At 72.4% G+C, this 115,343-nt stretch carries 87 protein-coding genes, 1 tRNA gene and 1 pseudogene (2 of these 89 only partly in view); 40 read left to right on the top strand and 49 right to left on the bottom strand.

Annotation, left to right across the window (positions count from 1 at the left end):
- Positions 1–460, top strand: partial view of a protein kinase domain-containing protein gene (locus tag WMF26_RS40000; protein WP_437997023.1) — the end only. The gene continues 1,205 nt to the left of window position 1, outside the view; 460 of the gene's 1,665 nt are visible here — the last part of the coding sequence; its start codon lies beyond the left edge, outside the window; the stop codon is at positions 458–460.
- A gap of 309 nt (positions 461–769) precedes the next feature.
- Here WMF26_RS40000 and WMF26_RS39995 read toward each other — a convergent pair whose 3' ends face one another.
- Together WMF26_RS39995 and WMF26_RS39990 are read right to left on the bottom strand one after the other, a co-directional pair.
- Positions 770–1,366: a Uma2 family endonuclease gene (locus tag WMF26_RS39995; protein WP_437997022.1), complete on the bottom strand. Its 597-nt coding sequence runs from the start codon at positions 1,364–1,366 to the stop codon at positions 770–772.
- A 43-nt stretch (positions 1,367–1,409) separates the two neighbouring features.
- Positions 1,410–2,990 carry a helicase HerA domain-containing protein gene (locus WMF26_RS39990; RefSeq protein WP_437997021.1) on the bottom strand — a complete coding sequence of 527 codons (1,581 nt, stop codon included), beginning with the start codon at positions 2,988–2,990 and terminating at the stop codon, positions 1,410–1,412.
- 382 nt (positions 2,991–3,372) lie between these two features.
- Here WMF26_RS39990 and WMF26_RS39985 point away from each other — a divergent pair, with 382 nt between their 5' ends.
- From WMF26_RS39985 to WMF26_RS39975, 3 genes are all read left to right on the top strand, one after another.
- Positions 3,373–3,558, top strand: a complete 186-nt coding sequence (locus tag WMF26_RS39985; protein WP_437997020.1) for a hypothetical protein — start codon at positions 3,373–3,375, stop codon at positions 3,556–3,558.
- Between the two features lie 474 nt (positions 3,559–4,032).
- Complete coding sequence (locus tag WMF26_RS39980) at positions 4,033–4,485, top strand: nuclear transport factor 2 family protein (protein WP_437997019.1); 453 nt, start codon at positions 4,033–4,035, stop codon at positions 4,483–4,485.
- Positions 4,486–4,613: 128 nt separating this feature from the next.
- Positions 4,614–5,486 (top strand): sulfurtransferase, encoded by an 873-nt coding sequence (locus tag WMF26_RS39975; protein ID WP_437997018.1) that lies wholly within the window; start codon positions 4,614–4,616, stop codon positions 5,484–5,486.
- Positions 5,487–5,546: 60 nt separating this feature from the next.
- Here WMF26_RS39975 and WMF26_RS39970 read toward each other — a convergent pair whose 3' ends face one another.
- Genes WMF26_RS39970 through cobT form a run of 4 tightly spaced genes read right to left on the bottom strand, consistent with a single transcriptional unit; the run spans position 5,547 to position 9,178 of the window.
- Complete coding sequence (locus WMF26_RS39970) at positions 5,547–6,680, bottom strand: arginase family protein (RefSeq protein WP_437997017.1); 1,134 nt, start codon at positions 6,678–6,680, stop codon at positions 5,547–5,549.
- Between the two features lie 22 nt (positions 6,681–6,702).
- On the bottom strand, positions 6,703–7,311 hold the full coding sequence (locus tag WMF26_RS39965; RefSeq protein ID WP_437997016.1) for a histidine phosphatase family protein: 609 nt from the start codon (positions 7,309–7,311) through the stop codon (positions 6,703–6,705).
- Positions 7,312–7,328: 17 nt separating this feature from the next.
- Positions 7,329–8,096: an adenosylcobinamide-GDP ribazoletransferase gene (locus WMF26_RS39960; RefSeq protein ID WP_437997015.1), complete on the bottom strand. Its 768-nt coding sequence runs from the start codon at positions 8,094–8,096 to the stop codon at positions 7,329–7,331.
- A complete protein-coding gene (gene cobT, locus WMF26_RS39955) occupies positions 8,093–9,178 on the bottom strand; it encodes a nicotinate-nucleotide--dimethylbenzimidazole phosphoribosyltransferase (protein WP_437997014.1) in 1,086 nt (361 codons plus the stop codon). The genes WMF26_RS39960 and cobT overlap by 4 nt, the downstream gene beginning before the upstream one ends.
- 197 nt (positions 9,179–9,375) lie before the next feature.
- On the opposite strand from cobT, the gene WMF26_RS39950 reads away from it, so the two are divergent.
- The 3 genes from WMF26_RS39950 to WMF26_RS39940 are packed head-to-tail and all read left to right on the top strand — an operon-like array spanning position 9,376 to position 13,555.
- Positions 9,376–10,119, top strand: a complete 744-nt coding sequence (locus WMF26_RS39950; RefSeq protein WP_437997013.1) for a hypothetical protein — start codon at positions 9,376–9,378, stop codon at positions 10,117–10,119.
- The gene (locus WMF26_RS39945) at positions 10,116–12,242 is read left to right on the top strand and encodes a TonB-dependent receptor (protein ID WP_437997012.1); all 2,127 of its coding nucleotides are present in this window, start codon (positions 10,116–10,118) and stop codon (positions 12,240–12,242) included. Before WMF26_RS39950 ends, WMF26_RS39945 begins: the two co-directional genes overlap by 4 nt.
- On the top strand, positions 12,239–13,555 hold the full coding sequence (locus WMF26_RS39940; RefSeq protein WP_437997011.1) for a hypothetical protein: 1,317 nt from the start codon (positions 12,239–12,241) through the stop codon (positions 13,553–13,555). Before WMF26_RS39945 ends, WMF26_RS39940 begins: the two co-directional genes overlap by 4 nt.
- Before the next feature lie 147 nt (positions 13,556–13,702).
- Here the strand turns inward: WMF26_RS39940 and WMF26_RS39935 are convergent.
- Both WMF26_RS39935 and WMF26_RS39930 read right to left on the bottom strand, forming a co-directional pair.
- Positions 13,703–13,775: transfer RNA gene (locus WMF26_RS39935), tRNA-Ala, on the bottom strand.
- A gap of 197 nt (positions 13,776–13,972) precedes the next feature.
- Positions 13,973–15,142, bottom strand: coding sequence for an acyl-CoA dehydrogenase family protein (locus WMF26_RS39930; RefSeq protein WP_061622179.1), 1,170 nt, complete (start codon positions 15,140–15,142; stop codon positions 13,973–13,975).
- A 303-nt stretch (positions 15,143–15,445) separates the two neighbouring features.
- Here WMF26_RS39930 and WMF26_RS39925 point away from each other — a divergent pair, with 303 nt between their 5' ends.
- Genes WMF26_RS39925 through WMF26_RS39910 form a run of 4 tightly spaced genes read left to right on the top strand, consistent with a single transcriptional unit; the run spans position 15,446 to position 20,984 of the window.
- The gene (locus tag WMF26_RS39925) at positions 15,446–16,495 is read left to right on the top strand and encodes a RimK family alpha-L-glutamate ligase (RefSeq protein WP_061622176.1); all 1,050 of its coding nucleotides are present in this window, start codon (positions 15,446–15,448) and stop codon (positions 16,493–16,495) included.
- Positions 16,492–17,247 (top strand): enoyl-CoA hydratase/isomerase family protein, encoded by a 756-nt coding sequence (locus WMF26_RS39920; protein ID WP_437997010.1) that lies wholly within the window; start codon positions 16,492–16,494, stop codon positions 17,245–17,247. The genes WMF26_RS39925 and WMF26_RS39920 overlap by 4 nt, the downstream gene beginning before the upstream one ends.
- 2 nt (positions 17,248–17,249) lie before the next feature.
- Complete coding sequence (locus tag WMF26_RS39915) at positions 17,250–20,369, top strand: ATP-binding protein (RefSeq protein WP_437997009.1); 3,120 nt, start codon at positions 17,250–17,252, stop codon at positions 20,367–20,369.
- Positions 20,370–20,411: 42 nt separating this feature from the next.
- The gene (locus WMF26_RS39910; RefSeq protein ID WP_437997008.1) at positions 20,412–20,984 is read left to right on the top strand and encodes an AAA family ATPase; all 573 of its coding nucleotides are present in this window, start codon (positions 20,412–20,414) and stop codon (positions 20,982–20,984) included.
- Positions 20,985–21,049: 65 nt separating this feature from the next.
- Here the strand turns inward: WMF26_RS39910 and WMF26_RS39905 are convergent, their stop codons facing one another.
- Positions 21,050–21,811, bottom strand: coding sequence for a Uma2 family endonuclease (locus tag WMF26_RS39905; RefSeq protein ID WP_437997007.1), 762 nt, complete (start codon positions 21,809–21,811; stop codon positions 21,050–21,052).
- A 164-nt stretch (positions 21,812–21,975) separates the two neighbouring features.
- Positions 21,976–23,115 carry an AAA family ATPase gene (locus tag WMF26_RS39900; RefSeq protein ID WP_437997006.1) on the bottom strand — a complete coding sequence of 380 codons (1,140 nt, stop codon included), beginning with the start codon at positions 23,113–23,115 and terminating at the stop codon, positions 21,976–21,978.
- A gap of 62 nt (positions 23,116–23,177) precedes the next feature.
- Here WMF26_RS39900 and WMF26_RS39895 point away from each other — a divergent pair, with 62 nt between their 5' ends.
- Complete coding sequence (locus WMF26_RS39895; protein ID WP_437997005.1) at positions 23,178–23,894, top strand: RNA ligase family protein; 717 nt, start codon at positions 23,178–23,180, stop codon at positions 23,892–23,894.
- A gap of 18 nt (positions 23,895–23,912) precedes the next feature.
- On the opposite strand, the gene WMF26_RS39890 is transcribed toward WMF26_RS39895, so the two are convergent.
- From WMF26_RS39890 to WMF26_RS39875, 4 genes are all read right to left on the bottom strand, one after another.
- Positions 23,913–24,521: a hypothetical protein gene (locus WMF26_RS39890; protein ID WP_437997004.1), complete on the bottom strand. Its 609-nt coding sequence runs from the start codon at positions 24,519–24,521 to the stop codon at positions 23,913–23,915.
- Positions 24,522–24,663: 142 nt separating this feature from the next.
- Positions 24,664–25,419 (bottom strand): alpha/beta fold hydrolase, encoded by a 756-nt coding sequence (locus WMF26_RS39885; RefSeq protein WP_437997003.1) that lies wholly within the window; start codon positions 25,417–25,419, stop codon positions 24,664–24,666.
- A 51-nt stretch (positions 25,420–25,470) separates the two neighbouring features.
- Positions 25,471–26,520: an RNA polymerase subunit sigma-70 gene (locus WMF26_RS39880; protein ID WP_437997002.1), complete on the bottom strand. Its 1,050-nt coding sequence runs from the start codon at positions 26,518–26,520 to the stop codon at positions 25,471–25,473.
- Between the two features lie 122 nt (positions 26,521–26,642).
- Positions 26,643–27,341 carry an OB-fold nucleic acid binding domain-containing protein gene (locus WMF26_RS39875; RefSeq protein ID WP_437997001.1) on the bottom strand — a complete coding sequence of 233 codons (699 nt, stop codon included), beginning with the start codon at positions 27,339–27,341 and terminating at the stop codon, positions 26,643–26,645.
- Between the two features lie 301 nt (positions 27,342–27,642).
- Here WMF26_RS39875 and WMF26_RS39870 point away from each other — a divergent pair, with 301 nt between their 5' ends.
- The 3 genes from WMF26_RS39870 to WMF26_RS39860 all read left to right on the top strand — a co-directional run bounded on the left by WMF26_RS39870 (position 27,643) and on the right by WMF26_RS39860 (position 31,730).
- Positions 27,643–28,389 (top strand): hypothetical protein, encoded by a 747-nt coding sequence (locus WMF26_RS39870; protein ID WP_437997000.1) that lies wholly within the window; start codon positions 27,643–27,645, stop codon positions 28,387–28,389.
- A 141-nt stretch (positions 28,390–28,530) separates the two neighbouring features.
- Positions 28,531–29,160: a PhzF family phenazine biosynthesis protein gene (locus WMF26_RS39865; protein ID WP_437996999.1), complete on the top strand. Its 630-nt coding sequence runs from the start codon at positions 28,531–28,533 to the stop codon at positions 29,158–29,160.
- A gap of 68 nt (positions 29,161–29,228) precedes the next feature.
- Positions 29,229–31,730: a beta-glucosidase gene (locus tag WMF26_RS39860; RefSeq protein ID WP_437996998.1), complete on the top strand. Its 2,502-nt coding sequence runs from the start codon at positions 29,229–29,231 to the stop codon at positions 31,728–31,730.
- Positions 31,731–31,789: 59 nt separating this feature from the next.
- On the opposite strand, the gene WMF26_RS39855 is transcribed toward WMF26_RS39860, so the two are convergent.
- Positions 31,790–33,142 (bottom strand): sigma 54-interacting transcriptional regulator, encoded by a 1,353-nt coding sequence (locus WMF26_RS39855; RefSeq protein WP_437996997.1) that lies wholly within the window; start codon positions 33,140–33,142, stop codon positions 31,790–31,792.
- Positions 33,143–33,832: 690 nt separating this feature from the next.
- On the opposite strand from WMF26_RS39855, the gene WMF26_RS39850 reads away from it, so the two are divergent.
- From WMF26_RS39850 to WMF26_RS39830, 5 genes are all read left to right on the top strand, one after another.
- Positions 33,833–35,605 carry a protein kinase domain-containing protein gene (locus WMF26_RS39850; protein ID WP_437996996.1) on the top strand — a complete coding sequence of 591 codons (1,773 nt, stop codon included), beginning with the start codon at positions 33,833–33,835 and terminating at the stop codon, positions 35,603–35,605.
- A gap of 7 nt (positions 35,606–35,612) precedes the next feature.
- A complete protein-coding gene (locus WMF26_RS39845; RefSeq protein ID WP_437996995.1) occupies positions 35,613–36,443 on the top strand; it encodes a hypothetical protein in 831 nt (276 codons plus the stop codon).
- Positions 36,440–37,396 carry a hypothetical protein gene (locus tag WMF26_RS39840; protein WP_437996994.1) on the top strand — a complete coding sequence of 319 codons (957 nt, stop codon included), beginning with the start codon at positions 36,440–36,442 and terminating at the stop codon, positions 37,394–37,396. Before WMF26_RS39845 ends, WMF26_RS39840 begins: the two co-directional genes overlap by 4 nt.
- A gap of 504 nt (positions 37,397–37,900) precedes the next feature.
- Complete coding sequence (locus WMF26_RS39835) at positions 37,901–38,971, top strand: Kelch repeat-containing protein (RefSeq protein WP_437333375.1); 1,071 nt, start codon at positions 37,901–37,903, stop codon at positions 38,969–38,971.
- Positions 38,972–39,052: 81 nt separating this feature from the next.
- Entirely contained in the window at positions 39,053–39,967 is a 915-nt protein-coding gene (locus tag WMF26_RS39830) for an alpha/beta hydrolase (protein WP_437996993.1), read from the top strand.
- A 186-nt stretch (positions 39,968–40,153) separates the two neighbouring features.
- On the opposite strand, the gene WMF26_RS39825 is transcribed toward WMF26_RS39830, so the two are convergent.
- From WMF26_RS39825 to aroA, 15 genes are all read right to left on the bottom strand, one after another.
- Positions 40,154–40,675, bottom strand: a complete 522-nt coding sequence (locus WMF26_RS39825) for a PDZ domain-containing protein (RefSeq protein WP_437996992.1) — start codon at positions 40,673–40,675, stop codon at positions 40,154–40,156.
- Between the two features lie 196 nt (positions 40,676–40,871).
- On the bottom strand, positions 40,872–42,470 hold the full coding sequence (locus tag WMF26_RS39820; protein WP_437996991.1) for an FAD-binding oxidoreductase: 1,599 nt from the start codon (positions 42,468–42,470) through the stop codon (positions 40,872–40,874).
- Positions 42,471–42,679: 209 nt separating this feature from the next.
- Positions 42,680–44,248: a SulP family inorganic anion transporter gene (locus tag WMF26_RS39815; protein WP_437996990.1), complete on the bottom strand. Its 1,569-nt coding sequence runs from the start codon at positions 44,246–44,248 to the stop codon at positions 42,680–42,682.
- A gap of 94 nt (positions 44,249–44,342) precedes the next feature.
- Positions 44,343–45,011 (bottom strand): carbonic anhydrase, encoded by a 669-nt coding sequence (locus tag WMF26_RS39810; RefSeq protein WP_437996989.1) that lies wholly within the window; start codon positions 45,009–45,011, stop codon positions 44,343–44,345.
- Between the two features lie 659 nt (positions 45,012–45,670).
- Complete coding sequence (locus tag WMF26_RS39805) at positions 45,671–46,096, bottom strand: HIT family protein (protein WP_437996988.1); 426 nt, start codon at positions 46,094–46,096, stop codon at positions 45,671–45,673.
- A gap of 110 nt (positions 46,097–46,206) precedes the next feature.
- Positions 46,207–47,148, bottom strand: a complete 942-nt coding sequence (locus WMF26_RS39800; protein WP_437996987.1) for a hypothetical protein — start codon at positions 47,146–47,148, stop codon at positions 46,207–46,209.
- A gap of 95 nt (positions 47,149–47,243) precedes the next feature.
- Entirely contained in the window at positions 47,244–48,191 is a 948-nt protein-coding gene (locus WMF26_RS39795; protein ID WP_020739972.1) for a hypothetical protein, read from the bottom strand.
- A gap of 283 nt (positions 48,192–48,474) precedes the next feature.
- The gene (locus WMF26_RS39790) at positions 48,475–49,944 is read right to left on the bottom strand and encodes an AI-2E family transporter (protein ID WP_437996986.1); all 1,470 of its coding nucleotides are present in this window, start codon (positions 49,942–49,944) and stop codon (positions 48,475–48,477) included.
- Complete coding sequence (locus tag WMF26_RS39785) at positions 49,941–50,489, bottom strand: HIT family protein (protein WP_061622619.1); 549 nt, start codon at positions 50,487–50,489, stop codon at positions 49,941–49,943. The genes WMF26_RS39790 and WMF26_RS39785 overlap by 4 nt, the downstream gene beginning before the upstream one ends.
- A 217-nt stretch (positions 50,490–50,706) precedes the next feature.
- Positions 50,707–51,273, bottom strand: coding sequence for a hypothetical protein (locus WMF26_RS39780; protein WP_437996985.1), 567 nt, complete (start codon positions 51,271–51,273; stop codon positions 50,707–50,709).
- 194 nt (positions 51,274–51,467) lie between these two features.
- Entirely contained in the window at positions 51,468–53,273 is a 1,806-nt protein-coding gene (locus WMF26_RS39775) for a 30S ribosomal protein S1 (protein WP_257792742.1), read from the bottom strand.
- A gap of 169 nt (positions 53,274–53,442) precedes the next feature.
- Entirely contained in the window at positions 53,443–54,561 is a 1,119-nt protein-coding gene (locus tag WMF26_RS39770; protein WP_437996984.1) for a hypothetical protein, read from the bottom strand.
- Positions 54,562–54,565: 4 nt separating this feature from the next.
- Positions 54,566–55,534 (bottom strand): hypothetical protein, encoded by a 969-nt coding sequence (locus WMF26_RS39765; protein WP_437996983.1) that lies wholly within the window; start codon positions 55,532–55,534, stop codon positions 54,566–54,568.
- Positions 55,518–56,354, bottom strand: a complete 837-nt coding sequence (cmk, locus tag WMF26_RS39760; RefSeq protein ID WP_437996982.1) for a (d)CMP kinase — start codon at positions 56,352–56,354, stop codon at positions 55,518–55,520. The genes WMF26_RS39765 and cmk overlap by 17 nt, the downstream gene beginning before the upstream one ends.
- 40 nt (positions 56,355–56,394) lie before the next feature.
- On the bottom strand, positions 56,395–57,762 hold the full coding sequence (gene aroA, locus WMF26_RS39755; RefSeq protein WP_437996981.1) for a 3-phosphoshikimate 1-carboxyvinyltransferase: 1,368 nt from the start codon (positions 57,760–57,762) through the stop codon (positions 56,395–56,397).
- Between the two features lie 159 nt (positions 57,763–57,921).
- On the opposite strand from aroA, the gene WMF26_RS39750 reads away from it, so the two are divergent.
- A complete protein-coding gene (locus WMF26_RS39750; RefSeq protein WP_437996980.1) occupies positions 57,922–58,824 on the top strand; it encodes a nucleotidyltransferase domain-containing protein in 903 nt (300 codons plus the stop codon).
- Positions 58,825–58,891: 67 nt separating this feature from the next.
- Complete coding sequence (locus tag WMF26_RS39745) at positions 58,892–59,170, top strand: cupin domain-containing protein (protein ID WP_437996979.1); 279 nt, start codon at positions 58,892–58,894, stop codon at positions 59,168–59,170.
- 40 nt (positions 59,171–59,210) lie between these two features.
- Here the strand turns inward: WMF26_RS39745 and WMF26_RS39740 are convergent, their stop codons facing one another.
- Positions 59,211–60,914 carry a CotH kinase family protein gene (locus WMF26_RS39740; RefSeq protein ID WP_437996978.1) on the bottom strand — a complete coding sequence of 568 codons (1,704 nt, stop codon included), beginning with the start codon at positions 60,912–60,914 and terminating at the stop codon, positions 59,211–59,213.
- 242 nt (positions 60,915–61,156) lie between these two features.
- Between WMF26_RS39740 and WMF26_RS39735 the strand changes: the two genes are divergently transcribed.
- The 4 genes and pseudogenes from WMF26_RS39735 to WMF26_RS39720 all read left to right on the top strand — a co-directional run bounded on the left by WMF26_RS39735 (position 61,157) and on the right by WMF26_RS39720 (position 63,095).
- Positions 61,157–61,462, top strand: coding sequence for an ArsR/SmtB family transcription factor (locus WMF26_RS39735; protein WP_437996977.1), 306 nt, complete (start codon positions 61,157–61,159; stop codon positions 61,460–61,462).
- A 58-nt stretch (positions 61,463–61,520) separates the two neighbouring features.
- Positions 61,521–61,994 carry an ArsI/CadI family heavy metal resistance metalloenzyme gene (locus WMF26_RS39730; protein WP_437996976.1) on the top strand — a complete coding sequence of 158 codons (474 nt, stop codon included), beginning with the start codon at positions 61,521–61,523 and terminating at the stop codon, positions 61,992–61,994.
- Positions 61,978–62,214, top strand: a pseudogene (locus WMF26_RS39725) (aquaporin); the annotation flags it as partial. The gene WMF26_RS39730 and the pseudogene WMF26_RS39725, both read left to right, overlap by 17 nt.
- 482 nt (positions 62,215–62,696) lie before the next feature.
- A complete protein-coding gene (locus WMF26_RS39720) occupies positions 62,697–63,095 on the top strand; it encodes a RidA family protein (RefSeq protein ID WP_437996975.1) in 399 nt (132 codons plus the stop codon).
- Positions 63,096–63,626: 531 nt separating this feature from the next.
- Here WMF26_RS39720 and WMF26_RS39715 read toward each other — a convergent pair.
- Positions 63,627–64,454, bottom strand: a complete 828-nt coding sequence (locus WMF26_RS39715; RefSeq protein ID WP_437996974.1) for a hypothetical protein — start codon at positions 64,452–64,454, stop codon at positions 63,627–63,629.
- Positions 64,455–64,800: 346 nt separating this feature from the next.
- On the opposite strand from WMF26_RS39715, the gene WMF26_RS39710 reads away from it, so the two are divergent.
- Complete coding sequence (locus tag WMF26_RS39710; RefSeq protein ID WP_061629559.1) at positions 64,801–65,202, top strand: response regulator; 402 nt, start codon at positions 64,801–64,803, stop codon at positions 65,200–65,202.
- Positions 65,203–65,495: 293 nt separating this feature from the next.
- On the opposite strand, the gene WMF26_RS39705 is transcribed toward WMF26_RS39710, so the two are convergent.
- Positions 65,496–65,804, bottom strand: a complete 309-nt coding sequence (locus WMF26_RS39705; RefSeq protein WP_437996973.1) for a DUF6968 family protein — start codon at positions 65,802–65,804, stop codon at positions 65,496–65,498.
- A 974-nt stretch (positions 65,805–66,778) separates the two neighbouring features.
- Here WMF26_RS39705 and WMF26_RS39700 point away from each other — a divergent pair.
- From WMF26_RS39700 to WMF26_RS39685, 4 genes are read left to right on the top strand one after another with little or no spacing between them, the layout of a single operon-like run.
- Positions 66,779–67,750, top strand: a complete 972-nt coding sequence (locus WMF26_RS39700; protein ID WP_437996972.1) for a hypothetical protein — start codon at positions 66,779–66,781, stop codon at positions 67,748–67,750.
- A gap of 53 nt (positions 67,751–67,803) precedes the next feature.
- Complete coding sequence (locus tag WMF26_RS39695) at positions 67,804–69,165, top strand: protein kinase domain-containing protein (protein ID WP_437996971.1); 1,362 nt, start codon at positions 67,804–67,806, stop codon at positions 69,163–69,165.
- Between the two features lie 23 nt (positions 69,166–69,188).
- Positions 69,189–69,605 carry a hypothetical protein gene (locus WMF26_RS39690; RefSeq protein WP_437722277.1) on the top strand — a complete coding sequence of 139 codons (417 nt, stop codon included), beginning with the start codon at positions 69,189–69,191 and terminating at the stop codon, positions 69,603–69,605.
- On the top strand, positions 69,602–70,081 hold the full coding sequence (locus tag WMF26_RS39685) for a hypothetical protein (RefSeq protein WP_437996970.1): 480 nt from the start codon (positions 69,602–69,604) through the stop codon (positions 70,079–70,081). The genes WMF26_RS39690 and WMF26_RS39685 overlap by 4 nt, the downstream gene beginning before the upstream one ends.
- On the opposite strand, the gene WMF26_RS39680 is transcribed toward WMF26_RS39685, so the two are convergent.
- The 4 genes from WMF26_RS39680 to WMF26_RS39665 form a co-directional block, all read right to left on the bottom strand.
- Positions 70,078–70,614, bottom strand: coding sequence for a hypothetical protein (locus tag WMF26_RS39680; RefSeq protein ID WP_437996969.1), 537 nt, complete (start codon positions 70,612–70,614; stop codon positions 70,078–70,080). The genes WMF26_RS39685 and WMF26_RS39680 overlap by 4 nt on opposite strands.
- 676 nt (positions 70,615–71,290) lie before the next feature.
- Positions 71,291–71,683 (bottom strand): hypothetical protein, encoded by a 393-nt coding sequence (locus tag WMF26_RS39675; protein ID WP_437996968.1) that lies wholly within the window; start codon positions 71,681–71,683, stop codon positions 71,291–71,293.
- A 154-nt stretch (positions 71,684–71,837) separates the two neighbouring features.
- Positions 71,838–72,038 (bottom strand): hypothetical protein, encoded by a 201-nt coding sequence (locus WMF26_RS39670; RefSeq protein WP_437996967.1) that lies wholly within the window; start codon positions 72,036–72,038, stop codon positions 71,838–71,840.
- A gap of 920 nt (positions 72,039–72,958) precedes the next feature.
- Positions 72,959–73,612, bottom strand: coding sequence for a hypothetical protein (locus tag WMF26_RS39665; protein WP_437996966.1), 654 nt, complete (start codon positions 73,610–73,612; stop codon positions 72,959–72,961).
- 261 nt (positions 73,613–73,873) lie between these two features.
- Here WMF26_RS39665 and WMF26_RS39660 point away from each other — a divergent pair, with 261 nt between their 5' ends.
- The 3 genes from WMF26_RS39660 (at position 73,874) to WMF26_RS39650 (ending at position 79,259) form a co-directional block, all read left to right on the top strand.
- Positions 73,874–74,473: a hypothetical protein gene (locus WMF26_RS39660; RefSeq protein WP_437996965.1), complete on the top strand. Its 600-nt coding sequence runs from the start codon at positions 73,874–73,876 to the stop codon at positions 74,471–74,473.
- Positions 74,474–74,569: 96 nt separating this feature from the next.
- Positions 74,570–77,398 carry an ATP-binding protein gene (locus WMF26_RS39655; protein ID WP_437996964.1) on the top strand — a complete coding sequence of 943 codons (2,829 nt, stop codon included), beginning with the start codon at positions 74,570–74,572 and terminating at the stop codon, positions 77,396–77,398.
- Positions 77,399–78,023: 625 nt separating this feature from the next.
- Positions 78,024–79,259, top strand: coding sequence for a hypothetical protein (locus WMF26_RS39650; RefSeq protein ID WP_437996963.1), 1,236 nt, complete (start codon positions 78,024–78,026; stop codon positions 79,257–79,259).
- A gap of 15 nt (positions 79,260–79,274) precedes the next feature.
- On the opposite strand, the gene WMF26_RS39645 is transcribed toward WMF26_RS39650, so the two are convergent.
- Positions 79,275–80,864 carry an ATP-dependent DNA ligase gene (locus WMF26_RS39645; protein ID WP_437996962.1) on the bottom strand — a complete coding sequence of 530 codons (1,590 nt, stop codon included), beginning with the start codon at positions 80,862–80,864 and terminating at the stop codon, positions 79,275–79,277.
- A 901-nt stretch (positions 80,865–81,765) separates the two neighbouring features.
- On the opposite strand from WMF26_RS39645, the gene WMF26_RS39640 reads away from it, so the two are divergent.
- Positions 81,766–82,803 (top strand): D-alanine--D-alanine ligase, encoded by a 1,038-nt coding sequence (locus WMF26_RS39640; protein ID WP_061623048.1) that lies wholly within the window; start codon positions 81,766–81,768, stop codon positions 82,801–82,803.
- A 330-nt stretch (positions 82,804–83,133) separates the two neighbouring features.
- On the opposite strand, the gene WMF26_RS39635 is transcribed toward WMF26_RS39640, so the two are convergent.
- Both WMF26_RS39635 and WMF26_RS39630 read right to left on the bottom strand, forming a co-directional pair.
- Positions 83,134–87,249: a kelch repeat-containing protein gene (locus WMF26_RS39635; RefSeq protein WP_437996961.1), complete on the bottom strand. Its 4,116-nt coding sequence runs from the start codon at positions 87,247–87,249 to the stop codon at positions 83,134–83,136.
- A gap of 140 nt (positions 87,250–87,389) precedes the next feature.
- Positions 87,390–87,875 carry a hypothetical protein gene (locus WMF26_RS39630; RefSeq protein ID WP_437333346.1) on the bottom strand — a complete coding sequence of 162 codons (486 nt, stop codon included), beginning with the start codon at positions 87,873–87,875 and terminating at the stop codon, positions 87,390–87,392.
- A gap of 235 nt (positions 87,876–88,110) precedes the next feature.
- Between WMF26_RS39630 and WMF26_RS39625 the strand changes: the two genes are divergently transcribed.
- Positions 88,111–89,133, top strand: coding sequence for an NADP-dependent oxidoreductase (locus WMF26_RS39625; RefSeq protein ID WP_437996960.1), 1,023 nt, complete (start codon positions 88,111–88,113; stop codon positions 89,131–89,133).
- 66 nt (positions 89,134–89,199) lie between these two features.
- Here the strand turns inward: WMF26_RS39625 and WMF26_RS39620 are convergent, their stop codons facing one another.
- Complete coding sequence (locus WMF26_RS39620) at positions 89,200–91,596, bottom strand: alpha-amylase family glycosyl hydrolase (protein WP_437996959.1); 2,397 nt, start codon at positions 91,594–91,596, stop codon at positions 89,200–89,202.
- A 353-nt stretch (positions 91,597–91,949) separates the two neighbouring features.
- Here WMF26_RS39620 and WMF26_RS39615 point away from each other — a divergent pair, with 353 nt between their 5' ends.
- Complete coding sequence (locus tag WMF26_RS39615) at positions 91,950–92,657, top strand: glutathione S-transferase N-terminal domain-containing protein (protein WP_437996958.1); 708 nt, start codon at positions 91,950–91,952, stop codon at positions 92,655–92,657.
- 687 nt (positions 92,658–93,344) lie between these two features.
- Entirely contained in the window at positions 93,345–94,205 is an 861-nt protein-coding gene (locus WMF26_RS39610; RefSeq protein ID WP_437996957.1) for a glycoside hydrolase family 11 protein, read from the top strand.
- Positions 94,206–94,741: 536 nt separating this feature from the next.
- On the opposite strand, the gene WMF26_RS39605 is transcribed toward WMF26_RS39610, so the two are convergent.
- The 4 genes from WMF26_RS39605 to WMF26_RS39590 form a co-directional block, all read right to left on the bottom strand.
- Positions 94,742–95,824 carry a glycoside hydrolase family 11 protein gene (locus WMF26_RS39605; RefSeq protein WP_437996956.1) on the bottom strand — a complete coding sequence of 361 codons (1,083 nt, stop codon included), beginning with the start codon at positions 95,822–95,824 and terminating at the stop codon, positions 94,742–94,744.
- A gap of 681 nt (positions 95,825–96,505) precedes the next feature.
- The gene (locus tag WMF26_RS39600; protein ID WP_437996955.1) at positions 96,506–96,772 is read right to left on the bottom strand and encodes a DUF1971 domain-containing protein; all 267 of its coding nucleotides are present in this window, start codon (positions 96,770–96,772) and stop codon (positions 96,506–96,508) included.
- A gap of 25 nt (positions 96,773–96,797) precedes the next feature.
- Positions 96,798–97,979, bottom strand: a complete 1,182-nt coding sequence (locus WMF26_RS39595) for a cytochrome P450 (RefSeq protein WP_437996954.1) — start codon at positions 97,977–97,979, stop codon at positions 96,798–96,800.
- 169 nt (positions 97,980–98,148) lie between these two features.
- Positions 98,149–99,189, bottom strand: coding sequence for a sigma 54-interacting transcriptional regulator (locus WMF26_RS39590; RefSeq protein ID WP_437996953.1), 1,041 nt, complete (start codon positions 99,187–99,189; stop codon positions 98,149–98,151).
- Between the two features lie 450 nt (positions 99,190–99,639).
- Here WMF26_RS39590 and WMF26_RS39585 point away from each other — a divergent pair, with 450 nt between their 5' ends.
- Together WMF26_RS39585 and WMF26_RS39580 are read left to right on the top strand one after the other, a co-directional pair.
- Positions 99,640–99,981 (top strand): DUF2934 domain-containing protein, encoded by a 342-nt coding sequence (locus WMF26_RS39585; RefSeq protein WP_437996952.1) that lies wholly within the window; start codon positions 99,640–99,642, stop codon positions 99,979–99,981.
- A gap of 420 nt (positions 99,982–100,401) precedes the next feature.
- Positions 100,402–104,283 carry a protein kinase domain-containing protein gene (locus WMF26_RS39580; protein WP_437996951.1) on the top strand — a complete coding sequence of 1,294 codons (3,882 nt, stop codon included), beginning with the start codon at positions 100,402–100,404 and terminating at the stop codon, positions 104,281–104,283.
- A 189-nt stretch (positions 104,284–104,472) separates the two neighbouring features.
- Here the strand turns inward: WMF26_RS39580 and WMF26_RS39575 are convergent, their stop codons facing one another.
- From WMF26_RS39575 to WMF26_RS39560, 4 genes are all read right to left on the bottom strand, one after another.
- A complete protein-coding gene (locus tag WMF26_RS39575; RefSeq protein WP_437996950.1) occupies positions 104,473–109,698 on the bottom strand; it encodes an AAA family ATPase in 5,226 nt (1,741 codons plus the stop codon).
- A 579-nt stretch (positions 109,699–110,277) separates the two neighbouring features.
- Positions 110,278–111,801: a glycosyl hydrolase family 28-related protein gene (locus WMF26_RS39570; protein ID WP_437996949.1), complete on the bottom strand. Its 1,524-nt coding sequence runs from the start codon at positions 111,799–111,801 to the stop codon at positions 110,278–110,280.
- 1,029 nt (positions 111,802–112,830) lie between these two features.
- Complete coding sequence (locus WMF26_RS39565; RefSeq protein WP_437996948.1) at positions 112,831–114,228, bottom strand: glycosyl hydrolase family 28-related protein; 1,398 nt, start codon at positions 114,226–114,228, stop codon at positions 112,831–112,833.
- A 1,024-nt stretch (positions 114,229–115,252) separates the two neighbouring features.
- On the bottom strand, positions 115,253–115,343 hold the 3' end of the coding sequence (locus WMF26_RS39560) for a sensor histidine kinase (RefSeq protein WP_437996947.1). The gene runs 1,364 nt beyond the window's last position; only the last 91 of its 1,455 coding nucleotides appear in the window; its start codon lies off the right edge, out of view — the gene reads right to left on this strand; its stop codon occupies positions 115,253–115,255.

Genomic DNA, 115,343 nt, shown 5'->3' with positions numbered 1-115,343 from the left:
CCTCGATTTTGACGGCCCGGAGGACACGCCGCCGCGCCCGCGCGCGCTCGCGGCGTCGACCACGCCGGAGGGCGAGCTCCAGCGGAGCCGCGCCGCGGCGGAGGCCCCGGGCGGCGCGGCGGCGGCGCAGAAGACCGGCAGGGCGAGCGCGGCCGGCAAGGCGAGCGCGGCGGGCAAGGCGAGCGCGGCGAGCGTGGCGGGCAAGGCGAGCGCGGCGAGCGTGGCGGGCAAGGCGAGCGCGCCGGCGGTGACGAGCGCGGCGAGCGCGCCGGCGGGGACGAGCAGCCTGGCTGGGGTGTCCGCGGGGCGCGGCAGCGGGGAGATCGCGCCGGGCGAGGCGCCCGAGAGCGGCGGGCTCACCGCCGAGCAGCTGCGGCGCAAGCGGAGGATCTTCTTCGCCGGGCTGTTCGTGCTGGGGGCGATCGCGACGATCCGCCTGCTGGTGATGTCGAGCTGCTAGCGCCAGACGCTCGCAGACGAGCTTTCTCTATCAGGACATCCGGTTGCGCCACTTCGCACGGCGATCTCGTCAGGGTGCGGGCCAAGTCTTCAAAGAGAGAAGAATAAACCACAGAGGCACAGAGGGCACAGAGGAGAGAGATAGAAAAGAGCTCTTTCTAATCTCCTTCTCTCTCTCTTTCTTTCTCTATGCCCTCTGTGTCTCTGTGGTTTATTCTTCTTTTCATCCTTGCGGTCTCTCCTCGTGCTGCATGCCGTGCTCTTGCGGAGAGGGGCTCGGAGCTCGTCGCGTGCTGCCGCGAACGCGGGATCATTCCTCCGGCTCGTCGTCTCCGAACAGCACGCCGACATGGAATGCAATGGCGTCGAAGGGCTCTGCGCGGACGATCTCTCCCCGCTGCGCCGCCAGGATCTCGATGTAGCCGTCCGGCCCCCAGCGATGGACGGCCAGCGTCTCCTCAGCCGGGTCGACGATCCAATAATGCGGCACCTGGCATTGATGGTGGGTGCGCTTCTTCTTGACGAGGTCGTTGCGCCGGTTCGTCGAGAGGATCTCGCAAATCCAGTCGGGGAGCAGGGTGATGGGGACGCCGGTGGGGCGCTGGGGCGCGCGCTCGCGGCGCCAGCCGACGACATCGGGACGGTACACCTGCGCCGGCGCGAAGGAGATCTCGACCTCGGTGGCGAACCACCATCCGCCCGGCCAGCGCCCGCCAGGGCGACGGCCGAAGCGGTGGTTGAGGGCGGTCACGAGATCCGCCTGCGCGCCGCCGTGCTCCCCGGTGGCCGCGCCCTTTTCGAGCAGCTCCCCGTCGATGATCTCGTGACGTCGGTCCGCCTCGGGGATGGCGAGGAGGTCCTCCAGCGTGGCGGGCTTGCTGGCGCGTTGCTTCGCGACGCCGCTCATGCCTGGAGCATAGAGCAGGCTCGACGGCATGGGGGCGCAGGCGTCAGCCGATCTGGAGCGCGCGCAGGACGGCCGCCTCGTTCAGCGCGTGACGGCCGCCCTGGACCGAGGCGAAGCCCGCGTGGGCGAGCGCGGCGAGCGCGCGCGCGGCGCGCCGGATCTCGACCTGGCTGCGCGAGCCGAGGCGCGCGGCGAGCTCCTCCGCGGTCAGCGCCGCGCCGCCGGCGAGCAGCTTCGCGGCCAGGGCGACGTGCGCCGCCGCGCGCGGCGAGCGCCGCCGCGCGTGGCTCCTCGCGGCGCTCACCATCCGCTGGACGCCGCGCGCCTGGAGCAACGCCGCGGGCGGCATCGCGAGATCCCGGAGCGACGGCGCGGAGGGCCTCGCGGCGACCTTCACGGCCGCGCCGCCCGGCGCCGGCGCGATCGGGGCCGCGGGCGGCGCTGGGGGGTGGCTCCGCGGCGCGCCGGGGGCGTGCGCGGCCAGCGCGCCGGGGGCGTGCGCGGCCAGCGCGCGGGGGGCGTGCGCGGCGAGCGCGCCGGGGGCGTGCGCCGCCTGCACGCGCGCGCCGTCGCTCTGGCCGGCGCGCGCCACGATCTCGTTCTGGATCACCACCTTGACCACGCCGGCGACCTGCAGCGCCGTGCGCAGCCGTTCTGCCTCGGCCTCGGCCGCCCTGCGCGCCTCGTCGGCCTGCTCGAGTTGCTGCTTGAGGCGGCGGATCTCGGCCCGCAGCGCGGCGCTCGGATCCGGCGCCGCCGGGCGCGCGAGCTCGCCCGCGAGCGCCTCGCGTAGCTCGTCGATGAGCGTGCTCAGCGCGGCGTCGGCGATCCGCGGCGCGCCGCCGGCCTCGCCGGTCCAGCTCGGCGCGTCGCCGCCGTGGGCGGTGTGACGGGCGCGCCAGCGCTCGAAGCGCCCGACGGCGGGGAGGTAGAACTCGCCGGACGGGAGCGCGCGGAACTCCTCGAACGTGTGGCCGTCGACGAGCGCCTTCACCGCGTCGTAGTCGCGCTCGATCTCGAAGCCGCCGATCGCCGGGAAGTTGAGCTGGCTCATGAGCTCCTTCGAGACGGCCTGCGTGCGCTGGCTCGCGACGACGAGGAGGACGCCGCGCTTGCGGCCCTGCTTGGCGAGGCGGTGCAGGATCTCCGAGGTGAGCGACGCGCCCGATTGCGGGGCGAAGAGGTGCACCTCCTCGACCACGACGGCCGCCGGCGCGCGGCGCTCGGACAGGAGCGCCCAGAGCCGCTCGAGGAACGGGAGCGCGGCCTCCTGCTGGGCGCGGCTCGTCGGCTGATCGGACAGGTCGACGACGAGGCCGAGCCCTTCGTCGAGCACCCGCGCGAGCGCGAGCTCCGCCGCGCGCTCGCGGGACGAGAGCGGCAGGTCCGCGTGGGCGCCGCCGAGGACGAGCGCGCGGAACCGCTCCCGCAGCGTGTGGAGCTCCCCCTCGGGATCGATCGCGACCACCGGGATGCCGGCCGCGAGCAGCTCCTCGCAGAAGACCCCGACGCCGAAGCTCTTGCCGCGCCCGGACGAGGCCCAGATGCCGACGCGCAGGCCGGTGCGCGCGTAGTCGGAGAGATCGAGTCGGTAGCCGTGGCAGAGGGAGAGGATGGGGCTCAACGGGTCGCCTCCGTGGGGCTCGGGGCTGGTCGCGCTCGCCGGTGGACTGTAGGCGAGCGCGGCGGGGCGGGCGAGCCGGGCGGGCGGCATCGCACGGAAGCGGCGGGCCCGCGGGCGGTGGCCTCGAAGGGGCTACCGCGCGATCGAGGCACGGTGCGCACGGGGGTGGCGCTTCGCCGTCGGCGCTGCCTCGGCCGTCGGACCACAGCGGCGGGTCCGCACCCGCTGTGGCGTCGGAAGGGGGTCGAACCCCCCGGCGCTCGGGCGCGAGGCCAGGCTGGATGGGGCCGACCGCCAGGCGACCGGTGCAGGGCCAGGTCCGAAGGGGGTCGAAATTCGGCGCTTCCTCGGCCGCGGTCGGTCGTTGGCTACAGAGGGCTCCATGCTCGTCGTGGTAGGCCCGGACATAGACAGCTTCGTTTCCGAGGTCTGGCGCATCGCGCGCTTCATCGCCTATGACGACTATGTTTCTATTGAGCGCCAAGGTGGACCAGGTAAAGAGTATAGAATGTTCTCACGGTCGCGAAACGGTCTCGCGTTTGAGGTGGCCGTTCGAGCGAGCGAATGACTCAGGATCTCAGGATGTGTCATATCTGACAGATTTCCTCGCGGGCGCTATCCGGGAACCCAGCAGTTCAGGTGTTTGGACGTAAAGCCGTGCAATCAGCTCTCTTCGTGGGTCGCGGGCTCCCGATGAAGAAGCCCAAACGAGGATGTAGGCCGGCAGGTATGCTGTTCTCCGGTGTCGATGCTGTCGGAAGCATGGGCTTCAGGACCGAGCCCGCAGAGAGCGGCGCGGAGCCATTTTCTAGCACGAACCACGGAGCGGAAGCCTGCCCTATGTCGATGAACTCGCGGCCGGTTTGCGGGGGCTCGTTCCCCCATCACAGAACGCGCTTGATCCCGGCGCGCCGCCAGAGGTACGACGCAGGAACCCCCATGAGCGCGCCGCCACGTCCCCACGACCGCCGACCCGGGCTGGCCGGGCGGTCTGTGCGAGTTGCACGAGGGGCGCGCGGCCTGCCGACGAAAGGACCCGTCCATGTCCGATGATCTGAAGGATGAGCGAGCGATCCGGAGCGTCATCACCCGTGTCGCGCACAACCTCGACCGGCGGCGCTGGGTCGAGCTCCGCGGCTTCTATGCGGATGTCGTAGTGAACGATTTCTCATCGCTCCTCGGCGGCGAGGCGCTCACGCAGAAGGCCGACGACCTGCTGGCGTCCTGGAAGAAATTCCACGGCGCCATCGATGCCTCGCAGCACTTCCTCGGCCCCATCGACGTCGAGGTGAACGGCAAAGAGGCCTCCGCCGAGTGCCACGTGCGCGCGTACCACCGGTTCGCGCGCGCGCCGGGCGGCGAGGACTGGATGGTCGCGGGGCACTACCGCTATGGGCTGATCCGGGAAGAAGGCGGCTGGAAGATCAAGCAGGTAACCTTCGAATTCTCATACCAGACCGGCAACACGAACATGTTCGCGGAAGCGAGTCAGTAACGCCGGCTGCTCCGCGCATCGCCGGCACCGGAAGGAGGCCAGCCCGAGGGCGAGCGCGCGCCGGCGATGCGCCTCGGGCCGCTCGATCGCGAGCCCGCCGGCGACCGCGCAGCGCTACCCTGCCGCGCATGCGCGACCCCCTCCCCGTGCCCCCCGGCCCCCTCGTCGATGTCCCCTGGCTCGCAGCGCACGCCGGCGATCCCCGCGTCCGCGTCGTCGACTGCCGCTGGTACCTCAGCGGACGCCGCGGCGCCGACGAGTACGCCCGCGGGCACATCCCGGGCGCCGTCCACCTCGACGTCGACGCCGACCTCTCCGGTCCGGCGCAGGCCGGCCCCGGGCGCCACCCGCTGCCCGACGCAGCGGCGTTCGCGCGCGTGCTCGCCCGGATCGGCGTCGCGCCGGATTCGCGCGTCGTCGGCTACGACGACGCGGGCGGCGCCATCGCGGCCCGGCTCTGGTGGCTGCTGCGCTACTTCGGCCATCCGGGCGGGCGCGTGCTCGACGGCGGCCTCCAGGCGTGGACCTCGGCGGGGCACCCGCTCTCGACCGACCCGCCCGCGATCGCGCCGGCGCCGCCGATGCAGCTCGCCGGCGGCGGGGCCCCGGTCGCCGACAAGGCGGCCGTCGACCGGCTGCGCCGCGAGCCGTCGGCGGTGATCCTCGATGCGCGCGCCCGCGAGCGCTACGAAGGGCAGACCGAGCCCGTCGACGCGCGCCCGGGCCACATCCCCGGGGCGCGCTCGGCCCCGTTCGCGGAGAACCTCCGCGCGCCGGCCGGGCCGTTCCGCGAGCGCGCCGAGCTCGAGCGGCGCTACCGCGATCTCGGCGCGCTCGAGGCGAGCACCGTCGTTTGCTACTGCGGCTCGGGCGTCACCGCCTGCCACGACCTGCTCGCGCTGGCGACGCTCGGCCGCGCGGACGCGATCCTCTACGAGGGGTCGTGGAGCGACTGGGCCCGGGACGCCGCCCTGCCCGCGGCAAAGGGGTCCGATCCCTGAGCGGCGCCAGGCGAGCGCGCGGCGCCAGGCGAGCGCGCAGCGCCAGGCGAGCGCGCCAGATCAGGCGAGCGCGCGGCCGACGACGGCCTCGATCGTCTCGCGCAGGTAGCGCACCGCGAGCGCGAGCGTGCGGGCCGCGCTCTCCGGCGTCGGCTGGAGCGCCGGCGCCACCTCCATGACGTCGCCGCCGATCAGGCCGACCTCGCGCCCGAGACGGCGGATCAGCGCGACCACGAAATCGGGCGAGAGGCCGTCCGGCTCCGGGGTCCCGGTGGCGTCGGCGTACGCGGCGTCCGTGCCGTCGATGTCGTTCGAGAAATACACGCCCTCGACGCCGGTGCTCTTCACGTGCGCGACGATGGCGTCGAGCGCCGCCTCGGGATCGGCGCGGCACTCGGCCGCCCAGAACTGCCGCACACCGTAGCGGCTCTCCCAGTGCTCGCGCGGCTTCTGGGAGGCGCGGACCCCCACCTGGGTCAGCCGGCCGCCCCGCCCGACCAGCTCGTTCGCGTGGTACGACCAGGTGGCGAAGCAGTACGCGACCCCGAGCCGCTCCTCGAGGAGATCGGTGTGCGCGTCGGGCTGCACGATGCCCCAGGGCCGCCGCCGCGCGCCCCGCGCGCGCGCGGTCGCGATCGCGCGCGCGACCGGCAAGGCCGTGGAGTGATCGCCGCCGAGCACGATGGGCGCGACGTCGGGGTTGATCGAGAAGACGAGATCGAGCGCGCGCTCGGCAATGGAGAGCGGCGAGACCGGCAGCCGCGCGGCCACGGGCTCGGGCACGCCGGGGTAGAGGGCGCGGCGCGACGCGGCCTTCTGGGCCTCCGAGAGCATGTCGTCGTGCAGGAGCTGCGGGACGACGAACACGTCGCCGATGTCGATGAGGCCGATGTCGCGCGCGCGCTCCGGGAAATCCGGGTGAGCGTCGAGGAGCGCGGTCCGGATCGCCTGCGGGCCCATGTTGGAGCCGCGGAGGAACCCGGCGCCGACATCGGAGGGGACGCCGAGCAGGACGGCGCGCGCGCCGGCGATGCGGTCGAACGACGCGCGGAACCGGGCGAGGACCTCGTCCTGGGTCGAGGCGCCGTAGAGCCGTCGCTGGACCTCGAGCTGCTGCGCGCGCCCGGTCGAGACGAGGTAGAGGCCTCCGGCCGCCGGGCGCAGCAGGAGCGCGAGCTCTTCGTGCGGGGTCATGCCCGACGAGGGTACGCGCCCCTCAGGGGGCCGCCAGCGAAAGGGCAGGCGCGGGGAGCGGGAAGCGCTCGGCCGCGAGGTGAGGCGCGGGCGCGCTCATCGCTTCGGGCCAGGTGACGCCGCAGGCGACGACGCGCAGCGCCCGCAGCACGCCCGCATGCGCGACCAGGAGGTGCGGGGACGCCCCGGACGCTGGCCCGCACGCCGGAGAGAGCGCCCGCCAGAACGACCGCACCCGGGCCTCGACCTCGATCGCCGACTCGCCCCCGGGCGGCCCGACGCGCTCCCAGCCGTCGAGCCACGCGGCGTACGCGTCCGGATCGCCGCGCTCGATCTCCGACCAGGCGCGCCCCTCCCAGGCGCCGTAGGCGATCTCGACGAGGCGCGCGTCGATCGCGTGCGGCACCCCGAGGCGCGCCGCGAGCTCGGCCGCGGGGAGCGCGCAGCGGGAGAGCGGCGACGACCAGACCACGCCGGGGCGGAGATCGAGGTCGCGGAGCGCGCGCTCGATCGCGGCCGCGGCGTCCCCGGGCGCGAGCTCCGCGGCCACGTCGAGGCGGCCGTAGCAGACGCCGGAGAGCGCGACGGGGGCGTGGCGGAACGCGATGAGCGAAGGGGCGAGGGGATCCATGCCGGCGCGCCCGCGGCTCAGCCGCCCCGCGAGAGCGCGAGGGCGAGCAGCGCGGCGCAGTCGGCGATCTGCTGCGTCGCGCCCAGGAAGTCGCCGGTGATGCCGCCCGCGCGGGCGCGGAAGCGGAGGCCGCAGATCGCCGCGGCGGCCGCCGCCGCGCCGAGCATGGCCGCCGCCTCGGCCGCCGAGACGGCCCCGGCGGCGTGCGCCACGGCGAGCGAGAGCGCCGGCCACACCGAGCCGAGGAGCGCCTGCGGGAGCGCCGCCTGCGCGACCGGCCGGCTGCGCGAGCCGCCCTGGGTCACGTACGGCAGCGCGACCATGAGCCAGATCGGCGGGACGCGCGAGAGGCACTGCGTCAGCACCAGGGCGACCGGCGCCGCGGCGTCGAGCCGTGCGAGCAGGGCGATGCGCAGCACGAGGACCACGATCAGCGCCGCGGCGCCGAACGAGCCGATGCGGCTGTCCTTGAGGATCTCGAACAGACGCGCGCGATCGAAGGCGCCGCCGAGCGCGTCGGCCGTGTCCGCGAGGCCGTCCTCGTGGAAGGCCCCGGTGAGGAGCAGGCCGAGCGCCACGACGACGCTGGCCGCGACGAGCGCGCCGCCCCGGTCGACGAGCAGCCACGCCGCGGCCTGGACGGCGCCGAGGCCGGCGCCCACGAACGGGAACCAGGCCGAGGCCCAGCGCCAGTCCGCCTCGGCGTAGGGGAAGCCGCCGACCGGGACGCGCGTGAGGAAGGTCGTCGCCGCCCGGGCGCCGCGCAGCACCGGCGGCAGCGTCATGAAGTCCCGGGCGGCGCGCGGTCGGGCACGCTCGCGCTCGCGAACGTCGCCATGCCGGCGTGCAGGGCGCACGCGGCGTCGAGCAGGGGCAGCGCGGCCAGGGCGGCGCTCGCCTCGCCCAGCCGCATGCCGAGATCCAGCAAGGGGCGGGCCTCGAGCGCCGCGAGGACGTGGGCGTGACCGCGCTCGGCCGAGCGGTGCGCGAAGAGCATGCCCGCCCGCGCCCGGGCGTCCATCCGGACGAGCGCGAGCGCGGCGGTCGAGACGATGAAGCCGTCGACGAGCACCGCCATCCGCCGCTCGATCGCCCGCGCCATGGCGCCCACGAGCGCGGCGATCTCCTTGCCGCCGACCGCCCGCGCGACGCGGCGCGGATCGGCGCGAAACGCGCTCGAGGCGCCCTGGACGCGCCGGGTCGCGTCGCGCACGACCTCGACCTTGCGCGACAGCGCGTCGCCCGTGACGCCGGTCCCCGCGCCGACGACGTCCTCCGGGGCGAGCCCGAGGAGCAGCGCCGCCATCGCCGACGCCGCCGTGGTGTTGCCGATGCCCATCTCGCCGAGCAGGACGACGCGCGTGTCGCCCCCGAGCGCGTCGATCTCGGCGGCGCCGGCGCGGAGCGCGCGCTCGTAGACGTCCTCCGAGAGCGCGTCCTCGACCCGCAGATCGCCGATGGGATCGTCGGCGACCGGATCGCGCCGCAGCTGCGCGCCGTCGCCGCCGGCGCGCTCGTACGGGTGGGCGACGCCGACGTCGATGACCCGCAGCTCGACCCCGAGGTGGCGGCAGAGCACGCTGGAGGCGGCGCCGCCGCGCACGAAGTTCGCGACCATCGCCGCCGTGACCTCGGCCGGGTAGGCCGACACGCCGTGCCGGGCGACGGGGTGATCGGCGGCGAACAGCACCGCGGCCGCGGGCCGGCTCGCGGGCGGCCCGCCCTGGATGCCCGCGAGCGCCACGGCGACATCCTCGAGCGCCCCGAGGCTGCCGCGCGGCTTGGTCAGCGTGTCCTGCCGCGTGCGCGCCGCGCCCGCCGCGCTCGCGTCGAGCTCCGGGAACACCCAGGAAGGCGAGAGAGCCATGCTCCGGGTTTTCTACTCTCCCGCGGGAGGCCGGGGAAGCGCGTTGACCGTCCCGGAGGCCCGTGATAGCCGCCCGTGCGGCCGAAGAGGTCCCGTTGCGCGGAGATGGAGAGACGCAGATCCTCGCGGGACCGGGGCAGGCCGGCCGCCGCCGACGCGGAGATGCCGCGTCGCGACCTCGCTCGAACAGGTCCAGGATGTCGCTGCGCGCCCTCGTCGTCTGCCTCTGCGCCTCCGCGGGCGTCCTGTCCGGGTGCGGCGGCGGCGGCGCGCCCCCGGACGACGGCGCCGGCGAGCCCGCCGCGGCGGCGGGCGCGGGCGGCTCGTGCCTCTCCGGCGGCCATGGCGGCGCTCCCGGAGCGGGCGAGGCCGCGTGCGGCGGCCCGGGCGCGCGGTTCGCGACGCGCGTAGTGTCGGCCTGCTTCGGGCCGGGGCAGGGGTTCGGCCAGGACCGGTACCCGGACGTCGTCCTCGGCCCGCCGAAGGGCGCCGGCTGCTGCGGCGGCTCGCTGGACGTGCTCTCGCTCGGCGACGGCGGGTCGATCGTGGTGGCGTTCGAGGGCAACGCGATCGTCGACGGGCCCGGGGCCGATTTCCTGGTGTTCGAGAACGCCTTCGCGCGCGGCGGGGACGACGCCGCGAGCGTGTTCGCCGAGCTCGCGACGGTCGAGGTGAGCGAGGACGGCGCCGCCTGGTCGGCGTTCCCTTGCGCCGCGGAGCGCTACCCGTACGACGGCTGCGCCGGATGGCACGCCGTGCACGCCAACCCCGACGAGAACGACATCGATCCGCTCGACCCGCCGTCGGCGGGCGGCGACCCGTTCGATCTGGCCGAGATCGGGGTCTCGCTCGCGCGGTTCGTGCGGATCACCGATCGCGCCGGCACGCCCGACGTCTTCGACCTCGACGCGGTGGGCGTCGTCCACGCGCTGTGCCCGTGAGGCGCCCCTGGGCGCTTGCCTGCGCGGCGCTCGTGGCCGCCGCCGGCCTCTCGCCGCGCGCGCGGGGCCAGGAGGCGGGCGCGGGCGGCCGGGAGGGCGAGGCGGGCGGCGGGGCGCGCGGGGGCGGCGGGGCGCGCGGAGGCGGCGGCGCGCGCGAGGAACGAGGCGACCGCGTCGCCGCGCCGGCTCCTCGTTCCTCGCGCGCGCCGGCCCGGCCGCGCGGCCGGGCGCTCGAGGTGCGCGTCGAGGGGCAGCGCGCGTCGACCGTGGCCGCGCGGGATCCCACCGCGGCGTCCCACGTGATCCGCGGCGACGAGCTCCGCGCGCCGGGCGCCGCGGCGTCCGCGGTGCTGAGCCGCGTCCCCGGCCTGCAGGTCTCCCGCACGGGCGCCGCGTCGGACCTCGCGACCGCGTCCATCCGCGGCGCGAGCAGCGCCGAGACGCCGGTGTACCTCGCGGGCGTCCGGCTCAACGACGACGTGACCGGCACCGCCGACCTCTCGATGGTCCCGCTCTGGATGATCCAGCGCGTCGAGGTCTACCGGGGCAACGCGCCCGAGCACGCCGATCGCCTCGGGATCGGCGGCGCCATCTTCTTCGAGCCGTCGCTGCCGCGCGCGCCCCGCGCCTCCGTGGGGCTCGGCGCCGGCAGCTTCGGCGAGCGCGCCGCGTGGGCGTCGGCCGGCCTCGGCGACGACCGCGCGGGCGCCACGATCGCGATCGGCCGGCGCGCCGCCGACAACGACTACCTCGTCACGGACCGCAGGACGGGGCGCGCGCTGCCCAGGCCGAACGCCGATGCCGACGCCTACGACCTCTGGAGCATCAGCCGCTACCGCCTGCCCGGCGGCGGCAGCGCCACGGCGATCGGCAACGGCTTCGCGCGCGACCAGGGCGCGACCGGCCTCTCGGAGACGCCGGCGCGGGCCGCGCGCGCCCACGTGCAGCGCTGGCTCGGCGCGATCGCCGCGGCCGTCCCGTGCGCCGGCCCGCCGGAGGGCGGCCTCGATCGGTGCCGCCTCGAGCTCACGAGCTCGGCGATCCTCTCGAGCCAGGTCGTCCGCGATCCGCGGGGCGAGCTCGGCCTGCTGTCGCCGCTCGTCGAGAGCCGCGGCGCGCGCGGCGCCGGGCAGGCGGCCGTCCGCTACCGCCCGGCCGACGACCTCGCCGTCTCGGCCTCGGCGGCCCACGAGCGCGAGCTCCTCGCCCTCGATCGCATGGGCGGAGCGCCGCTCCGCGCCTCGCGCGCCACCTCCCGCGCGTCGGTGAGCCTTCGCTACGCGCCCATCCCCTCGCTCGAGGGCTACGCCCTCGGCGCCGTGGAGCTCCACCGGACGAGCCACGGCGGCACCGGCGGTCCCCTCGCCTCGCTCGAGCCGAGCGGCCGCCTCGGCGCCCGGCTCCGCCTCGCGGGCGGCGGCGTCTCGCTCTTCGGAAACCTCGGCCGCTACGTGCGCGTCCCCGCGCTCGGCGAGCTCTACGGCAGCTCCCCGATCGTCGTCGGCAACCCGGAGCTCGCCCCCGAGCGCGGCCTCTCGGCCGAGCTCGGCGTGCGCCTCGCCGCGGCGGCGCCGGCCGCGCGCGCCGAGGTCTCCCTCGAGATCCTCGGCTTCTCGCGCTTCGCCTCGGGGCTCGTCGCGCACCGCCCCGCCTTCATCGGCGTGCTGCGGCCGTACAACGTCGCGAGCGCGCGCGTCCTCGGCCTGGAGCTCACCGCGTCGGCCTCGGCGCTCGACCACCTCCGCGCCGGCCTCGCGCTCACCGCGCTCGATCCGCGGGACACCTCGCCGGGCCGCGCGCTCGCGAACGACCTCATCCCGTACCAGGCGCGCCTCGTGGCGGCGCCGTCCCTGGAGGTGTACGCCGAGCCCGCGCGGCTCGGCGTCGACCGCGCCTCGCTCTCGGCGCGGCTCTTCTACCGCGCCTCGCGCGCCGCCGACCCCGCGGGTCTCCGGCCGCTCCCGGAGCAGGCGACGGTCGACGTGGAGCTCGCGATCCTCGCGCTCCGGCGGGTCTCGGCGCGCTTCTCGATCGCGAACGTCTTCGGCGCGAGGACGTTCGATCTGTTCAACCTCGAGCTCCCCGGGCGGAGCTTTCACGCAGCGACGGAGGTGTGGTGGTGACGGCGTCTCGCATCGACCTGAGGCGGGGGGCGGCCCTCGGGGCCCTCTCTCGGACGATCCTCGCCGCGGGGGCGGCGCGCGCGCTCATCGGGTGCAACGCGCCGGAGCCGCCGCCGAGCACCGGCGGCACGGACGTCGTCGCGGGCCCGTGCGGGCGCGGCGCGGTCGTGGTCAGCAGCGACTACCAGTCGACGAACGTCAGCCTGGTGAGCTGGGACGGCGCGGTGCTCTCCGCGTCGATCGTCTCGTCGGGATCGAGCTCGCCCGGCCTCGCCTCGCCGCTCTCGGGGGACGTCGTGGTCCCGACGACCCCGGTCCGCGGGGAGCGGCTGGCGCTGCTCGATCGCTCCGCGTCCGTGCTCACGTGGATCGACGTCCGGAGCGGCGAGCCCGCGGGGCAGCTCGCCCTCGCCACGGCGTTCCGCGCGAACCCGCAGGATTACGTCGAGGTCTCGCCGGGCAAGGCGTACGTCACGCGCCACGAGCCGAACCTCGACCCGGACGCCGCGCCGATCGACGGCGGGAGCGACGTGCTCGTCGTCGACCCCGGCGCCCGCGCGATCGTCGGCCGGATCGATCTCGCGCCGGCGCTGGCCGGGGAGGACCCGGCGTTCTACCCCCGGCCGGGCCGCGCGGTGCTGGTCGGCGACAGCCTCTACGTGCTGCTCACGGCGACCTCGCTCGACTTCGTCGCGTCGGCCGAGTCGCGCCTGGTCGAGATCGACGCGCGCAGCGACGCGATCCGGGCGGTCACGGTGCTCGAGGGGCTCCACGGGTGCGGGGGGCTGACCGCGTCCGCCGGCGGCTCGAGGCTCGCGGTCGTGTGCCCCGGGACGTTCGGCGGCGACGCCACCTCGAACGCCGGCGAGGCCGGCCTCGTCGTCCTCGCGCGCCGCGACGGGGGCCTCGTCGAGGAGGCGCGCTGGACGGCCGCCGAGCTCGGCGCGGGGACGCCCGGCTTCTCCGTCGCGTTCGCCTCCGAGGACCGCCTCGTGTTCTCGACGCTCGGCCGCGACGCGCTCAGCGAGGGGGGGCCGATCGACGACACGCTCACGACGGTCGAGCTCGCCGGCTCCGCGCCCGAGCGCGGCGAGCCCGAGGTCCTGCTGCGCTCGAAGGAGCTCCCGTTCTCCCTCGGCGAGGTGCGCTGCGCCGAGGCGTGCGGGCGGTGCCTCGCCGCGGACGCCGAGACCGAAGGGGGCGTCGTCCACCGCTTCGACGTCGGCGCCGACGGCCGCGCGCTCGAGCACGCGGGCGCCTTCCACGTCGACCCGCGGGTCGGCTTGCCGCCGCGTTACCTCGGCGCGTTCTGAGCGCGCCCGCCTGCTGCGCGTTCCGAGCCGCGGGGCAGCTTCAGGTCACGCGCCGCGCGAGACGCGCAGTCAGAGGAGGTTCTGAAAAAGCACGCCGGCAGGCAGGCGCGGCGTGGTGGACCCGCGGGGGTCCTTAGGTCCTATCGGTGGAGCTGAGGGGGATCGAACCCCTGACCTCATGACTGCCAGTCATGCGCTCTCCCAGCTGAGCTACAGCCCCGTTCGTTGGGAGCGGCATATCTACAGCCTCTCGCTCCGCTTGTCTCTACTTTTTTTCGTCGGCGCGTCGTTTCCGTCCGCCTTACGTCCGCCAGGCCCGTTTCGCGGCTCCCGCGCCCCCGGCGGGGCTGCGCGCGCTCCCCGGCGGGGCTGCGCGCGGCCCGCTGGTGGGGGGATGGCCGCTCGGGCGGGCGGCCCTCAGAAGTTCATCAGCTTCGCCAGGTAGTACTTCATCGTCTCGGTCGTCCCGCCGCCGATGCGGAGGAGCCGCTGGTCGCGCCAGGCGCGCGCGATCGGGAAATCCTCGATGTAGCCCCAGCCGCCGTGGAACTGCAGGCAGGTGTCCACGACGTCGTTCGCCACGTCGCCGGCCAGGATCTTCGCCATCGAGATGAGCTTCACCGTGTCGAAGCTGATCGGCACCTTCCGGACGTACCGCTCGTCGTTGTAGTGGTCGACGCACTTGTAGACGAACGCGCGCGCCGCCTCGCAGCGCGTGTACAGGTCCACGAACCTGTGCTGCCACGACTCGCGCTTGATGATCGGCTTGCCGAACGCCGTCCGCTCGCGCCCGTACTCGACCGACCTGTCGAGCGTCACGAACGAGCTCGCGATCGCGCCCACCGCGGCGACCAGCCGCTCGGTCTGGAAGTTCTGCATCAGGTACGCGAAGCCCTGGTCCGGCTCGCCGAGCAGGTAGCGCCGCGGCACCCGCACGTCCTCCAGGAAGAGCTCCGCCGTGTCCGACGACTTGTTGCCGATCTTCTTCAGCTTCTTCGCGACGTTGAAGCCGCCGAGCGCCGTCGGCACGAGGAAGAACGAGCAGCCGTGGGCCCCCTTGTCCGGCGACGTCTTCGCGAGCAGCGTCACGAAGTCGGCGCGCGTCCCGTTCGTGATGAACGTCTTCTGCCCGTTCAGCACGTAGTCGTCGCCGTCCTTGCGCGCCGTGGTCCGGATCCCGGCCACGTCGCTGCCCGCCCCGGGCTCGGAGACGCCGAGCGCCGCGATCTTGTCGCCCGCGAGCGCCGGCCGGAGGAACTCCTCGATCTGCTCCTTCGTGCCGATGTCGCTGATCACCGGCGTCGCCATGTCGCTCTGGACGAGCAGCCCCATCGAGACGCCCGCCATCGCGCAGTGCACGAGCTCCTCGGCCTTCGCCGCCGAGAACCAGTAGTCGAGCCCGGCGCCGCCGTGCTCCTCCGGGAAGTGCGCGCCCAGGATCCCGAGCTCGCCGGCGCGCTTGAACACCCAGTTGGGGAAGCACTCCGCCGCCTCCCACTCCTCCACGTGTGGAGCGAGCTCCTTCTCTGCGAAGGCCCGCACCGTTTTCCTGAACTGCTGATGTTCCTCCGTGAACGGCTGCCACATCGTGAACCCCTCCTCGCCGGCGGACCGAAAAGATTCGTACACGAAACATTTTCCAGCGCAAGCGCCGCGCCGCCGCGCGCTTCCGCCCGCGCCTGGTCCGCCGCGTCGAGATCGAGCGGCCCTCGCGCGTCGCGGCGCTGGGCCGCATGGAAAACGGGGGCCGATGGCGCGGCGCGCGACGCGGCGCGGGCGGCGTGGGCGGCTGGAGACGCCGCGCGGGCCGCTCGTCGAGGAGGCGCGAAACATGAATCGGCTCGCGCACCCATCCACGCAGTCTGCGGGCTCTGCTAGCCTCCGGGCCACATGCGATTCCTCGTCCTGTCGCGCAACGCGTCCCTCTACTCGACGAGCCGCATCGTGCTCGCGGGGCGCGCGCGTGGTCACGACGTCAGCGTCATCGATCCGCTCGATTTCCAGATCGTGGTGTCGCGCGGTCGGCCGTCGTTGCTCGTCGGTGGTTCGGCGGTGCCCCGCTTCGACATCGTGATCCCGCGCATCGGCGCCAGCATCACGAACTACGGCCTCGCCGTCGTCCGCCAGTTCGACCTCATGGGCGTCCCGGTCCTGAACGGCGCCGTCTCGATCGCGCGGAGCCGGGACAAGCTGCGCGCGCTCCAGCTGCTCACGCGCCGCAAGCTCAACGTGCCGATCACCGTCTGCGCCCGCAGCCCGGCCGGCGTCGAGGCGGCGCTCTCGCTCGTCGGCGGCTGCCCCGCGATCGTGAAGCTGCAGCAGGGGACCCAGGGCATCGGCACCATGCTCGCCGAGACGCCGCACGCCGTGCACGCGCTGCTCGAGACGTTCTGGGCCATGGGCCAGGACATCGTGCTCCAGGAGTACGTGCGCGAGTCGAAGGGGCGCGACATCCGCGTCATCGTCGTCGGCGGCCGCGTGGTCGCGTCGATGCGGCGGGTCGCGAAGCCCGGCGAGTTCCGCTCGAACCTCCACCGCGGCGGCAAGGGTGACCGGGTCAAGCTGCCGCGCGTCTACCGGAGCGTCGCCATCCGCGCCGCGAAGGCGATGGGCCTCGAGGTCGCCGGCGTCGACATGCTCGAGGCGCGCTCCGGGCCCAAGATCCTCGAGATCAACAGCTCGCCCGGGCTGGAGGGGATCGAGCGCGCGAGCGGCGTCGACGTGGCGGGCGCGATCATCAGCTACGCCGAGCGGTACGCGGCGGAGCAGCGCGGCCTCAGCCGCCGCACGCTCGAGGCGCGGATCGCCGAGGTGATCCACGACGAGCGCATGCCGCCGACGCGGCGGCTCAGCCGCGCGGTGGAGAACGGGGCGGGCGCGAGCCGCAGGAAGCCCGCGGTGCTGACGAACGGGAGGGGCGCGCGGAGGGCCGCCTCGTGACCCTCGGGGTCGAGGCGGCCGGCGACGCGGTCGTCCTGACCATCGATCGCCCCGAGTGCCGGAACGCCATCGACAGCGCCTTCGCGCGGCGCCTCGGCGAGGCGATCCGCCTCGCCTCCTCGGACCCGCGCGTGCGCGGCGTCGTGATCACCGCGGCGAGCGGCGGCGTCTTCGTCGCGGGCGGGGACATCCGCGAGCTCCACGCGCTCGCCGAGGGCGGCGCGGAGAGCGGCGAGGTCCTCGCCATGTTCGAGGGCCTCTCGGCGTTCGAGGAGAGCGAGGTGCCGATCGTCGCCGCGGTGCAGGGCGACGTGCTGGGCGGCGGCTGCGAGCTGCTCCTGCTCTGCGATTTCGTCATCGTCGAGGAGCACGCCGCGCTCTCGTTCCGCCACGTCAAGATGGGCCTGTCGCCGGCGTGGGGCGGGCTGACGCGGCTCTGCGAGCGGGTGGGGCCGCTGCAGGCGTCGCGGCTGCTCCTGACGGCGGAGCGGATCGGCGCCGCCGAGGCGCTCCGGATCGGCCTCGCGAGCGAGGTCGTCCCGACCGGCGCGGCGCGGAGCCGCGCGATCGCGCAGGTGAACCGCATCGCCGACAGCCCGCGCACGTCGGTGGCGGCGATGAAGCGGGCGCTGTGCAAGGTGCGGGAGGCGCTGCGCGCCTCCGCGGTGGAGGTCGAGCGACGGGCGTTCGCCGAGCAGTGGAACGGCCCCGAGCACCGCCGGGCGATGGATGCGTTCCTGAGCAAGAAGTGACCGTGGCGCAGGACGGGGGGCGCGGAGCGGAGGACCCGGGCGGCGCCGCGCCAGCGCCGGGCGCCGAGGCAGCGCCGGGCGCCGCGCCAGCGCCGGGCGCCGAGGCAGCGCCGGGCGCCGCGCCAGCGCCGGGCGCCGCGCCAGCGCCGGGCGCCGAGGCAGCGCCGGGCGCCGCGCCAGCGCCGGGCGCCGAGGCAGCGCCGGAGAGCGCGCTGTCCACGCTCGCGCCGCCGACGATCGCGCACTTCATCGGCCGCCGCCCGCACCTGCGCGCCCTGAGCCGCGCCGCCGAGGCGCTCGTCCTGGAGCGGCCCATCTGCGTGCTCGTCCGCGGCGGCGCGGGCATGGGCAAGAGCGCGCTGATCCACCACTTCCTGATGGGGCTCCGCCGCGACAAGGGGCCGGTCGTCCTGCGGGGGCGCTGCGCGAGCGGCGCGACCGAGTCCTACAAGGCGTTCGGGGGCGTCATGGAATCGCTGTGCCGCTTCCTGCGGCGCGTCTCCGCCGAGGAAGCGGAGCGGCTCCTGCCGCGCGACGTCCGCGCGCTCGTCCGGGTGTTCCCGGCGCTCTCGCGCGTGCCCGCCGTCGCGTCGGCGCCGCGCGTGAGCGAGTCGCCCGACGCGCAGGAGCTGCGGCAGCGCTGCTTCGCGGCGCTCCGGCAGCTGCTCTGGCGCATCGCCGAGCGCAGCCCGCTCGTCGTGGCGATCGAGGACCTCCAGTTCATCGACGCCGACAGCGTGGCGCTCCTGCTCGAGCTCACGCGCCCGCCCGACGCGCCCGCGATGATGTTCCTCGGCAGCTACCGGACCGAGGACGTCGACGCGAGCGCGCCGCTCCGCGCGCTGCTCGACGGGATGGGGGGCGCGCGCCCGGCCCCCGCGGCGACCGAGCCCGCCTCCCTCGGCCTCGAGTGGGCCCCGCCGACGCGCCGGGACGGCGAGCTGCGCCAGATCGAGGTCGGGCCGCTCCTGCCGCTCGAGGCGGAGGAACTCGCGCTCGCGCTCCTCTTCGCGCGCGACGAGGGCACCCGCGCGCGGGCGGACGCCATCGCCCGCGCCTCCGGGGGCAACCCGCGGCTGCTCGGCGAGCTCGTCCGCGACGCGCAGGAGCCGGCGGGCGACATGGGCGCGCGGGGCGACGCCGCGTGGGAGCGGGCGCTCGCGGCGCGGCTCCACCGCTTGCCGGAGCAGGCGCTCCGGCTGCTCGAGGTGATCGCCGTCGCCGGGGAGCCGCTCGACGCGGCGGTCGCCGCGCGCGCGGCGAAGCTCGACGGCGAGGAGCGCGCGCCGGCGATGGCGCTCCTCTGCGCCGAGGATCTGATCGTCGCGCGGCCCGCCGGCGAGGGCGAGCTCGTCGAGGCGTCGCACGATCTCGTGCGCGCGTCCGTGGTCGGTCGGCTCGGTCCGGAGCAGCTCGCGGCGCGGCACCGGCGGCTCGCGCGGGCGCTCGAGGCGCTCGGGACGGCGGACGCCGAGACGCTGTCGCGGCACTGGCTCGGCGCGGGCGACGGGGCGCGCGCGGGGCAGCTCGCGGCGGTCGCGGCCGAGCAGGCGGCCGAGGCGCTCGCGTTCGAGCGCGCGGCGCGGCTCTACGAGCTCGCGCTCGGCCTGCTCCCGCGCGGCGCGGATCTCCCGGAGGCGGAGCGGCGCGCGCTCGAGGTGCGGTGCGCCGACGCCCTCGTCGACGCGGGCAAGGGGGCGGAGGCGGCGAGGCGCTACGCGGCGGCGGCGGAGGGGGACGACAGCGCGCGGTCGCTCGATCTCCGCCGCCGCGCCGCGGAGCAGTACCTGCGGAGCGGGCACATCGACGAGGGGCTGGAGCACGTGCGCGCCGTGCTGGCGGCGGTCGGCCTGTCGTTCCCGGAGACGCCGCGGCGCGCGCTCGTCGCGCTGCTCCTGCACCGGGCGGAGCTGCGCCTCCGGGGCCTGCGGTTCCGCGAGCGGCCCGAGGCGGAGGTGCGCCCGGAGGATCTGGCGCGCATCGACGCCTGCTGGACGGTGACGGTGGGCCTGTCGGCGGTCGACATGGTCCGCTCCGCTGAGTTCTCGGCGCGCGCCTTGCTGCTCGCGCTGCGCGCCGGCGAGCCGTACCGCATCGGGCGCGCGCTCGCGTTCGAGGCCTCGTCCGCGTGCATGATCGGGTCGCCGGGCCGGGCGCGCGCGGAGGAGCTGGTCGCCGCGGTGCGCGCGCTCGCGGAGCGGCTCGACAGCCCGCACCTCCTCGGCCTGTCGATGATGGTGTCGGGCATGCTCGAGGCGTTCACGGCGGGCCGCTGGAGGGCGGCGTCCGACTGGTACGAGCGGGCGGACGAGGTGTTGCGCGACCGGTGCGCCGGCGTCGCCTGGGAGCTCGCGACGACGCAGCTGATGGCGTCGTGGATGCGGTACTACCGCGGGCAGATCGACGCGCTGGCGCGGACGATGCCGGCGGTGCTCCGGGGGGCCGAGCAGCGGGGCGATCGCTATGCGGCGGCGATCTTCGGCGCGCAGGCGGCGTGGGTCGCGCTCGCGTCGGACGACGTGGCGGCCGCGCGCAGCGCGGTCGCGGGGGCGCTGTCGCGGTGGACGACGTCGGGGTTCCACCTCGAGCATTTCGTGGGGCTGCTCGGCGAGACCTACGTCGACCGCTACGCCGGCCGCGCCGGCGCGGCGCTGAGGCGGCTCGCGGAGGCGTGGCCGAAGATCGAGGGCTCGATGCTGCTGATGATGCAGAACAGCCGGGTGATGGCGCACGTGGAGCGCGCGAGCACGGCGCTGGCTGCGGCCGAGGGCGCGGTCGAGCCCGAGCCGTTGATCCAGGCGGCGCTGCGGGACGCGGCCGCGCTCGCCCGGGAGAGGACGGCGTGGTCCGACCCGTTCGTGCCGCTCCTCCGGGCGGGCGCGGCGGAGCTGCGCGGCGAGCGGGACGAGGCGATCGCGCAGCTGGAGGCGGCGGCGGCCGGGTTCGACGCGGCGGACATGCCGCTCTACGCCGCGGCGGCACGGCGCCAGGCGGGCGAGCTGTTCGGCGGCGAGAAGGGGCTGCAGCGGATCCTCGTGGCGGACGCGGTGATGGCGCGGGAGCGGATCAGGAGCCCGGCGCGGTGGGCGGCGATGCTGGCGCCGGGGTTCGGGCGGAGGTAGCGGAGGGGAGCGCCCCGGGGGGGCCGAGGAGGATCGTCCGTCATGACCGCGCGTGGGAGCCTGCCGGAGTCTCCGTCCATCGTCCTGATCACGGGGCTCATGGCCTCTGGGAAGTCGACGGTCGCTCAGCGGCTGGCCGAGCGGCTGCCGAGGAGCGTGCATCTGCGGGGCGACGTGTTTCGCCGCATGATCGTCGGTGGTCGCGCCGAGATGGGCTTCGAGCTCTCCGAGGAGGCCGAGCTGCAGCTGCGGCTCCGGTACCGCGTCGCGGCGGCGGCGGCCGACCTGTATCTCGAGGCCGGGTTCACCGTCGTCCACCAGGACATCATCCTGGGCGCTGGGCTCGCCGAGGTGGTGCGGTGCTACGCGCATCGTCCTCTGCACGTGGTGGTCCTCTGCCCGCGTCCCGCCGTGGTCGCGGCGCGGGAGGCGGGTCGAGCGAAGCGCGGGTATCAGGACGCCTCGTCGGTCCTCGATTTCGACCGCGTATTGCGCGAGGAGACGCCGCGGCTGGGCCTGTGGCTGGACACATCGGATCTCACGGTCGAGGAGACGGTGGACGAGATCCTCGGGCGCCTCGGGGATGCGCGCGTGGGCGGTGAGGGCGGCTCGTAGGGCTGCGGACGGGGTGGACCGGGAGGGCGCGGGGGCGCGTGGGGGGCCGAGCGGGGGACGTCGCCTCAGTCAGAGCCGCTGCCCGGCAGCGGTCCGAAGCGCTTTTCATACTCCGCGAGTCGAGCGGCGAGCCGCTTCGCCTCGTCGCTGGCGGCGCGGGCTTGCTCTTCGGCGGCGCGGGCTTGCTCTTCGGCGGCGCGGGCTTGCTCTTCGGCGGTCGGCAGCAGGCGCCCCTGAGCATCGAGCCAGCGCAGCCAGCCGGCCTCGCGGCCGAGGTAGGTGCCACGGCGTACGCCGAGCCGCAGGCCGAGGCAGGCGCTCACGACGTCGCCGTTCGCCTCGGGTGGCACCGGCGCGTAGGACCGCGTGGCCGGATCGAGCGCGTAGGCTTCGAGCGCGCCCGAGAACGGATCGAACAGGTAATATTCCGGCACGTGCAGGAGCTTCGCGTAAACGCGCATCTTTTCGCCGCGATCGACGGCTTCGGTGCTCTCGGAGAGCAGCTCGATCACCACGTCGGGCGTCCTCCCGTCCTCCTGCCAGACGACCCATGACTTGCGCTCGCGCCGGTTTGTGTCGAGCACGACGAACACGTCGGGGCCTCGGAAGTCGTTCTTCTTCGCCTGCAGCTCGCTGAAGTAGATGGCCATGTTGCCGGCGACGTACACGTCGTCGCGGTCGTGCCAGAAGAGCTTCAGCACCTCGATGAGCATGTCCATCTGTGCGCGGTGGCGCTCGGACTCCATCGGCTCTCCATCGTCGTACGGGAGCTCGTCCTCGCCGGGCGGGGGAATCGGGACGGGAGAGTTCTCGCTCTGGAAGGGCATACGTCGCTCCGGGCCGCAGCTTACCGCACCGCGCCTGCGAGCGCAGCCGGCCGGCCCGGGCGGAGCGCTCCGGCGGGCGCCGGCTGGACGGAGGAACACCGACCCGGCGCGGGCCACCTGACGGCGTTAACCGTAGGCCCCCGGAGAGGGTGTTCGCCGCGCGCCTACCCCTCTCCGCGCACCGCCAGCACGACCTCGTGCGCCTCCGTCTTCCCCGGGATCTCCCACCGCTCGATCATCCGCCGGATCGCCGCCTCCGGCACCGCCGCCTCCCGCGCCCGGTTTTGCGCGAACAGCACCGCGCGAGGCACCTCCACGTAGACCACGCGGATCCTCGCCCCGTAGTCCGCCGCCATCTGCAGCACGGGCCCGCGCCGCTGCCGCGACAGGTTCGTCGCGTTCCACACGAACCGCTCCCCGCGCCGCAGGTGCTCCTTCGCCCGCTCGCGCGCCGCCTGGACCACCTGTCCCTGGGTATCGGTCGGATCGATCTCCAGCTCGCTCCGAAGCGCGTCCAGCGAGACGACCGGCCAGTCGGCGAAGTGGCTCCGGACATACGTGTCCTTCCCGGCGCCCGGCAGCCCGCTCATCACCACGACCTCGGCGCGCGTGTCGTCATAGACCTCCACGTCCGGGTGGCGCCCGCCGGCGGGGTCGGAGCGGAAATACACGAATCGCGTGTGATCCGAGGCGAAGGCCCGCGGCCCTTGGTAACACCCCTCCTCGCGGCAGAGCTCGCGGAAGAGCTCGATATTGTCGACCACGCGGCCCATGTCCGCGCAGACGCGCCCCCGGATGTCGGCCTCGGCCACGAGCGCGAGCAGATCGCAGCGCGCGTGGAGGCTGATCTCGGCGGCCACGCGCTGCGCGTCGCCCCGCTCGATGAGGTAGAACGGGATCTGGTGGTAGCGCACGAGCGCGCACACGTGCTCGCGCAGCGCGAACGGCGCGCCGAGCTCCCAGAGCAGGCGGCGCGCGAGCAGCTCCCCCGCGCGCGAGTGGCCCTTGGCCGTGATCCGCCCGTCCTCCTCGCGCGTGGTCGCCGGCTTCGCCACGTCGTGGAGCAGGCACGCCAGGTACACGACGCGCTGCTCCTCCGGCGGCAGCGCCCGCCACTCGGGCAGCCCGAGGAGCGTCTCCAGCACCATGCGGGTGTGAATCCAGACGTTGCCCTCGGCGTGGTGGATCGGGTCCTGCGGGCAGCCCTCGAGCGCGCGGACCCAGTCGAAGACCTGGAGCTCGTCCCAGGGGACACGCGCCGGATCGGGCGTGAGGAGATCGAGGAGCGAGGACGCGGCGGACATGGTGGAGCACCCCCTGGCGAGCGCGCGCTGGACGCGGGCGCGCAGCGCGCGAGGACCGTAGCATGTCCGCGCCTGATGCCCGGTGCTACCCTGGCGCCGTCATGTCCGCCAAATACCCGCGCTCGTTCCACCTTCCGTGGTCGCCGGGCGGCACGTCCGACGACAAGAGGATGGCCGACGTGTCGGGGCTGCTCGGCGTGGAGATCGTCATCACCGAGAAGTGCGACGGGAGCAACCTCACGTACACGCGAAAGAGCGTCTTTTCGCGCTCGCACTCGGGCCCTCCGTCTCACCCGAGCTTCGACCTCGCGAAGGCCACCCACGCGCGCATCGCTCACCAGCTCTCGGAGGGCACGTCGGTCTTCTGCGAGTATTGCTATGCGGTCCACTCCATCGAGTACGAGGCGCTGCCGGGCTATTCGCTGGTCTTCGGCGTGCGCGACGACGCGCAGGGGCTCTTCTGGGAGTGGGACATGGTCGTGGCCCAGGCGAACGATCTGGGGCTCCCCACCGTGCCTGTCCTGTTCCGGGGCCGCGTCGAGGCCGAGCGCGAGCTCGAGGCGCTGACCAGCGCGCTGGCGCGCGAGCCTTCGGCGTTCGGCGGCCCGCGCGAGGGGGTGGTGGTGCGGGTCGCGGGCGAGTTCCCGGACGCGGCGTTCCAGCGGTGCCTCGCCAAGTGGGTGCGGCGCGGGCACGTGCAGACGGACGAGCACTGGATGCACCAGGAGATCCGGCCGCAGCGGCTCGCGGCAGGGCCGGCGGGAGGACCGCCGCCCTAGGCTAGGCCGCCGGCGCGGCTACTGCCGTGAGGCCAGCGCCGCGAGCCGCGCGCAGAGCCCCTCGCGGAGCGGGCCATAGGTCGCGCGGTACGGCTCCCAGTCGAGGCGCTCGTCCGCGAGGATCTCGCGCCAGTACGGGTTCGCGGCGCCGTAGTCGTGGATGGCGCCGGTCTCGGCGATCTGCACGGCGAAGAGCGGCACCCGGAGCGCGTGGAAGAGCTTCTTCTTCGAGGCCTCCGGCTCGTCGTCGAAGCGGGCGCCGGCCTTCTTGAAGTCGGACGCGGAGCGGCTCGCGGCCGACGCGGCGAGCTTCTTCCGGTCGAGCTTGAACGGGAAGGGCGGCCTCGCCTCCTTGAGCCGGTGCTCGGGCGGGAGGAACAGGCACTCCAGCGCGAAGACGCTGTGCTCGGCGATGGCGTCGCGGAAGCTGTCGAGGCCGTGGACGACCACGTTGACGCCGGGCGCGAACGCGAGGTCCTGCTTCGCGTCGCGCCGCGCGAGGACGGCGACGAAATCCTCGTCGGACGCCGCGGTCGCGGTGCCGTACACGCGCGATCCCGTGCGGAACACGCTGTGGACCTCGCCGTCGTTGCGGCCGAGGACCCGGAGCACGGTCGAGAGGCTCATGGCCGGGTAGTGATCAACTTTGCCCAGAGAGAGTCCACATGAAGGCGGGAAGGCGGGAAGATCATTGAGGTTTTCTTCCCGCCTTCATGTTCAAATTTGACCACTACTCATGGCCGAGGGGTCGCTCAATACCCGCTGACGCTCAGCCGTCGAGGAACCGCTCCAGCACCGGCCCGAGCAAGGCGGGCTCGATATGGTGCGTGGCGCCCGCGATCGTCTCCGCCCGTCCGCCGGGCAGCCGCGCGGCCAGCGTCTCGGCGACCTGGCGCATGATCGGCGCGCCCGCGTCGCCGGCGATCGCCAGCGTCGGCTGGCGGACCTCCGCGAGCGCGGCGGTGATGCGCCCGTCGGCGACGATCGTCGCGTCGTAGATCAGGGTGTGCGCCATCGCCTCCAGCGCGGGGCGGAACGGGGCGTGCCTGAGCTGGGCCACGACCTCGTCGGGGATCCCGACCATGCGCCGCTGGAAGTACTCCACGGCGTCGCCGCGACGCCCGGCCGCGACCAGCGACGCCAGCGCCTGCGCGTGCTCGGCGGGCTGGGCGGGCGGCGCCTCGTAGAGCGCGAGCCGCGTGATGGCCAGGCCGCGCGCCGCCGCGGCGAGCGCGAGCTGCGCGCCGGAGGAGTAGCCGAAGACCGCCGCGGCGCCGCCCGCGGCCTGGATCACCGCGTCCAGGTCCTCGATCTCGCGGTCGATCGCGTATGTCGCCGCGTCGCCGCTGTCGCCGCGCCCGCGGCGATCGTAGGCGAGCACGGTGAACCGCCGCGCCAGGTACGCCGAAAGGGGCGCGCCCGTCGTCCGGTCGTTGAACGCGCCCATCACCAGGATCACCGGCGCCCCGTGCCCGGTCTGGTCGAACGCGATGGTGGTGCCGTCCCTGGAGGTCGTCTTCTTCATCTCGGGTCTCCTTTTCGTGGTCCTGCCGCGTAGACCCGAGGCGACGAAAAACTAATCGGCGAGGCTCGCCGGCAGCCGGAACCCGGCGCACAGCTCGGCCGAAAACGTCATGATCTCCGTGATCTGGCCGTCAGAGACGCGCAGCACGTGGACGCCCGACAGCCGGAACTCCGCCTCGCCCTGGGGGCGCAGGTAGGCCGCCGCCGCCGGCTGCCGGTTGGCGCCGACCGGCACCATCCTGAACGCGCGCCCCCTCCAGCGGGGCGGGAAGAGCGCGAGCAGGTTGGCGATCGCCGCGCGGCCGTCGAACCAGAGCGGCGCGGGCGGCATCGCCCAGCGCGCGTCCTCGCGCAGGAGCCGGGTCAGCTCGGCGGTGTCCCCGTGCTCCCACGCGTCCATGAACACCTTGAGCGCGGCGCGCTCGAGCTCCGTGGCCCGCGCGCCGGCGGACGCGTCCGGCGCCCCGGCGGGGAGGCGCTCGCGCAGCGTCGCGCGCGCCCGCTGGAGCGCGCTGGTCACCGACGGGACGGTCAGCTCGAGCAGCGCCGCGATCTCGGCCGCCGACCAGCCCACCACCTCGGACAGGACGAGCGCGGCGCGCTGGCGCGGCGGCAGGTGCTGCAGCGCGGCCAGGAACGCCAGCGCGAGGGTCTCGCGCGCCTCCACCGCGGCGTCCGGCGGCGGCCCGGCGTCGAGCAGGTCGTCCGGGAACGGCTGGAGCCACGGGACCTCCGGCGCCCACGGCGGCGCGGAGCGCGCCTCGGACGGCGGCGTGGCGGCGGTGACCGGCGGCGCCACGTCCTGCGGCAAGACCCGCTGAGGGGCGCGCTCCAGCGCGTTCAGGCAGGCGTTGGTGGCGATGCGGTAGAGCCAGGTGCGGAACAGCGATCGCCCCTCGAACCCCTCGCGGCCGCGCCAGGCGCGGAGCAGGACCTCCTGCACCATGTCCTCGGCCTCGTCGAAGGAGCCGAGCATGCGATAGCAGTGCGCGCGGAGCCGCCGGCGGTAGCGCTCGCTCAGCGCGGCGAACGCCGCGTGGTCTCCGGCGCGCGCCGCGGCCAGGACGGCCGCCTCCTCGTCGTTGTCAGGGTCCGCCGGCATTCTCGTCACGTCCGTCGACGCGCTCGACGACGAACGCCCTTTCTCGGCAACCACGAGATCTTCGGCGAGATCCGAGCTGCCCTGAGGGGCGGATATCGCGCTCGACACGCCGTCGCGCCCGCTCATTGCTCCACGAGCACGAGATCTCTTGCCCGGCGCGGCGCGACCTCGTAGGTCTCCTCGTACTGCGCGGCGAGGCCGGTCACCTCGATGGCCAGGCCGACCTCGAGCGACGTCGTGTCGATGACGGGCTCGCCGTCCACGACATGCACGTAGACCTGGACCTCGCCCGAGCCGTCGTCGATGTACACCTGGAAGCCGTAGGGCTGCTCGTCCTCCACGGCCGTGGTCACGCTGCCGCGCACGCGGACCAGCAGCCCCTCGACGGGCTCTCCGACGTCGCCGGTCATCACGTCCGTCGGCTCGACGGATTCGGTCCCATCGAGCACCGTGACCGAGGCCGCCGCGGCGTTGAGCACCGTCTGTTGGGCCGTCTGCCCGAGCTGCCCCGTGACGCGCACCCGGGCATCGAGGCCGAAATCGAGCGCGTCCGGCAGGCTCACGTAGATCCCCCCGGTGGCGTCCTGGAGGGCGAAGCCCTGCTCGCTGGTCGCCGAGCTGAAGGTGCCGGGCGCGACCGTGGCGAAACCCTCGACCGTCGCCGTCGAGCCCTCGGTCAGGGCGCGGGCTTGGGCCACGGTGACCACGACCTCCTGGTCCGGAGCGGGGGGCTCGTCTCCGCCGGAGCTGCAGGCCGTCGTCGCGAGGAGGCTTGTGACGGCGACCGAGGCGAGAGCGCGGCTCGTTAGGTGTCGACGCATTCCCGGCTTCCTACTGTTGCTGCGCTCAGGGGACAAGACATCCCCCATCGATGACGTACCTACACGTTCAATGGCTTACCTATGCATCTGCACCGTCAGCCCGAGCAGCCCACCGATCCCATCGTGGACGCCCGAGCCACCATGTCGTCCCCGAGGGTGACGGCGTGGTTGGCAAGCTCGGCAGCCGTGGCGGCCTCTCCCGTCCTCGTCCGGCGTACGCGAGCGCGTGCTCCTGCGGGTTTCTCGCGTCCCGCCTCTCGAGGCCTCGACGTCCCTCGCGCGCGGCACGAGAATCACCCCAGTGAGCCGCCTTGCCGTCTTCTGGCTTTCTTCTCTCGCCGTCCTCGCCGCCGGATGCCATCCAGGCGGCGGATCGCGCAGCGACGACGGGTTCCCGGCCCGCCTGGCGCGCGGCTGCCGGAGCGAGCCCGACTGCCTCGTGCTGGAGCTCGAGGCGCAGGCCCGCGTCGACCAGTGCGCGTCGTTCTGCGAGGGCGCCGAGGCCGACCTGCGGGCCGCGAGCGCCCTCGTCGCCCGCTACCGGCAGGAGCGCGAGGCGCGGCAGGCGCGGATCGAGGCGCAGCGGCAGGCCGTCGAGGCCGCCGAGGCCGAGCGCCGCAGCGCCGAGATCGAGGCCGCCGAGGAGGCGCGCCGGCAGGAGGAGGCGGCCCACGCGGCCGAGCTCGATCTCGCCGCGAGCGAGCTCGCGTGCGCCCAGCAGGGCGACGCCGCGGCCTGCGACGCCCTCCTCCGCTACCTCGCCGGCGCCGCTCCGCGCGACGAGCGCGCGGCCCAGGTGCGCGCGTCGCTCGTGAAGGGCCGCCGGCTGATCGCCGAGCGCGAGGCCGCGAGGGCCGCCGAGGAGCAGCGCGAGGCCGAAGGCGCGCCCGCCCCCGCGCGACCGGGCGGCGGGCCGGCTGCGCCGGCGCGACCGCGGCCGGCGTCCGAGGGCCGCGTCTGCTGCTGCGACGGCACGCTGTCGCCGACCTGCACCTACGTGAAGCGGGGTTGCTGCTCCCACCACGGCGGCGTCTGCGCGTGCCCCTAGTCGCGGGTCAGACATTCTTCCGCACGTCGATGAAACCGCCAGGACATGGCTGGAGACGCGCGCCCAGGCAATGTGGGTAGTGTGCTCGGTGGCCATATCGTCATGGCATTCGTTTTGATTTGAATTTATAACGCCACATCTATGCGTAGTATACCGATCTACCAGGTGGACGCGTTCACGAGCCGTCTGTTCGCGGGAAACCCGGCTGCGGTGATGCTGCTGGACCGCTTTCTGGACGATTCGCTGTTGCGGGACATTGCGGCCGAAAACAACCTGGCCGAGACGGCGTTTCTGGTCCCTGACAGGGAGCGTTATCGTTTGCGCTGGTTCACGCCGACGACGGAGGTGCCGCTTTGCGGCCATGCGACCCTGGCGAGCGCGGCGGTCATCATGGAGCGCTTGGAGCCCGGCCGCACCGAGGTGATCTTCGAATCGGCCAGCGGACCTTTGACGGTGCGGCGGACGCAGACCGGTTATGCCATGAATTTCCCGTCTCGACCGTCTGTTCCGACGACGCCGCCGCCCAACCTGGCCGAAGCGCTCGGCGCCGTTCCGGTCGAGGTGCTCACCGATACCTTCAATTACATCGCGGTATTGGAGGATGCGCAGGCCGTGCGCGCGTTGTCTGCGCGCCGCTCGCACCACGGCGGCATCCGCCCTCCCAGCCCCCTCCCGCGCGCCCCGCGGCGGGCTCTGCGCTTGCCCGTGCGGGCCCGCCAACACGCGCGATCGAGGCTCTCCTGTGCGCCTGGTGTTTCCTTGATGTTCTAAGTACCGTTCTGGCGCGCCGCCGCGGGGCGGCGTCTCCGCGCTTCGTCTCTGCGCTCCCAGGAGGGTCCATGGCCGTCGCCGACTCGCAGTCCGCTCATCCCCAGAAGACCGATCATTCTCCCGAGGCCGTCGAGCGGCGGGTGGCGGACGCCCTCGCCGCGCTGTCGCTCGAGCAGAAGGTCCGCCTGCTGACGGGCGCCGACTTCTGGAGCACCTACCCCGAGCCCGCCATCGGCCTGCGCCGCATGGTCGTCTCGGACGGCCCGGTCGGCGTGCGCGGCGAGCACTGGGACGAGCGCGACCCCTCGGTGAGCCTCCCCTCCGCCACCGCCCTCGCCGCCACCTGGGACGAGGCCCTGATCGAGCGCCTCGGCGCCCTCCTGGCCTCCGAGGCGCGGCGCAAGGGCGTCGACGTCGTCCTGGGGCCGACCGTCAACCTGCACCGCAGCCCGCTCGGCGGCAGGCACTTCGAGTGCTTCTCCGAGGATCCGCTGCTCACCGGCCGGATCGGCGCGGCCTACGTCCGCGGGCTGCAGGCCCACGGCGTCGGCGCCACCCCCAAGCACTACGTCGCCAACGACTCCGAGACCGAGCGGTTCACCGTCGACGTCCGCGTCGATCAGCGCACGCTGCGCGAGCTCTACCTCGCGCCGTTCGAGCGGATGATCGCCGGCGCGCGCGCGTGGCTCGTGATGGCCTCGTACAACGCGGTCAACGGGGCGACCATGACCGAGAACGCCCTGCTCGATTCGCCGCTCAAGGACGAGTGGGGCTTCGACGGCGTCGTGGTCTCGGACTGGTTCGCGACCCGCTCCACCGAGGCCGCGGGCCGCGCGGCCATGGACCTCGCCATGCCAGGGCCGGAAGGGCCGTGGGGCCAGGCGCTCGTCGCCGCCGTCCGGAGCGGCGCCGTGCCCGAGCAGGCCGTCGACGACAAGGTCCGCCGCCTGCTCCGGCTCGCCGCCCGGGTCGGCGCCCTCGAGGGCGTCGCGCCGGCCGCCCCCGCCCCGGCCCAGCTCCCCGCCGCCGACGCCGCCCGCCTCGCCCGCGAGACCGCCGCGGCCGGCATGGTGCTCGCGCGCAACCAGGGCGACGCGCTCCCCCTCGACGCGGCCAGCCTGCGGCGCGTCGCCGTGATCGGCCCGAACGCCGCCGAGGGGCGGATCCAGGGCGGCGGCAGCGCCAGCGTGCACCCGCACTACGCGGTCTCGCCGCTCGACGGGCTGCGCGCCGCGCTCGGCCAGCGCGCCGAGGTGCTCCACGCCGTCGGCGCCCGCATCCACGAAGGCCTCGTGCCCGTGGCCGGAGACCAGGTGGTCGATCCCGCGACCGGCGAGAACGGCGTGCGCGTGCGGCTCCTCGACGCGAACGGCGACGTCCTGCACGAGGAGCATCGCGGCGTGGGGCGCCTCACCTTCATCGGCGATGAGCGCGCCAAGCGGGCCGCGACCATCGAGGTGACGGCGCGGTTCCGCGCCGCCGAGGCCGGCCGCTACCGGATCGGCGTGGCCGGGGTGGGCGCGTACCGCCTCACCGGCGGCGGGCAGGTCCTCCTCGACGAGGCGATCGCGCCGGACAAGGACGACCTCGCCGCGGCCCTGCTCGCCCCGCCGCACCGGGCGGCCGAGCTGTCCTTTGCCGCCGGCCAGGAGCTCGACCTCGCCCTCACCCACGCGGTCCAGCCGGGCGCGGTCGCGGTGGCGTTCTCCCTCGGCGTCGAGGTCCCCGCGCCGTCCGACGAGGAGGAGCTCGCGCGCGCCGTGGAGCTCGCGCGCTCGTCCGACGTGGCGATCGTGGTCGTCGGCACCACCGAGGCGATCGAGAGCGAGGGCTTCGACCGGAGCGCGCTCGCGCTCCCCGGCCGCCAGGACGCGCTGGTCAGCGCCGTCGCGGCGGCGAACCCGCGGACGATCGTGCTGGTGAACTCGGGCGGGCCGGTGACCATGCCCTGGCGCGACGAGGTGGCCGCGGTGCTCCTCACGTGGTTCCCGGGCCAGGAGTTCGGGAGCGCCGCCGCCGACGTGCTGCTCGGCGCCGTGGAGCCCGGCGGCCGCCTGCCCACGACGTGGCCGTCGCGCCAGGAGGACGTGCCCGTGCTGTCGACGAAGCCCGAGAACGGCAAGCTGATCTACGCCGAGGGGCTGAACGTCGGGTACCGGGCCTGGGCCCGCGCCGGCGTCGCCCCGGCCTACCCGTTCGGGCACGGCCTGGGCTACACGCGCTGGGAGATCCTCGGGATCGACGCGCCGCCGAGCGTCGCCGCGGGCGAGGCGGTCGAGGCGCGGGTGCAGGTGCGCAACGTCGGGCCCCGGCGCGGTCGCCACGTGGTCCAGCTCTACCTGTCGCGGCCGGGCTCCGAGGTCGAGCGCCCCGTGCTCTGGCTGGCCGGCTTCGCCTGCGTCGAGGCCGAGCCCGATCAGACGGTCGAGGTCGCCGTCACCGTCGAGCCGCGGGCCTTCGCGCACTGGGCGGCGGGCCGCTGGCAGGTCGAGCCCGGCGTGTTCACGCTGCACGCGGCGCACTCGGCCACCGTCCTGACGCGGCAGACCGCGGTGAACGTGGACGCCTGAGCGCGCGCCGCCCGGCGCCGGGGGGCACCCCCGGCGCCCCGGGGCGGAACGTCGGCGGATCACCCCTCCGCGTCGTCGTCGTCGCTGGCGACCTCGTCGGTCGCCGAGCGCCGGTCGAGCCAGCGGCGGAGCTGGGTCCGGTGCACGCCCAGCGCGCGGGCCGTGCGCGCCACGTTCCCGCCCTCGCGGCGCAGCACCTCCTCGATGACCTCGTCGGCGGGCAGCGACGCCGCGCGCCGCGCCGGCCGCTCGCCGGCCGGCGGCAGCGACGACCGCCGGCCCCGGTCCGAGGGGTGCTCCGAGGTGCCCGTCTGCGCCGGGGAGAAGGCCTGCCCGGCCGAGGGCGACAGGTGCCGCGCCTGGACCACCGGGCTCTTCTCGATCTGCGCCTCCTGCGCCGCCGCGCGGATCTCCGCCATCAGCTCCCGCACGTTTCCGGGCCACGCCCGCACGAGGCACGCCTCGATGAGCGAGGCGTGGGCCACGGGCGGGGCGCCCACGTCGCCGCGCTCGACGCCGGCGCCCGCGCTCCGCAGCGCGGCGTCCACGAGCCACGGGACCTCCTCGGGCCGCTCTTGCAGCCGCGGGATGCGGACCGCCGGCTGCGCGATGCGGAAGAAGAGATCCTCGCGGAGCTTCCCTGCGGCCACCTGCGCGCGCAGGTCCTTGTGGGTCGCCGACACGAGCGCGAAGTCCACCTGCACGGGCCGCGACGCGCCGAGCGGGATCACCTCCTTCGCCTCGAGCGCGCGGAGGAGCTTCGCTTGCACCCCGAGATCGAGCTCGGCGACCTCGTCGAGGAAGAGGACCCCGCCGTGGGCGGCTTGCACGTACCCCTCGGAGTCGGCCGCGGCGCCCGAGTACGCCCCCTTCCGCGCGCCGAAGAGCAGCCGCTCGGCGAGGCCGTCGGGGATGGCGGCGCAGTTCACGGCGACGAACGGCCCTCCGCGGCGCGGGCCGAGGGCGTGGAAGGCCCGCGCCGCGTGCTCCTTGCCGGTCCCGCTCTCGCCGGTGATGTGCAGCGCGGTCCCGAAGCGCGCCGCGCGATCGACCGCGTCCCACGCGCGGGCGAGGGTCGGCCCGAGGATCGTGCCCCCGGCCGTGGAGATCCCCGCCCGGAACGGCTCCACGTCGGCCTGGATCACGAACACCGACGAGCCGGTGCGCACGATGCGCAGCTCGTCGCCCGCGCGCGCGCCGGTCAGCGGGACGCCGTCGAGCGACGTTCCGTTCCGGCTATCGAGGTCTTCGACCTCCCACTGGCCCTGGTGCCAGCGCACGCGCGCGTGCCGGCGCGACATCCGCAGGTCGTCGAGGGGGACGCCCCCGACCTCGCCGCGCCCGAGCTCGAGCTCGCCGTCCTTGAGCGGGAGGACGTCGCAGCGAGGGCAGTCCACGGAGAAGACGAGCACCAGCCCAGGCGTCGGCCTCCTGGAACGCAGGCGTTCCGAGGCCGTTCCGAGCGAGTCGTCCAGGGTTGTCCTGGGTGCAGTGGTGGACTCCACGTCGCCGTCGAGTGTAGCGCGGACCCGCAGCGATGAGGAACCTCCTGAGGAGGATCGTCCTCGGGACACGTTGTCCGACAGCGTGGAGCCCTTCCTACCGGAGAGCGCCCACAGGGCACGTCGCCCGACAGCGCAGCGCTCTTCCTACCGAGGCGCGACCCGAGGGCCGGGCGTCCACCAGCAAAGGAATCTTCCTGGCGAGGTCGCGCGGAGGCTGCTCCCCCCGCCGGCGCTTCGACGCGCGCCGGCGGGGGACCTGCCCGGTCGCCGGTGATGAGGAGTCGCGGGCAGCGCGCCCTCGCAGGGATCGCGTCGATGAGCCCGGGATCGAAGCCTGGCGGAGGACCGGGGAGGGGCCTCGCTCCCTCTTGCAATGCTCCGGTGCAAATTGCCCCAGCGTGACCGATGCGCGTGCCCGATTCCCCGTGAAAAATAAGGATTCTTGCTTTATTTGCCGCGAAAGGTCGCGGCTCTGGGCCGAGCTCGCCGCGGGGGGCGCGGGAGAGGGGGCGTTGCCCGGGGATTTCGTCGCTGCAGCGACGGCTGAGGCCGGGGAGCGGGGGATGGTTCGCCGCTTGCTTTCGTGGATGTCGACCCATGAACGGCGAGCACCACGTCCCCGGCCAGAGCAGAGCGTTCGCCCGAAGAGGCGATGCGAGCACGGGGGGGGTCTCGTCCTGCGTCCGGGGGCTGCCGAAGCGGGAGCGCGCCGTGGGCGAGGTCCTCGCCGGCAAGTACCAGATCGTGGGCCCGCTGGGCGCCGGCGGCATGGGCACCGTGTGGCGGGCGCGCAGCTTGTGGCTCGACGTCGACGTGGCGATCAAGGTGCTCCACGAGGACCAGTTCGACGCGCACGCCGCAGAGCGCCTGCTCCGGGAGGCGCGCGCGACGGCGAGGCTCGGGCACCCGGCGATCGTGCGCGTCTTCGATTTCGGCGAGACCGACTCGGGCGAGCCGTTCCTGGTGATGGAGCTCCTCGAGGGCACGTCGCTCTCGAACTGGCTGGAGGCGAACGGCCGGATGCCGGCGGAGCAGGCGGTCCAGATGCTCTTGCCGGTGGCGTGCGCCCTCGCGGCCGCGCACGCGCAGAGCATCGTTCATCGCGACATCAAGCCTGCCAATATCCTCGTCGTGCCGGACGGCGCGGGCGGCCATGTCCCGAAGGTCGTCGACTTCGGCATTGCCAAGCTGGCCAACGCGGTGAGCCCCGCGATCACGCAACGAGGGATGATCGTCGGCAGCCCCGAGTACATGTCGCCGGAGCAGGCCGACGGCCAGCTGGAGGTCGGGGAGCAGACGGACGTCTGGGCGTTCAGCGTGGTGCTGTACGAGCTCATCACCGGGCAGCGGCCGTTCACCGGGGAGAGCCTCGGCGCGGTGATCTCGGCCATCTTCAGCAGGGAGCCGGTGCCGACGACGCAGCTCGGCGCCGGCGACGAGGAGCTCTGGTCGATCCTCCGCCGGGGCCTGGCCAAGTCGCCGGCCGAGCGGTGGCCCACCATGCGGTCGCTCGGCCGCGCGCTGGCGTCCTGGGCCGTCGAGCGCGGGGTCACGGCGGACGTGGCGGGCACGTCGCTCGCGCACCAGTGGCTCGCGCGGGGGCCGGAGTCGCCGCTCACCGCGGAGCGGCCCGCGTTCGCGACGACCGGCGTCGCCGGCGCCGTATCGGGGGCGAAGGCGGCGGCGCCGCGCCCGCGCGGCGCAGGGAAGACGCTTGTCGCGTCGCCGGCCGCGGCGGCCACGCCTGCCGGGCGCCGGGGCGGCACCATCAAGATGTCCGAGGGCTTGCCCGCCGCTCCGATCGGGCTCGCGCCCCCGCTGCGGCTCCAGAAGGCGCTGCTGGTCGGGGTGCTCGTCGCCTTCGTCGCGCCGGTGGTCGTCGTGATGGGCCTGAACCTGCGGGGCGGGAGCGCGAGCGCGGGCGCCGCGCAACCGGCGGTCGCGGCCGCAGCGCCGATCCTCGAGCCGGGCGCCGCCTTGGCGCTGCCGGGGGCGGCCCCGGCAGCGCCTCCGGCCGACGTCGTGCTTGCCGAGGGCGGGGGGCCGCGCGCGAGCGCCCTCGAGACGGCCGCGCGGGGCGCGCCGGCAGGCAAGCCGCCCGCGAAGCCGGTCGAGTCGGCCGATCCGTGGGACGATCCGGCCGATCCTTGGGGCGAGCTGGCCGACCCGTGGGACGAGATCGAGCCGTCCTCGGCGCCGGCCGAGCCGCCCGCCCAGCGCGTCGAGGCGCGCCCGCAGCGGGACGAGCCGCGCCCGCAGCGGGACGAGGCGCGGCGGCAGCGGCCCGAGCCGCGCGCGCAGCGGGCCGAGCCGCCGCGCCCGGCGCCTGCGTCCACGTCCATGCCGCTGCCGGCGGCGCCCGATTTCTGAGGTGGTCATGCGCAATCGTGGGGTGAAGTTCCGCGCCGTTCGCGCCTCGGGCGACCTGCTGCTCCTCCTGGCCGCGCTCGCGTTGGCGCCGCTTGGAGCGGGCGGCTGCTCCGCGCTGATCGGCGCCGAGCTGTCCGACAAGGACGAAGCGGCCGAGGACGCCGTGGGGCGAGAGGATCAGGTCGGCGACGGGGGCGGCGGTGGCGATCTCAGCCGGAGCAGCGGCACGAGCGGGAGCACCGGCGGCCCGGAGGGCGCGACGAGCAGCGCCAGCGGCGGCGAGGGCGCGAGCGGCGGCGGCGAGGGCGCGAGCAGCGCGGCGAGCGGGGGTGGCGCGGGCGCGACGACCAGCGCGGCGAGCGGGGGTGGCGCGGGCGCGACGACCAGCGCGGCGAGCGGGGGCGGCGCGGGCGCGACGACCAGCGCGGCGAGCGGGGGCGGCGCAAGCAGCGGCGGCGGCGAGAGCGCGAGCAGCGGGAGCGGCGCGGGCGCGAGCAGCGGCGGCCCGAGCCCGAGCGGCGGCGGCCCGGGCGAAAGCAGCGGCGGCCCGGGCCCGGGCGGCGGCGGCCCGGGCGAAAGCAGCGCAAGCGGCGGCGGCGAGAGCGCGAGCATCGGGAGCGGCGGCGGCGCTGGCGGTGCGAGCAGCGGGAGCGGCGAGGGAGGCGGCGAGAGCAGCAGCTCGGGCGGCGAAGCGCATTGCAACGCCCATTTCGCCGATTGCGACGGGGACCCGGCGCACCATTGCGAGACCAACCTTTGGAACAACCGCAATCACTGCGGCGCTTGCGACAACCGATGTCCCCACGGCAAGCACTGCCGGGAGGGGGAGTGTCAATGAGGACGCATTCTCCTGCTCGATCCAGGCGGACGCTCGTCTCCGTCGCCGCGGCGCTGCTCCTCGCCGCGGCCCCGCTCCCCGCGGCGGCGCAGGGCAAGGGGGACGTGGCAGCGGCGCGCGTGCTGTTCGTCCAGGGGGCGAAGTTCGCCCGCGAGGGGCGCTGGGAGGAGGCGCGGGCGCTGTACGCCCGGTCGCTGGAGATCAAGGCCACGCCCCTCACGCGGTACAGCCTCGGCGTCGCGCAGAAGGAGACGGGGCGCCTCGTCGACGCGCTCGCCAGCTTTCGCGCCTTCCTGGCCGAGCCGGCGACGCCGACGACCGAGCCCTACGTCGGTCCGGCGCGCGAGGCCGTGGCGAAGCTCGAAAAGCGCATCGGCCGCGCGACGCTCGCCGTCGAGCCGGGCAAGGTCGACGGGCTGGCCCTGGCGCTGGACGGCAAGCCGGTGCGCGCGGCGCCGGGCCAGGTGCTCGAGCTCGACCCGGGCGACCACGAGGTCGTGGCGACCGCTCCGGGGTACCGCGCCGCGGCGGCCCGGTTCAGCGTCGCCGCCGGCGGCTCGGTCGAGGTCCCGCTCGCGCTCGCGCCGGCCGCGGCCTCGCGGGCCTCGGCCGCCGGGGGCGGTCTGCCTCCCCTGGCCGAAGCTTCCGAGGGGCCGAGCCGGACGCTCCCGGTCGTCGTGATGGGCGTGGGCGGCGCGATCTTCGCCGGCGGCGCCGTCCTCGGCCTCGCCGGTTTGAAGCAGGCGGGCGACGCGCGATCGGGCACGGGCACGGACGCGAGCTCGGCGCGGGCCAAGGGGATCGTCGGCGACGTCCTCGGCGGCGTCGGCATCGCGACCGTCGGCGTCGGGCTCTACTTGCTGCTCAACGAGTCAGCGCCGAGCCCCCCCAAGGCGGGCTCCGTGACCCCGTGGCTGAGCGCGTCGGGCGCGGGCGTCGAAATGCGGCTCTGATCCGCATCGCCCCGCGCCGCGGGGCCGCTCGCGCTGCTCTCTTCCGTCCTCCTCTGTGCCCTCTGCGCCTCTGTGTTTCTTCTCTTCTCTCACGCCAGAAGACGCGTCCCCGGCGCGCCTGTCCGTAGGTCGTTGCCGCGCGCAATGCCCGAGCGTCGGAATCGTGCGTAACGTGCGTAACGTGCGTAACGTGCGTAACGTGCGTAAGGCGCGCGAGCCATTGCCCGGCTCCTCTGCGGCCCATTCGACGGCGGTGCTCGATTCTTGTTTTGTGGGATCGTTCTGCGTAGCCTATCCTCGGCGAGATCGAATCAGCGGTCGCCGAGCGAATGTTTCGAGCGGTGCGCCATCGAGCGGACTCGCCGCTGGAGGGCAGGGGGTATGAAGAATTTCCTGGCACGGGGCGTGTCCCGTTCCGTCTGTGGGGGGCGCCCGGGCGGCCTGGCGCCTGACGTAGCTCGTGCGCGCAAGCCGTCGCGGCACCTCGTCGTCGCGCTGGCGGCGATGACGGTCGTTCTGTTCGCAGCCGAAGCCTGGGCTTCGGGCACGTGGACCAAGCGGGTCACGTCCGGTCCGGCGCCGACGGAGCGCTCGACCCCCGCGGTCGCCGCGATCGGCGACGCCGTTTACCTGTTCGGCGGCATGAAAGACGACTTCTCGACCTTCGAGAACACCTTCTACAACGATCTCTATCGATTCGACACCGCTCTCGATTCCTGGGAGCTCCTCGATCCGGCGGGGGACCTGCCGCCTCCGCGCGTGTTCGCCGGCGCGGCGGCCGACGAGTGCAATGGCGTCATGCTGGTGTTCGGCGGGGCGACGTACAGCCCCGACTTCTCCGATTTCGTGGCCCACGACGACCTCTGGGCTTACGACGCCGACGCGGACGCCTGGATCGAGATCCACCCCGAGAACGCCGGGCCGGTCGGCCGTTCCCGCCCGAACGTCTGGTTCGCCGGCGGGAAGCTGTATGTCTTCGGCGGAGTGACCAGCGCCTTCGAGTTCATGAATGATCTCTGGGCGTACGATCTGGGGTCGAACCGGTGGAAGGAGCTCGTGCCCGCCGGCGCTCCCGGCTCGCCGCGCGGCCGGCACGAGGCGATGGCGGGGACGGCGCCGATCCGGGGCAAGCTGACGCTGTACGGCGGCGAGACGATGGGCGCCGCTGGCTTCGAGATGCTGGACGATACCTGGGAGTTCGATCTGCGCACCCGCCGGTGGACCGAGGTGACGCCGCGCGCGCGGCGCGACATCACGCCGCCGCGCAACTACGGCGCCGCGGCCGTCATCGGCTGGGACCTGTACCTGCAAGGAGGCGACGTGTCGGGCGGCTCGTCGGGGTGCGGCGCGCCGTTCGAGCAGAACCCCATCGAGGAGCTCTGGCGGTACAGCGCGATCCAGCGGAAGTGGACCAAGCTGTCGCCGGGCGGCGATCCGCTGGTCAGGCTGAAGCGGCATGTCGCCGCGGAGGTGAACGGCACCATGTACCTGTTCTCGGGGTGGGATTTCGCCTGCGACGGCGGCGTTGGCCCCGGTCAGCTCTGGAACCGCGACGTCTATTCGTTCGATCCCTGAGCGGGGCAGGCGACCGCCACGCCGCCGGTGGCGGGCGCGCCGCGCTACCCGGCCGCGGCGCGGACATGGTACTGCGCCCTCATGCGCTCGCTCGCGATGGTGCTGTCCCTGGCCGCGCTCCTGGCCGCGGGCGCGCCCGCTTCGGCCAGCGGCGACGGCGCCGGCCATCCCTCGGCAGACGCGCCCCCCGCGGACGCGCCCTCGGCGGACGCGCCCTCGGCAGACGCGCCCTCGGCGGACGCACCTGCGCCGCCGCAGGCCGCGGCGGCGGCGCGGTGGTGCGCGCCGGAGCTCGCCGCGCTGCCCGGCGAGGTGTGCGCCTTCCTGCCGGCCAAAGCAGCGCCGGGTCCCCGCGTGCTCGTGATCTACCTGCACGGCGTCGTTCAGCCCGATTCAGGGTGGCAGTGGGCGCAACAGCGGGGCGCCGCGCGGGCCGGCGCACGGCACGGCGTCGCCGTGATGATGCCGCGCGGCCGCAGGGGGATCGGGCCGAAGACGATGGAAGACTGGTGGTGCTGGCCCACCGCCACCGCGGCGCAGGCGACCCACGAGGACGCGCTGCTCGCCGAGTGGGACGCGGCGCGCGCGGAGCTTGAGCGGCGCGCGGGCGCGCGCTTCGACCGGGTGCTCGTGTTCGGCTTCTCGAACGGCGCGTACTACGCGACGTCGCTGGCGATGCGCGGGCGGCTGCCGGTCGACGGCTACGCGGCGTTCGCGGGCGGCTCGGGCGCGCGCTACCTGGAGCGGGCGGGCGCGCAGACCAAGGCGCGCGCGCCGATCTTCGTCGGCTGGGGCGGCAAGGACCCGGCGCACCGGGACCAGGTCGCGCTCGCGAAGATGCTCCGCCGGCTGAAGTGGCCTTCGAGGTCGCTCGGCAAGCCGCGCGCGGGGCACGCGATGACCGACGATCAGGTCGACCAGGCGTTCGCCTTCCTGAGCGGCAAGCGAGGCGGCGCCACGGCGCCCGGCAGGGGGCGCGGCGCTCGAGCGCGCTGACGGACGCGCAGGCCGCCGTCCGGCCCGGGGCCGCTCGAGCGCGCCCACGGCGGAGGCGGCGGGGTAGTGATCGACTTTGCCCAGAGAGAGTCCACATGAAGGCGGGAAGGCGGGAAGATCATTAAGGTTTTCTTCCCGCCTTCCCGCCTTCATGTTCAAATTTGACCACGACTGGCGGGGGCGCGGTCAGCCGCCGGGCCGGCCCTGCTCCGCGGCGCTGGCCGGCGCGGGCGCCGGCGCGTCGTCGGCCGGGATCTGGAGCATCGCGTAGTCGATCGTCGTCTCGTTGCGCAGCACGGTGAGCACCACCATGTCCCCGGGCGCGCAGGCGCGCAGGTGGCTCTCCAGCCCTGCCATCGAGTGGACCGGCCGCCCGTCGACGGCGAGGATGACGTCGCCCGGCTCCAGCAGGGGGGACGTGAAGCTGCGGATATCCATGCTCGCGATCCTCACGCCGTCGCCTGCGGTCGGCTGGATCGTGAGGTACCACGGCGCCGGGACGACGGTCGCCGTCGGCGCGGGGTTCGACGGCTTCTCCCGTCTCGCGGTCTCCGCCTGGCTCGCCGGCACGCCCGCGCGCGGCTGCGCGGCGTCAGCGCGCGAGGCGTCGACGCGGGGCTGCGCGGTGTCTGCGGGCTGCGAGGCTTCGACGCGCGGACAGTCGCCGCGGCACGCGGCTACCGCGAGCGGGACCAGCGGGGTGAGCATGCCGGAGAGCCGCCGAGCCCACCCGCACGCGCCGCGCGCACGGAGGGGTAGATCCCGCTGCTGACTTGCATGCATGGCCCCTCGGCGCCCCCGGCCTCCTGCCTCCCAACATGCAAGATCCCCACCAGCGATTCTCCGCCGCGGTCCGGGCCGATGCCGGAAATCAGGGAGGAGGCTCGCCTCCGGCGCGCCGCGCTCACGCCCGGGCGAGCCGTGGCGTCGGAGCGAAGTGCGCGGGGAACACCCGCTCGAGGAACTCGTTGCGCAGGAGCCCGTCGGGATCGACGAGCTGCTTGAGCCGGACGAACTCCGGCAGCGCGTGCGCGTACATCGCCTGGAGGTGCTCCGCTGTCGCGTGGACGTTCTTGACCAGGTAGACCCGGCCGCCGATCTCGAGGCTGTGCGCGCTGAGCTCGGTGAGCCGCAGGCGGATGCGGCGCACGCTCTCGTCATCGCTGCCCACGAACGCGACCGTGACCGCGAACCCGTCCGTCCCGTGGTTCGCCGAGAGGAGGAACCGGTCGCCCTGGATGTGGAGCACGTCGAGCAGCAGCGGCGGGATTCCGTCTCGGGTCGCGATCTCGTCGATCCTGTTCAGGAAACCGGCGAGCCGGCGCAGGCTGTCCTCCCGGGCGCCCGGGTCGTAGGGGATCATGAAGGTCTGCTGCGCCGTGATCATCGGCGCGCCGAGGGCCTGACCGATGCGGTTCGCGAGGACGTTGCCATCCATGAAGAACAGATAGCCCATGAGCTCGTCGACGTTCGGGCGCGAGACGTCGAAGACGAAGCGGTCGATGATCGTCCAGACGGCCCGGCTCACGACGGACGCGCGCATCAGCCACTCGATCGGGACGCGGAGCGGGTAGTTGCGGCGATGGTTCAGCAGCGGGCGGAGCGCGTGGGACGTCCCCGCGACGTACCGCGACCGCATGACCATGCTCCTGCTGCCTTCGAGGGTGTGGAAGGCGATGGAGAAGAGCGCCTCGGGGACCCACCCGTCCTCGGCCGCGCTCCCTCCCTCCTCGGGCAGGAGCTGCTCGGCGCGCGGGAGGAGCGCCGCGGCGAGCTCCTCGAGCGATCCGCAGCGCGTCGCCTCGGTGACGACGCGGATCGGGGTGCCCGCCGGGGCGACGCGCGCGACGCGGTACGTGACGTCGATCACCGCGCCGAGGTAGCCGAGGCCGCCGATCACCGCGTGGAACAGCGCGCTCGTCCCCTCGTCGCGGCCGAGGGAGAGCAGCTCCCCGTCGAGGGTGAGGAGCGTCAGCCGCTCGACATAGTGCCCTTCCTTGCCGCCGGTGCTCGAGAAGCGAGAGAGGCAGTCTCCGGAGACCGTGCCTCCCGCGGTCGCGTGGCTCGTCGAGACCACCGTGTACGGCACGAGCCCGCGGGCGGCGAGCTCACGCACGATCGCTCCCCACGTGGCGCCGGCGCCCACGGTCATCCGCGCCCCCTCCTCGTCGATCTCGATGGAGGTGAAGCGCGTCATCGAGATCACGACGTCGTCGTTCAGCGCCTGCCCGTCGAACGACTGCCCCCCGGCGCGGAACGTGATCCTGCGCCCCGTCCGCTTCGCCATGCGGAAGAGCACCCGGAGCTCCTCGATCGAGGCTGGCGTGTACAGGTCTCCGCACGACTGCTGCAGCCCGCTGTAGCCCTGGAGCAGGCAGAGCGGCTTTCGAGGGATCTCATCGAGCCGCGGCGGCGGCGGCGCGCCCCCGACATAGGCGAGGCCAGCGTCCGTGGCCCCTCGCGCGGCTCGCCGGGGCGATCCGCTGTCGAATCGAGCGACCACGATCAACCCGAGGAGGGAGGGAGGGGGGCCTTGTCCATCGCGTCGACCGTATCGAGGGCTGGGCGCATCGCGCGCAGCGTCGCTCGTAACGGGTCACGCGGGCAAATTCACGCCCGGACGAGGAAAGAGGGAGGGGGAAGGCCGGAGCCGAGACCGAAAGACGTGGACGGAGACCGAGGACCGTGTCTCCGTCCCCGCTCAGAACCGCTCTACAACCCGCGGATCTCGACCTGGATATTCCGCCGGGCCGCCGTCTGCTGGAACCGGCGGATGAGCTCCGCGACGTCGTGGTCGACGTAGGACGCCCCCTGGGCGTCGACCACCACGTGGGTGTCGCTCGGCAGCCGCTCGAACAGCGCCACGAGCTTGCCCTGCGTGAAGAAGTAGGCCGCCTTGTTGAACCGGATCGTCACCCGCGCCCCCTCGTGGATCACGTCGAAGACCCGGGACATCTGCGTCCTCAGCACGAAGACGACGCCGACCGCGAGGCCGATCGCGATGCCCTTCAGGAGATCGGTCAGCACGATGGCCACGATCGTCACGACGAACGGGATGAAATGGTTCCACCCGAGCTTGCGCATCTCCGCGAAGATCGCGGGCTTGGCCAGCTTGTAGCCGGTGACGAGCAGGATCGTCGCGAGGCACGCGAGCGGGATGTGCGAGAGCAGCCCTGCGGCGAAGACCACCGCGAGCAGGAGCAGCGCGCCGTGCGTGAAGGCGGAGACCCGCGTGCGCGCGCCGGCGTTGGTGTTGGCGCTGCTCCGGACGATGACCGACGTGACCGGGAGACCCCCGGCGAACCCGGAGAGCATGTTGGCGACGCCCTGCGCGACGAGCTCCCGGTTCGGCGGCGACTTGCGGTGCCACGGGTCGATCCGGTCCACCGCCTCCAGGTTGAGCAGCGTCTCGAGGCTGGCCACGATCGCCAGGGTCACGCCCAGCACCCAGACCTCGGGCCGCGCGATCGCGGACCAGTCCGGCAGCTGGAGCGCGCTGGTCAGGTCGCCGGTGGGCAGCGTCACGAGGTGCTTCTGCTCCAGGGCGAGCGACGGGACCGCCACCTTGAACAGCTCGTTGCCGAGCGTGGCGACGAGCACGGCGACGAGCGGCGCGGGCAGCCAGGAGATCTTCGCGAGGCGCGACTTCTCCCACCCGACGAGGATGGCCAGGCAGACGGCGCTGATGAGGAACGCGCCCCACTCGATCGCCTGCGGCGCCTGCGCCAGCATCGTGAAGGTGTTGCCGCCCTCGGCCTTGAACGACTCGGAGGCGAAGTTGTCCTTGTCGAAGCCGACGGCGTGGGGGAGCTGCTTCAGGATGAGCAGGACGCCGATCGCCGCGAGCATCCCCTTGATGACCGACGAGGGGAAGAAGTGGCTGATCGCGCCGGCCCTGAGCACGCCGAGCCCGAGCTGCAGCGCGCCGCCGATGACCACCGCCAGCGCGAACGCCTGGAAGCTCTGCAGGCTGGTGATGCCCGCGAGCACGATGGCCGCGAGCCCCGCCGCCGGGCCGCTCACGCTGAGCTGAGCGCGGCTGATCAGCGGGATGACGAGGCCGCCCACGATCCCGGCGACGATGCCGGACAGGAGGGGGGCCCCCGACGCGAGCGCGATGCCCAGGCAGAGCGGCAGGGCAACGAGAAAGACGACGACGCCCGCGGGGATGTCGTACTTGAGGTTCCCGGTGAGGCGCGAATCCAGCGGCGGCGTGCTGTCCCCGTGCGCCTCCCCCCGGGGCGCGGCCGCGCCTTCTGCTCCAGGGGCGCGAGCACCCATGTGCTCCGACCCCGCGCTGGCTTGGATGGCATTTTGAAGCTGCATCGAAAGGCCCTCTCTTCCAGTAAGTCTTGGGTCAGTGCCAGTGAGGTGCTCAGACCGCGCGCCGGTAGACCGTGGTCTCCGGCAGCGCGGACGGGGGCGCCGCCTCGCAGATGGGCGCGAACTGGCCGCTCGAATGCTCGAACTGGAAGACCTGACCGGTCTCGATCTTGAAGACCCAGGCGTAGAGGGAGAGCTCCCCGCGCGCGAGCCGCGCGCGGATCGTCGGGTGGGTGCGGAGGTTCTCGATCTGGGCGAGGACGTTCTCCTCGACCGTGATCGTCAGGCGGTTCTCCCCCTCGATGTGGGAATAGTTCTCCTGCACCAGGCGGCGCGTCAGCTCCGCGTGCTGGAGCCACGACTTGACCGCCGGCAGCTCGTCCAGGCCGTTGAGATCGAGCAGCCCGCGCATCGCGCCGCAGTGCGTGTGGCCGCAGACGATGATGTGCTTGATCCCGAGGTGCGCGACCGCGAACTCGATCGCCGCGGCCTCGCTGCCGTTGCTCGCGCCGTACGGCGGCACGATGTTGCCGACGTTGCGCACGATGAAGATGTCGCCCGGCTGGGTCTGCGTGATGAGGTTCGGGTTGATCCGGCTGTCCGAGCACGTGATGAACAGCGCCTCGGGGCGCTGACCCCTCGCCAGGTGCTGGAAGAGGTCCTGATACCCGCGGCAGACATCGGTCTGGAACTTGTGCAACCCGTCAGCGAGCTTCTGCATTTGAACAAACCCTCTCGTTGACCGCGCCGATTCAGCGCGGCAGTCGTCGTGAACACCTCCGGTTTCCAGCTCCTCCGCGACAGGCCGCGAGCGGCCTCGGCCACGGAGCTAGCCGATCAATTCAGGAAACGTGGTGGAGGGCGACGGACGGGAGGGTGGGGGACGGGGGAGGCGAGGCGGGCGGGCCGGAGATCGGCCACGAGGGCGACGCGAGGGCGCCTCGCGTCGTCGCCGGGTACCGAGCGCATCGCGCGAAGCCGGTGGGCCCCGGCACGGACCGACGGCTGCAGTCCAGCGAGATCAACCTGGTCGATCTCGGTGGATCCGGTCCGAAACGACCCCGAAACATCGGAGTTGCTCGCTTCGATGATGCTGATATTCCCCCGTACCAGCGTAAGCGGCGCGAGGATCAGCGCGAAGAGCAGCGCGATCCGAGGGAGGAATGACCGGAGAACCAGCATCGTTCAGGGATGGATAGGGCGTCGGGCGTTGGAACCAGGGGCGAACGCCGTCTATTCCCTAACCTGGCAGCGGGCCCGGTTCGTCGCAAGACGCCACGGCGCCATACCATGTGCGGCAAAGTGTCGCAGTCGGGGACGGACGCCTCGCTCCTGAGCCAGGTCGGCGCCCCGTCCAGATAACCGTTATAGCGACGGAATTCAACCGCTAGCCAACGCCGTCACGATGGCGTCGCGCAGGGCGACCATCTCGTGCTCTCCCGCATATTTGTGACGAGGCCAGAAGAAGCCCTTGAGACCGTCTTTCCGACGGCGCGGGACCACATGGACGTGCAAGTGGGGGACGCTCTGACTGACGCGGTTGTTGATGGCGACGAAGAAGCCGTCGGCTGAGCACGCCGACTCCACGGCGCGCGCGAGGCGCTGCGCGGTCGCGAAGAGCGGTCCGACGAGCTCTGACGGAAGGTCGGTGAGCACCTCGTGATGGGCGCGCGGGATGAGCAGGCAGTGGCCGGGGAAGAGCGGGCGGTGGTCCAGGAACGCGATCGCCTCCGGCTCGTCGAGGACGACGTAGGCCGGCGTTTCGCCCCGGGCGATGCTGCAGAAGGCGCAAGGTCGAGCGGGCATGGCGGCCTCCCGGAGCGATGCCGCGCCGCCTGCCGGGCGTCAACGCCGGCCCGCGGCCAGGCGCGGCGGCGGGCTGTGCAAGGGCCGTGGCGCGGCGCGCGGCGTCGCGATCAGTGGCTCGCGAGGATCTCGTCGATCGACCCGTGACCGGCGGGCTCGCGCGTCCAGTAGTCGAGGAGCCTCCCGCCGGCCGTCATCCAGGCCCGGTCGTAGCGGCCGTCCTGCGACGTGATCCGCACGATGTGGTCGCCGCCGTGGAACGCCCAGTGGCGGCCCGTGTTGTCGAAGTGATCGATGAGCGCGCCCTGCCGCGTCTTCACGTGGAGGGCGTCGGCCGGATCGTCCCAGGTCGTGTCGACGATGAGCTCGTAGACCTGCCAGAGGTTGCCGGACGGGAGCACACCCCAGTCGACGTTGAGCCCGGAGTCGTTCGGGAGCCCGAACACGAAGCAGTGCGGCATGCGCCTCGCCGCGTGCCAGAGGTCGCCGTTGCGGCTCGGCTCGTGGTGGAGCGTCACGAGCGTGTCGCGCGCGAGGCCGAACCCGTCGCTGTCGCCCGGGCTGTCCCACACGCGGCGGAAGAGGTGCTGGCAGAGCTGGTCGGCGCCGGCGGAGAACCCGACCGTGAGCAGGCCCCGCTGCCGGCGCTCGTGCAGGATGCGCCCGAACTTGCCGGGCTCCCCCTCGAACAGGGCGCCGAGCTGCTTGTAGCGCCAGAGCCCCGTCGTGCTGTAACCGCCGCCGAGGATCACCACCTCGGACGACCCGAGCAGATCCCAGAGCACGTCGACGTCCTCGCGCCGCAGGTTGCTGGTCCAGTAGAACGGCACGTGCTCGAGGCCGAACCGCTCGTAGAACTGGAAGAACCAGCGGAAGTTGCCGTACGCGAACTCCTGCCGCTCGAGCTCGTTGCCGTCGCGGGGCGCCTCCGACATCGGCAGGAACAGGACGCGCTTGTTGTCCCGCCCGCGGAGGGCGCGCTGCGCGATGTAGTCGTTGTGGATGACGTTGCAGCGGCTGTGCGAGCTGTAGATCAGCGCGGTCCCTCTCATCAGGCCGCGCATCTCAGCGGCTCGGCGCGCCCTGCGTCAAGGGGGCGCGCGCTGCGTGTGGCGCGCTCCCTCGACGGGGGCGCGGCCGGGCGCGCTCAGCCGCGCCTCACCTGCTGCATCTTGCGCGGGACGGCGCCGGAGCGCATCAGCATCTCGAACGCCTCCTTCTCGAGCATCGGGTGCACGCCGCGCGGCGGGACGCCCATGGGGCTCTTCTTCTTCGTGATGAACCCGCTCAGGTACTGCGGGTTGAGCGCGCTCAGGCTCCGGAGCGTGCTCTTCATCTGCTTCGTGTTGTTCGCCCAGGCGTAGGCGAACGCCCGCGAGCGGAGCAGCTGCGGCTTGAGCTCGGCGAACGCGTCGTCGTTCGGATCGAACGTCTCGAGCAGCTCGACGGCCTTCGTGGCCTGCCCGGTGCGGGCCCACGCCTCGCCGACGATGGCGGCCATCATGGCGCGGATCCTCGGCTCCTTGTGGCGGGTCATGTCGATCTTGTCGACGAGCGCCCGCGCCTCGTCCGTCTCGCTCAGGATGAGGTGGATCATGCCGCGCTGCGCGCGCGCCTCGTCGGCCATGGGCGCCATCACCTTGTCGAGGTTGATGGTCTCGAGCGTCCGGAGCGCGGCGCGCGGGTCCTCCTGCATCTGGAGCTGCGCCTTCGCGAACGTCGCGGCCGCGTCGTCCTTCTTGAACTCCGTGTCGAGCTTGGCGATCGCGTCCTTGCGCGCCTCGGCGGAGTCGGCGGTCTGCACGATCTGCGCGACGGCGCGCGTCTTTGTCGCGAAGCGCAGCGCCCACAGGATGACGCCCGCGACCACGACCGTCAGGACGCCGGCGGCCACCTTCGGCCAGACCCCGGGGATCGCCAGGGCGATGGCCCAGATGATCAGCGCCGGGATGCCGACGCGGAGGGCGAGCGAGCGCGGGTTCAGCTGGGCGAGGGGGTCGGCCGGCGGCTTTCCGCTGCGGAGCGCGGCGATGGCCTGCTCGCGCTGCTGCTTGGGGCTCTGCTTCTTCGGGGTGGGTTTGCCGGGGGTCTTCATCGAAGGTCGTGGATCTGACGGACGTTGCGGCTCCGCGGGGCGCGGGGTCTCATAGCCGGCCTGCGGGGGAGCGGCCAGCGGCGGCGGGCAGGCGAGCTGCCCGGCCCCCGGGGAGGGGGGCCGTCGCGGGGGGCGCGCACGGGCTGAACTCGCCTGGGACGCCCTGTGCCCGACGTGCTGCGCACGCCGGGCACAGGGCGTCCCAGGCTCAGACACCAGCCCGTGCGCGCCCCCCGCGACGACCCCCTCCCCGGGGGCCTACGGTCGTCGAAGGCGGGCGAGGCTAGCTCGCGGCGGTGCCGGGGTCGCCGGGGCGCGCGGGGGGGTCGCCCTCGGGGGCGGAGGCGGGGAGCGGGGTGACCGCAGGGCGGACCGTCTCGAAGCCGCGCAGCGGCGGGAGAGGCTCGATCGACGGGGCGACCAGCGCGGCGCCGCGCGTCGGCGGGATCGAGGCCGTCGGGTCGGCGAGGCCGAGCGTGGACTCGCGGAAGTGAAGGAAGACCGTCTGCGCGATCGACAGGCACGGGACCGCGAAGAGCGCGCCGGTGATCTGGAAGAAGTGCTCGCCGATGAGCAGCGCGAGCACCACGAGCACCGGATGGATCTTCGCCGAGTCGCCGATGATCTTCGGGTTCAGGAAGTTCGCCTCGAGCTGGTGGATGCCGACGATCCACGCGAGCACGCCGACCGCCGTGCCGAACGACTGCGTGAGGCCGATGAGGACCGCCGGGATCGAGCTCAAGATCGAGCCGAAGATCGGGATCAGCGACATCACCGCCGCGAGGACCGAGAGGATCGGCCAGTACTTGAGGTCGAAGAGCCAGAAGCCGATCGCGGAGAGGACGCCGTTCACGAGGCAGATGAGGAGCTGCCCGCGCACGACGCCGGACAGCCCCCGGTCGAGCCGGCGCAGGAAGCGATCGAACGACTCGCGCGAGCTCGGGTGCCAGAGCTCGCGGAAGAAGCGCAGGATCTTCTCGTGCGTCAGGATGATGTACCCCGCGAGCATCAACGTCATGAAGAGGTTGAAGATGCCGCGCGAGATCGCGGTCGCGATGGCCTGGCCGATGCGCAAGACCGTGAGCGAGTTCTCCTTGAGGTAGGCGGCCGCCTTCTCGTAGCCCTCCTGGAGCATGTTCGCGCTCGAGAGCGCGTGCTTCGGGCGCGCCGGCGCGATCTGCCAGACGCCGTCGCCGGTCTCGCGGATCTCGACGTCCTCGGCGATGCGCACGTCGAAGGAGCCGTCCGGCCCGGGGACGATGCGGACAGGCGGGCGCTCGAAGCCATCCTCCCGGGGCGCGGCGAGATCGCCGGGCGGCGCGCCCGGTTCGTCGGGCGTCGGGCCCGGCGCGACCTCGTGCGGCGCGGGCGGCGCCTCGGGCGACGCCAGCGGCTCGCGGCCGGACCAGCGGCGGAGCCGCGCGTCGAGCGCGGGCAGGTACTCCTCGCGGAGCCGCGCGGCGAGCCGCGGCGCCTCGGCGGTGAGCGCCTTCCCCTCGGCGACGAGCCGCGGGACGCTGAGGGCGAAGAAGCCCGCGACGCCGGAGATCACGAGCGCGTAGACGACGAGGATCGCGGCCCACCGCGGGACGCGCGCGCGCTCGAGCCGGAGGACAGCCGGCGTGAGCACGTAGGCCACGACGAGCGCGAGCACGAACGGGAGCAGCACCGCGTGCGAGACGATGAGCAGCGCCGCCGTCAGGACGGCGCTCACCGTCAGGAACACGGTGCGCCGCGAGGGCCCCTCGCTCACGGCGCCTCGCGCGCGGCCGGGCCCGGGACGCCGTCGTCGACGAGCGACGCGGGCAGATCGGCGAAGAAGCCGAGCAGGTGGTCGCGCGTCGCCTCGAGCGCCTGCGGCACGACGCGCGTGTCGGCGAGCACGGGCATGAAGTTGGTGTCGCCGGGCCAGCGCGGCACGATGTGCACGTGCAGGTGCTCGGCGATCCCGGCGCCCGCGGCGGTGCCGAGGTTGATCCCGACGTTCATGCCCTCGCACTTGAGCGCGGCGCGCAGGCGGGTCGCCGACTCGCGCACGAGGCGGAAGAGCGCCTCGTGGTCGGCCGGCTCGAGCGCGTCGAGCGAGGCGACGTGCGCGTGCGGCACCACGAGGAGGTGGCCCGAGGCGAACGGGTAGCGGTTCAGCATGACGAACGCGCGGCGGGTCGCGGTCACGACCAGCCGGTCGCGCTGTTCTTGCTGGGTTGCGCGGGGGATGCCGCAGAAGATGCAGTCGGACTGGCCCTTCGGCGCAAGGATGTACTCGATGCGCCAGGGCGCCCACAGGGGGTTGCCCATGTCGCGGAGACGCTAGCACGGCGGCCACGCGCGCGGGACCACCGCCCGTGCTTCGCGCCCGCCGCGTCGCCCCGTCGTCATCACCGCCGCCCGCGCCTCGCGCCGTGCTCGCGCGGCTCCCACGGGGATTGCCCGCCCGGGGACGCCCGCGCTCGGCCGCGGGCCGCGGCGCGGACCTCAGGAGACCCGCGCTCGGCCGCGGGCCGCGGCGCGGATCTCAGAAGGCGATCGGCGTGGCGGCGAGATCGAACCAGACCGAGAGGGCAAGCCCGGCGGACGTGCCGAGCGCGTCCCAGACGAGATCGCGGAGCGAGGGGGTGCCGTACCCGGCGGCGTCGAACGCCTCCTTCGCCAGGCCGGCGCCGAGCGCGACCGCGGCCCCCACCGCGATCCGTCCATGGAGGTCGTCGGTCGCGAGCGCGCCGAGCGCGTACCCGCCGCTGGCGAGGGCGATGGACGCACAGAAATGGCGCGCCTTGTCATCGCTGAACCACGGGTCGGGGTCGCGCAGCGGCGCGTAGGCGCGCGCGAGCGGCCGCTCCGGGAACGTCACCCGGGGCAGGCCGCCCGGGAGGCGGGCGAGGGGGTCGCCGGCGGGGCCGGCAAAGACGCCGCCTGCGGGGCCGGCGAGGGGGCCCGCGGGGCCAGCCAAGGGGCGCGGGCCGGCAAAGGGGGCCGCGGGGCCTGCGGCGAGCGGGCCGTCGGCGCGGGCGGGGGGCGCGCCGAGCGCCAGGGCGGCAAGGACCGGCGCGGCGAGGGCGGAGCGCGCGAGGGGGCCTCTCATCGCGGCGGGATCGTCCGCGGCGCCCCGCAAAAAGCAAGAGGCGAGGCCCTGGGGAGGGCCTCGCCTCTCGTCGACATCGGGTCCACACGGCGAGCCGAGCGGCACCGGGGCGCCCGCAGCCCGCCGTACCTTCGGTGCGGCGGAGTGCGCGCCTGGCGCGCGGCCGGATCAGGCGGGCCGCGCGCCGGGCAGCGTCACTTCAGGTCGAGCTTGCCGCCGAACTTCTCCTTGATGAGATCGCCGATCGTCCCGGCCACCGGCTTGTCGTCGTCGTCCTTGCGCTTCTGCTGCTGGCGCTGGACCGGGGCGGGGCGCTCCATGCCGATGTTCTTCATCGTCAGGAAGAGCCGGCGGTCGACCGTGTCGAGCGAGGAGATCTCGGCCTTCACCTTGTCGCCCACCTTGAGCTTGCCGTCCTCGGGCTCCTGCACGTCGCTCTGCGAGATGAGGCCCTCGACGCCCTCGCGCAGCCGCACGAACACGCCGTAGTCGACGATGCTCACCACCTGGGCGTCCTCGATGACGCGGCCGGGCGGGTACTCCTGCAGCATGGTCGGCCACGGGTCGTCCCAGAGCTGCTTGATGCCGAGGGAGACCTTCTTCTCGTCGTGGTTGATCGAGAGGATGATCGCCTCGACGTCGTCGCCCTTGTGGTACAGGTCGCTCGGGTTGTTGACGCGCACCGACCACGAGAGGTCGCTCTTGTGGACCATGCCGTCGACGCCCTCCTCGATCCCGACGAAGACGCCGTAGTCGGTGAGCGACCGGACCTTGCCCGCGATCTTGTCGCCGGGGTGGTACTTGTCCGTGAAGAGCATCCACGGATCCGGCTCCAGCTGCTTGAGGCCGAGGCTGATGCGCTTCGCGCGCGCGTCCACCTCGAGCACCTGGCACTCGAGCTCCTGGCCCACCTCGAGGAGCTTCGACGGGTGCTTGACCTTCTTGGTCCAGCTCATCTCGCTCACGTGGATGAGGCCCTCGACGCCCGGCTCCAGCTCGACGAACGCGCCGTAGTCGGTGATCGACATGACCTTGCCGCGGACCTTCTTGCCCGCGGGGTAGGCCTCCTCGGCGTGGTTCCAGGGGTCCTCCTGGGTCTGCTTGAGGCCCAGGGAGACGCGCTCGGTGTCGGCGTTGTACTTGAGGACCTTCACGAGGACCTCGTCGCCGACCTGGAACACCTCGCTCGGGTGGTTCACGCGGCCCCACGACATGTCCGTGATGTGCAGGAGGCCATCGATGCCGCCGAGGTCGACGAACGCGCCGTACTCGGTGATGTTCTTGATGGTCCCCTTGACGGTCATCCCTTCCGTCAACGTCTCGAGCGTCTTGGCCTTCATCTCGTCGCGCTCGCGCTCGAGGAGCACGCGCCGCGAGAGCACGATGTTGCCGCGCTTCTTGTTGAACTTGATGACCTTGAACTTGTAGGTCTGGCCGATCAGCTTGTCCAAGTTGCGGATCGGGCGGAGGTCGACCTGCGAGCCCGGGAGGAAGGCCTTCACGCCGCCGCGGATGGTGACCGAGAGGCCGCCCTTCACGCGCTGGCTGATCGTGCCCTCGATGAGCTCGTCCGCCTCGCAGGCGTTCGAGATCTCATCCCAGACCTTCATCTTGTCGGCCTTCTCCTTCGACAAGGTGACGAGGCCGTCGTCGTTCTCGCGGCTCTCGATGTAGACGTCGACCTTGTCGCCCGCCTTGACGGCGGCCTGGCCCGCGGCGTCCGCGAACTCGCGCAGCGCGATGACGCCCTCGCTCTTGCCGCCGATGTCGACCACGACGGAGTCGCGGTTCACTGCGACCACGGTGCCGGAGATGATCTCTCCTTCACGCGCGAAATCGCCCCCTTCCACGCTCTGTTCGAAGAGCGCGGCAAAGCTCTCCATGCTCGCCCCGGACGAGCCTGCCTCCATATGGATGTTACTAGTCATGTTGTTCGTTCTTGTTTCCTTTCCTTCCCTGGGATTCGCCGCGCGGGCGTAGGCGTGGACCCTTGGTGCCACGCACGAGCGGCGGAGGGGCAGGCACACGCGTACCGATGCACCCGGCCCCTCGGGAGAGGCGAGCCTGTAGTCTGAGGAGGGGCCTCTGTCAATGCAACGACCGAGCCACGGTGGGTTTTTGTCGTTTCCCTGAGAAACGACGAGCCCGCCGGCTCAAAGCGGCGCATCGTCAGGGCGCCGCGCGCGGGGCGCCGGCGGCCTCGCGCGCTCGCTGCGCGAGCGCGGAGCAGGCGCGATCGAGGCCCTCGACGGGCCATTTCGTCCGGATCTCGACGCGGTCGCCCTGCGCTTCGGCCTGGGCGCCGTCGATCGCGGTCCCGGCGCCGGCGACGTCGGGGAGCAGCGCGAGCGCGAGCTTGAGGCTGCCGAGGAACGCCTGGGCGTCCGCGGCGAGCGCCGCGGCGGCGTCGCCCGAGACGGGCGCGAGGCGCATCGCGAGCGCGGGCTCCGCGCCGAGCGTGAGCGTGCCCGAGGCGTGAGCGATGCGCCTGAACAGCGCGCCGGCGCGCGGGAGCAGCGGCGAGGCCACGCCGGCGGCGCCGGACCACGCGGCGCCCGTGAGCGCGAAGGCGACGGCGCCCTGCTCGGGCAGATCGAGGCGCTGCCACTCGTCCGACGCGGGCAGCGCGGCGCTCACGATCTCGACGTCCGTGCCGACGACGAGCGTGCCGTCGTCGGCCTGGCCGATCACGGCGCGCGGGCGCGGGCCGCCGACGAGCAGGAGCTCGCCCTCGCGGCGGACATCGGACCAGCCCTCCTCGCGGGCGACCTTCTCCATGCCGGCGACGAACCGGCCCTTCGGGATGCGCCCCCCCGCGAGCGCGACCCAGCTCGCGGCGTCGGTCGAGGCGATCACGATCTCGCGCACGTCCGAGAGGACGTCGACGCTGGTGGCCGCCTCGACGCGCGCCCGCCGCGACGCGCCCGCGGGCGCCTCCTCGACGAGCGGCAGGAAGTGCTGGCGCACGGGCCCGAAGAGCGCGAGCTCCGCGGCCTCGAGGCGGACCACGATGTTCGCGTCGCCCGGGATGTGGCGCCGGGCCGTCGGCTCGTAGCGAAAGAAGAGGACGTAGACGCCGAGCGCGACGCCGGCGAGCAGCGCGACGCCGGCGAGCGCCGCGGCGAGGCACGCGGCCCCCCGCGGCCGGCCGGGGCGCGGCGGGGCCGCGCCGCCGTCGGGCTTCGCGGGGGGCGCCTCGGCGGGGTCGGCCTCCGGGGCCGGCGCGGGCGCCGCGGCCTCGTCGATCACGGTCGGTCGGATCGGTTCTTCGATCAGGGTGTCGGGCATCGGTTCAGCCGGGGGAGCCCCGGGACAGCAGGGCGAGCACGAGGGGCGCCGGGAAGAGCCAGCGGAGCCGCACGGTGCGCTCCACCTGCTCGATCGAGAGCGCCTTCATCAGCTCTGCGTAACGCACATCCTCGACGTTGTCGCGCAGCACCTCGAGGAACCGCCGGGCGCGCCCGGCGCCGGCCGGGTCGACGCCGACGATCTCCGCGTCGAGGCGCACCCCGTCGTCGGCGAGGGACGCCACGGCGCGGACGCGCTCGACGCCGGCGACGAGCGCGGAGGCCGACGGGAAGCGGCGCGCGAGCGAGGCGGGGAGCCGGCGCGCGCGCAGGTCGAGGCTTACGAGCCCCTCGGCGGCCGGATCGCCGCGGCGCTCGTCCGGGCCGTCGCGGAGGACGCGCGCGACGCTGCTCACCTCGGCCGCGGACACGAGCGCGACGGCGCGATCGCCGAGCGCGACGATCCGCGCCGTGTCGGCGCGCGCGGCGACGCCGTCGCCGCGGCGATCGAAGACGGCGACGCCGCCCTGCACGCCGTGCACATCCCGCGCGACCGGCGACGGCGCCCAGCGGTCGGGATCGGGCGCGAGCCCGGCCATCCGGCCCTCCAGGACGACGACGCGGTCGCCCGCCTCGAGATCGGCGAGCCGCAGGCCGAGCCAGACGACGTCGGCGCGCCGGAGGGCGCTCTCGAGCGCCTCGTCGGGCGCCTCGTCGAGCGCGCGCCGCGCGAGCTCGTCCGCGGCCGCCTGGCCGAGGCCGGCGCGCATGCGGGCGACGTCGACGCGCACCACGAGATCGAGATCGGCCGGGAGGAGATCGGCCGGCTCGATGCGCCGGACGATCCGCGGGCCGTCCGGGATCCTCGCGCGCTGCGCCTCGGGCCGCGGCGCCTCGCCCCCGCAGGCCGGGAGCGCGAGCGCGATCAGGGTAGCGGCGGCGGCGGCGGCGCGGGCGTCACGCGCCGCGCGCACGGATCTCCACGAGGGACGCCATCTCGTCGATGATCTCCTGCGGGCTCCGGTGCCCGGAGTCGACCAGGATCGCGTCGTCGGCCTTGCGGAGCGGCGCGACGGCGCGCTCGCTGTCGGCCTTGTCGCGGCGGAGCACGTCGGCGAGCGTCGCCTCGAAGCTGACGGACATGCCGCGCGCGACGAGCTCGTCGTACCGCCGCTTCGCGCGGATCTCGGCCGGCGCGGTGAGGAAGAACTTCACCTCGGCGTCGGGGAACACCACGGTGCCGATGTCGCGCCCCTCGAGCACGACCCCGCCGCCCGCGCCGGCCTGCCGCTGCATCGCGAGCAGCGCCTTGCGCACCGCGGGGATGGCCGAGACCCGGCTCGCGCCGAGGCTGATCTCGGGGGCGCGGATCGCGCTGGAGACGTCCTCGCCGTCGAGCAGCACCCGCATGCCGCTGCCGCCCACGCTCGAGTGCGGCGGCCCGCCCTCCGAGGCGGCGCGCGAGGCGGCGGAGGCGTACGCGGCGCCGGCGTCCGTGGAGTCGGGCGCCGCGCCGCGCTCCAGCGTGATGCGCCCGCCGCTCGCGAGATCCTCGGCGAGGGCGCCGATCGCGCCGGTCTCGTCCCACGCGAGGCCCACGCGGTGGACCGCGAGCGCGACGGCGCGGTAGATCGCGCCGGTGTCGACGAGGAGGTAGCCGAGCCGCTCGGCGAGCCCCCGCGCGACCGTGCCCTTGCCGGCGCCGGCCGGCCCGTCGATGGCGACGCGCAGCCGCCGGAGCTCGCCCTGGCCCGGGAGGTGGCGTGCGTCGTCCTGTCTCTGCCGTTCGGTCACCTGCGCTCCTCCTCGTTCGCTCGCTCGCTCGCTCGCCCGCTCACGCGGCGCGGGCGCCCTCGACCTCGATGCGCGCGCCCAGGGCGCGGAGCGTCCCGACGAAGAGGGGGAAGCTCGTCGCGATGCAGCCCGCGTCGCGCACGCGCGTCGGCCCGCGCGCGGCGAGCCCGAGCACGGCGGCCGTCATCGCGATGCGGTGGTCGCCGCGGCTGTCGACGTCGGCCGCCTCGAGCGGCCGGTCGGGCCTGCCCTCGACGAGGAGCCCGTCGGTGCGCTCCTCGCAGCGCAGGCCGAAGGCGCCGAGCACGGCCGCCATCGCCGCGATCCGGTCGGTCTCCTGCACGCGCAGCTCCCGCGCGTCGAACACCTCGGTGACGCCGCGCGCCCGCGCGGCGAGGCCGAGCAGGATGGGCAGCTCGTCGAGGGCGCGCGCCGCGAGCTCGCCGCCCGCGCGCCCGCCGCGCAGGCCGGCGCCGGAGGCGATGTGGAGATCGCCGGTCGGCTCGCCGAGGGCCTCCCCCTTGATCTCGACGGCGACGCTGCTGTCCATGTCGCGCAGCACCTCGAGCAGGCCGGTGCGCGTCGGGTTGAGGCCGACGCGTCGCGCGGTGACGCGGCTCTCTGGCACGAGCTCCGCGGCGGCGAGGAGGAACGCGGCGGCGGAGAGGTCGCCGGGCACGTCGAGGTCGAACGCCGGGAGGTTGCCGGAGAAGCGGGCCGCGTCGAGGCAGACCATCGCGCCGACCGAGTCGACCGGGACGCCGAGCGCGGTGAGCATGCGCTCGGTGTGATCGCGCGAGACGATCGGCTCGCGCACGAAGGTGGGGCCGTCGGCGAAGAGGCCGGAGAAGAGCAGGGCGCTCTTCACCTGGTCGCACGGGACGGGGAGGTCGTATTCGATGGACGAGAGCACGTGCGGCTCGGGGAGCGGCCCGACGTCGAGCGGCGCGGTGATCTCGCCGATCGTGCGCGGGTCGAGCTGCCCCTCGATGCGCCCGCCGCGGAGGCGGAGCGGCTTCGCGACGCGCTCCATGGGGCGGCGCGAGAGCGACGCGTCGCCGACGAGGCGCGCGGCGAAGCGCTGGGCGACGAGGATGCCCGAGAGGAGCCGCATGGTCGTCCCGGAGTTGCCGCAGTCGATGGGCCCGTCGGGGGCGCGGAGGCCGGAGAGCCCGGCGCCGTGGACGACGAGGTCGCCGGGCGACGGCTCCTCGACGCGGACGCCCAGGGCGCGCAGCGCGTCCACGGTCGAGCGGACGTCGCCGCCGAGCGAACCGCAGCGGACGCGGCTCTGCCCGGTGGCGAGCCCCGCCAGCAGGAGCGCCCTGTGGGCGATGCTCTTGTCCGCGGGGACCGGCACGCTCCCGATGAGCGGCCGCTCCGCCGGGTGGACGATCAGGTCGGGCACGCGATGCCGTTTAGCAGAACGGCGGGCGCAGGCACAGCGGGCGGGGCGGGGGGCGGCGGGGGCGCGGCGCGGCGGCGGCCCGTCCGGTGTCCGGGCGCCCGGGCGCATCCTGATGGTACGCTCGGCGCGCCGCGGGGAGCGGCAGGAGGCGGTGTGGACGTGAGCGAGGCACTGGACGTGGCGGCGCGCGTCGCGGCGCGGCTCGGCGCGATCCCGGGCGTTACGGCGGTCGTGCTGGGCGGCTCGCGCGCCCGCGGCGCCGGCCACCCGGACTCGGATCTCGATCTCGGCATCTACTACGAGCCGGAGCGCCCGCCCGATCTCCCGGCGCTGCGCGCGCTCGCGCGGGAGCTCTGCGCGGGCGGCGCCGAGGGCGCCGTGGCGCCGCTCGCGCGGGAGCTCATCGCGGCGGACCCCGGGGACGTGGTGACGCCGCCCGGCGCGTGGGGACCGTGGATCAACGGGGGCGCGTGGCTCGAGATCGAGGGGCACCGCGTCGACTGGCTCTACCGCGATCTCGCCCGCGTGCGGCGCGTGGTCGAGGAATGCCGCGCGGGGCAGGTGACGTGCGACTACCAGCCCGGGCACCCGCACGGCTTTTTCAGCTCCAACTACCTGGCCGACATCCACGACTGCCGGCCGCTCTTCGATCCGGCGGGCGTGCTCGCCCCGCTCAAGGCGCTCGTGACGCCGTATCCGCCGGCCCTGCGGCGGGCGCTCCTCGATCGGTTCCTGTGGGAGGCCGGCTTCGCGATCGACACCGCGAAGAAGGCCGCGGGGCGCGGCGACGTGGTGTACGTGAGCGGCTGCCTGTTCCGCGCCGCCGCCTGCCTGGTGCAGGCGCTGTTCGCGCTGAACGAGCGCTACGTCTCGAACGAGAAGGGCGCGCTTCAGCGGACGCGGGCGCTCCCGCGGTGCCCCGAGGGCTTCGCCGACCGATTGGAGGCGCTGCTCTCCGCGCCCGGCCAGGGCGCCGAGGCGCTGCTCGGGAGCCTCGGGCGCATGGAGGCGATCGCGCGCGAGGCGCGCGACCTGTGCCGGCGGGACGCGCCGGGCTGCTAGCATCGGCCGCGACGGAGGGCGCCGCGGGCGCGGGGCCCGGGGACACATCGAGCGAGGACGAGGAGCCATGGAGTCGATCACGCTGGAGCACGGTCCGTCGGAGGAGCAGCTGGCGAAGCTCGGGGCGCGCGGCTGGCCCATCTGGACGAAGGAGGTGTCGACCTTCCCGTGGCACTACGACGAGCCGGAGACCTGCTACCTCCTCGAGGGCGACGTGATCGTGACGCCGGCGGGCGGGGGCGCGCCGGTGCGGATCCAGGCGGGGGATCTGGTGACGTTCCCCGCCGGCCTGAGCTGCATGTGGGAGGTCCGCTCCCCGGTGCGCAAGCACTACCGCTTCGGCTGACCTGGGCCGCGGCGGGCGGCCGGCGGCGGCTCGCGCCGGGTCACGGCAAGTTGGCGTCGAGCCAGGCGAGCCGGGCCCTCAGGAAGTCGCGCATGACCTGCAGCTGCCCCTCCCACGTCGGCGCGGTGGGGCCGCCGAGGAAGCCCTCGCTCGACTCGATGATGTCCGACACCGGCCACTTGGCGAGGTCGCGGGCCGCGGCCTGCGCGAGCGGCGCGCTCAGCTCGTCCATGCGCTGCTCGAGCGCGGCCTCCGACAGGAGCGTCTGGCGCAGCGCCGTGTAGCGCGCCCGCACTTGCGCCATGAAGGCCGGATCCGCGGTGAGCTTCTGATACCAGTTGTTGACGTTCCTCGCGCCGCTGAAGCGAAAGCCTGTGTCGTTGTTCGACTCCGGCGCCGCGCTCTGGGCGCCCACGCCGCCGAGCGCGAAGTTGTAGTCCCAGAGCGGGCCGGCCTTGATCTTCTGATCGCGATCCTTGTGGTAGAAGGCGCTCCGCACGTAAGCGTCCACGTTGAGCGTCAGCTCGCTGATGATCAGGTAATCGATGAACGACGGCACGTCGATGTACGCCGCGTAATCGCCGATCGGCGTCTGATGGAGGCTGTCGTGGAACTCCTGGATGTATTGTGTCAGCCAGGTCTTCTGGGCGTCGTTCAGGGGATCGGGATCCACGACCTCGAGATCGATCCAGCACGTGCCGCCCTGGCCGGGGCGCGGCCCGCCGCCGAAGCCTCCGAACGACGGGAGCGGATCCGAGCCGGTGCAGGTGAGCTTCGGCTCCTCGGCGGCCGCCTGATCGAACTTGAAGATGTAGCCGCCGCTGATCTTGGGCGCGTCGAGGTCCTCCTCCTCGAGCTGCTTGAGATCGGTGCGGGCCTCGTTGTTCTTGATGGTCTCCGAGATCCAGTAGATGCCCTGGTAATCCGCTTCGCCGATGACGCGCGCGTCGTAGTTCAGGTAGACCTCGGCGAACTCGTTGCGCGGCGCCTCCAGGCCCATGTCGCGGCCGAGGCTGTAGGTGAACGGATTGCGGATCAGCGTGCGGTCGTAATACGGGGGGATCAGCGCCCAGTCCGAATCGGCGGGCATGCCGAGCATCGGGTAGTCGAGGTCCTTGTCGTCGTTGCCCCACAGCTCGACCTTGTACGGTGTCTGGGGGAAGTTCATCGAGGACTGGCCGCGCACGTGATAGCCGCCGCGCATCGCCATCGTGGGCAGCGAGGCGATCGAGGCGACGCCGTTGACCGGCTCCCAGATCATCACCGCCGCGTCGAAGTAGACCTCCTTGTCGGTCGGCTTGCCCTGGCCGTAGCCGTCGATGATCATGATGGGCAGGTCGGAGGTCGCGTCGACGGTGCGCGCGATGTAGATGCCCGTGCTCACCGCGCCGCGCGCGTCGCCCCCCACGAACGCCTGCGCGCGGACCTGCGTCGTGGCGGTGAGGGTCACGGGCTCGCCCGTGTACAGCGTGGAGGCCGAGGTCGGCAGCTGCCCGTCGAGCGTGTAGCGGATCTCGGCCCCTGCGACCGAGGTGGACATCTCCACCTGGATCTGATCCCTGAACGTCTGGCTCGGCGTGGAGAACGCGACATCCCCCGTCAGGGACGGGATCGTCTGCGGGGTGCCGTCGCCGGGCTTGGCCGGCGCCTGGCCGCAGGCGACGCTCAGCGTGACGAGGGCGAGCGAGAAGGAACGGTGGAGCCCGCGGAAGCGTGCCCGTCGAACAATGGTGCTATTTTCCACTGCCAGCCTCATTGACAGTTCAAGAAATCGTCATTGTACGGACACACGGGGCCGCCGCGCCACCCATTTCTCGAGCGGCGCTCTTGGCCTCTCGGTTCCTCTCTGCTTTTCGTGTTCCTCTGTGCCTCGGTGGTTCCTTCCTCTCTCCGGGGAGCAGGGACGACCCCCGGGGGACGCGGCACCAGCTCGGATTTCTTCGACGAGGGGCTTGCGCCGTACTTCGACAATGTTAGAAGTAGTGCGTGCCGTCGAAGCTCGACCGTCACGTCGAACAGCTCGCCGCGCTCGGTCACCCGGTGCGGCTCGCGGTGCTGCGCTTCGTGGTGCAGGCCGGGATGGAGGGCGCCCCCGCGGGCGACATCCAGGCGCACGTCGGGCTGGCGGCCTCGACGCTGAGCCACCACCTCAAGCGGCTCGTCGATTCCGGCGTCCTGAGGACGCGCGGCGAAGGGACGTTTCACTACTACAGCGCCGATTACGAGGCGCTCCGCGCGCTGACGGAGTACCTGTGGGAGGACTGCTGCAAGCGCGGCAAGTCGTGCTGCTGATTTTTTTTTTGCCCTGCTACTTCGAAATTTTTGGAAGCAAGTGAAAGGAAGGTACGCGATGAATGTCCTCAAGCCTCATCTCTCGCTCAACGTCTCCAGCATCGACGCCTCGGTCGCGTTCTACGAAAAGGCCTTTGGCGTGCGCGCCACAAAGCGCCGCCCCGGGTATGCGAAGTTCGACCTCGAGTCGCCTTCGTTGAACCTCACCATGCAGGAGGCGCCGCGCACCGGCGTCAACGCGAGCCATTTCGGCGTCCAGGTGGCGAGCACGGAGGACGTGCTCGAGGCCAAGCGGCGCTTCGAGGCCGCGGAGCTCAGGACGTTCACGGAGGAGGACACGGCCTGTTGCTATGCGGTGCAGGACAAGGTCTGGATCGAGGACCCCGACGGCAACTCCTGGGAGGTGTTCGTGGTGAAGGGCGAGGCGGCCGTGATGGGGAGCCAGCCCGCGATGCCCGCGAAGAGCGAGGCCGCGTGCTGCGCGCCGTCGTGCTGCGTCCCCTCCAAGCAGGGCGATGCCGCCGCGCGCTGATCTCCTCCGCAGGGCCGTCGCCGAGGCGCTCGGGACGGCCCTGCTGCTCGCGACCGTGGTCGGGTCCGGGATCATGGCCGAGCGCCTCGCCGGCGGGAACGTGGCGATCGCCCTGCTCGCGAACACCATCGCGACCGGGGCCGCGCTGGTCGCGCTTATCCTGACCTTCGGGGCCATCTCCGGCGCGCACTTCAACCCGGCCGTCACGCTCGCCGACGCGAGCCAGGGCGGGAGATCCGCGACGAGGTCCGCGCGCGCGTGGCCGAGCTCGTGTCGCGCGAGGGGTGGGCCGCGGCGCGCGCGGCGGAGGGAGGCCGGGGATGAGCCACGCGCCGGGAGGCGCAAGCGGACTGCCGGCGATCGCCGCCGGGCGGCGTTTTATGCACGCTCCGCGGGTAGAAGCGGTAGCGGTCGACGACGTCGAGCAGCCCGGAGCGAGTCGTCATCATGGATTCGTCACCTGGCGCACCTCATCTCGCGACCACTGCCATCTCCTACAAAAGACATACTCCGAGTATGCGAGTTGACATGCGGTGCGTAGGGATTATATACCGGCACGCGGGGCTTATATCATCGACCGTCCCGCACAATGAAGCGCGGAGGATCTGAAACCCTGAAGCGGTGCGAACGTCTCTCGCCTTTGTCGGCGGAACGACGCCGCGTCGGGAGGTCGGGCCTGCCTTGCTTGAACAGGAGCAAATCATGGCCAAACGCGATGCGATCTTCCCTGCCGGTCGGCAAGCGCTCTACGAGATCAACCGCTATTCGGCGGCGATCCGCTCGGGCGACCTTCTGTTCGTCTCGGGCCAAGTCGGCAGCCGCGAGGACGGGTCGCCCGAGCCGGTCTTCGAAAAGCAGGTCCAGCTCGCCTTCGACAACCTCGCGGCAGTGCTGAAGGCCGCCGGCTGCACGTTCGACGACGTCGTCGACGTGACCTCGTTCCACACCGACCCGGCCAAGCAGTGGGACGCGGTGAACGCCGCTCGACTGAAGGCGATCGGGGAGCCGCCCTACCCGAACTGGACCGCGGTGGGCGTGAACTGGCTGGCGGGCTTCGATTTCGAGATCAAGGTCATCGCGCGCATTCCTCGGTCCACCTGATCGATGGCATCACCAGACACCAGCCTTGGGCTCCGAGGGCCGGCGCCCCGCGTGGCTGGCGCTCTCGTGGTTCCTCGCCGCGGGAGCGCGGCAGGCCGCGCCGGGCGGCGCCTCGGCGCGACCCGAACGCCGGCCAGCGCTGCTCGGAAGCGCATCGGCGTAAGAGAGCTTACGCGAGATCGCCGACCGGCGGCGCTCGGCGCAAGTCCACTGTCGGCGATCGCCGCCCGGGGGCAGATCGACGTAAGCTTTCTTCCACGGGATCGCCTCCCGGAGGCGTTTTGGCGTAAGGCATCTTACTCGATGTCGCTGGTGAGCGGCGCTTTGGAGTAAGATATCTCACCAAAATTGCCGCCCGGCACCCATGTCGGACGAGTGGACTGTCGCGCACCCGCCGGCACGCGGCAGATTATGTAAGATTGATTGCTTCAATGCGGTGGAGGGCGGCTGATCGAGCAATCGGGCTTACTGGCTTGCGTCGTGTCGTCCCCCGCGGGGATTCATCGCGGCGCGGGGTCAGGGGCGCTCGGCTCAGGCGCCGTCGAAGGGATCGTCGTCGCCGCCGCCGCCGCCGGCGGGCGGCACGTCGTCGCCGGCCGGCGCGGGGTCGACGGCGCCCTCGGCGCCGCCCTTGCGGCCGCGGCGGTCGGCCCGGGCGGACTCGCGGCGGAGCCGGCCGAGGAGGCGTTCGGTGATCTCTCCGGTCGCCGCCTTCTCGAGGGCGAGGTTCGTCTCGATGGCCCGGACCACGCGGATCCAGGCGTTGCGGGCGTTCAGCACCTCGCGCGGCGTCGCGCCGTCGCTGTTCGCCGGGGTATTCAGCGCGAGCTGCTCGCGCTGCGCCTCCACCTTCTCGATCTCGAGCGCGGCGGCGACCCAGGCGTCCACCACCTGCGAGAGCGGCCCCTCGGGCGTCTTCAGCTTCTTGAGCAGCTTCTCCGACGCCTCGTTGAGCCGCGACGGGAGCAGCTTGGCGTCGCCCGCCTGATCGCCGTAGCTCCGCGCGACGGCCTTGAGCCCCGCCGGCGCGAGCCGATCGCGCAGGTCGAGGAGCGCCGCGGCGAACTCGGGATCGTCGGTCATCTCGGCGAGCGCGCCGAGGTAGTTGTACGCCCCGCGCAGCTTGCGATCGTGGGTCGCGTCGAGCGCGAGGACCTTCTCCATGAGCGCCTTGGCCTGCTGCTGGAGGCTGGTGCCGAGCCGCTGCGTGGTGAGGATCCGGCCGTGCGCCTCGTCGACCGCGGGCAGGAGCGGGGCGAGCAGCGGCAGCGATGTGAAGACCTTCCGGTCCTGCTCCGGATCGAGCCACGGGCCCGAGATGTTGACCATCGCCTGGGGGCTGAGATTGCGATAACCCATGAGATACCCTCCTTTGGTCAGGGGCGCCCCGAGTGTCGATCCTGGGTTGACGGGATGCAACCTGCCGGGCGCCTGGGTGGGCGTCGCGGTCGTGCTCTGTGACCGGAGGGGGTCGGCCCGCACGGCGGCCCCGGGCTCGCCGGCGCCGCGTACCTGGACGCCCCGCCCGGCTGGCCGCATGCAACGGAGCGCGGACGTGGCATCGAGGCGCACGCCGACGCGATCGGGACCGTCGCTGACCTGGAGAGTTGCGGTAGGCTTCCGGTCCAGGGGAACCCGGCGAGGAGGCCACAGCCTGCATGGGGCTGCCCGGCTCCCGGGCGACGGACCAAAGCGAGGAGGAGACGTGAACGCCGACCTTAGCGAGCTCCAGGGCAGCGGCCATCGGGTCCTGGTGATCGATGACGAGGAAGACATTCGAGACACGCTGGATGTCTTCCTCTCCTCGGAGGGGTACGAGGTCGCTACCGCGGAGAGCGGCGAAGCAGCGGTGCAGAAGGCGCAGCGGGAGCCCTTCGACCTCGCGATCACCGACCTGCGGATGCCGGGGATGGGGGGAGACGAGACGGTGGCCGCCTTGAAGCGCCTCGACCCGTACCTGCCGATCATCGTGGTCACGGGCTATGCATCCGATGAGTCCGTCGTGCGTTGCTCGAAGGCGGGAGCCTTCCGGATCGTCAGCAAGCCGGTGCAGCTCGACGCGCTGCTGCTCCTGGTACAGGCAGCGCTCGGCCGAGCGCGCGTATGACGAGCACGCCGCCGGCACGGTCCGCCAGCGCGGCCGTGCTGGCGAGCTCGGCCAGGTGGGCGACGGCGGCGCCGAGCTGGACGACGCGCGCCGCGACCGCTGTGGCTGCCCGGCGGGGACCACGCCGAGCCCGTGCCCGAGGCGCGCGTGGGGGTGAAGGGGGCGGTGCGCCCGGGTGAGCCTGGATGCAGGGGCCGAGCGGCGGGAGCTCGACGCGGCGGACGGCGGCGCGCTCGGCGCCGCGCCGGCCTCGCGCTCCATGGCGCCCGACCCAACGGCGTGGCCGACCCTGCTTACGCATTCGTCAGGTCGATCGCCGGGAACCCGGTCCACCCCTCGCCGAGCCACGAGAGCCGGCCATCGTCCTCGTATTTGACGAGCATCGCCGGAATCAAGTGGAGCGCGCTGTACAGCGCCTGGAAAGCGTCGATGCCGGCTCCGTGTGATTTGTCGGTGTCCCCTGCTCCGGCGACTTCCACATCAGCGACCCAGCATCGAAAATATGGGCTGTATTCGGGGGCCCATACTCGAACTCGGATGCCTTCTTGCGTCCCGCTCGGAAGTGTCAGCTCCAGGGTACGCTCCGCGATCACGTCCGGCATGCCCCACCAGCTAGCGCCCTCGTCGGCGATGTCAAGCCTCCTCGCTCAACAGGAGCTAAGGCACTTCTTCTGCCCGTTCTGTCGCGCCTGCTCACAGATGCTCCTCATGAACATGGGCGCTCGCTCCTCGCAGTAAAGTTCCCACCTGGTGGAGAGCGCGAAGCATGCAGTAGGGCAACTGGAACGGCACTTCCCTTTCCCCGCGGCTCGACCTTGGCTGTGCTCCGAAATGCAGTGAGCCGCTTGCGGGCGGGTCATGAATACGTCGGTCGCTGCTCCGCACATCAACAGCCAGACGTCGGCGCCCTCGTCCACCGCATCTTCGCACCGACCTCGTGCTGCGAGCGGCTCGCCAGCCTCCAGAGTCTCCTCGTCCAACAGGGCTTCCGATCCAGGTGTCGGGTCAACCATACACGAAGGGATGGAACAGCAAACGAGAGCGGCGGTGATGGTGTTGAACGTTCGCATGCCGCGCCTGTTGCGACCGGCGTGCCGGGTTCAAGTGTGTTGCCCCGAGCCGCGCCCCATCTCTTCCGAATCATCGCTTTCAGGCCACTCCGGTTCCTTGCCCATTGCCCACCTTCGCGGACGCCCGCTTCGCGAAGCGTGGCGCGGCCCGGCGCCGTGGAGGCTGGCTCGGCGCTGCCGTCTATGTCGCGTACATGGCGCCGGATCAGACAGTGCGGCTACGCCGGTCGAGGCGGACGTCGGGCCGCTCGGAGAGGCCGCGACCGTCGAGGGACATCCATGGCGAGCGCACAGCCGTCGGCGATGAGAATTTTTGGTTGCGAATCGTAATGCATTCCTCGGCGGCAAATTGGATCATCAGGGATTCACAGCGCCAGGAGACCCGTGGTAATTCACCTCTGCGCGAGGCATGGACGCCGCTCCGGCCGAGGCTGGGCGGGAAGAGGGATGGCGCGCCGGACTGGGCCAGCGCGGCATTCGGTCCTCGCGTCGGGCCGAGGTGAAGCTTGCTGCGTTCTGCGCTGGTCATCGGTGGGTCGAAGGCGGCGGCCGTCGCGATGTTCCTCCTCGCGCTCCCGCTGGCCTCCGCCGCCTCGCCGCCACGACCACCACCGCCGCCGCCTCGGTCGCCGCGCGTGGCGGCCTTGGTCAGGGAGGCGGAGGCGGCCTTCGATCGGCTCGAAATCGCGCGCGCTCGCCACCTGTGGGCGCAGATCTATGAGCTCGAGAGATCCACGGTGGCGATCTGCCAGCTCGGGCAGCTCGACCGCCGCCTCGAGCGCTGGGTGGACGCGGCGGGGGAGCTCACGCGCTGCGTGCAGGAGATGCGCCCGCCGGCCACGCCCATGGAGCGGCGCCTCCACGACACGCGGCACGCGGACCTGGCCGCGGCGCGCCGGCAGGTCGCGGAGCTCCGCGTATTCGCGCCCGCCGGGGCGGCGCCCGTGCTCGTGGACGGCCGGATCGTGGACGAGAGCGGCCGGATCTACGTCGAGCCAGGGCAGCACGAGGTGACCGCGGCGTTGCCGGACGGCCGGAAGGCGCGCTCCACCGTGCGTGTCACCGCGGGAGAGGCGCGGGCCGTGCTCCTGAGCCCGGAGCCGGCGAGCCTCCGCCCGGCCGCGCCGCCGGCGAGGCCGGCGGGCGCGCCGGCACAGCCGGCGGCTTCGCCGGCGCCGTGGCTTCTCTATGCGGGCTCAGCGGCATCGGGAGCGTTCCTGATGTCCGGGATCGTGCTGCACGTCGTGGCATCGCTCGAGGACAGCGCCCTCCAGGCCGAGATGTGCAAACCCCGTTCGACCGGAAACCCGAAGTTGCTGGAAAAGTTGCACGCCGTCGAGGTACAGCAGCACATCAGCACGGCAGCCCTCGTCGCAGGTACCGCGCTGGGGGCCGCGACACTCGTGGTTGCCATGCTCCCGAGCGGCGCCCAGATCCGCGCGCACAGCGCTGGCGCGGAGGTGCGTTTCTCGTGGTAGAGCCCGGTATCATCTGGGAGGGTCACCGGATCCTCAGCGAGGTTCACGATGGCATGGTCCGCACGTTCCTCGCCCAGCAGGTCGGCGACGAGGGCGCGACCGTCTGGTTGCACCTGCGCGAAGGCCAATCGATGGACCGAACGGCCTTCGCTTCCGAGCTTCAGCGCCTGCAGGAGATCGCGCGAGCGGTCCCGCAGCTCGAGCCCGTGCTGTACGGCGACGCTGGCGGCCTCTCCGCGTGGGTCGCGTGCCGGCGAAGCCACGGGATCAGCATCAAAGACGCGACGCGTGGGGCCGATCTCGGCGCCACGGCGCTGCAGATGGTGATCGATGTCGCCCGCGCGATCCAGCGATGCCACGTGCTGGGCTGGTGCCATGGGGCGCTCGGGCCGGACCGGGTGTTCATCACGTCGAAGCGGGACTACAGCATCAACCAGTTCGGCCTGGTCCGGCTGTTCCGGATCGAGCCGCACGAGGCCGCGCGGGAGCCGCTGGTGGCGCCTCCGGAGCTGCTGCGCGGCGACCGGGTGGGGCCACGGGCCGACGTGTATGGACTCGGGACCTTGCTCTACGAGCTCGTTTGCCGTCGCTCGCTCGACGCCGGTCTGCCCGGCACGCTCGGGGCGCAGCGGGACAAGCCTGTGATCCCGGTCGGTACACCGCGCGCTGTCGCTGCCGCCATCGAGATGGCCTTGGAAGAGGATCCGCGTCGCAGATACAGGAACGTGGACCACTTCATCACCGTGCTCGAGGGCCTCGTGGAGGCATGGCCCACGCTGGACCTGGAACCGAGCGGCGACGAGGAGATGGCCGTGGTCACCGGTGGCGCGCCGTCGACCTTGCGCAGCTCCCACCTGGACGCTCCGAGCTCGCCGGCGCCGGTGACGGAAGAGCCGGACGCCCGTTCCTCCGAGGTCGAGCCGGCGGCTTCGCTGCTGAACGACGATGAGCCTCAGCAGCCGGAGATCCCCTCTCTCGACGTGCCATCGTGGACGGCTCCGGAACCGCAGGAGCTGGTCCTGTCGCCCCCGCCCTCCCTCGTCCGAGGACCTGGTCGAGCGCCGATGATGGCCCCGAGCAAGGCTGCCGACACGCCGCCCCGGAGGCTCGCCGGCCGCATTGCCGTTTCGGTCGCCGCAATGGCTGTGCTGTGCGCGGGCGTGCTCTTGACGCGTCCGGCTCGGATCGTGCTCCGCGCGGAGAAGCTCTCGGCAGCCCTGGTGCAGCAGGTCTCGGCGTTGCCGGAGGGGCGGCGCTCGCCTCCGCCGTCGGTTGCGGAGCCGACCCCCCCGAAGGAAGCGGACGGCCGCCCGCGCGTTGCGCTCTCGCGACGGGCGGGCGTGGCGGCGAGAGCCGAGCTGCGCCGGCCGTATTGCGAGGCCGGTGACGTCAGCTGCGGTCCTGCGTTGTACTAGGAGGGCTTCTGTCGATGCGATGCGTGCTTCTGTTCATCGGCGTGAGTGCTGGGCTAGGCTGCGCCCCCGATCTCGACTGCCCCGGCTCAGGCCCCCACGAGGGAGACCCGGCCGTGTGGCTGTGGGACGGCACGCAGAATGAGGCGCCAGGCTGCGCGGAAGCGACCGAGATCCTCTGGGAAGGTTGGAGAAAAGGTTCTTCCACCGCCCCGGAGTCGCCGACATTCGCGCGTGCTTGCGCCGGCGTCGTCCGAGAGGACATCCCGGACGGGTATACCCTGTGCGTCATCCCGACCGAAGTGGAGGAGATTTGCTGGGACGGATATGCGGACCACGCCATCTACGTGGAAGAAGATGGCGAAGAGCATGTGATGTGCTGCACGCCTGCGGGTAACCCGCCGACGGTGCTTCCTCAGGGCTACGGCGGATGCACGACATGAGCGAGCAGCTCGTTGGTGCGCTCTCAGCCGTGCTCTGGGTCGCCTTTGGCTCCTCGGCCAGCGGGTGCGTCTCCCATCCCGAGGTCTCGGGCAAGGTGATCATCACGCGGGATGGCGAAGAGCTGGTGCTCGACACTGGCGGCAACGGAACGAGGGTTGTGGATGCGAGCGGCGAGGTCGCAGGAGGGTGCATCGTGCGCAATCAGACGGAGCTGAGCGTGACGGTGCAGAAGGAGGGAGTTGCCTTCTCGTTCTTCGACCTGGTGGATCAGGCCGGTCTGCCCCATGTGTCCGCGGAGATCGACGGTAAGCTGTACCAGGGGGCGTGCGAGATCATCGTCGAGGAGCGGCAAGGCGACCCGTACGAGGCCGACGTGGCGGCGGGGCCGTGCGATCTCGTCCGGCTCTTCGACGGCGCCAAGGCGCGCCTCGAGATGGCGATCTTTCACGTCTCGGACTGCAGCGGGGCCGACTAACCGGGCGGGCTCTCCTGCGGGCAGCACGCGTTTTCCGGCGGCGTATCGCCTGCCAGCGCCTTGGCGCGCGCTGCGCGGAGCGCGGCGAGCCAGTGCGCCTGGTCCGGGTCGCTGTCCCACGGCGGGAACTTCGCATAGAGCCTTTCCCAGAACTCGCGCGCGGCCGCCTCGGCCGTCGCGAGCTCGCTCTCGCCTTCGGGCGCGTCCTCGACGCGGTCCGCGAACGCTCGCCAGGGTTCCGAGGTGGTGTGGGTCAACTGCGGCCACGGTCGGCCGGGCTCCCCGTCGAAGAGCCCACCGCTGCTCTGGAGATAGCTTTCATAGGCGGTCCGCGCGATGGCGTCCCGCCGGCGGCGATTGACATGCGTCGTGCAGCAATCGCGAACCACCTGGGCCCATTCGCGGTCCTCCTCCGGCACGTCGCCTCGCCAGGCGCTCGCGTACAGGGCGCGCAGCTCCCGGTTGCGGGACAGCCACTCGGCCCTACCGGCGGAGATCGGCATGGTCCGGAGGGCGCGCTCGCGCGCGGCCATCGGTCCAGGGTACTCCGGCAGACCTGCCCCCCAGTACCACGGTGGCTCCAGCATCGGAGGGACCGGCATTCTGCTGGAGCTCGGCGTGCCGCGCCCGAGCTCGAGCCCCCTCTGGAAGGCGCGGAGCGCCTCGGGACGGTGCGGCGCGGCCGCAGCGTCGGACGACAGGGTTCGCCAGAGATAGGAACGATGGAGGCGCGCTGCCGCATCGGCCGCGGCGCGCTCGCGCTCGCCGGCAGGTGGCACCTCGAAGACCCGGACGGACGCGAAGAACGCGCTCTCGACGGCGCCGAGCAGCATCGGCCAGGGGAGGGTGAGCTCCCCGGAGACGGGCACCGGATGGCTCTGGAGAGCGCTTGCGCCGGACCTCGGTCGGCGCCGTTCGGCCGCGGAACGTCGATCCATCTCCTGAATCTCTCGCGGTGCGCTGCTGCCCAGGCGCGGTCCGCCTCCGGAAGGTCATCGAGCCATGCATCGGCGCAGAGCGTGCCCAGAGCCTCGAAGTGCGCCGTCCAGGCCTCGGGATCCCTGGTCGAAAACAGCCGCTGCCCGAGGGACGCCTCGCAGAGGCTGCGGCGTATGAGGGGCTTCGGATTCGCGATCGAAGGCATCACCAATCGTCTCTCCGCGTTGGCCGTCCGGGTCGGTGGGACGTTCGCCCGTCAGGGGCTCACGTCTACCAGAAGATCCGACCTGCCGCTGCCGGCTCCACGCTGACACCGGACCACGCGAGCGTAATGATGAAACGGACGCCGCACGTCGCCACGATCGCCACGTGCTGCGTCGACAGGTAGGCTGCGCCGGCCTCCATCGCCGGGAATAATCCAAGATACCGCAGGCACAACCTCCACGCATTGCATACAGGGATGCGCCCGAAGTCGAGCCGGGCCGTGAGCTCGAGCGAGAAGGGCGCGCGGAACGGCATGGCCCGGATTGCCGCCGCCGGTCCTCCAAGGACGCCGAGCCAGCGTGCGTCGCCGCCCAGACCGAAGAGCCCCACGTCGGCGCCGATGCCGATGTCCACGGCTTCGCGGATGGGCCATCGGCGCAAGCCGGTGATCGACGGCATGATGCCGCCCGTCGCGCGTGTGGCACGTCCCCCCAAGACAACGTAAGCCGCCTTGACGCCGATCTCCCATCGCGGTGACGCGCTCTCTTCGGCCCGGGCGCTCGTGGGCGCGAGCGAAAGCGCGAGGAGGCCGGCACACGGCCCCGTCGGCGTCCTACCTGCCCATCTCCGGTGGACCATCGTCGCCCTGCGCCTTTCTTCGAGCAGCGCGGAGCGCCGCGAGCCAGTGCGCCTGGTCCGGATCGCTGTCCCACGGCGGCGCCTCCCGGTAGTGCGCGTCCCAGTATTCCCATGCTGCCGCCGCGGCCGTCTCCGGCTCGCTCTCGCCCTCCGGGGCGTCCTCGACACGATCCACGAAAGAACACCAGGGTTCCTTGGCGAAGGCGCTCACGCTACGCCATGGGCCGGCAGGCTCGCCGCCGAAGCGTCCATCGCTGCTCTGGAGATAGCCTTCATACGCGCTCTGCGCGAGCGCATCTCGCCTGTGCTGGTTGACCCACAGCGTGCACGTTTCGCGGTACCGCGCTGCCCAGATGCGGTCCGCGTCCGGCACGTCATCCCGCCATGCGCTCGTATACAGCGCTCGCAGCTCCTGCTCGATCTCCATGAACTCCGTCGGGTCGTCCGGTGCCGGCAGCGCCCTGAGAGCCCGCTCGCGCGCGGCGCTCGGACCGGGAAGCGCAGGCGCCCCGAGCTTCCAGATAGCGGGCGCGTCCAGCATCGGAGGGATGGCCCTCGTCAGCGTCCCCGGCTTTCCGCGGCGTCCGATCCGATACCCCCTCCGGAAGGCGCGGAGCGCCTCGGCCCGGAGTTCCTCGGCAGTCTCCTCGGAGGTCAGCGTCCGCCAGAGATAAGTCCGGTGGAGGCGAGACATCGGGTCCTCCACGGCACGCTCGCTCGTGTCGGGGCGCATCTCCTTGGAGGCCTCCATCATGGAAAAGAAAGCGCTCTGAACGGCCTCCAGCAGCATGGGCCAGGGGGGCGTGGGCTCTCCGTCGAAGCGCCCACGGGGGCTCCTGCGGGGGCCTGCGTTCACCCTGTGTCCGCCGCCAGGGGGCCCAGAATCGCCAATCCACCGGCTGAACTTCTTGCGATACGACTCTGCCCATGCGCGATCTTCATCGTGCAGGTCATCGTCCCATGCTGCGGCGCACAGCTGAGCGAGGTTCTCGAGGTGCCATTTCCAGAGCTCGGGATCCTTGGTCGTAAACACGCCGTATGCGTGGCCCGCCTCATGCAAATGGAGCATTCCAGGGGGGGGCTTCGTCAGCCACCTCATGGCCGGTCTCCCGGCTGCCCGCCCGTCGGGTCCGTGGGCTGTCCGCCCGTGGGGTCCGCGGGCTTCGGCGGGCAGCCCCAGCCCGGGCCAGCGCCGAGCGGGCAGAGGAGAGGTACGAGCCGAGGAAAGGCCCATCCAGGAGGCGGCGCGGGTAGCGCGATCAAGGTGTTGATGATGTCGTCTGTGTCGACCGCCTCGGGGTTCGTCACCTCCGCCGGCGCCTTCTCCGGCTCGTAGCGGAAATCCCACACGAACCGGCACTCGACGGTCGCTCCGCCCGGAATCGGCAGGCTATTCATGAGGTTGGTTTTTCTTTCTTGGCGCTGCAGGGCTTCCCACTCTTCCATGCACATCACGTAGGTCACCAAGAAAGGTCGTCTTATGAGGCAGTCGCGCATATCGTCGACAATGAACGGCGGCTCCTGGTCGGCCCAGTTGGTCCACTGACCGCCAGCCTGGTAGCGGCACTGGATCTTGCCCATTTGGTCTCCCGGTGGTCTACCCTTAAGCCAGTCGAGCGCTGCGGAGTTCATGCCCAAGATCCTGAGCCTTGATATCTCCTCGGGGGGCATCGCCGCGATCTGGTCTCTGAGCTCATCGCGATCGCTGGGATCCACGATGGAGCAGCCGCAGGCAAGCATGACGAGCAAGACGCCGCACCGACGGTTCATCGGTTTCCCCCCCAATTGACCGATCCACCTACTCGAAGATGGTGGCCGACCTTACCAGCGCCCCCCTGGCTGGTCAACGACCGAAGGGCCACAGCGCGAACGCTCCCGCCGCTCCCCCGTGGCTTCGAGCGCACGGAACCGGCGGTGTCCACCCCGGAGCCCCGCACCCGCCGCCCCCGGTTTCGATTAACATCGGATCTCATGGGTTCTGTTCATCGCTCTGGGAGGATCCGTCTCTGCATGAAGACCGCCCGCGCACTGGCGCTAGGAACAGGGATGCTCGGCGCCCTGCTCTGCGCCGCGTGCGCGGCCGACCCCGAGGCCGCGCCGCCCGAGATCTCGGTCGGCGCGGTCGACGGCACCGACGCCGTGATCGCCGTCGTGCGCGGCGAGGGCGCGGTCACGCTCTACGTCTGCGGCGGCGCGAGCACCTACGCGACCATGACCCGCTGGTTCGAGGGACACGAGGACCCGAGCGGCGCGTTCTCGATCGAGAGCGGCGGGTGGACGGCGACCGCCGATCCCGGCGGCGAGTCCGGCCGGCTGCGCGCGCCCGACGGCGCGGAGCTCGCCTTCCGCGCGCGCCCCGCGGCGCAGGGCAGCATCGAGGGCCTCTACGCGGCAGACGACGGCGGCTGCCGCACCGGCGCCGTGGTCTTCACCCCGGAAGGCGCCGAGTCGCCCGCGCTCCAGGGCACCTGGTGCGCCGTCGGCGACCGCTTCGCCCAGGTGACGCCGCTCCGCCCGCTCTCCGCGCTCGATCGGCGCGGGATCCAGGTGCAGGTCGAGCTCGACGGCGCACGGAAAAACCTGCTCGTGACGCCGCTCGGGCGACCCTGAGCCTCCTCCGCGCGCCCCGCCGCGCCCCCGCCGCGCACCCCGCCGCCCTCCCGCTCCGGCGTTGAGTTCCGCTCCCGCCTGATCGAAAGTCCGCGTATGGCGGACGCAGCCCGGCCGCGCAGACGGCACCTCGCCGTGCCCGCGTCGCGCTTCCTCGGCCGCGACCGCGAGCTCGCCGCGATCGCCGAGCTCTTCCGCCGCGGCGAGCGGCTCGTGACCGTCTGGGGGCCGGCCGGCATGGGCAAGACCCGGCTCGCCCTGGAGCTCGCCAGCCGCTGGGACGAGGCGCGGCCGGCCGAGGCCGTGTGGCTCTGCGAGCTCACCGCCTGCCGCGATCTGCGCGCCGTCTGCGGCGCGGTCGCGCGCGCGATCGGCGCGCAGGTCGCGGCAGGGCGCCGGGAAGCGACGCTCGTCGAGCGGATCGGCCGCGCCCTCGCGACCGAGGGGCCGGCGCTCTTCGTGCTCGACAACCTGGAGCACGTGCTCGAGCAGGCAGCGCCCGCCCTCGACGCGTGGGTGCGCGCGGCGCCCGAGGTCCGCTTCCTCGCGACGTCGCGCGAGCGCACCCGCTTGCCCGGGGAGATCGGCTGCGAGCTCGGCCCGCTCGAGCTCCCCGCCGAGGGCTCGGCCGAGCGCAGCGCCGCCGTGGCCCTCTTCCTCGACCGCGCCGCGGCCCACCGCGGCGGCGCGCCGGCCGGCGACGAGCGGCTCGCCGACGTCGCCGCCCTGGTACGGCGGCTCGAGGGCATCCCGCTCGCGATCGAGCTCGCGGCGGCGCGCGAGGGCGTGCTCGGCGTGCGCGGCCTGCTCGCGCGCCTCGGGAGCCGGCTCGGCCTGCTCGCGGGCGCGGCGCGCGGCAGGGAGGCGCGGCAGGCGACGATGCGCAGCGCGATCGAGTGGTCGTGGGACCTCCTCGACGACCGCGAGCGACGGGCGCTCGCCTGCTGCTCGGTGTTCCGCGGGCCGTTCTCGCTCGCGGCGGCCGCGGCCGTCCTCGCGGAGCCGGACGCCGCCGCGATCGACCGGATCGAGGCGCTGCGCGACAAGTCGCTGCTCCGCGCGGCGCCCCCGGGGAGCGACGGGGCGACGCGCTTCGCGCTCTACGAGGGGGTGCGGGAGCTCGCCGCCGAGAAGCTCGCCGAGCGCGACGAGCGCGAGGCCGCGGCCGAGCGGCACGCGGCCTTCTACCTGGCCGCCGGCGAGGCCGCCGCCGCGGATTTCGAGCGGCGCGGCGCGCTCGACGCGCTCAACCGCATCGCCGGCGACCTGGAGGAGCTGCTCGCCGTCGCCGAGGGCGCGCTCGCCGCGGCGGCGACGCCGCGCGCCGGCGCCATCGCTGAGGGCGCGGTCGCCGCGGCGGAGGCGCCGCGCGCCGGGTCCAGCGCCGCGGCCGAGGGAGCGGTCGCCACAGCAGCGCCCCGCGCCGCGGCCGAGCGCGCGCTGCGGGCGCTCTCCGCCATCGAGCCGGTGCTCAGCACCCGCGGCCCGTTCGGCGCGCAGCTCGAGCTGCTCGACCGCGCGCTCGCCGCGGCCGAGGCGCTCGCGGCCGAGCCGCGCGTCGTGGCCCGCGCGCTCGCGGCGCGGGGGCGCGCGCGGCGGCTGCGGGGGCAGGCGGAGGCGGCGCTCGAGGACCTCGAGCGCGCCCGCACGCAGGCGGCGGCGCTCGGCGAAGCGGCGCTCCTCTCCGGGATCCTCGCGGACCTCGGCGTGCTCCACCACGGCCGGCGCGAGATGGAGCGCGCGCGAGACCATTACGAGCAGGCGCTCGCGCTCCACCGCGCCCTCGGCGATCGCCGCGCCGAGGGGCGCGCGCTCGGCAACCTCGGCGCGCTCCACCACGACGAGCGCCGCGAGGCCGAGGCGGCCGCCTACTACGAGCGGGCGATCGCGATCGCGGCGGAGATCGGCGACGGCCGGCAGGAGGGGATCTTCTCGACGAACGCCGGCCTGCTCGAGCAGGAGCGCGGCGCGCCCGCGCTGGCGCGGCGGCGCTACGAGCGCGCGGCCGCGATCCTCGGGGAGGTGGGCGATCTGCGGCTGCTCGCGATCACGCTCGGCAACCTCGGCGCGCTCCACCACGAGGAGGGCCGCCTCGCCGACGCGCGCGCCTGCCACGGCCGCGCCGTGGCGCTGCTCCGCGAGGTGGGGGATCGCCGCTCCGAGGCGATCGCGCTCTGCCGCCTCGGGGCGGCGCTCGCGTCGGTGGGCGAGGTGGACGAGGCGCGGCGCGCGCTCGATCCGGCCGAGCGGCTGCTCGCGCAGCTCGGCGACGAGCCCGACGTGGAGCTCGCGCGGGTGGCGTCGGGCTTCGTCGACCTCGCGCGCGCCCAGGCGGCGCGCCGCGCGGGGCAGGGGGACGAGGCCGCGGCGCACGTGGGCGCGGCGCGGCGCAGGATCGCGCGCGCCCGCGAGGGGTCGCCGTCGAGCGCGAGCCGCTCGGACGACGTGCGGCTGCTGCTGCGGATCCTGGAGCGCAGCCTGGCCGCGCTGGGCGACGTGGCCGAGGCGCGGGCGGGGGCCGAGCGCGAGCTCCTCCTGACCGAGGGGGCGCGCTTCGTCCGCCCGCCGGGCGGCGGCTGGCACGATCTGCGCGAGCGCCACGCGGCGCGGCGCCTGCTCCTCGCGCTGGCCGAGCAGCAGCGGTGTGCGCCGGGTCGGGGGCTCTCGCTCGCGGCGCTGAAGGAGGCGGGGTGGCCCGGCGAGCGGATCTTGCCGGAGGCGGCGGCGAACCGGATCTACGTGGCGATGAACCAGCTGCGGAAGCTCGGGATGAAGCCGTGGCTCCGGCGAGACGCGGAGGGGTACTCGCTGGATCCGGCGCTGCCCGTCCACTACGTCGCGGTGGAGCCGGGCGCGAGGGTCGGGGGCGATTCGCGCGGGGGGACGGGCGAGGGCGAGGGCAGGGGCGGGGGGAAGCGGCGGTAGGGGGTAGGGGGTAGGGGGTAGGGGGTAGGGGGTAGGGGGTAGGGGGTAGGGGGTAGGGGGTAGGGGGTAGGGGGTAGGGGGTAGGGGGTAGGGGGTAGGGGGTAGTTGCCGGCTGGACGGCCCCCGGAGAGGGTGATCGTGGGGCGGGGCGGGGTGGGGGCCCCGCCGAACTCGGCAGGGACATGGCGCCGGAGGCGCCATGTCCCTGCCTCAAACATCGGCCCATCCCCCACCCCGCCCCGCCCCACGATCACCCTCTCCGGGGGCCTGCGGATATCGGTGGGCAATGGGCCGGGAGCGGGGGAGCGCGCGAATCACTTTAAGAGAGGATTAAGGGGAGACGCTGCGGCGGGGACGTAGCCTGCTCAGCGGAGGTCACTACATGCGCATCATCCCTTCTGCCCTGATTGTCGTTGCCCCTGCCATGCTGCTCGCGGGCTGCAGCCCGACCAGTGAGACCGAAGCCGCCGTCGCGTCGAGCGGCGCGCCGGGGGCGGGATCGGTGGGATCCGGCGGGAGCGCGGGCGGCGACGCCGTGGGGAGCGGGGGGGCGGGGGCCGGCGGCGCGCTTCCGGCCGAGGGGGCATGGCACCGGCAGATCTCCGGACCGGATATGGAAGATGCGATGTCCCTCGCGATCGACGGCGGCGCGAACGTCGTTCTGGCCGGGAGCTCGCGCGGCGCGGCCGACTTCGGCGAGGGCGCCACGCCGCTCGCCGGCTTCGAGGACCTCTTCATCGCCAAGTACGCGGACGACGGCGCCCTGCGCTGGGCACACCGCTTCGGCGGCAGCCTGGTGACGGCCACGGGGATCGCGGTCGACGCAAACGACGGCATCGCCGTCGTCGGCCACGCCTCGGGCGGACCGCTCAAGGCCGGCGACCTCGCGCTGGACGAGCCGGAGCGAGACGACATCTTCGTCCTCGCGCTCGACCAGGGCGGCGCCCCGCGCTGGATGCACCGCCTGGGCGGCGCCGGCTTCGATTTCGGAGGCCGTGTGGCCGTCGGTCCCGGCGATGACGTCATCGTCGCCGCCCAGTCCGGGAGCAGCCTCACCCTCGCGAGGTTCGCCGCCGACGGGGCTGTCCGCTTTGCGACGGACGTGGGACATCTGTCCGGATACGCCTCGTCGTTCGCTCCGATCGGCGGGGTGGCCGTGGACCTGCACGGCGACATCGTCGTCGCCGGGAACTTCTCCGGCGGCGCCGACCTCGGCGGGGGCGCCATCACCGGGCTGAGGGGCGATCAAGCCTGGGTGGCGAAGTACTCGGGCGAGGACGGCGCCCACCTCTGGTCGAGGCACTTCGGCGCGCCCGAGGATCACGGCATGGGCCTCGGCGACAAGGCGCAGACCCTGCTCCTGGACGAGCGCGGCGACGTGCTGATCGCCGGCCAGTTCGCGGTGGGCGCCGATCTCGGGGAGGGGCCGATCGGCGACACGGGCGGCGCGTTCCTCGCGAAGCTCGCCGGCGAGGACGGCGCCGTCCGATGGGCGAAGCCGCTCCCGGCCGCCGGCGTCGTCTCGACCAGCCTCTCGTTCATCCCCGACGGCCGGGTCGCGCTCATCGCCTCGCTCAGGGCGCCCTTCGACCTCGGCGGCGGCAGGGTGGACGAGCGGGGAAGCTACATTGCCACCTACGAGCCAAGCACTGGCGCGTTCGTCGCGCAGCGGAGGATCGTCGAGGTCGGCACGATGATCAGCGACACGCAAAACGGGTTCTTCGGTATGGGCGCCTCCGCGATCGACGCGAAAGGGAACCTCGCGATCGTGACGAGCTTCTACGAAGAAGCGCAGACCAGCTTCGGCGCCCTGAAGAGCGAAGGGTGGGGCGACATCCTCCTCGCGCACCTTCCGCTCTGAGGCGGAGTGCGGTCATCAAGCTTCCTCTCCTCCTCCTCCCGCCTCCCTCCTCTCCGCCGCCTCATGCGCCAGCGCCCCCGCATGGATGGCCCTCACCTCGTCGATCGTGCTGGCCTCCCCCGCCGCCTTGTCCGGCCGGTACCGCTTCACCCGCGCGAACCGCAGCGCGACCCCCCCCGGGTACTGCGGGCTCGCCTGCACCCCGTCGAACGCGATCTCGACGACGACCTCCGGCCGCACATACACCGTGTACGCGTCGCGCGTGATTTCGAGCTCGAGCAGCCGCTGCGTCTGCCACGCGAGCATCTCGTCGGTCATGCCCTTGAACGTCTTGCCGAGCATCACGAACCCGCCGGCGCCGGGATCGCGCGCGCCGAGGTGCAGGTTGCTGAGCAGCCCCCGGCGCCTGCCGCTGCCCCACTCGACCGCGAGCACGACGAGGTCGAGGGTGTGCGCCCGCTTCACCTTGAGCCACGAGCTGCCGCGCCGGCCGGCCTCGTAGGGCGCGGCGAGCGACTTCGCCATCACCCCCTCGTGGCCGCGGGCGAGCGCGTCGGCGAAGAACACCTCGGCCTCGGCCTCCGTCGGCAGCTCGATGCGCGGGACGCGCAGCGACCGGTCGAGCGCCTGCCGGAGCGCGGCGGCCCGTTCGCTGCCGGACCGATCGAGCAGGTCCTCGCCGTCGAGGTGCAGCACGTCGAAGAACAGGGCGCGGAGCGGCAGCTCGGCGCGCAGCGCGGCCACGTCGAGCGTGCGGCCGAAGCGGCGCATCGTGACCTGGAACGGGTGGGGCGCCCCGTCCGCGCGGAAGGCGATCGCCTCGCCGTCGAGCACGATCGAGCGGACCGGGAGCGCCCGCACCGCCTCGACGACCTCCGGGACCGCCTTGGTGACGGAGTTCAGGCTGCGGCTGAAGACGCGCACCTCGTCGCCGGCCTTGTGCACCTGCACGCGCGCGCCGTCGAGCTTCCACTCCAGCGCCGCCGCGCGGAGCTCGCCGAGCGCCGAGGCGACGTCGTCGGCCGCCTGCGCCAGCATCGGCTGCACCGGGCGGAGCAGCTGCAGCGAGAAGCGCTGGAGGCCGGGCGCCCCCTCGAGCAGCGCGGCCTTGGCGACCTCGGCCGCGTCGCCGGCCAGCATGACCGCGCGCCGCAGCGACGCCGGCGGCAGCCCCGCGGCGCGCGCCACCGCCTCGATCATGACCGCCTCGAGCGCGCCCTGGCGGAGCTCGCCGACGAGCAGCCGCGCGAAGAAGTCGCGCTCGAGCTCGGTGGCGCGCGCGAAGAGCCCGCCGAGCGCCGCGCGGCGCTGCGCCGCCGACCCCGAGCCCGAGGTGCGCGCGATCTCCGTGAACACCGCGTCGGCCTCCCCCAGGGTGAGCGCGGGCTCGACGGCGGACGGGCCGGCGCGGCGGGCGTCGGTGACCATCGCGGGCCCGAGCCCGATCCGGCCCTGACGCAGCCGCCCGGCCAGCCAGTCGACGCCGATCCGCACCTCCTCGGGCGAGAGGCGGCGCAAGAGATCGGCGAGCGCACCGATCTTTTCGAGACGGCTGGAGGTGGTGGCGACACGATCGGAAGTGGCGACGAGATCGGAAACGAGCACGCAGGTATCCTACCCTGGCATCTCGAGGGCGCACGCTCGAGGGGTCCTATGATGAGGCCGCCGCGGTGTGTCCCTTGCCACGGAACCGAGAAACCGAGCTGAGGAACCGAGCCGAGGAACTCCGCAGGATCAGACCTGACCCACGGGCGCCAAGAGCTCTCCGCATGGGCTGAGAGAGAGCCTACCAAACGGTGTAAGGCCGCGGGGCAGAAAAGCGCTCTTGCGTGCCGGATTCGCGGCCGTTCTCCTTTGCAGCCACTTACGGAGAATGGTGACGAATTATCAGGCTATCTTGGGTGGCTCGAACGACGAAAGACACCCGAGCTGACGGCGGCGCTGGAGCCGCCGCGCGTCCGAGCCGACGGCGCGGCCGCGCCAACGATTCAGCACGCAGACACGTAAGCGGGGAGGGGAGTGTCTCCGTCGCTCCGGCGCCCGCACCGTGAGCCGGCGAAGGTGCTGCCCACCTTACCAAGATCCGGTGTGCCGCTCGTGGCGAGTCGCCGGGCGCGAAGCGCGCGACGCGCCCGCGCCGCTCCGGCGCGGAGGGCCGCGCGGAGCCGCCCCGCGACTCCCGAGCACGCCGTGCGAGGGCCCCGCGAGAGGGCCCGGCCGCGTCCGCCCTCCGACGGCGAGATCGCTCCGTTTAGTTGACCTCCGCCGCCGGCCTTGATACCGGGTTGGGCGTCAGCGCGCCGTGGGCAGGTGAACACGGCGGGCGGGCGCAGTTTTCCTCAACCACAGCTCAGGAATACCGCCCTCCGCTGCAAGGCCGCCGATTTTTGGGGCTTTGAAGGCAGCTGGCCTGGTTTTTGCGCGGCACCTCTCCGGCAGTTTGACTGGAACGGGAGGCGCTGGCGTGGCGTTGGTGTCCTCACGACAAGGTGACGGAGGTTCTTCGATGGTGGAGCGGCAAGTCCGGAGGCGGGTCGGCGTCGTGATGGGCGGCTCGTCGGGCGAGCGCGAGGTGTCCCTGCGCTCGGGCGCGGCCGTCGCCGAGGCGCTCGAGGCGCGCGGGTACGATGTCGTCCGGATCACGCTCGGGGACCGGTTCGGCACGGAGCTCTGCGCCACGCTGCAGCGCGCGCGGCTCGACGCGGCCTTCCTGGCCCTGCACGGGCGGCTCGGGGAGGACGGGTGCGTGCAAGGCGTCCTGGAGCTCGCCCAGATCCCGTACACCGGGTCGAGCGTGCTCGCGAGCGCCCTCGCGATGGACAAGCTCAAGGCCAAGGAGATGTTCCGGCTGCACAACGTGCCGACGCCTCCCTACTACACTGTGGGTGCGCACCAGGAGCTCGACGAGCTCGAGGCGATCCACGGCTCGTTCGGGTTCCCGGTCATCGTCAAGCCGCGCGGCGAGGGGTCGAGCCTCGGGGTGACCAAGGCCGGGTCGCTCGAGGAGCTCCGGTCGGCGCTCGCCCTGGCGTTCGAGTTCGACGACGCCGCCATCGTGGAGCGGTTCGTGGCGGGGACCGAGGTCAACGTGGGGATCCTGGACGGGAAGGTCCTTGGCGCGATCGAGATCGTGCCGAAGAAGGGGCTTTACGACTACGAGGCCAAGTACACGCCGGGGATGACCGAGTATCACATGCCGGCGCGCCTCCCGCCGACCCGGTACCGCGGGGTCCTGAACCTGGCGGAGCGGGCGGCGCAGGCGCTCGGGTGCACCGGCGCGGTGCGCGTGGACCTGCTCGTGACCGGCGGAGAGAACGAGTACGTGCTCGAGGTGAACACCCTGCCGGGCATGACCACGACGAGCCTCCTGCCGAAGATCGCGGCGGCCGCAGGCTACGAGTTCGGCGACCTGTGCGAGGCGATCCTGGCGAGCGCTCGGCTGCACCAGCCGGTGCGGCGCCGCGCGCCCGCGGCGTCGGAGCTCCGGCTGAGCGAGCGGGGACAGGCCGAGAAGCGGCTGCGGCTCGTGAAGTCAGCGATCTGAGGGCGGGTGCCCCGCAGGGGGCTGAAGGCGGGCGTCCGGCACGGGGCGCCCGGCATGGGCGCCCGGCAGCGCCTGGCACCGACCTCATGCCATTGCCCTCAGGGGCAGATCAGCGCGAATTCTGAATCGCGGGTCCGTTCGCAGGGGCCGCATCGCGCGTGAGGCGTCGATTCCCGATCACGGAAGCGTTGTTGTCGACGGGGGTGGCGCTCGCGGCTCTCGGTTCGCGCGCGAGCGCCTGATGGCGCTGGTGGATGCCTCCGCGGGGGAAACCGACGCTCAGGCGGCTCGCGGTGGGCACCGTCGCGGGTCGCTGCCCGCGGCGCCTTCTCAGGCTTGAGCGCCGCGGGTGGCGCGCGCGCGCCGTGTCGCCGGGCTCCGGCCAGGGCGCCGCCATCGCGTGGCGGCCAGGGCCGCAGCGAGCAGCCAGGGCGCGGCCGAGCCGAGGGGGCCAGGGCCGGCGTCGGGCGCCGCGGCGCAGCCGTTTCCGTGCAGGTGCGGCGGGCTCCCCTCCGGGGCGGGCTTGGGCGGCGCGCCGCCGTCGCCGCTGGAGCCGCCGTCGCCGCCAGAACCGCCGTCGCCGCTGCTGGTGCCGCCGGCGCCGGTCGACGCGGCGGCGCCGCCATCGCCGCCGGAGCCGCCGTCGCCCCCCGCGCCGCCGTCGCCGGAGCCCTCCGCGAGCAAGCAGCCCCCGGCAATGCACTCGCCGCCCGGACAGGGCGCGCGGTCGACCTTGTAGCGCTGTCCGCAGTTGCCGGTGGCCCGCTCGCAGACGGCGTCCCGGCAGACGGCGGCGTCGGGCTGCGGGCAGAGGAACGGATTGCTGCCCACGCAGGCGCCGTTCTGGCAGGTATCGGTCTGCGTGCAGGCGTTGCCGTCGTCGCACGGGCTGCCGTCGGCCTTGCGCGGGCTCGCGCAATCGCAGGCGTCGCCGATCCCGTCGCGGTTGGCGTCGGCCTGGTTGGGGTTCGCGATAAGGGGGCAGTTGTCCGCCGCGTCGGGATGGCCGTCGGCGTCGTCGTCGTCGTCGCAGGCGTCGCCGAGAGGGTCTCCCGCGGACAGGCCACCATCGGTGTTGGTCTGGGAGGTGTTCGGGACCTCAGGGCAGTTGTCCTCGTGGTCGGCGACCCCGTCATCGTCGCTGTCGCGCGTGCAGACGCCGGCCAGGCACAGCCCGCTGAGGCACTCCTTCGGGAGCGCGCACGCGGCGCCGACGGGCTTCTTCGGCAGGCAGTCGCCGCCGGCCTCCGCGCAGTAGGCGGCCTCGGCGCACTGGGTGTCGAAGGTGCAGCCCGCGAGGCAGGCGCCCGCGACGCAGCGGTAATCGCCGCAGGACCGGGTGTCGCCCTCGGCGCAGATCCCGCGCCCGTCGCAGAGGGGGGCTTCGACCATCTCGGAGGCGCCGTTGCACGAGGCCGCGCCGCAGGGGGTGCCCTGGGCCCACAGCTGGCAGGCGCCGCGGCCGTCGCAGGAGCCGTTGGCGCCGCAGGTGGCGGCCGGCTCCGCCGCGCAGTCGCCGTCCGGATCGGCGCCGGCCTGGACGGGCCCGCACACGCCGTCGGGGCCGGCGCCCTTCTTCGCGGCGGAGCAGGCCATGCAGGCGCCCGCGCAAGGAGCGTCGCAGCAGACGCCGTCGACGCAGGAGCCGCCGGCGCAGTCCGCGTCGGCGTCGCAGGGAGCGCCGGGGAGGACGGGGGAGTAGATCTCGGCGCTGGCGAGGATGCCGCCGGTGCCCCCACCGCCGGTGACCAGAATCTCGCCATGGCGCAGCAGGGTCGCTGCGTGGCCAAATCGCTCGGAGTACATCGTCCCTGCCGGAGACCAGCTGTCCGTGGCCCGGTCGTAGACCTCGGCGCTCGCGCCGCCGTGGCTCTCGGATACGGCCTTGCCCGCGACCAGGACCCGCCCGTCCAGGAGCCGCGTTGCCGTGTGCTGGTATCGCCTGGTGCTCATGGGAGCCCGCGCCGTCCAGCGATGGGTCGCCGGGTCGTACACCTCCGCGCTCGCGAGGCCGCCGTACTCGGCCCCGTAGCCGCCGGCGACCAGGACTTGCCCGTCGTCGAGCAGCGTCGCCGTGTGCTGGGAGCGCGCGGCGATCATCGGTTCTGCCGCCGTCCAGGTGAGCGTCATGGGGTCGAAGATCTCCGCGCTCGCGAGGTGCATGTAGTCTGCTCCGTAGCCGCCGGCGACCAGGACCCGCCCGTCGTCGAGGAGCGTCGCCGTGTGGTGGTTGCGCGCGGTGATCATCGGTGCTGCCGCCGTCCAGGTGTGCGTCGCGGGGTCGAAGATCTCCGCGCTCGCGACGGGGATGTAGTCGGCCCCGTAGCCGCCGGCGACCAGGACCCGCCCGTCGTCGAGGAGCGTCGCCGTGTGCTCGTCGCGCGCGGTGATCATCGGCGCTGCCGCCGTCCAGGTGCGCGCGATGGGGTCGAAGATCTCCGCGCTCGCGATTGGGACGTAGTCGGGCCCTTCGCCGCCCGCGAGCAGGACCCGCCCGTCGTCGAGGAGCGTCGCCGTGTGCTCGCAGCGCGGGATGAGCATCGGTGCTTCCTCCGTCCAGGTGCGCGTGATGGGGTCGAAGATCTCCGCGCTCGGGATGTTGCCGGGCCCGTAGCCGCCGGCGGCCAGGACCCGCCCATCGGCCAGCAGCGTTGCCGTATGCCGGTAGTGCGAGCGCACCATCGGAGCTGCTTCCGACCACGGGCTCGCGCCCGACGGGTCGTAGACCTCGTCGTTCTCATCGCCGCCCTGACTGCCGCCCGTCACGAGCACTCCGCCGTCCGGGAGCAGCGTCGCGGTATGACCGCTGCGGCCCACGGCCATCGCCGGCGCATCCGACCACGACCCCGCCGTCGGATCGTAGATCTCCGCGTTCGCCAGGTACCCGGACCACGCGGCGTCGCCCACGACCGAGTATCCGCCCGCGACGAGGACCCGCCCGTCCGCCAGCGACGTCGCCGTGTGCTGAGAGCGCCCGAAGTTCATCGGCGCCGTCACCGCCCAGATGCCGCTCACCGGATCGTAGATCTCCGTGCTCGCGAGCTCGCCCTCTCTCTCCTCCTCTTCTTCCTCTCCCCAGTAGATTTCGACGCCGCCGGCGACCAGGATCCGCCCATCATCGAGCAGCGTCGCCGTGTGCCTGTGGCGCGCTGAGCTCATCGGCTGCACCGGCGTCCAGCTGTTTGCCGCCGGGTCGTACAGCTCCGCGCTCTCCAGCGCCTCCGAGCCGTCGTATCCGCCCGTGACCAGGACCCGCCCATTGCCGAGCAGCGTCGCCCTGTGCCCGTAGCGTCCGATGCTCATGGGCGCCGCCGCGGTCCAGGTGTCCTCCCGTGGGTCGTACAGCTCCGCGCTGGCGAGAAAGATGCCGTCTCTCCAGCCGCCCACGACGAGGATCAACCCGCTGTCGAGCCGTGTCGCCGTGGGGCCCTGGCGCGCGTCGCTCATCGGCCGCGCCGGTACCCAGCGGTCCTCCGCCGGGTCGTACAGCTCCGCGCTCGCCAGCGCGCCCGAGCCGTCGGAGCCGCCCACGACCAGGACTCGCCCGCCGTCCAGCAGCAGGGCGGCGTGATCGTGGCGCGGGCCGCTCATCGGCTGCGCGGGCGCCCAGCTGTCGTTCGCCCGGTCATATAGCTCCGCGCTCGCGACATAGGCCTCGCCGCCCCTGCCGCCCGCGACCAGCACGCGCCCGTCGTCGCCGCCGAGCCGCGTCGCCGTATGCCCCCCATCCCGCCTCTCGGCCATCGCCCCAACCGGGCGCCACAGCGGATCCACGAGCAGGAGCTCCCCCGACGCCTCGGCCAGCAGCGCGATCTCCGCCCCGCGCGCCTCGAGGCGCACCGCGACTGGCCGCCCGCCCTCCGCGAACGCGCGCGGCGCGGTGACGCGCAGCCGCGGTGTCCCCGCCGCGTCCACCACCTCGACGGCCTCGCCGCGCTGCCGCAGCGCCGCGCCGTCGACCTCCCAGACGGCCACGGGCGCGCCGGCCGGCGCGGCGCCGGGCTCCACGGTGAGCCATTCCTCGATGCCGCCGTCGGCCGCCCGCCAGAACGACGCGCCGCCAGCGCGGCCGTAGATCACCGCGCCGTCCACGATCGCCCCGGGGCCGGAGGCGCCGGTCTCCCGCACCCGCACCTCGAAGCCGCCCGGGCCCGAGAGCCGCACCCAGCCGCCGCCGTCGCGCGGCAGCTCGGCTTGGAGCCGTGCTCCGCGTCCGGCTCGGCCAGCCGCGCCCAGCGCGAAGCCTCCGTCCCTCGCCGACGGCGCGTCGAGCGCGCTGCTGCCCAGCACCTCGGCGGCCTGCGCCGGAAACCGGTGCTGCACCTGCGCTGCCGCTGCGGCGGCGCGGTCGTGCCCCGCCGCGCACCCGAGCGCGCTCATCCACCCCGCCGCGGCCAGCGCCAGGATGACCACGGCCAGCACGCGAAAAGCCCACCCAGCTCGCATGCTAGCGAATGTCTCACGCCGGCCCGCCAGCCACAACGGCGCCGCGAGCGCGCTGCCGCCCGCGCCGCGCGGCGCGCGCCGCTCACCCCCGAACCGCGCGGCGCGCGCCGCTCACCCCCGAACCGCGCGGCGCGCGCGGCTCACACGAGCGATGTGCAGATGCCGATCTTGGGATGATAGACGCCGACTCTGCGCTTTCCCCCGCTCGTCTCCGGCGTCACGAGCACCACCATGCTCTTGAGGAGCGGCGCGTCCGCGCGAATCCGCACGTGCTGGCCGGCGACGACGACGTGCCATACGTTCACCGTCCCGAACCTCGTCACGACGACGCCCTCGTAGATCTGCGCGGCCGACGGCGCGCCGCGCAGCGCCAGGCGGCAGGCGGTGTAGCTGCCAAGCACCTGATACAGGAGCACGAACGGCATGACCGCGAAGGAGAAGGCGAGCAGCATCGCGACGAGATCGATGTGCCGGTAGAGCGAGCCGACCCCGAGGAGCCCCGCCCAGACGAGCAGCGCGTAGCCCACGCCAGCCAGCTGGTGCCGGGCGTGCCGCAGCGCCGCCCAGGGGCGCGGGGGCGGCTCGCGGAGCTCCTCGGGCAACTGGATCGCGTTGAGTGACTGCATCGTGCGGCTTCGGCATACCCGCGACGGCCGCGGGGCTCAATCGGACAGCGCCGGCGCGGCGTGTTCCCGCGATCATTTACCGCTACCGCCCGCCGCTCGCCGCTCGCCGCCCGGCGGCCGCGAGCGCCGCGAGCGCCGCGCCTCGGAGCCCCGCGCCTCGCCGAGCTCGCCGGATCCCTGCGTCTCTCCGACGCGCTCTGGCAATCGCGCCGGTTTCGAGCAGGATCGACGGACCATGACCTCCCAGCGCAACCGCAAGATCGTCCTCGCCGCCCGTCCGGTCGGCGAGCCCACGCCGTCCGATTTCAAGCTGATCGAAGAAGAGCTCGCCGAGCCCGGCGAGGGCCGCGCGCTGCTGCGCACGCTCTATCTGTCGCTGGATCCGTACATGCGCGGCCGCATGAGCGCCGGCCCGTCGTACGCGCCGCCGGTCGAGGTCGGCGACGTGATGGTCGGGGGCGCCGTCAGCGAGGTGCTGCGGTCGAGCGTCGACGGCCTGGCGCCGGGCGACCTCGTCGAGGGGCGGACCGGCTGGCAGGCGTACGCGATCACCGACGGGAGCGGCCTGCGCAAGGTGGATCCAGCGCTCGGCCCGATCTCGACCGCGCTCGGGGTGCTCGGCATGCCGGGGATGACGGCCTACACCGGGCTGCTCAACCTGGGCCAGCCGAAGCCGGGCGAGACGGTGGTGGTCGCGGCGGCCTCCGGGGCGGTGGGCTCGGTCGTGGGGCAGATCGCGAAGATCAAGGGCTGCCGCGCGATCGGCGTCGCCGGCGGGCAGCGCAAGTGCGACTACGTGGTGCGCGAGCTCGGCTTCGACGCCTGCCTCGACCACCGCGGCCCCGACCTGGCAGCGCGCCTGAAGGAGGCCTGCCCGGGCGGGATCGACGTGTATTTCGAGAACGTCGGCGGCGCCGTGTTCGAGGCGGTGCTGCCGCTCCTGAACCCCTTCGCCCGCGTGCCGGTGTGCGGCCTCATCGCGCACTATAACGACACCGCGCCGCCCCCCGGGCCGGATCGCCTTCCGGGCCTGATGAAGCAGGTGCTCGCGAAGCGCCTCTCGCTGCGCGGCTTCATCGTCGGCGACTTCGCCGAGCAGCGCCCCGAGTTCCTCCAGGAGACGAGCCGCTGGATCCGCGAAGGTCGCATCAAGTACCGCGAGGACATCGTCGACGGTTTGGAGAAGGCCCCCGAGGCGTTCATCGGGCTGCTCAAGGGCGAGAACTTCGGCAAGCTGCTGGTGCGCGTCGCGTCCTGAGCGGCGCCGGGCGCCCCGGCTCGCCGCGGGCGCCCTGACCGCGGAACAAGGCGGAAGCCCTGGAGATCACGGCGCCAGGATCACCGCGCCGCCCGGCGGGATCGTCATCGAGAGCATGCCGGTCGAGGAGACGGTCTCGGCGCCGCCGCCGAGCGCGTCCGTGAGCTCGGCGCCGGCCGGCAGGCCGAGCGCGCCCGTCACCTCCACCGAGATGCGCTGCGCGGTCGCCGCGCGCGTCAGCGCCACGACCGCGGAGCTCCCCCCGGCGAGCCGGCGGCCGAAGACCAGCGTGTCCTCCGTGGCGGTGAGGTTCACGTAGGCGCCGCGGCGGAGCGCGGGGACGCCCTGGCGCGCGGCGCCGAGCTGGCGCACGAAATCGAGCGTCTCCCGCTCGTCCGGCGTGAGCTCCTCCTCCGGACGCCACAGGCTGCGGTTGTTCGGGTCGACGCCGCCCCACTCGCCGTACTCGTCGCCGTAATAGAGCAGCGGCGCGCCGGGGAGGCCCAGCAGCCACGCCATCGCGAGCCGCACGCGGGCATACACGTCGGACGACGCCGGGGCCTCCGCGGTGTCCGACCACTGGCGGGTCGGGACATCCCGGCCGTGCGCGACGTCCTGGCCCCGGTAGTCGGCCAGCGTCGCGAACCGGGCGGTGTCGTGGCTGCCGATGTACGGCGTCATGATCGCGCCCTCCGGCCAACGCTTCTGCCCATCCTCCACCCAATATGCGGCGTGCAGCATGCCCCTGTCCCCCCAGGCGAACGTGCGGTACGAGACCCCGTGATAAAGGACGAAGTCGAACTGGCCGTCCAGCCCCAGAGGACCGATGTACTTCGCGATGGTCCCGTAGTTCTCGTCGTTGCACGGCGGGGCGCAGTCGTTCCAGCCCATCGCCGTCTCGCCCATCAGGAAGTAACGCGTGCCGGCCGGCTCGAACGCCTCCCGGACCTCCGCGGCGAGGTTGCGCGTCGCGATCTCCTCGACGTGCTTCACGGCGTCCACCCGGAGCCCGTCGAGATCGAACTCGTCGAGCCAGTAGACCGCATCCGAGACGAACGCGGCGTTGGCCTCCGGCACGGTGTGGTTCACGTCGGGCAGATACCCCGCGAACATGCAGTCGAGGGCGTGAGACGTCCAGTCGCAGCCGTCCGTGCCGCAGACGCACCCCGTCCGGAACCAATCCGGGTGCGACGCGACGTACTCGTGGGCTTCGTGGACGTGGTTCACCACGAAGTCCTGGAGCACGCGGATCCCGTGGCGGTGCGCCTCGGCCACCACCGCGCGCAGCGCCTCGGCCCCGCCGAGCCGCGGATCCACCTCGCGCGCCTTGATGGGCCAGTACCCGTGATATCCGGTCACCTGGTGGACTCCATCGCTCGCCGGGTACGCGCCGGCCGGGTTCTCCTGGAACGGCGTGAGCCAGATCGCCCGCACGCCCAGCGCGTCGAGCGTGCCGTCCTCGATCGATCGCCGCAGCCCCTCGAGATCTCCGCCGGCCCAGTCGCCCCGCGGATCGGCGCCCGGCGTGGCGGGCGCGTTCAGGGCCGGATCGCCGTCGCGGTAACGATCGGTGACGACCATGTAGATGAGCGCGTCTTCCCACGAAAACGGCTCGGCCTCGACCCAGAAGACCAGCCGGAGCGGCTCGCCGACACGGCCGCTCCGGGTCGCCCCGCGCAGGGTGATCCGGTACTTGCCGTCGTCGAGGCCCCGCACGTCGATCCGCACGTCGCCGCGCTCGTCCACCGAGATCTCCTGCGCGGTGAGCGGGCGCGCGCCGCCGTCCTGATCCTGCAGCGTCGCCTCGAACGCGGCCGCGTCCGGGCCCGCGCCCTCGATGCCGTCCCGGTACGCGAGCCGCGCCTCGAAGGCGCCCTCTCCGGCGGCGGGGCGGGCCACCTGGCTCTGTGCGACCGAGAACGCCGGAAGGCGGCAGTCGGGGACCTTGACGGCGGAGTTCTCGATCCCTCCCACGTACTTGCGGCGCCCCTCGGCCGGGTCGAGCACCCACGCGAGCTCGCCGCCGTACCGATACGTGATCTTGTAGGCGTGCAGCCCGGGCGGCAGATCGACCGTGGCCACGAGCTGCCCCTGCGCGCCGCCCTCGCGGAGCTCCGGGGCGGTGTCGAGATCGAACCCGTTCCACTCGCCGGGGACGCGGACGTCCGTGGCGCCCGGGGGCGCGTTGAACGCGAACGACGTCGGACAGAGCACATCGCCCTGCCAGTTGGCGCCGCCGCTGCCTCCGAGCCCGCCGCTGCCGCCGAGCCCGCCGCTGTCACCCAGCCCGCCGCTGCCACCGAGCCCGCCGCTGCCGCCGAGCCCGCCGCCGCCGCCGTCGCTCCCGGCGCTACCGCCGGCCCCGCCGCCGCCGGTGCCCTTTCCCTGACCGGCGTCGAGCTCATGATCGTCCCCGCACGCGAGCGGGACGGCGAGGAGCATGGCGGCGTAGACAGCGGACATCACGAAGGGATTGCGGCGGCGCGACATGGCCTCGAGGAGTATCCGATCACGGGAGGCGTGTCAGCGCAGGCGTCGCGGAGAATCGCCCCAAACGGCGCGGAGAAAGGCGACGCTCCGCCCATGCTGTCGCGTCGCCAACGGGTGCGGCGCCGGTTCCGCCGGCGCTCCGCCCCGTACTCGGGCGTTCGCCTCGCCACCCCGGCGAGTCGAGCCGGCGCGCGCCCCTCAGCGGGGGCTTGACGGCCCCCAAACGTTTCGATTTCCTCTCTCTCGGGCGCGGAAGTGCCTCGCGTCCCGGCCTCGAGCCGGCCGGAGTGCCTCACTCCGCCGGTTCCAACAACAAGAGATCCCGTATGACCGATTTGTCTTCCTACCCCATCACACGCAAGTGGCCTGCGCGGCATCCCGACCGCATCCAGCTCTACTCGCTGGCCACGCCTAACGGCGTGAAGGTGTCGATCGCGCTGGAGGAGATGGGCCTGCCCTACGAGGCCCACCTTGTCTCCTTCGACACCAACGACCAGCTCTCGCCAGAGTTCCTCTCGCTCAACCCGAACAACAAGATCCCGGCGATCCTCGATCCGCAGGGCCCGGGCGGCAAGCCGCTCGCGCTGTTCGAGTCCGGCGCGATCCTGCTGTATCTGGCGGAGAAGAGCGGGAAGCTGCTGCCGCAGGACGCGGCGCGCCGCTACGAGACGATCCAGTGGGTGATGTTCCAGATGGGCGGCATCGGGCCCATGTTCGGCCAGCTCGGCTTCTTCCACAAATTCGCCGGCAAGGACTACGAGGACAAGCGGCCGCGCGACCGCTACGCGTCGGAGTCGAAGCGGCTGCTGGGCGTCCTCGACGGCCACCTGCGCGGGCGCGCGTGGATGCTGGGCGATGACTACACCATTGCCGACGTCGCGATCTTCCCGTGGGTGCGCAACCTCGTGGGCTTCTACGGGGCGGGGGAGGTGGTGGGGTTCGACGACTTCAAGGAGGTGAAGCGCGTGCTCGACGCCTTCGCCGCGCGGCCCGCGGTGGTGCGCGGGCTGGGCGTTCCGTCGCGCAACGGCTGACCGCCTGCCTGCGGGAGGCGCCAGGGCCGGGTACGTGCGTGGGCGCGATCGATGGTATCTATCCATCGAGACCGCGGTCAGCTCCGCGGGTTCCCCGTGCGCCGCCGGCCCCTCCTCAGTCCGCGGCGCCGCGGCGCGAGCAGCCGGCGGCGCCAGAGCCCGGGCGCGCCCGGGCGGGGGCCTCGCCGAGCACGAGGATCACCGCGAGCGAGAGCGCGCACCAGCGCTCGCGAGGGAGCGAGGGAGGCGGATCGTGAAAGCGAGCCTCCTGTCGGCTGAAGAGAGCAGGGCAATTCGCCTTGACACGCTCGGATCGTTTTGCTTTTTCTACCCCCTTATACCATCCGGTGGGATGCGGGCGGCTCGTCTCGACCACTGTTAGTAAACCTACCTTAAACGGTTTTGCGGCCTTACTTCGTGGCTTAGCCGGGTCGAGCCTTAGGGCTGGCCCTGGAATGGGCGGCTGGAACGCCCCTCTGGATCGTTGCGGCGCCGCGCGATGGTGCCGGCTGTGATCAAAAAGTCGGTTGCCGGGAATTAGCGTCATCAAGCCAAGGAGGATCTGTGCGTCTAGCTTCACTACAAACTTTCGCTTTGGTTTTAGGGTTCGTTGCCGTGGGTTGCGCGGGGTCGGACGAACCCTCTGGGGATCCTGGGTCGGGCGGCAGCTCGGCTGGGCCGGGGAGCGTGACCACGGGCGGCGTTACCGGCGTTACCAGCGGCACCAGCGGCAGCGCGACGACAGCGACGACGAGCGGGGTCGGGGGCTCGGACGCGTCGAGCAGCGTGTCCACCGGCGTCACGACCACCAGCGGCGTGACGACAACGTCGGCGAGCGGGACCGGGGGCTCGGACGGAACCGGGGGCGCGGGCGCGGGCGCGACCACGACCACGACCACGACCACGACCACGAGCGCGACCACGAGCTCGAGCGCGACCGGCGGCATGCCTGCGGCGTGCACGGAGCCCGACCGGGAGGTCTGCAACAATGGCACGAACATGCACTGCGGATACACCTACGAGTACTGGAAGGACTCGGGGACTGGATGCCTGACCAACACGTCCGAGGGCTTCAGCGTCAACTGGAACAACATCAACAACTTGTTGGGCCGTAAAGGCATCAGGCCCGGGTCGAAGGACCAGATCGTCACCTACGAAGCCGACTACCGCCCGAACGGGAATTCGTACCTGTGTGTCTACGGATGGACGAAGGGCCCGCTCATCGAGTACTACATCGTCGATAGCTGGGGCAACTGGCGTCCGCCGGGCGGAGAGGGACACATGGGTACCGTCGACAGCGATGGCGGCACCTATGACATCTATCGGACCCAGCGGGTCAACCAGCCTTCCATCGAGGGGAACCAGACCTTCTATCAGTTCTGGAGCGTCCGCAAGGAGAAGCGCTCGAGCGGAACCATCACCGTTGCCAACCACTTCAACGCGTGGCAGCGCCTGGGCATGAACCTGGGGAGCTTGTACGAGGTCTCGATGACCGTGGAAGGGTATCAAAGCAGCGGTCAGGCCAACGTAAAGTTCTCCATGGAATGAGCGCTGGGCCTTGAGCGCCGCCGCGCGCGGCGCGGATCCTGGCCGCCGAGCTCCCCGCACGTCTCTCCTGTCATCTTCCCGGAGAGCGGCCTCAGCCCGCTGCCGTTCATCCCCAAGAGCGTCTACGCCTTCTGGCGCCACGATGGGCGGAGCGTCGCCTCCGCCAGCATCGAACGCCCCCGCGGTGCCTGTCCCAGAGGCTCCCGTCGTCAACCCATGAAGGCTGAGAAATAAAGAAGACCACAGACGCGCAGAGGGCACAGAGAAGAGGAGAAAGAGCTCATGTCTTTCTCTCTCCTCTGTGCCCTCTGTACCTCTGTGGTTCGATTTCCTCTTCGAGGAGCCGGGAGCTCTCGCCCCGCAGCCCGACGACGGCGCGCCCGCCCCGAAGACCTCCGGTCGACGGGACGGGCGCCGTGATCGCGCTCCGGTGTTGGGGAGCTCAGCCGATGTGGAGGATTGGGGTCGGGAGGCGCTCGTGATCGCGAGCGCCCAGACCGGCGAGGGAGAGGAAGCCCGAGCTCAAGGCCCGGCGCTCACTTCATGGAGAACTGCACGTTCGCAGAGCCGCTGCTCTGATATCCTTCGACGAGCATCGAGACCTCGTACAGGCTCCCCAGGTTCATCCCCTTGCTCGCCCACGCGTTGAAGTGGTTGGCGACGGTGATGGTCCCGCTCGAGCGCTTGTCCTTGCGGACGCTCCAGTACTGATAGAAGGTCGTGTTGCCCTCGATGGACGGCTGATTGACGCGCTGGGTCCGGTAGATGTCATAGGTGCCCCCGTCGCTGGTGACGGTGCCCATGAACCCCTCGCCGCCCGGCGGACGCCAGCTGCCCCAGCTGTCGACGATGTAGTACTCGATCAGCGGGCCCTTCGTCCACCCGTAGACGCCCATGTACGAGTTGCCGTTCGGCCGGTAGTCGGCGGTGTAGTTGACGACCGTGTTCTTCGTACCGGGCCTGATGCCCTTACGGCCGAGCAGATTGTTGATGTTGCTCCAGGTGACGTTGAAGCCGTCCGCCGTGTTGGTCAGGCAGCCGGTCCCGTTGTCCTTCCAATATTCGAAGGTGTAGCCGCAATGGGTGCCGGTTTGATTGGAGCAGTACTGGCTGTTGGCAGCCGTGCACGTGCTGCCGCCGCCGCCCGCGCCGCCGCTGCCGCCCGCGCCGCCGCTGCCGCCCGCGCCGCCGGAGCCGCCCGCGCCGCCGCCGCCGCCCACGCCGGTGGTCGACGAGGAGCTCGAGGACGAGCTCACGCTGCTGCTCGACGAGGAGGACGAGGTCGTGCCGCCGCTGACCGAGCCGCCGTTGCCGGTGACCGAGACGATCGAAGGCCGGCCGGTGCCGTTCGCGCAGAAGCCGAACTCCGTCGAACCGCCCTTGGACAACGCTCCGTTATGGCCCACGTTCGTGGCGGTGAGCTGCCCGCCCGATTCCGTGGCGTTCGCGTTCCACAGGTTGCTCCTGGTCGAGCCGTTGAGCCCGATCACCACGCTCCAGCCGGTGATCCCCGGGTTGGTGCGGGTGTTGTTCGTCACCTTCACGCTCGCGCAGTAGCCGTTCCCCCAGTCCGACTGGATGGCGAGGTTCGCCGACACCGAGCGGTCCGAGCTGTCCACCGCGGACTCCAGGAGCGCGGCGTCCTCGTCGTCCGCGATCTGCTCAACGCTGCACGCCAGCAGGCCGCAGGCGACCGTAGCGGATAAGTAGCCAAGTAAGGTAGCGATGCGCATTTAAGATCTCTCCATGATCAAACCGGTCGAGCCGCGTCTTCTGATCGAGATGGATTTGTGAACCACCCGGACGCCCGCGAGCACACCGATTCATCGGTTAGCGTTAATATTTTCCAGCCCGCGTGCTCGTGATCCGGTGATCACGAATGCTCCCGCGGGCCTGCGCCGACCACATGCCTGGCAATCACGATGTCTGTCGTGATAGCTGCTCACATCCGAGCACCCCGTGCGATAGGGCGGGGCATCACTCCGAGAAAGCAGGGACAACTCGGGCGAACAGCTGCAAAAAGCAAGCAACCCCGGCAAGTAGCATCACTCGGGGTCGGCCCTCAGCGATCCAGCAACCGACTGCGCCGCCCGGCCCAGAACGGCCCGGACCGCCAAGGAGGATTAGGATATTCATACATACGGGGGGGGAAAGTCAAGAGTCTTTTCTTTGTCCCGATCGCTCGTCCCCGAGCGCCCTCTACAGCGCCGTCCTGCAGCGCCGTGCGAGCTACAGTCACGTTGCGTGCGTGGGTTCGATCCTGAAACAGGTTATCCGGTTTTGTCCGGCTTTGTCCGGCTTTATCCGGCTTTGCGGCGAAACTCCGCGAAGAAGAAGCGCGCCGGACCGTCGGGGGCGGCCTGATGCATCTCCTCGGATCCCACGAGCCCAGGGCGCTCCGGATCGAGCAGCATCTCTCGAGCGCCGAGCCCGTGGATGCGATAACGGAGCCGCCCGGAGACAATGTGGTTTACACCCCACACGCCGGGTTTGGTCGCATGGTTATTTTTGCGGGCCGCTCGGCTCGAGCCGTCGTCGAACTCTGCCGTTCGCTTGTGGGCTACCACCCCGTCGGGCAACGCCGGGCGCGGTTCAAAGCACGTACCGGACCCAGCACGCCTTCAGCCCTCGCAGCAGCAGAGAGAGGTTCCACTCCGGCGCCCTGCCTGTCCGCTCGAACCGCCCCGGGAGGGACGCCAGCACCTCGAGCCCGACCTTCGCCTCGGCGCGCGCGAGCGCCGCGCCGATGCAGAAGTGGGCGCCGTGGCCGAACGACAGCCCCACCTGCCGCTCGCGGTCGATATCGAACCGATCCGGATCCGGGAAGACCCGCTCGTCGCGGTTGGCCGAGCCGATGAGCGCCGCCACGAACGCGCCCGCCGGCACCGTGACGCCCCGGATCTCCACATCGGCCTTCGCCTGCCGCAAAGCGATCTGGGCCGGCGGCTCGAACCGCAGCGCCTCCTCGAGGAAGGCCGGGATCAGCGCCCGGTCCGCGCGGATCCGCGCGTACACCTCGGGGTGATCCATGAGGAGCACGAGCGCCGCGTTGAGCAGGTGCGTCGTCGACTCGAACCCGGCGGCCAGCAGCAAGAAGAGGAAGCTCACGAGCTCGGGCTCGGTGAGCGCGACGCCGTCGAGCCGGGCCGCGAGGAGGTCGCTCACCAGATCGTCCCGCGGGGCGGCGCGCCGCGCCGCGATGACCTCCAGGAGGTACCGCTCGAGCTCGACGATGGTGGCGCGGATGCCCGGCCTCATCTCCGGCGTGGCCGCGGCGGTGGCGACGAAGTCCGCGGTCCAGCGCTGGAAATGGGCGCGCAGCGCCGGGTCGAGGCCGAGGAGATCGGCGATGGCCGCCGCCGGGATGGGCATCGCGAGCTCGGCGTAGAAGTCGAGCTCGCGCCCGGGGGTCAGCCGCTCGACGAACTCCCGGGTCACCGCGCGCAGCACGGGCTCGATCCGCGGGACCACGCGCGTGCTGAAGGCGCGGCTCACGAGGGCCCGGGTCTTCGTGTGCTCCGGCGGATCCATGAGCAGCAGCGAGTCGGCCATCGGATTGCGATCGAGCCAGGGCGGGAGCACCGCCACCCGGCCGCCCTGCGCCGAGAACAGCTCGGTGTTCTTGAGGGCGAAGGCGACATCGTCGTAGCGGCTGAGCGCCCACAGACCGCCGGGCTCGACCTGGCACACCGGCGCGGAGCGGCGCAGCTCCGCATAAAAAGGATACGGATTCGCGCGCAGCTCCGGAGAGAGCAGATTCAGGCGATGGTTCATGCAGCCTCCCTCGTGTCGGGCAGTTCGACGAAGCGCGACATGGTCCGCGAGCGCGCGGACAACGTCAATGCGCGGGCGTCCGGGACGAAGCAGGCTGCCGTTCCCTGTATCGAGAGGCTGCTGAGCCAGCGCCAATTTTCCAGGAGGAGGCGAATCGCGCGGCGCGGCGCTAACGGCTGCTGAGCGGCTCCTTGTCGCGCGCGCCCGCGGCGAGGTACTGGCGCAGGTGACGGCGGAGCGAGACCCGCGTGATCCCGAGCGCGCTCGCCGTGCGGGTCACGTTGCCGCCCTGCGCGGCGTAGACCGCGAGGATGTGCCGGCGCACGGCCTCCCCGAGCGACGCGCTCCCCCGCGCCGGGGGCGACGGCCGCAGCGCGCCCGGCGGGCCCGACCGCGGCGTCGCGGCGGCCGGCCGCGGCGGCGCCGTGGCGATCTCGGTCGGCAGGTGCTCCAGATCGAGCGGCGCGCCGCGGGTGAGGAGGGACGCGCGCTCGACCACGCTCCGCAGCTCGCGGACGTTCCCCGGCCAGGGGTACGCCTCGAGCTGCGCGAGGGCGCGCGGGGTGATCCCGCCCTTCGAGAGCCCCGCCGCGGCGCTCTGGCGCTCCAGGAAATGCTCGGCCAGCCGGCGCACGTCGCCGTCGCGCTCGCGCAGCGGCGGGAGCGAGAGCCCGAGCGCGCCGACGCGCTCGTGGAGACCCTCGTGGAACGAGCCCTCCAGCACGCGGGCGCCGAGATCGCGGGCCGTGGCGGCGATGACGCGCACGTCCGCGACCAGCGCCTGCCCGCCGCCGATCCGGCGGAACGGCTCGCCGTCGAGCACGCCGACGAGCGGCAGCTGGAGCTCGAGCGGGAGCGCGCCGATCTCGTCGAGGAACAGCGTGCCCCCCTCGGCGAGCTCGAGCAGCCCGGGGCGCGCGGCGTGCCGCCCGTCCGCGGCCGCGTCCACGCCGAAGAGCTCCTCCCGCAGGCGCTCGGCCGGCAGGCGCGCCGCGCTCACCGCCACGAACGGCCCGCCCGCGCGCGGGCTCGCCGCGTGGAGCAGCCGCGCGCAGAGCTCCTTGCCCGTGCCCGGCTCGCCGGCGATGAGCAGCGGCGCGCGCTCGTGCTCCGAGAGCTCGCGCAGCCGCTCCATCGCGCGCGCCCAGCGCTCCGAGGCGCCGACGACGCGCACCTCGCTCTCGTCCTCGATCCACAGGACGCGCGTCATCCCGCCACCGGAGGAGCAGAGGTGTTCCGTGCGCCGGGAAGGGGCTGCGCTTGCTTCGACATCGCATCTCCTCGATTCGTGAGCGACTCGTGGCAATCCGCGGGCAGACGGCGGGCGGCGCGTCTGCCGTTGTCTACGTGACCGCGCTGTCCTCAGCGCAGGCGGTGGCCAGGGATGAGCCACCGGGAACGACGGACGATGGCGGACGGCCGGCCACCGACGGACCCTCGCGGGCGACCGGCCACAATGATCAACGAAGGACGGCTACTGATAGAAGATGCCGGACGGTGTCACCCGGACAGCGACAACCACTCTACCGCGAATCAAGGTCGTGTGGGAAGGGAGATCCCAAGGGGGGCGACCGGCGACAAAAAACTACGTGCTCAAAATTTGTGCGTACGCGCGGACCTGGGTTAGTCGACCCGTGTACCCGAAAGGAGAGACGACGAGATGAGCTCGAAGCGCAAGACCCCGGCCCGCACGAAGACCACGAAGGTCCCGAGCCCGCTCGCTGCCCCGGCCGCCGCGACGCAGCCGGCGAGCGCGGTCTCCGCCCCCGCCGCCGTCGAGATGCCCTCTCCGGCCGTGCAGCTCGCGCCCGAGCGCGCGCGCGCCGAGGCCCCGAAGGCCGCGCCCCCGCCCCCGCGCCTGTCGCGCGAGGAGCGGCACCGGCTGATCGCCAAGGTGGCCTATGGATATGCCGAGAGGGCCGGCTTCCGGAACAACCCGGTTGAGGACTGGCTGAACGCCGAGCGAGAGGTCGACGCGCGGTTCGAGCGCCTCGCCAGCTGAGAGCCCGCGGCGGCGGCGCAGGCGGCCCGCGGCGCCGCCGCGCCCGGGCTCGCGCGCGCTCGACAGGCACGCTGGCCAGATCCAGCGAGGGTGTCCGCGGAGGGGGGAGGCAGGGGGAGAGGAGGGGAGCGCTGCGCGACGCCGCCGCGCCCCGGCATCTGCCCACCACGCCCGCACCACGACGGACGGCTCCCGTGAAGGAGCCGCTCCCACGCGACGAGCGGCGCTCGCGGCGCGCGCCGCTGCGGCGCCGGGCCGGCGCGCCCGTCTGCCGGCGGCCGCTCCGGGGCCGTCGAGGCTCGTAGCGGCGCCGCGGGATGGGTATCCTCGCGATGGACGTGGGCGATGGGCCCACGGATCGCGGTCCACACGCGCGCCGGTCGCCTGGACCGCGAAGGTCCGCACCCCGATACTTTCGCCATGCATTCAGGTCACGTCCTCGCCAACCGCTTCCAGCTGGAACGCCTCGCGGGCTCCGGCGGGATGGGCGCGGTGTGGCGGGCGGTCGACCGGCAGAGCGGCCAGGCGGTGGCCCTCAAGGTGATCTTCAACCAGGGCCGGGAGCACGTCGTGCGCTTCCAGCGGGAAGCGCGCCTGCTCGCGGAGCTCGAGCACCCCGCCGTCGCCCGGTACATCGACCACGGCGTCACGGCGGACGGGCTCTACTACCTCGCCATGGAATGGCTCGAGGGCGAGGACCTCGGCGCGCGGCTGTCGCGCGGGCCGCTCGGGATCGAGGCCAGCCTGATGCTCGTCGGCCGCGTCGCCGAGGCGCTCGCCGCCGTCCACGAGCGCGGCATCGTGCACCGCGACCTCAAGCCGACGAACGTGTTCCTGCCCCGCGGCGACATCGGGAGCGCGAAGCTCATCGACTTCGGCATCGCGCGCCAGGCGGACGCGACCTACGAGCTCACCCTCACCGGCTCGGCGATCGGCACGCCCGCCTACATGGCGCCGGAGCGGGTCCGCGGCGATCTCGACGTCGACGCGCGCGCCGACCTCTACTCGATCGGGTGCCTCCTGTTCGAGTGCCTCACCGGGCGCTCGCCGTTCGTCGCCCAGCACCCGCTGTCGGTCCTCGCCAAGGTGCTCTTCGAGGCCGCGCCGCGCCCGAGCACGTTCTGCCCGAACATCCCGCAGCCGCTCGATCTGCTCGTGACCCGGCTGCTCGCCAAGAACCCCGCGGAGCGCCCCGGGGACGCGGGCGAGGTCGCCGCCGAGCTCCGGATGCTGAGCGTCGTCGAGGGCAGCATGTCGAGCGGCACCGGCCTGCCGACGCCGGCGCTGACGAAGAGCGAGCGGCGGCTGGTCAGCGTCGTCCTCGCGGCCGAGATGAGCGCCGGCAAGCGCGGGCCGCCGTCGGGCCGCCCGCACGCCGCGGGGAGCCCGCCCCCGCGGGCCAACGACACGGTGCTGTCGGGCCACCACGCCACCGTCGTGTCCGGCAGCAGGGAGGCGCTGCCGGCGGACCTGCTCGCGCCGGCGCCGCCGGCGCGGCCCCGGCCCGCGCCGCCGCCGAGCACGCCGTTCCACGAGGTCCGGCAGGCCGCGCAGTCGCACGGCGCGGTCCTGGAGGTGCTCGCCGACGGCTCGGTCGCGGCGGTCGTCGCCGGCGCGGGCTCGCCGACCGACCTCGCCGCGAACGCCGCCCGCTGCGCGCTCTCGATCCACGCGCTGCTGCCCGGGGCGTGGGTGGCGCTGGCGACCGGCTGGGACGTCATCGCCGGGACGCAGGCGGTGGGGCAGGTCATCGACCGCGCCGGCGCGCTGCTCGACGCGCGCGTCCGCCACGCCTCGGACGACCCGTCCTCGGGCCGGCCGGTGCTCATCGACCGGATGACGGCCGCGCTCCTCGGCGATCGCTTCGAGATCGCCGCGGGCAGCCAGGGCCCCACGCTGCTCGGCGCGCGCGAGCCGCAGGACGGCGGGCGCCGGGTGCTCGGGAAGGCGACGACCTGCGTGGGGCGCGAGCGGGAGCTGCGGGCGCTCGAGGACCTGCTCGACGAGTGCGCCACCGAGGGGGTCGCGCGCGTCGTGCTGGTCACGGCCGGCGCCGGCGTCGGCAAGTCGCGGCTCGGCGGCGAGCTGATCCGGCGGGTCGAGGCGCGCAGCGAGCCGATCGCGGTGTGGCGCGCGCACGGCGATCCGATGCGCGGCGGGGCGCCGCTCGGGCTCGTCGCGGAGCTCGTGCGGCGGGAGGCGGGCCTCGTCGACGGCGAGCCGCTCGAGGCGCGCCGGGAGAAGCTCGCGGCGCGGGTCGCGCGCAGCGCCCCTGCCGCCGCGCGGGAGCGGATCACGGAGCTGCTCGGCGAGCTCTGCGACGCGCCGTTCCCGGAGAGCCCTTCGCTGCGCGCGGCCCGGCAGGACCGCGCGGTGCTCGAGGAGCAGATGCGGCGGGCGTTCCTCGACTTCCTGCGGGCCGAGTGCGACGCGCAGCCGGTGCTGATCGTGCTCGACGACGTGCAGTGGAGCGATCGGAGCTCGGTGGACGCGCTCGACGCGGCCCTCCGGCACCTGCGGCACCTGCCGCTCCTCGTGATGGCGCTGGCGCGCCCCGGGGTGCGCGAGGCGTTCCCGGATCTCTGGGAGGACCGCGAGGCGACGGAGATGCGGCTCGGGGAGCTGTCGCGCCGCGCGTGCGAGCGGATCGTGCGCGAGGTCCTCGGCGACGAGCTCCCGGCGGCGGAGCTCGCGGCGCTCGTCGACCGGTCGGCGGGCAACGCGTTCTTCCTCGAGGAGCTCGTGCGCGCGACGGTGGAGCGGCCGGCGGGGGGGGTGCCGGAGACGGTGCTGGCGATGATGCAGTCGCGGATCGCGGCGCTCGAGCCCGAGGCGCGGCGGGTGCTGCGCGCCGGGGCGGTGATGGGCGAGGTGTTCTGGCGGGGGGGGCTGGAGGCGCTGCTCGGCGGGGGCGGGCAGGTGCCGCAGCTCGAGTCGTGGCTGCTCACGCTGGAGAAGCGCGAGCTGCTCGAGCCGCGGCCGGAGTCGACGCTGCGCGGGGAGGTGGAGCTCGCGTTCCGCCACGCGCTGGTGCGGGACGCGGCCTACGAGATGCTGACGGACGCGGATCGGGCGCTCGGGCACTGGCTCGCGGCCGAGTGGCTGGAGCGCGTGGGCGGCGACGATCCGAACGGGCTCGCGATGGTCGACCGGCACCTCGGCCGGGCGGCGGAGGAGGCGCTCGCGCTCGGCAACGCCGACGGCGCGGCGGGGCACCTCGCGCGGGCGGCGGGGGTCCGCGCGCGCCTGGGCCAGTTCGACGGGGCGATCGCGGCGATGACGCGGGCGTTCGAGCTGGCGGACGTGGCGCGGCGCGACCCGGGCGAGCTCGGCGGGTGGGTGGAGATCCTCTCGAAGGCGGTGGGTCACGGGCGCCGGGCGCCGTCGCTGTCGGCGGTCGCGGACCGCATCCTGTCGCGGGTGGACGCGGGCGCCTCGCTCGAGGTCCGGTCGAAGGTGCGCATCGAGCTCGCGCGCGCGCTCGGGGCGACGAACCTGTTCCGGATGTCGCACGACCTGCTCGACGACGTTGTCGAGATGGCGGTCGGGCGCCGCGAGCTCCTGCGCGAGGCGCTGACGGTGGACGTGGAGGTCTCGTGCCTGCAGGGGCAGTTCGCGCGCGCGCGGCGCGCCGCGCTCGACCTCGGCGCGCTCGGGCCGATCGAGGATCTGCGGGGCCTCTTCTCGGTCGCGCTGGCGCGGGCCACGTCGGGCGACCGGGCGGGCGCGATGGAGGCGCTGTCGCGCTCGGAGGCGGCGTCGGAGCCGGGGGACCGGGTGGCCGAGGCCGTGCGGGCGAAGCTGCTCGCGATGATCGAGCTCTACGCGGGGGATTTCCGGGCGGCGGTGCGGGCGTGCGAGCGCGCGCTCGAGCTGGATCGGGCGCTCGGGCTCCGCTTCGACGGGGTGGTGAACCTGCACAACCTCGCATACGCCTGCGTGCGGCTGGGCGACCACGAGCGGGCGCGGGCGCTGTTCGCGGAGTCGCTGGAGCGGGCGGACGAGGCCGGGTACGACCGGGTGGCGGCCTCGAACCGGATGTACATCGCGTACCTCGACGGGGTGGAGGGGGTGGGGGACGCGCGCGAGCGGCTGAAGGAGCTGATCGCGCAGGCGGAGGAGCAGGGCTACTGGCACGACGTGCTGCAGGGCCGGTGGGCGGCGGCGATGCTGCTGAAGAACGCGCGCAACGACGCGCTGGCGCGGCGCGAGTTCGAGGACCTGCTGGAGCTGTCGGTGCGGCTCGGGGATCCGCTGCTGGAGAAGGACGCGCGCGCGTGGCTCGACCGCGCGGAGCGGTGAGGGGCGGGCGGGGGCCGAGTGACACGACGTGTGTTCGGGCGTTTCCAGGAGAGCATCCGGAGCGACACGGCGTGTGCTCGCGCGTTCACAGGCTGGACCTCGGGGGCGGGGCGGCCGCTCGCGGCGCTCGCCGCTCGGGCGGGCGGCGAGCTCGGCGCGGCGTAGGGTATCAACGGCGATGGAGTGAAGTTACGGATCTTCGCGGATCTCCCCGCCTTGAGGCTGCGCGGCCAGAGGTCGATCCAGCTCACCCGGCCCGCCGGGCGACGCGAGCGGCAGCTCGACGATGAACGTCGTGCCTTCGCGCAGCTCGCTCTCGAGGAGGATCGTGCCGTGGTGCGCGAGGACGATCTGCCTCGCGATGTAGAGCCCGAGCCCGAGCCCACCGTAGTGCTGGACCGAGACGGCGCGCTCGAACCGCCCGAAGATCCGATCCCTGTCCTCCGCCGCCACGCCGATGCCGAGATCTCTCACGGACAGCTTCGCCAAGGCGCCCTCCGCGACGACGGCGACCACGATAGGCCTCCCGGCACCGTACTTCATCGCGTTGGACAGCAGCGCGACCACGACCTGCTCGATGCGCTCGGCGTCCCAGCGCCCGATCACCGGCGCGCCGGCGTTCAGCTCGAGCGCGCAGCCAGACTGGTGCAGCGCGTCCCGGTAGTCGGCCACCACCCTGCTGACCAGCGCTGCGAGATCCACCGGCTGGAGGCGGAGAACGAGCTGGCTGTTGCTGAGCTGCGCGACGTCGATCAGATTCACGACGAGCGCTGTGAGGCGGTCGACCTGCCGCAAGGGCCTCTCGATCTGCTCGGCGAGCGCGTGGAGGTTCTGCCTCGTGAGGGTCCGATGGACGCGCTGGAGCTGGAGCCGCAGCGGCGTGAGCGGGGTCCGCAGCTCGTGAGAGGCCACGGCGAGAAACTCTTCGCGCAGACGGAGCGCGTCTTCGGCCGCCACGCGGGCCTCGTGCTCCCTGAGGACCAGGAGCGCGTTCTCGAGAGAAATAGCGGCCTGCGCGGCCAGCACCTCCAGGATCGCGAGGCGATCCGCCGTGAAGGCGCCCGCGGCGAGGTTGTTCTCGAGGTACAAGATTCCGATCGGCTCGGTCTGCCGCACGATCGGGACGCACAGCACCGATCTCGGCCGAGCGCGGGCGAGGTACTCGTCGGACGAGAACTTCCCGACCTCGATTTCCCTCGCGGCGTCGGCCAGGATGACCGGCTGCCGGGCGCGCCAGACATAGGCGATGATCGATGTCGGGACGAGCGAGCTCGAGCTCGCGGGGATAGAGCCCAGCATCGTCGTCGCGAGCCCGCCCTCGTCGATCCGAGCTTCGGCCTCGATCTGCAGGATCCCGTCGCGCGCGAGGAGCAGGCAGCCCCTCTGCGCGCCGCCCTGCTCCATCACCACCTGGATCATCCGGCGGATGAGCCGCTCCAGGACGATCTCGCCCGATATCGTCTGCGACGCCTTGACCACCGACACGAGGTCGAGGTGCTCCGCCCGCGCGGCGAAGGTCGCGTTCGCCGCGCTCGGCGCGCTCGGCGCGAGCTCCGGGTGTTGCTGCTCAAGCTGCCTGACCTTCCCGTTGGCACCCCACCGGAGGTAGCAGTGGCGGGCCTCTCGGAGGTACGTATCCGCGAAGGCCTCGAACCCCCGCTCCCGGTAGAACCGCGAGGCGAGCTCGAGGCAGAGCCCCTCACCGGAGACGAACGCATTCTCCTTCGCAGCGCGGATCGCCCGCTCGTACAGCCGCATCGCCTCGTGATCCTCTCCAGTGATCCGGGCTATCTCGGCGGCGAGGAGCGCGCGCTTGTAGAGGAAGTTCTCCGGACAGCTGCTCTCCCCTTCACGAAGCCGTTCCTCCTGAGCGGCCAGCTTCTCCAGGTGCTCCGACCTCTCGTCCGGCGCGCCCTCCTCGCAGCAGGCCGCCAGCGTCAACGCGTCGTAGAAGCAATGTTCGGCGCTCTCCAGGGAGACCGGGGAGACCCACAAAAGGTCCTTCGCCTGGCCGGCGCTGTGGAGGGCTTGCTTGTAATCTCCGGACATGAAACGAGCCTGCGTCTTCCAGACGAAATAGTGCAATGCGGCGAGCGGGACCCGCGCCTTGTTCCTCGTCAGGTAGTCCTCGAATTCGTCTTGATCGAACTGCGCGTCGCTGTACGAGGAGAAGCTCCTCGTGAGGCCCCGGAGGTTCTGGATGAGCCGCTGCTGGCCGATGACGATGTGCTCGACCGCCGCGAACCTCGCTCTCCTCGCGAAATCGAGGGCCCTCTCCGATTCCCGGTAGACGCTGTCCAGGGGATCTCCCCTGACGATGAGGAGCGTGATCGTGGAGAGCTGGGCGTAGCACGCGTAGGTCAGATCGCCGACCTCGACCGCGGCGTCGAACGCGCGGCGAAGAATGTCGAGGATCGACCTGAGGTGATGCGTCCAAGGACGGATGAGGATCGCGAATTCGACGTAGACCTTCGCCTTGTAGCGCGTTAGTCCGCGCTCCTCTACCAGCGCATAACCAAGCTCTCCGAACTCGTAACCTTCGCGGTACTTGCCGAACATCGGTCCCGGCACGACGCCGAAGAACACATAGCCGATGGTCGATCCATCCGTGTTCCCGTACTGGATGCTGAGCTCGACCTGGTGGCAAAGCAGCAGGCAGAGCAGGTTGCTGTCGAAGAACAGCGCCGGCGCGTGGAGCGTCGCGAGGAAGTTCACGACCGCCTTGGCGTTGGCGTTCGTCATGATCGGCAGGTCGATCAGGTCCTTGATCCGGCGATCGCCGATGTCGCGCCATATCTTCTCGCACTTCCTATGGACCTCTTCGCGCGTCGGATGGAGCGACAGGTCGATGCCGAACAGGCGAAGGCAGTCGATGCCGACCTGCAAGGCCTCTTCGTTCTCTTCCTGTATGGTGTGGTTGTACACTTTGACGGAGGAGGCGCTCATCACGTCGATGGGCGTCTTGGCGCGGCGCAGGACGAGCGAGAGCAGCCGCGCCGCTTCCTCGAAGCTTCCGTTCAGGTGCTCACACTCCGCGCGCAGGAGGTGCAGGCCGTACGTGAGCTCATACCGGGTATCCCAGCTGTCGTGCGCGAGCAACGCGATCCCGGCCTCGAGGTGGCTCGCGGCGGAGGCGTAGGCCGTGGTCGCTCTCGCCCTCTTGGCGGCGACGAGGTTGAGCTCCGCGAGCGAGTACCTCTCGTCCTGCGACGAGATCAGCGCGGCCCCGATGTTGAGATGACCGACGATATCGAAGACCTGCTCCTCCAGCGCCTCCCTCGGCGCGTGGGACAGGAGGAGCCTGCCGATCGTGAGGTGCACCTCCCTCCGCAGCGCGTCCGGGATGAGCTGATAAGCGGCCTGCTGCACGCGATCGTGGACGAACCGGCAAGCGTCGCCCTGGAGCACGAGCAGCCCCTCCTGGACCGCATCCCAGAGCACGGGGAGGATCTCTTGCTCCGACAGCTTGTGGATCGCCGCCAGGGTGCGGACGTCCGCGGCGGCGCCCATGCAGGCGGCGATCTTGAGGGCGTCCTGGGTGGCGGCGGGCAAGCTCCTCAACTTCTCCACCATCAGATCAACGACGTTGTCGGTGAAGTTCCGGGCGCGGATCTGCTGCACGTCCCACCGCCACGCCGCGGGCTCTGGATCGAACTCGATCAAAGCGTCCTTGTGAAGCGTGCTCAAGAACTGCTTCGCGAAGAACGGATTGCCCGCGGTCTTGGCGTAGACCAGCTCGGAGAGCTGCTCCGCCGCCTCGCTGCGACAGCGGAGCGTGTCGGCGACGAGCGACGCGAGATCGCGCGGGGACAGCGGCGAGAGGACGATGTCATGGATGATGACACCGGCTCTTCTCATCTCTTCGAGCGTCGACATCAAGGGGTGCGACGGGGTGACCTCGTTGTCACGGTATGCGCCGATGGTGAAGAGATATTTCGTGTCAGGGTTCGTGACGACGTCGTGAAGCAGCTTGAGGCTGGCTGGATCAGCCCATTGCAAGTCGTCCAGGAAGAGCGCCAAGGGGTGCTCCCTTTGAGCGAATACGTCGATGAACCTGCGGAACACCATGTTGAAGCGGTTCTGGGCTTCGGTGAGCGGGATCTCCGGGACAGGAGGCTGCGGGCCGAGGATGAGCGCGATGTACGGGATGACGTCGATGATGATCTGGGCGTTCGCGCCGAGCGCGCTCTTCAGCCGCTCGCGCCAGCGGCCGATCTGCGCCTCGCTCTGTGCGAGGATCTCGAGCACGAGCTCCCGGAATGCCTGGACGATCGTGGAGTAAGGAGTGTTCTGTTTGTACTGGTCCGCCTTCCCCGAGATGAAGAACCCCCGCGCCCGCGCGATGGGCTTGTTCAGCTCGTTCACGAGGGTCGACTTGCCGGTGCCGGCGTACCCGGACACCAGCATCAGCTCGGGGGTCGCGCTCGCGGCGACCCGCTCGAACGCCCGGAGGAGCTCGGCGACGTCCGCGTCGCGCCCGTAAAGCCTCTGCGGGATCTGGAACCAATCCGAGACGTCGCGCTCGCCCAGCGGGAACGGCTCGACCCATGCCTCTATACCGTTCTCCATGCACGCCCCATTCACACCCGCCTTTGCGCCCAGCGCCGCGTGGCAGCGGACGAGGTCTGCGGCGAGCGCTCGGGCGCTCTGGTAGCGGTCCTCCGCCACCTTGGAGAGCAGCTTCATCACGATGTCCGAGACGACGTGCGGCACCCCTGGGACGCGCTGCGCCGGAGGAACGGGCGACCGAGCGATATGGCAGTGTATCCACTCCAGGGGATCCTCCGCATGGAACGGCCGCGCGCCTGTGAGCATCTCGTAGAACGTGACGCCCAGCGAGTAGAGATCGGTCCGGTGATCGACGGCCCGGTTCATGCGCCCTGTCTGCTCCGGTGACATGTAGGGCAGCGATCCCTCGATCAGCTCGGGGTCGTGTGCGGCCTGCTGCTCGCGCGGGAAGCGTGTCGCGATCCCGAACTCGGTAAGCTTTACTTCGTTCGTGGCGAGGTTGACGAGGATGTTGCCCGGCTTGACGTCTTTGTGGACGATGCGTAGCTGGTGGATGTCGGCGAGGGCCGCCGCGATCCCGGCGGCGATAGAGAGAAATTGCCCGAGGCGCATCGGCGCTCCCAGCAGGCTTGCGAGCGAGACGCCGCCGAAGTCCTCGACGACGAGCGCGGGCGCGCCCTCGAACGTCGTGATCTCGAGGCACCTGACGGCGGCGCGAGGAGTCAGCTCACAGCAGATTTCGCGTTCGTGTTGAAGCCTCGCTATGTCCCGCGGATGAGGGTGCTTCGAGGCCAGCACCTTGAGGATGACCGGCCGCTCGTCCTCATTCCGAACGGCACGGTAGAGCACGTTGCGCTGGCCCCGGTCGATCGTACCGTAAATGGTGAACCTGGAGGGCGGCATCATCGGCTCTTGTACGGGTTTATGCGTGATCCCGCGGACGAGCAAGGTCCGGAGCACGCAGACTCGGCCATGAGACCTGGGGAGCCGCGGGATACCTGCTCGCTGGACCGTTCCGGTCGGATCCGGGCGGCGTCGCATCATCAGCGGCGCCTGCTTCAGCTCGTCGACGCGGATACGGGCTCGGTCGGCTGCCCTCGAAGATCGGTTCGAGCTTGGCAGCCTGACTGGACGTCCTCGTCGCTTCCAAGGCCGTGCCGCCCTGCTCCGCGGCTGGCCGGCCGCGCCTTCTCCTTGCCGGGCGAAGCTGCTCGCGAGGTGCGGCTCGGGGATCCGCTGCTGGAGAAGGACGCGCGCGCGTGGCTCGACCGCGCGGAGCGGTGAGCGGGGGCGAGCGGGGGCGGGCGGGTGGGGGCCGAGTGACGCTGCGTGTGCCCGGGCGTTTCCAGGAGAGCGTCCGGGGTGACACGACGTGTGCTAGGGCGTTGGGGCTGCCCGCCCGCGTCGAGCGCTCGCCGCAGGAGCCCGGGGCGTCAGACGTCCCGCCGGGGCTTGATGACGCGCAGAACCCGTGGACTGCTCGACTCAGTCATAAGGACAATCCCCTATCTCTGGCTCGGACGTGTTGGTCGCGATCACGCCCGACACGACGTTGTTTACGGGGTAGAAGAGCGTATTGTCCGGACCCGCCAGCCAGCACATCTGTTGGACGGACTTGCCCAGCACCTCGCCCTCCTCCTCGTTCTCGTTCTCGTTCTCGTTCTCGTTCTCGTTCTCGTTCTCGTTCTCGTTACAGACCGCGACCTCGCCGCCGAGGACGGTGACGTCGCTGGCCTCGATCCTGATACCCACGCTGTTGGGACCCGACCCGAACTTGAGATTGTTGTTGAAGACGTGCGGGTCCTCCAGGAGTACGTCGCCGATCCGGAACGTGCTGGCGGGCAGCTGCGTCCCCTTCGCGGTCAGGTACATGCCGTAAGATCCGTTGCCCCAGGCCCAGACGTCCTTCATCTCGACGTCCGTGCCCGCCTGGATGTGCACGCCATAGTAGTAGTTGTAAGCGGATTTGACCCTATAGAACCGGATCCCCGTCGGGACGTAGCCCGGCGTGGCGCTCGCCAGCACGACGCCGGAGCCCGCGTTGTGGTGAAAGTAGGTGTTCTCGATCCGGATGTCCTCGGGCACCGAGACTGGGGCGTTGAGCGGCGCCTGAGTGAAGATTTGTATTCCGTGCCCACCATTGGCCCCTATGGCTCCATTGGTGGGATGAATCTGGTTGTGGTGGATCTCGCAGTTCCTCACGGTCGCGTTGGCGGAGATGATCTTGAGCGCGGTGGCTCCGACCGGACCGTTGATGTTCTTGAGCTCACAGTTCTCCACTTCGATCGATGGCGTGCCATGCACGGCGGGGTTCGACGACAGGTAGATGCCGCCCTTCGGTACGCCGTCCACGATGACATTGCGGATCGTGCCCCCGGACCCCAAGGAGAACGTGATGCCATCCAGGTTGGACGGCTTGCAGGAAGGCAGCTCTTCCACGAGGGGCTCGTATCGCATGATGACGTTCTCCACCAGGCAGCTCGAGCATCTGTTGACGCGAATGCCGCTGTTGGCATTCGACCGTGGGCCGTCCGTGAGCGCGACCTGGAAATTGCGAATCCAGACCTCGTTGATGACCTCGGGCGTGGTATTGTCCCCCCTGAGGGTCGTGTCGATCTGGATTACCCCGGGAAATTGCTCCGGATTGCAGGGGACCGCCACCAGGGTCGCGGTGTCGGGATCGCCAGAGACGGCGTCCGCGGACACCTCCGGTCCCGTGAGGGTCAGACGGTCGTAATGAGGTCTGATCGGAGTGCGCACCACGTATCGCCCGGCAGGGAAATAGACGGTGCGCCTCAGGGTGGAGAGCGACGCTGCGCATTCGATGGCCTTCGCGATGCCCGGGCTGTCGTCGACGGTGCAGCTATCGTCGACGTCGGGGTCGGCAGAGAACGGCCATTCCGCCGGCCTCTGAAGGTAGGGCAGGACATCCACTACGCCATTCAAGTAGTCGACGGAGCCCGGCTTACAGCAGCCCACCTCATTGTTACCACCACAGCCGTTGTCCATCTCATGCACCCTGAACGTCCCCGGGCACTTCTGGTTCGAGGTGGCAGGCGAAGTGCAACACTTCTGTTCGCATGTGGAGGGCGCCCCGTTGAGCACCTCGCAGGAAGAGCACGTGACCGTGGGGCAGAAAGGCCCCTCGCACGTCGGCGATATGTCAGGAGCACCTTCGCATTTAGATCCAGTGAAAGAATCTCCTTCGAACGGCTCTTCCTTGTCGTCGTGGTGGCTGCACATCGCCTCGCTCGTGGTGCTTTCCTCCGTGGGAGGGTCGTAGCCCCAGGCGGCCGGAGGCGGGTCCGCCCCGGCTGGGGCGGAGGCGAGCGCGAGCAAGGCTCCGGCGCAGATCGTTGCAAGCCGCTGCGTCAAGCGCATAGGTTCTTTGGTTCCTTGATGAGGGTCGTACGGTTATCGTCAACATCACGGCGGAGAGCACCGACGAGCCGGTGCACGGCGACCGTGCGCCGCGACCATGCCGCGGTGCATGGGCGGATGCCCTCGCATGAGCAGGCGGCACCCCAGGTCGTGGCGCGCGCTCCGCGGCGCGCAGACCATTCAAGGTCGGCTTCTTTCTGTCCTCTGGCATCGCCCGGAGGGCTCGTCAGGCAACGATGATGCCATCCGACGCGGCCTGGCATCGCGGCGGTACCCGGCGCATCAGCGTAAAGCCCGCGAGGCGAGGGCCGCCGCGAATCCAGCCCAAGAGCACGGTTCCAGCGCGGCAGCGCGCTCCCGCGCGCGGCGCGGCGAGCGCGTGGCAGGAGCGCGCTGCCGATGTCTCCTGTCACGTGACATGTCACGCTGCCGACGTCTCATGTCACGTGACATGTCACGCTGGGCGAGCCCGGGCTTTCTGCTGAACCGTGGGCGACTTCCCGCAGCTCGGACGTTTCCAGGAGAGCGTCCGGGGTGACACGACGTGTGCTAGGACGTGGGGGCTGCCCGCCCGCGTCGAGCGCTCGCCGGAGGAGCCCGGGGTGTCAGACGTCCCGCCGGGGCTTGATGACGCGCAGAACCCGTGGACTGCTCGACTCAGTCATAAGGACAATCCGCTATCTCTGGCTCGGACGTGGTGGTCGCGATCACGCCCGACACGACGTTGCCCACCGGGTAGAAGAGCGTACTATCCCCCGGGCCCGTCCGCCAGCACATCTGTTGGACGGACTTGCCCAGCACCTCGTTCTCCTTGTTACAAACCGCGACCTCGCCGCCGAGGACGGTGACGTCGCTGGCCTGGATCTTGATACCCACGCTGTTGGGACCCGACCCGAACTTGAGATTGTTGTTGAAGACGAGCGGGTCCTCCAGGAGTACGTCGCCGATCCGGAACGTGCTGGCGGGCAGGTTCGACCTCGCGGTCAGGTACATGCCGTAAGATCCGTTGCCCCAGGCCCAGACGTCCTTCATCTCGACGTCCGTGCCCGCCTGGATGTTCACGCCATAGTAGTGGTTGTAAGCGGATTTGACCCTATAGAACCGGATCCCCGTCGGAACGTAGCCCGGCGTGGCGCTCCCCAGCGCGACGCCGGAGCCGGCGTTGTGGTGAAAATAGGTGTTCTCGATCCGGATGTCCTCGGGCACCGAGACTGGGGCGTTGAGCGGCGCCTGAGTGAAGATTTGTATTCCGTGCCCACCATTGGCCCCTATGGTTCCATCGGTGGGATGAAGCTGGTTGTGGTGGATCTCGCAGTTCCTCACGGTCGCGTTGGCGGCGATGATCTTGAGCGCGGTGGCTCCGACCGGACCGTTGATGTTCTTGAGCTCGCAGTTCTCCACTTCGATCGATGGCGTGCCGTCCACCGCGGGGTTCGACGCCAGGTAGATGCCGCCCTTCGGTACGCCGTCCACGATGACATTGCGGATCGCGCCCCCGGACCCCAAGGCGAACGTGATGCCATCCAGGTTGGACGGCTTGCAGGAAGGCAGCTCTTCCACGAGGGGCTCGTATCGCATGATGACGTTCTCCACCAGGCAGTTCGAGCATCTGTTGACCTGAATGCCGCTGTTGGCCCTCGACCGTGGGCCGTCCGTGAGCGCGACCTGGAAATTGCGAATCCAGACCTCGTTGATGACTGCGGGGATGGCGTCGTCCGCCCTGAGGGCCGTGTCGACCTGGATTACCCCGGGAAATTGCTCCGGATTGCAGGGGACCGCCACCAGGGTCGCGGTGTCGGGATCGCCAGAGACGGCGTCCGCGGACAGCTCCGGTCCCGTGAGGGTCAGATCGTCGTAATGAGGTCTGATCGGAGTGCGCACCACGTATCGCCCGGCAGGGAAATAGACGGTGCGCCTCAGGGTGGAGAGCGACGCTGCGCATTCGATGGCCTTCGCGATGCCCGGGCTGTCGTCGACGGTGCAGCTATCGTCGACGTCGGGGTCGGTAGAGAACGGCCATTCCGCCGGCCTCTCCAGGTAGGGGAGGACATTCACTACACCATTCAAATAGTCGACGGACCCCGGCTCACAGCAGTCCCCCTCATCCTCACCATCATTATCCTCATCATAACCACAGCCGTTGTGCCTCTCATGCACCTCCAAGGTCCCCGGGCACTTCTGGTTCGTGGTGGCAGGCGGAGTGCAACACTTCTGTTCGCATGTGGAGGGCGCCCCGTTGAGCACCTCGCAGGAAGAGCACGTGACCGTGGGGCAGAAAGGCCCCTCGCACGTCGGCGATATGTTAGGAACACCTTCGCATTTAGATCCAGTGAAAGAATCTCCTTCGAACGGCTTTTCCTTGTCGTCGTAGTGGCTGCACATCGCCTGGCTCGTGGTGCTTTCCTCCGTGGGAGGGTCGTAGCCCCAGGCGGCCGGAGGCGGGTCCGCCCCGGCTGGGGCGGAGGCGAGCGCGAGCAAGGCTCCGGCGCAGATCGTTGCAAGCCGCTGCGTCAAGCGCATAGGTTCTTTGGTTCCTTGATGAGGGTCGTACGGTTATCGTCAACATCACGGCGGAGAGCACCGACGAGCCGGTGCACGGCGACCGTGCGCCGCGACCATGCCGCGGTGCATGGGCGGATGCCGTCGCATGAGCAGGCGGCACCCCAGGCCGTGGCGCGCGCTTCGCGGCGCGCAGACCATCCAAGGTCGGCTTCTTTCTGTCCTCTGGCATCGCCCGGAGGGCTCGTCAGGCAACGATGATGCCATCCGACGCGGCCTGGCATCGCGGCGGTGCCCGGCGCATCAGCGTAAAGCCCGCGAGGCGAGGGCCGCCGCGAACCCAGCCCAAGAGCACGGTTCCAGCGCGGCAGCGCGCCCCCGCGCGCGGCGAGCGCGCGGCAGGAGCGTGCCGCCGATGTCTCATGTCACGTGACATGCCACGCTGCCGACGTCTCATGTCACGTGACATGTCACGCTGGGCGAGCCCGGTCTTTCTGCTGAACCGTGGGCGACTTCCCGCAGCAGCGGTGGCGCGTCCTCGCGCCGCCTGCGGAGCAGCCGGGCCGCACCCTCCCGGAGGTCACGCGCTGGCGCTGGAGTCGACGTCGGACGCGCGCGCCGCCTCGGCGCTCGCCTTGGGCAGCTCGAACCAGAAGACGCTCCCCTCGCCC

It is taken from the genome of Sorangium sp. So ce185, assembly GCF_051526825.1.
Taxonomy (GTDB): Bacteria; Myxococcota_A; Polyangia; order Polyangiales; family Polyangiaceae; genus Sorangium; species Sorangium cellulosum_D.
This window is presented reverse-complemented; position numbering and strand designations above follow the sequence as displayed.

Excerpts from the sequence above, each read along its gene's own strand:
- WMF26_RS39995 (WP_437997022.1), bottom strand. The coding sequence starts at position 1,366 with ATGAGCGGCGTCGCGAAGCAACGCGCCAGCAAGCCCGCCACGCTGGAG.
- WMF26_RS39985 (WP_437997020.1), top strand. The coding sequence starts at position 3,373 with ATGCTCGTCGTGGTAGGCCCGGACATAGACAGCTTCGTTTCCGAGGTC.
- WMF26_RS39980 (WP_437997019.1), top strand. The coding sequence starts at position 4,033 with ATGTCCGATGATCTGAAGGATGAGCGAGCGATCCGGAGCGTCATCACC.
- WMF26_RS39975 (WP_437997018.1), top strand. The coding sequence starts at position 4,614 with ATGCGCGACCCCCTCCCCGTGCCCCCCGGCCCCCTCGTCGATGTCCCC.
- WMF26_RS39970 (WP_437997017.1), bottom strand. The coding sequence starts at position 6,680 with ATGACCCCGCACGAAGAGCTCGCGCTCCTGCTGCGCCCGGCGGCCGGA.
- WMF26_RS39965 (WP_437997016.1), bottom strand. The coding sequence starts at position 7,311 with ATGGATCCCCTCGCCCCTTCGCTCATCGCGTTCCGCCACGCCCCCGTC.
- WMF26_RS39960 (WP_437997015.1), bottom strand. The coding sequence starts at position 8,096 with ATGACGCTGCCGCCGGTGCTGCGCGGCGCCCGGGCGGCGACGACCTTC.
- cobT (WP_437997014.1), bottom strand. The coding sequence starts at position 9,178 with ATGGCTCTCTCGCCTTCCTGGGTGTTCCCGGAGCTCGACGCGAGCGCG.
- WMF26_RS39950 (WP_437997013.1), top strand. The coding sequence starts at position 9,376 with ATGTCGCTGCGCGCCCTCGTCGTCTGCCTCTGCGCCTCCGCGGGCGTC.
- WMF26_RS39930 (WP_061622179.1), bottom strand. The coding sequence starts at position 15,142 with ATGTGGCAGCCGTTCACGGAGGAACATCAGCAGTTCAGGAAAACGGTG.
- WMF26_RS39925 (WP_061622176.1), top strand. The coding sequence starts at position 15,446 with ATGCGATTCCTCGTCCTGTCGCGCAACGCGTCCCTCTACTCGACGAGC.
- WMF26_RS39910 (WP_437997008.1), top strand. The coding sequence starts at position 20,412 with ATGACCGCGCGTGGGAGCCTGCCGGAGTCTCCGTCCATCGTCCTGATC.
- WMF26_RS39905 (WP_437997007.1), bottom strand. The coding sequence starts at position 21,811 with ATGCCCTTCCAGAGCGAGAACTCTCCCGTCCCGATTCCCCCGCCCGGC.
- WMF26_RS39900 (WP_437997006.1), bottom strand. The coding sequence starts at position 23,115 with ATGTCCGCCGCGTCCTCGCTCCTCGATCTCCTCACGCCCGATCCGGCG.
- WMF26_RS39895 (WP_437997005.1), top strand. The coding sequence starts at position 23,178 with ATGTCCGCGCCTGATGCCCGGTGCTACCCTGGCGCCGTCATGTCCGCC.
- WMF26_RS39890 (WP_437997004.1), bottom strand. The coding sequence starts at position 24,521 with ATGAGCCTCTCGACCGTGCTCCGGGTCCTCGGCCGCAACGACGGCGAG.
- WMF26_RS39885 (WP_437997003.1), bottom strand. The coding sequence starts at position 25,419 with ATGAAGAAGACGACCTCCAGGGACGGCACCACCATCGCGTTCGACCAG.
- WMF26_RS39880 (WP_437997002.1), bottom strand. The coding sequence starts at position 26,520 with ATGCCGGCGGACCCTGACAACGACGAGGAGGCGGCCGTCCTGGCCGCG.
- WMF26_RS39875 (WP_437997001.1), bottom strand. The coding sequence starts at position 27,341 with ATGCGTCGACACCTAACGAGCCGCGCTCTCGCCTCGGTCGCCGTCACA.
- WMF26_RS39865 (WP_437996999.1), top strand. The coding sequence starts at position 28,531 with ATGCGTAGTATACCGATCTACCAGGTGGACGCGTTCACGAGCCGTCTG.
- WMF26_RS39860 (WP_437996998.1), top strand. The coding sequence starts at position 29,229 with ATGGCCGTCGCCGACTCGCAGTCCGCTCATCCCCAGAAGACCGATCAT.
- WMF26_RS39850 (WP_437996996.1), top strand. The coding sequence starts at position 33,833 with ATGAACGGCGAGCACCACGTCCCCGGCCAGAGCAGAGCGTTCGCCCGA.
- WMF26_RS39845 (WP_437996995.1), top strand. The coding sequence starts at position 35,613 with ATGCGCAATCGTGGGGTGAAGTTCCGCGCCGTTCGCGCCTCGGGCGAC.
- WMF26_RS39840 (WP_437996994.1), top strand. The coding sequence starts at position 36,440 with ATGAGGACGCATTCTCCTGCTCGATCCAGGCGGACGCTCGTCTCCGTC.
- WMF26_RS39835 (WP_437333375.1), top strand. The coding sequence starts at position 37,901 with ATGACGGTCGTTCTGTTCGCAGCCGAAGCCTGGGCTTCGGGCACGTGG.
- WMF26_RS39830 (WP_437996993.1), top strand. The coding sequence starts at position 39,053 with ATGCGCTCGCTCGCGATGGTGCTGTCCCTGGCCGCGCTCCTGGCCGCG.
- WMF26_RS39825 (WP_437996992.1), bottom strand. The coding sequence starts at position 40,675 with ATGCTCACCCCGCTGGTCCCGCTCGCGGTAGCCGCGTGCCGCGGCGAC.
- WMF26_RS39815 (WP_437996990.1), bottom strand. The coding sequence starts at position 44,248 with ATGGGTGCTCGCGCCCCTGGAGCAGAAGGCGCGGCCGCGCCCCGGGGG.
- WMF26_RS39810 (WP_437996989.1), bottom strand. The coding sequence starts at position 45,011 with ATGCAGAAGCTCGCTGACGGGTTGCACAAGTTCCAGACCGATGTCTGC.
- WMF26_RS39805 (WP_437996988.1), bottom strand. The coding sequence starts at position 46,096 with ATGCCCGCTCGACCTTGCGCCTTCTGCAGCATCGCCCGGGGCGAAACG.
- WMF26_RS39800 (WP_437996987.1), bottom strand. The coding sequence starts at position 47,148 with ATGAGAGGGACCGCGCTGATCTACAGCTCGCACAGCCGCTGCAACGTC.
- WMF26_RS39795 (WP_020739972.1), bottom strand. The coding sequence starts at position 48,191 with ATGAAGACCCCCGGCAAACCCACCCCGAAGAAGCAGAGCCCCAAGCAG.
- WMF26_RS39785 (WP_061622619.1), bottom strand. The coding sequence starts at position 50,489 with ATGGGCAACCCCCTGTGGGCGCCCTGGCGCATCGAGTACATCCTTGCG.
- WMF26_RS39780 (WP_437996985.1), bottom strand. The coding sequence starts at position 51,273 with ATGAGAGGCCCCCTCGCGCGCTCCGCCCTCGCCGCGCCGGTCCTTGCC.
- WMF26_RS39770 (WP_437996984.1), bottom strand. The coding sequence starts at position 54,561 with ATGCCCGACACCCTGATCGAAGAACCGATCCGACCGACCGTGATCGAC.
- WMF26_RS39745 (WP_437996979.1), top strand. The coding sequence starts at position 58,892 with ATGGAGTCGATCACGCTGGAGCACGGTCCGTCGGAGGAGCAGCTGGCG.
- WMF26_RS39730 (WP_437996976.1), top strand. The coding sequence starts at position 61,521 with ATGAATGTCCTCAAGCCTCATCTCTCGCTCAACGTCTCCAGCATCGAC.
- WMF26_RS39720 (WP_437996975.1), top strand. The coding sequence starts at position 62,697 with ATGGCCAAACGCGATGCGATCTTCCCTGCCGGTCGGCAAGCGCTCTAC.
- WMF26_RS39715 (WP_437996974.1), bottom strand. The coding sequence starts at position 64,454 with ATGGGTTATCGCAATCTCAGCCCCCAGGCGATGGTCAACATCTCGGGC.
- WMF26_RS39705 (WP_437996973.1), bottom strand. The coding sequence starts at position 65,804 with ATGCCGGACGTGATCGCGGAGCGTACCCTGGAGCTGACACTTCCGAGC.
- WMF26_RS39695 (WP_437996971.1), top strand. The coding sequence starts at position 67,804 with ATGGTCCGCACGTTCCTCGCCCAGCAGGTCGGCGACGAGGGCGCGACC.
- WMF26_RS39685 (WP_437996970.1), top strand. The coding sequence starts at position 69,602 with ATGAGCGAGCAGCTCGTTGGTGCGCTCTCAGCCGTGCTCTGGGTCGCC.
- WMF26_RS39680 (WP_437996969.1), bottom strand. The coding sequence starts at position 70,614 with ATGGCCGCGCGCGAGCGCGCCCTCCGGACCATGCCGATCTCCGCCGGT.
- WMF26_RS39675 (WP_437996968.1), bottom strand. The coding sequence starts at position 71,683 with ATGCCGTCGATCACCGGCTTGCGCCGATGGCCCATCCGCGAAGCCGTG.
- WMF26_RS39660 (WP_437996965.1), top strand. The coding sequence starts at position 73,874 with ATGAAGACCGCCCGCGCACTGGCGCTAGGAACAGGGATGCTCGGCGCC.
- WMF26_RS39655 (WP_437996964.1), top strand. The coding sequence starts at position 74,570 with ATGGCGGACGCAGCCCGGCCGCGCAGACGGCACCTCGCCGTGCCCGCG.
- WMF26_RS39650 (WP_437996963.1), top strand. The coding sequence starts at position 78,024 with ATGTCCCTCGCGATCGACGGCGGCGCGAACGTCGTTCTGGCCGGGAGC.
- WMF26_RS39640 (WP_061623048.1), top strand. The coding sequence starts at position 81,766 with ATGGTGGAGCGGCAAGTCCGGAGGCGGGTCGGCGTCGTGATGGGCGGC.
- WMF26_RS39635 (WP_437996961.1), bottom strand. The coding sequence starts at position 87,249 with ATGCGAGCTGGGTGGGCTTTTCGCGTGCTGGCCGTGGTCATCCTGGCG.
- WMF26_RS39630 (WP_437333346.1), bottom strand. The coding sequence starts at position 87,875 with ATGCAGTCACTCAACGCGATCCAGTTGCCCGAGGAGCTCCGCGAGCCG.
- WMF26_RS39625 (WP_437996960.1), top strand. The coding sequence starts at position 88,111 with ATGACCTCCCAGCGCAACCGCAAGATCGTCCTCGCCGCCCGTCCGGTC.
- WMF26_RS39620 (WP_437996959.1), bottom strand. The coding sequence starts at position 91,596 with ATGTCCGCTGTCTACGCCGCCATGCTCCTCGCCGTCCCGCTCGCGTGC.
- WMF26_RS39615 (WP_437996958.1), top strand. The coding sequence starts at position 91,950 with ATGACCGATTTGTCTTCCTACCCCATCACACGCAAGTGGCCTGCGCGG.
- WMF26_RS39595 (WP_437996954.1), bottom strand. The coding sequence starts at position 97,979 with ATGAACCATCGCCTGAATCTGCTCTCTCCGGAGCTGCGCGCGAATCCG.
- WMF26_RS39590 (WP_437996953.1), bottom strand. The coding sequence starts at position 99,189 with ATGACGCGCGTCCTGTGGATCGAGGACGAGAGCGAGGTGCGCGTCGTC.
- WMF26_RS39585 (WP_437996952.1), top strand. The coding sequence starts at position 99,640 with ATGAGCTCGAAGCGCAAGACCCCGGCCCGCACGAAGACCACGAAGGTC.
- WMF26_RS39580 (WP_437996951.1), top strand. The coding sequence starts at position 100,402 with ATGCATTCAGGTCACGTCCTCGCCAACCGCTTCCAGCTGGAACGCCTC.
- WMF26_RS39575 (WP_437996950.1), bottom strand. The coding sequence starts at position 109,698 with ATGATGCCGCCCTCCAGGTTCACCATTTACGGTACGATCGACCGGGGC.
- WMF26_RS39570 (WP_437996949.1), bottom strand. The coding sequence starts at position 111,801 with ATGGACAACGGCTGTGGTGGTAACAATGAGGTGGGCTGCTGTAAGCCG.